Source organism: Streptomyces sp. NPDC007905 (assembly GCF_042959345.1).
Taxonomy (GTDB): domain Bacteria; phylum Actinomycetota; class Actinomycetes; order Streptomycetales; family Streptomycetaceae; genus Streptomyces.
Window position 1 is genome coordinate 1 of sequence record NZ_JBIBKS010000007.1, and the last position, 115,343, is coordinate 115,343.

The 115,343-nt window shown below is 73.2% G+C and carries 89 protein-coding genes and 3 pseudogenes; 35 read left to right on the plus strand and 57 right to left on the minus strand.

The window, feature by feature from the left end; translation table 11 throughout:
- Positions 1-111: 111 nt before the first annotated feature.
- The gene (locus ACFZDC_RS14060) at positions 112-285 is read right to left on the minus strand and encodes a hypothetical protein (protein ID WP_391323489.1); all 174 of its coding nucleotides are present in this window, start codon (positions 283-285) and stop codon (positions 112-114) included.
- A gap of 179 nt (positions 286-464) precedes the next feature.
- Between ACFZDC_RS14060 and ACFZDC_RS14065 the strand changes: the two genes are divergently transcribed.
- Entirely contained in the window at positions 465-1,976 is a 1,512-nt protein-coding gene (locus tag ACFZDC_RS14065; protein ID WP_391323491.1) for a DUF2867 domain-containing protein, read from the plus strand.
- A 236-nt stretch (positions 1,977-2,212) separates the two neighbouring features.
- Positions 2,213-3,589, plus strand: coding sequence for an FAD-binding domain-containing protein (locus ACFZDC_RS14070; RefSeq protein WP_391323493.1), 1,377 nt, complete (start codon positions 2,213-2,215; stop codon positions 3,587-3,589).
- Between the two features lie 31 nt (positions 3,590-3,620).
- Here ACFZDC_RS14070 and ACFZDC_RS14075 read toward each other — a convergent pair whose 3' ends face one another.
- Entirely contained in the window at positions 3,621-4,619 is a 999-nt protein-coding gene (locus tag ACFZDC_RS14075) for a MerR family transcriptional regulator (RefSeq protein WP_391323495.1), read from the minus strand.
- Between the two features lie 94 nt (positions 4,620-4,713).
- Here ACFZDC_RS14075 and ACFZDC_RS14080 point away from each other — a divergent pair, with 94 nt between their 5' ends.
- Positions 4,714-5,382: a sigma-70 family RNA polymerase sigma factor gene (locus tag ACFZDC_RS14080; RefSeq protein ID WP_391323497.1), complete on the plus strand. Its 669-nt coding sequence runs from the start codon at positions 4,714-4,716 to the stop codon at positions 5,380-5,382.
- Between the two features lie 204 nt (positions 5,383-5,586).
- Positions 5,587-6,024: an SPW repeat protein gene (locus tag ACFZDC_RS14085; protein WP_391323499.1), complete on the plus strand. Its 438-nt coding sequence runs from the start codon at positions 5,587-5,589 to the stop codon at positions 6,022-6,024.
- A gap of 271 nt (positions 6,025-6,295) precedes the next feature.
- Here the strand turns inward: ACFZDC_RS14085 and ACFZDC_RS14090 are convergent, their stop codons facing one another.
- On the minus strand, positions 6,296-7,750 hold the full coding sequence (locus ACFZDC_RS14090) for an amino acid permease (RefSeq protein ID WP_391323501.1): 1,455 nt from the start codon (positions 7,748-7,750) through the stop codon (positions 6,296-6,298).
- 135 nt (positions 7,751-7,885) lie between these two features.
- Between ACFZDC_RS14090 and ACFZDC_RS14095 the strand changes: the two genes are divergently transcribed.
- Both ACFZDC_RS14095 and ACFZDC_RS14100 read left to right on the plus strand, forming a co-directional pair.
- The gene (locus ACFZDC_RS14095) at positions 7,886-9,070 is read left to right on the plus strand and encodes an ROK family protein (protein ID WP_391323503.1); all 1,185 of its coding nucleotides are present in this window, start codon (positions 7,886-7,888) and stop codon (positions 9,068-9,070) included.
- Positions 9,071-9,188: 118 nt separating this feature from the next.
- Positions 9,189-11,921: a sugar-binding domain-containing protein gene (locus ACFZDC_RS14100; protein WP_391323504.1), complete on the plus strand. Its 2,733-nt coding sequence runs from the start codon at positions 9,189-9,191 to the stop codon at positions 11,919-11,921.
- A 41-nt stretch (positions 11,922-11,962) separates the two neighbouring features.
- On the opposite strand, the gene ACFZDC_RS14105 is transcribed toward ACFZDC_RS14100, so the two are convergent.
- The gene (locus ACFZDC_RS14105) at positions 11,963-13,414 is read right to left on the minus strand and encodes a hydrolase (RefSeq protein WP_391323506.1); all 1,452 of its coding nucleotides are present in this window, start codon (positions 13,412-13,414) and stop codon (positions 11,963-11,965) included.
- Positions 13,415-13,630: 216 nt separating this feature from the next.
- On the opposite strand from ACFZDC_RS14105, the gene ACFZDC_RS14110 reads away from it, so the two are divergent.
- Positions 13,631-13,894 (plus strand): GlsB/YeaQ/YmgE family stress response membrane protein, encoded by a 264-nt coding sequence (locus ACFZDC_RS14110; protein WP_391323508.1) that lies wholly within the window; start codon positions 13,631-13,633, stop codon positions 13,892-13,894.
- A gap of 8 nt (positions 13,895-13,902) precedes the next feature.
- Here ACFZDC_RS14110 and ACFZDC_RS14115 read toward each other — a convergent pair whose 3' ends face one another.
- The 3 genes from ACFZDC_RS14115 to ACFZDC_RS14125 all read right to left on the minus strand — a co-directional run bounded on the left by ACFZDC_RS14115 (position 13,903) and on the right by ACFZDC_RS14125 (position 17,128).
- Positions 13,903-14,679: a GNAT family N-acetyltransferase gene (locus ACFZDC_RS14115; RefSeq protein ID WP_391323510.1), complete on the minus strand. Its 777-nt coding sequence runs from the start codon at positions 14,677-14,679 to the stop codon at positions 13,903-13,905.
- A gap of 306 nt (positions 14,680-14,985) precedes the next feature.
- The gene (locus ACFZDC_RS14120) at positions 14,986-15,840 is read right to left on the minus strand and encodes a GNAT family N-acetyltransferase (protein WP_391323512.1); all 855 of its coding nucleotides are present in this window, start codon (positions 15,838-15,840) and stop codon (positions 14,986-14,988) included.
- Positions 15,841-16,180: 340 nt separating this feature from the next.
- A complete protein-coding gene (locus ACFZDC_RS14125; RefSeq protein ID WP_391323514.1) occupies positions 16,181-17,128 on the minus strand; it encodes a chaplin family protein in 948 nt (315 codons plus the stop codon).
- 307 nt (positions 17,129-17,435) lie between these two features.
- Here ACFZDC_RS14125 and ACFZDC_RS14130 point away from each other — a divergent pair, with 307 nt between their 5' ends.
- Both ACFZDC_RS14130 and ACFZDC_RS14135 read left to right on the plus strand, forming a co-directional pair.
- Positions 17,436-19,070 (plus strand): alpha/beta fold hydrolase, encoded by a 1,635-nt coding sequence (locus ACFZDC_RS14130; protein WP_391323516.1) that lies wholly within the window; start codon positions 17,436-17,438, stop codon positions 19,068-19,070.
- A 129-nt stretch (positions 19,071-19,199) separates the two neighbouring features.
- Complete coding sequence (locus ACFZDC_RS14135; protein ID WP_391323518.1) at positions 19,200-19,808, plus strand: DUF4232 domain-containing protein; 609 nt, start codon at positions 19,200-19,202, stop codon at positions 19,806-19,808.
- Here ACFZDC_RS14135 and asnB read toward each other — a convergent pair.
- From asnB to ACFZDC_RS14165, 6 genes are all read right to left on the minus strand, one after another.
- On the minus strand, positions 19,717-21,558 hold the full coding sequence (asnB, locus tag ACFZDC_RS14140) for an asparagine synthase (glutamine-hydrolyzing) (protein WP_391323520.1): 1,842 nt from the start codon (positions 21,556-21,558) through the stop codon (positions 19,717-19,719). The two genes, ACFZDC_RS14135 and asnB, sit on opposite strands and share 92 nt — an antisense overlap.
- Positions 21,559-21,835: 277 nt before the next feature.
- Positions 21,836-22,615, minus strand: coding sequence for an alpha/beta fold hydrolase (locus ACFZDC_RS14145; RefSeq protein WP_391323522.1), 780 nt, complete (start codon positions 22,613-22,615; stop codon positions 21,836-21,838).
- Positions 22,616-22,702: 87 nt separating this feature from the next.
- The gene (locus ACFZDC_RS14150) at positions 22,703-23,842 is read right to left on the minus strand and encodes an alpha/beta fold hydrolase (protein WP_391323524.1); all 1,140 of its coding nucleotides are present in this window, start codon (positions 23,840-23,842) and stop codon (positions 22,703-22,705) included.
- The gene (locus ACFZDC_RS14155) at positions 23,839-26,283 is read right to left on the minus strand and encodes a thioester reductase domain-containing protein (RefSeq protein ID WP_391323526.1); all 2,445 of its coding nucleotides are present in this window, start codon (positions 26,281-26,283) and stop codon (positions 23,839-23,841) included. The genes ACFZDC_RS14150 and ACFZDC_RS14155 overlap by 4 nt, the downstream gene beginning before the upstream one ends.
- Positions 26,284-26,316: 33 nt before the next feature.
- Positions 26,317-40,113: an SDR family NAD(P)-dependent oxidoreductase gene (locus ACFZDC_RS14160; RefSeq protein WP_391323528.1), complete on the minus strand. Its 13,797-nt coding sequence runs from the start codon at positions 40,111-40,113 to the stop codon at positions 26,317-26,319.
- 158 nt (positions 40,114-40,271) lie between these two features.
- Entirely contained in the window at positions 40,272-41,996 is a 1,725-nt protein-coding gene (locus ACFZDC_RS14165) for an AMP-binding protein (RefSeq protein WP_391323530.1), read from the minus strand.
- Positions 41,997-42,353: 357 nt separating this feature from the next.
- Between ACFZDC_RS14165 and ACFZDC_RS14170 the strand changes: the two are divergent.
- Both ACFZDC_RS14170 and ACFZDC_RS14175 read left to right on the plus strand, forming a co-directional pair.
- Positions 42,354-43,443 (plus strand): annotated as a pseudogene (locus ACFZDC_RS14170) (chemotaxis protein).
- Between the two features lie 71 nt (positions 43,444-43,514).
- Positions 43,515-44,540, plus strand: coding sequence for a Gfo/Idh/MocA family oxidoreductase (locus ACFZDC_RS14175; RefSeq protein WP_391323532.1), 1,026 nt, complete (start codon positions 43,515-43,517; stop codon positions 44,538-44,540).
- A gap of 135 nt (positions 44,541-44,675) precedes the next feature.
- Here ACFZDC_RS14175 and ACFZDC_RS14180 read toward each other — a convergent pair whose 3' ends face one another.
- A complete protein-coding gene (locus ACFZDC_RS14180; RefSeq protein WP_391323534.1) occupies positions 44,676-45,089 on the minus strand; it encodes an SsgA family sporulation/cell division regulator in 414 nt (137 codons plus the stop codon).
- Between the two features lie 348 nt (positions 45,090-45,437).
- Between ACFZDC_RS14180 and ACFZDC_RS14185 the strand changes: the two genes are divergently transcribed.
- Positions 45,438-46,874: a SpoIIE family protein phosphatase gene (locus ACFZDC_RS14185; protein WP_391323536.1), complete on the plus strand. Its 1,437-nt coding sequence runs from the start codon at positions 45,438-45,440 to the stop codon at positions 46,872-46,874.
- Positions 46,875-46,942: 68 nt separating this feature from the next.
- Here ACFZDC_RS14185 and ACFZDC_RS14190 read toward each other — a convergent pair whose 3' ends face one another.
- Positions 46,943-48,436 carry a hypothetical protein gene (locus tag ACFZDC_RS14190; RefSeq protein WP_391323538.1) on the minus strand — a complete coding sequence of 498 codons (1,494 nt, stop codon included), beginning with the start codon at positions 48,434-48,436 and terminating at the stop codon, positions 46,943-46,945.
- Positions 48,437-48,726: 290 nt separating this feature from the next.
- On the opposite strand from ACFZDC_RS14190, the gene ACFZDC_RS14195 reads away from it, so the two are divergent.
- Together ACFZDC_RS14195 and ACFZDC_RS14200 are read left to right on the plus strand one after the other, a co-directional pair.
- Entirely contained in the window at positions 48,727-49,872 is a 1,146-nt protein-coding gene (locus tag ACFZDC_RS14195) for a phosphotransferase (RefSeq protein ID WP_391323541.1), read from the plus strand.
- Between the two features lie 272 nt (positions 49,873-50,144).
- Positions 50,145-52,115, plus strand: coding sequence for an N-acetylmuramoyl-L-alanine amidase (locus ACFZDC_RS14200; RefSeq protein ID WP_391323543.1), 1,971 nt, complete (start codon positions 50,145-50,147; stop codon positions 52,113-52,115).
- Positions 52,116-52,147: 32 nt separating this feature from the next.
- Here ACFZDC_RS14200 and ACFZDC_RS14205 read toward each other — a convergent pair whose 3' ends face one another.
- The 6 genes from ACFZDC_RS14205 to ACFZDC_RS14230 all read right to left on the minus strand — a co-directional run bounded on the left by ACFZDC_RS14205 (position 52,148) and on the right by ACFZDC_RS14230 (position 57,799).
- Positions 52,148-52,645 (minus strand): hypothetical protein, encoded by a 498-nt coding sequence (locus tag ACFZDC_RS14205; protein WP_391323545.1) that lies wholly within the window; start codon positions 52,643-52,645, stop codon positions 52,148-52,150.
- Positions 52,646-53,426: 781 nt separating this feature from the next.
- The gene (locus tag ACFZDC_RS14210) at positions 53,427-53,669 is read right to left on the minus strand and encodes a DUF397 domain-containing protein (protein WP_391323547.1); all 243 of its coding nucleotides are present in this window, start codon (positions 53,667-53,669) and stop codon (positions 53,427-53,429) included.
- 93 nt (positions 53,670-53,762) lie between these two features.
- The gene (locus ACFZDC_RS14215) at positions 53,763-54,929 is read right to left on the minus strand and encodes a thiolase domain-containing protein (protein ID WP_391323549.1); all 1,167 of its coding nucleotides are present in this window, start codon (positions 54,927-54,929) and stop codon (positions 53,763-53,765) included.
- Positions 54,926-56,029 carry a thiolase domain-containing protein gene (locus ACFZDC_RS14220; protein ID WP_391323552.1) on the minus strand — a complete coding sequence of 368 codons (1,104 nt, stop codon included), beginning with the start codon at positions 56,027-56,029 and terminating at the stop codon, positions 54,926-54,928. Before ACFZDC_RS14220 ends, ACFZDC_RS14215 begins: the two co-directional genes overlap by 4 nt.
- A complete protein-coding gene (locus ACFZDC_RS14225) occupies positions 56,026-56,976 on the minus strand; it encodes an OB-fold domain-containing protein (RefSeq protein WP_391323554.1) in 951 nt (316 codons plus the stop codon). The genes ACFZDC_RS14220 and ACFZDC_RS14225 overlap by 4 nt, the downstream gene beginning before the upstream one ends.
- Before the next feature lie 22 nt (positions 56,977-56,998).
- Positions 56,999-57,799, minus strand: coding sequence for a crotonase/enoyl-CoA hydratase family protein (locus ACFZDC_RS14230; RefSeq protein ID WP_391323556.1), 801 nt, complete (start codon positions 57,797-57,799; stop codon positions 56,999-57,001).
- 187 nt (positions 57,800-57,986) lie between these two features.
- On the opposite strand from ACFZDC_RS14230, the gene ACFZDC_RS14235 reads away from it, so the two are divergent.
- Both ACFZDC_RS14235 and ACFZDC_RS14240 read left to right on the plus strand, forming a co-directional pair.
- Positions 57,987-59,609: an AMP-binding protein gene (locus tag ACFZDC_RS14235; protein WP_391323558.1), complete on the plus strand. Its 1,623-nt coding sequence runs from the start codon at positions 57,987-57,989 to the stop codon at positions 59,607-59,609.
- Positions 59,610-59,763: 154 nt separating this feature from the next.
- Positions 59,764-61,719 (plus strand): sulfatase, encoded by a 1,956-nt coding sequence (locus tag ACFZDC_RS14240; protein ID WP_391323559.1) that lies wholly within the window; start codon positions 59,764-59,766, stop codon positions 61,717-61,719.
- Here ACFZDC_RS14240 and ACFZDC_RS14245 read toward each other — a convergent pair.
- Positions 61,688-62,581 carry an alpha/beta fold hydrolase gene (locus tag ACFZDC_RS14245; protein ID WP_391323561.1) on the minus strand — a complete coding sequence of 298 codons (894 nt, stop codon included), beginning with the start codon at positions 62,579-62,581 and terminating at the stop codon, positions 61,688-61,690. The genes ACFZDC_RS14240 and ACFZDC_RS14245 overlap by 32 nt on opposite strands.
- A 237-nt stretch (positions 62,582-62,818) precedes the next feature.
- On the opposite strand from ACFZDC_RS14245, the gene paaK reads away from it, so the two are divergent.
- A complete protein-coding gene (gene paaK, locus ACFZDC_RS14250; protein WP_391323563.1) occupies positions 62,819-64,114 on the plus strand; it encodes a phenylacetate--CoA ligase PaaK in 1,296 nt (431 codons plus the stop codon).
- Positions 64,115-64,278: 164 nt separating this feature from the next.
- The gene (locus tag ACFZDC_RS14255; RefSeq protein ID WP_391323565.1) at positions 64,279-64,755 is read left to right on the plus strand and encodes a hypothetical protein; all 477 of its coding nucleotides are present in this window, start codon (positions 64,279-64,281) and stop codon (positions 64,753-64,755) included.
- On the opposite strand, the gene ACFZDC_RS14260 is transcribed toward ACFZDC_RS14255, so the two are convergent.
- From ACFZDC_RS14260 to ACFZDC_RS14300, 9 genes are all read right to left on the minus strand, one after another.
- On the minus strand, positions 64,721-66,217 hold the full coding sequence (locus tag ACFZDC_RS14260; protein WP_391323567.1) for a fatty acyl-CoA synthetase: 1,497 nt from the start codon (positions 66,215-66,217) through the stop codon (positions 64,721-64,723). The two genes, ACFZDC_RS14255 and ACFZDC_RS14260, sit on opposite strands and share 35 nt — an antisense overlap.
- A gap of 74 nt (positions 66,218-66,291) precedes the next feature.
- Positions 66,292-67,842, minus strand: a complete 1,551-nt coding sequence (locus ACFZDC_RS14265; RefSeq protein WP_391323569.1) for an AMP-binding protein — start codon at positions 67,840-67,842, stop codon at positions 66,292-66,294.
- Complete coding sequence (locus tag ACFZDC_RS14270) at positions 67,839-68,951, minus strand: nitronate monooxygenase (RefSeq protein WP_391323571.1); 1,113 nt, start codon at positions 68,949-68,951, stop codon at positions 67,839-67,841. The genes ACFZDC_RS14265 and ACFZDC_RS14270 overlap by 4 nt, the downstream gene beginning before the upstream one ends.
- Positions 68,952-69,082: 131 nt before the next feature.
- On the minus strand, positions 69,083-70,642 hold the full coding sequence (locus ACFZDC_RS14275) for an FAD-dependent oxidoreductase (RefSeq protein WP_391323572.1): 1,560 nt from the start codon (positions 70,640-70,642) through the stop codon (positions 69,083-69,085).
- 117 nt (positions 70,643-70,759) lie between these two features.
- Positions 70,760-70,921 carry a hypothetical protein gene (locus ACFZDC_RS14280; protein WP_391323574.1) on the minus strand — a complete coding sequence of 54 codons (162 nt, stop codon included), beginning with the start codon at positions 70,919-70,921 and terminating at the stop codon, positions 70,760-70,762.
- A gap of 107 nt (positions 70,922-71,028) precedes the next feature.
- The gene (locus ACFZDC_RS14285) at positions 71,029-73,260 is read right to left on the minus strand and encodes a tetratricopeptide repeat protein (RefSeq protein WP_391323575.1); all 2,232 of its coding nucleotides are present in this window, start codon (positions 73,258-73,260) and stop codon (positions 71,029-71,031) included.
- A gap of 118 nt (positions 73,261-73,378) precedes the next feature.
- Positions 73,379-74,227, minus strand: a complete 849-nt coding sequence (locus ACFZDC_RS14290; protein ID WP_391323577.1) for an oxygenase MpaB family protein — start codon at positions 74,225-74,227, stop codon at positions 73,379-73,381.
- Between the two features lie 112 nt (positions 74,228-74,339).
- Complete coding sequence (locus ACFZDC_RS14295; RefSeq protein WP_391323579.1) at positions 74,340-75,518, minus strand: acyl-CoA dehydrogenase family protein; 1,179 nt, start codon at positions 75,516-75,518, stop codon at positions 74,340-74,342.
- Positions 75,519-75,606: 88 nt separating this feature from the next.
- A complete protein-coding gene (locus tag ACFZDC_RS14300; protein ID WP_391323581.1) occupies positions 75,607-75,981 on the minus strand; it encodes a ferredoxin in 375 nt (124 codons plus the stop codon).
- Between the two features lie 162 nt (positions 75,982-76,143).
- On the opposite strand from ACFZDC_RS14300, the gene ACFZDC_RS14305 reads away from it, so the two are divergent.
- The gene (locus tag ACFZDC_RS14305; RefSeq protein ID WP_391323583.1) at positions 76,144-76,509 is read left to right on the plus strand and encodes a DUF6479 family protein; all 366 of its coding nucleotides are present in this window, start codon (positions 76,144-76,146) and stop codon (positions 76,507-76,509) included.
- 131 nt (positions 76,510-76,640) lie between these two features.
- Here the strand turns inward: ACFZDC_RS14305 and ACFZDC_RS14310 are convergent, their stop codons facing one another.
- The 13 genes from ACFZDC_RS14310 to ACFZDC_RS14370 all read right to left on the minus strand — a co-directional run bounded on the left by ACFZDC_RS14310 (position 76,641) and on the right by ACFZDC_RS14370 (position 90,525).
- Positions 76,641-77,096 carry an RpiB/LacA/LacB family sugar-phosphate isomerase gene (locus ACFZDC_RS14310; protein ID WP_391323584.1) on the minus strand — a complete coding sequence of 152 codons (456 nt, stop codon included), beginning with the start codon at positions 77,094-77,096 and terminating at the stop codon, positions 76,641-76,643.
- 96 nt (positions 77,097-77,192) lie between these two features.
- Positions 77,193-78,734, minus strand: a complete 1,542-nt coding sequence (locus tag ACFZDC_RS14315; RefSeq protein WP_391323586.1) for an ANTAR domain-containing protein — start codon at positions 78,732-78,734, stop codon at positions 77,193-77,195.
- A 314-nt stretch (positions 78,735-79,048) separates the two neighbouring features.
- On the minus strand, positions 79,049-79,975 hold the full coding sequence (locus ACFZDC_RS14320) for a glycosyltransferase (protein ID WP_391323588.1): 927 nt from the start codon (positions 79,973-79,975) through the stop codon (positions 79,049-79,051).
- Entirely contained in the window at positions 79,965-80,957 is a 993-nt protein-coding gene (locus ACFZDC_RS14325) for a glycosyltransferase family 9 protein (protein ID WP_391323590.1), read from the minus strand. Before ACFZDC_RS14325 ends, ACFZDC_RS14320 begins: the two co-directional genes overlap by 11 nt.
- Positions 80,954-82,387 (minus strand): PfkB family carbohydrate kinase, encoded by a 1,434-nt coding sequence (locus ACFZDC_RS14330; protein WP_391323592.1) that lies wholly within the window; start codon positions 82,385-82,387, stop codon positions 80,954-80,956. The genes ACFZDC_RS14325 and ACFZDC_RS14330 overlap by 4 nt, the downstream gene beginning before the upstream one ends.
- A complete protein-coding gene (locus tag ACFZDC_RS14335; RefSeq protein ID WP_391323594.1) occupies positions 82,384-83,106 on the minus strand; it encodes an SIS domain-containing protein in 723 nt (240 codons plus the stop codon). The genes ACFZDC_RS14330 and ACFZDC_RS14335 overlap by 4 nt, the downstream gene beginning before the upstream one ends.
- Complete coding sequence (locus ACFZDC_RS14340) at positions 83,103-84,341, minus strand: glycosyltransferase (RefSeq protein WP_391323596.1); 1,239 nt, start codon at positions 84,339-84,341, stop codon at positions 83,103-83,105. Before ACFZDC_RS14340 ends, ACFZDC_RS14335 begins: the two co-directional genes overlap by 4 nt.
- Positions 84,338-85,300, minus strand: a complete 963-nt coding sequence (locus ACFZDC_RS14345; RefSeq protein ID WP_391323599.1) for a glycosyltransferase — start codon at positions 85,298-85,300, stop codon at positions 84,338-84,340. The genes ACFZDC_RS14340 and ACFZDC_RS14345 overlap by 4 nt, the downstream gene beginning before the upstream one ends.
- Positions 85,297-86,307 carry a glycosyltransferase family 9 protein gene (locus ACFZDC_RS14350; RefSeq protein WP_391323601.1) on the minus strand — a complete coding sequence of 337 codons (1,011 nt, stop codon included), beginning with the start codon at positions 86,305-86,307 and terminating at the stop codon, positions 85,297-85,299. Before ACFZDC_RS14350 ends, ACFZDC_RS14345 begins: the two co-directional genes overlap by 4 nt.
- Positions 86,304-86,873 carry an HAD-IIIA family hydrolase gene (locus ACFZDC_RS14355; protein ID WP_391323603.1) on the minus strand — a complete coding sequence of 190 codons (570 nt, stop codon included), beginning with the start codon at positions 86,871-86,873 and terminating at the stop codon, positions 86,304-86,306. The genes ACFZDC_RS14350 and ACFZDC_RS14355 overlap by 4 nt, the downstream gene beginning before the upstream one ends.
- Positions 86,870-87,865 (minus strand): glycosyltransferase, encoded by a 996-nt coding sequence (locus tag ACFZDC_RS14360; protein ID WP_391323605.1) that lies wholly within the window; start codon positions 87,863-87,865, stop codon positions 86,870-86,872. The genes ACFZDC_RS14355 and ACFZDC_RS14360 overlap by 4 nt, the downstream gene beginning before the upstream one ends.
- Positions 87,862-89,496, minus strand: a complete 1,635-nt coding sequence (locus tag ACFZDC_RS14365) for a carbamoyltransferase C-terminal domain-containing protein (protein ID WP_391323607.1) — start codon at positions 89,494-89,496, stop codon at positions 87,862-87,864. The genes ACFZDC_RS14360 and ACFZDC_RS14365 overlap by 4 nt, the downstream gene beginning before the upstream one ends.
- 33 nt (positions 89,497-89,529) lie before the next feature.
- Entirely contained in the window at positions 89,530-90,525 is a 996-nt protein-coding gene (locus ACFZDC_RS14370; protein WP_391323609.1) for an NAD-dependent epimerase/dehydratase family protein, read from the minus strand.
- Positions 90,526-91,077: 552 nt separating this feature from the next.
- On the opposite strand from ACFZDC_RS14370, the gene ACFZDC_RS14375 reads away from it, so the two are divergent.
- A complete protein-coding gene (locus tag ACFZDC_RS14375; protein WP_391323611.1) occupies positions 91,078-91,641 on the plus strand; it encodes a hemerythrin domain-containing protein in 564 nt (187 codons plus the stop codon).
- A 218-nt stretch (positions 91,642-91,859) separates the two neighbouring features.
- On the opposite strand, the gene ACFZDC_RS14380 is transcribed toward ACFZDC_RS14375, so the two are convergent.
- Positions 91,860-92,204: a DUF3040 domain-containing protein gene (locus tag ACFZDC_RS14380; RefSeq protein WP_391323613.1), complete on the minus strand. Its 345-nt coding sequence runs from the start codon at positions 92,202-92,204 to the stop codon at positions 91,860-91,862.
- Positions 92,205-92,694: 490 nt separating this feature from the next.
- Here ACFZDC_RS14380 and ACFZDC_RS14385 point away from each other — a divergent pair, with 490 nt between their 5' ends.
- The 5 genes from ACFZDC_RS14385 (at position 92,695) to ACFZDC_RS14405 (ending at position 95,393) form a co-directional block, all read left to right on the plus strand.
- The gene (locus ACFZDC_RS14385; protein WP_391323615.1) at positions 92,695-92,877 is read left to right on the plus strand and encodes a hypothetical protein; all 183 of its coding nucleotides are present in this window, start codon (positions 92,695-92,697) and stop codon (positions 92,875-92,877) included.
- Entirely contained in the window at positions 92,874-93,035 is a 162-nt protein-coding gene (locus ACFZDC_RS14390) for a hypothetical protein (protein ID WP_391323617.1), read from the plus strand. Before ACFZDC_RS14385 ends, ACFZDC_RS14390 begins: the two co-directional genes overlap by 4 nt.
- A gap of 304 nt (positions 93,036-93,339) precedes the next feature.
- Entirely contained in the window at positions 93,340-94,332 is a 993-nt protein-coding gene (dhaK, locus tag ACFZDC_RS14395; protein ID WP_391323619.1) for a dihydroxyacetone kinase subunit DhaK, read from the plus strand.
- Positions 94,333-94,378: 46 nt separating this feature from the next.
- Positions 94,379-94,981, plus strand: coding sequence for a dihydroxyacetone kinase subunit DhaL (dhaL, locus tag ACFZDC_RS14400; RefSeq protein WP_391323621.1), 603 nt, complete (start codon positions 94,379-94,381; stop codon positions 94,979-94,981).
- Position 94,982: 1 nt separating this feature from the next.
- Complete coding sequence (locus ACFZDC_RS14405; RefSeq protein ID WP_391323623.1) at positions 94,983-95,393, plus strand: PTS-dependent dihydroxyacetone kinase phosphotransferase subunit DhaM; 411 nt, start codon at positions 94,983-94,985, stop codon at positions 95,391-95,393.
- Positions 95,394-95,544: 151 nt separating this feature from the next.
- Here the strand turns inward: ACFZDC_RS14405 and ACFZDC_RS14410 are convergent, their stop codons facing one another.
- Positions 95,545-96,291, minus strand: a complete 747-nt coding sequence (locus ACFZDC_RS14410) for a glycoside hydrolase family 75 protein (protein ID WP_391323625.1) — start codon at positions 96,289-96,291, stop codon at positions 95,545-95,547.
- Between the two features lie 374 nt (positions 96,292-96,665).
- On the opposite strand from ACFZDC_RS14410, the gene ACFZDC_RS14415 reads away from it, so the two are divergent.
- Positions 96,666-97,646, plus strand: a complete 981-nt coding sequence (locus ACFZDC_RS14415; RefSeq protein ID WP_391323627.1) for a fibronectin type III domain-containing protein — start codon at positions 96,666-96,668, stop codon at positions 97,644-97,646.
- 189 nt (positions 97,647-97,835) lie between these two features.
- Entirely contained in the window at positions 97,836-98,375 is a 540-nt protein-coding gene (locus ACFZDC_RS14420) for a hypothetical protein (protein ID WP_391323629.1), read from the plus strand.
- Positions 98,376-98,416: 41 nt separating this feature from the next.
- On the opposite strand, the gene ACFZDC_RS14425 is transcribed toward ACFZDC_RS14420, so the two are convergent.
- The 4 genes from ACFZDC_RS14425 to ACFZDC_RS14440 form a co-directional block, all read right to left on the minus strand.
- Entirely contained in the window at positions 98,417-99,004 is a 588-nt protein-coding gene (locus tag ACFZDC_RS14425; protein ID WP_391323631.1) for a helix-turn-helix transcriptional regulator, read from the minus strand.
- Positions 99,005-99,034: 30 nt separating this feature from the next.
- Positions 99,035-101,050 carry an FAD-dependent oxidoreductase gene (locus tag ACFZDC_RS14430; protein WP_391323633.1) on the minus strand — a complete coding sequence of 672 codons (2,016 nt, stop codon included), beginning with the start codon at positions 101,048-101,050 and terminating at the stop codon, positions 99,035-99,037.
- A gap of 262 nt (positions 101,051-101,312) precedes the next feature.
- Entirely contained in the window at positions 101,313-101,684 is a 372-nt protein-coding gene (locus tag ACFZDC_RS14435; protein WP_391323635.1) for a hypothetical protein, read from the minus strand.
- 94 nt (positions 101,685-101,778) lie between these two features.
- A complete protein-coding gene (locus ACFZDC_RS14440) occupies positions 101,779-102,660 on the minus strand; it encodes a hypothetical protein (RefSeq protein ID WP_391323637.1) in 882 nt (293 codons plus the stop codon).
- Positions 102,661-102,979: 319 nt separating this feature from the next.
- On the opposite strand from ACFZDC_RS14440, the gene ACFZDC_RS14445 reads away from it, so the two are divergent.
- Positions 102,980-105,058: a SpoIIE family protein phosphatase gene (locus tag ACFZDC_RS14445; RefSeq protein WP_391323639.1), complete on the plus strand. Its 2,079-nt coding sequence runs from the start codon at positions 102,980-102,982 to the stop codon at positions 105,056-105,058.
- 9 nt (positions 105,059-105,067) lie between these two features.
- Here ACFZDC_RS14445 and ACFZDC_RS14450 read toward each other — a convergent pair whose 3' ends face one another.
- Complete coding sequence (locus ACFZDC_RS14450; protein ID WP_391323641.1) at positions 105,068-105,892, minus strand: putative protein N(5)-glutamine methyltransferase; 825 nt, start codon at positions 105,890-105,892, stop codon at positions 105,068-105,070.
- Between the two features lie 285 nt (positions 105,893-106,177).
- Between ACFZDC_RS14450 and ACFZDC_RS14455 the strand changes: the two are divergent.
- Positions 106,178-106,363: pseudogene (locus tag ACFZDC_RS14455) on the plus strand (hypothetical protein); the annotation flags it as partial.
- Positions 106,364-106,430: 67 nt separating this feature from the next.
- Here ACFZDC_RS14455 and ACFZDC_RS14460 read toward each other — a convergent pair.
- Entirely contained in the window at positions 106,431-107,486 is a 1,056-nt protein-coding gene (locus ACFZDC_RS14460) for a hypothetical protein (RefSeq protein WP_391323643.1), read from the minus strand.
- Positions 107,487-107,635: 149 nt separating this feature from the next.
- Here ACFZDC_RS14460 and ACFZDC_RS14465 point away from each other — a divergent pair, with 149 nt between their 5' ends.
- Positions 107,636-108,034 carry a MarR family transcriptional regulator gene (locus ACFZDC_RS14465; protein ID WP_391324036.1) on the plus strand — a complete coding sequence of 133 codons (399 nt, stop codon included), beginning with the start codon at positions 107,636-107,638 and terminating at the stop codon, positions 108,032-108,034.
- Between the two features lie 278 nt (positions 108,035-108,312).
- Here the strand turns inward: ACFZDC_RS14465 and ACFZDC_RS14470 are convergent, their stop codons facing one another.
- The 3 genes and pseudogenes from ACFZDC_RS14470 to ACFZDC_RS14480 all read right to left on the minus strand — a co-directional run.
- Positions 108,313-109,104, minus strand: a complete 792-nt coding sequence (locus ACFZDC_RS14470) for a GNAT family N-acetyltransferase (RefSeq protein ID WP_391323645.1) — start codon at positions 109,102-109,104, stop codon at positions 108,313-108,315.
- Positions 109,101-109,274, minus strand: coding sequence for a zinc-binding dehydrogenase (locus tag ACFZDC_RS14475; RefSeq protein ID WP_391324038.1), 174 nt, complete (start codon positions 109,272-109,274; stop codon positions 109,101-109,103). The genes ACFZDC_RS14470 and ACFZDC_RS14475 overlap by 4 nt, the downstream gene beginning before the upstream one ends.
- A gap of 15 nt (positions 109,275-109,289) precedes the next feature.
- Positions 109,290-109,412: pseudogene (locus tag ACFZDC_RS14480) on the minus strand (NADP-dependent oxidoreductase); the annotation flags it as partial.
- A 168-nt stretch (positions 109,413-109,580) separates the two neighbouring features.
- Between ACFZDC_RS14480 and ACFZDC_RS14485 the strand changes: the two are divergent.
- The 5 genes from ACFZDC_RS14485 (at position 109,581) to ACFZDC_RS14505 (ending at position 114,044) form a co-directional block, all read left to right on the plus strand.
- Positions 109,581-110,186 (plus strand): molybdopterin-dependent oxidoreductase, encoded by a 606-nt coding sequence (locus ACFZDC_RS14485; RefSeq protein ID WP_391323647.1) that lies wholly within the window; start codon positions 109,581-109,583, stop codon positions 110,184-110,186.
- A gap of 4 nt (positions 110,187-110,190) precedes the next feature.
- Positions 110,191-110,946: an FAD-binding oxidoreductase gene (locus ACFZDC_RS14490; RefSeq protein ID WP_391324040.1), complete on the plus strand. Its 756-nt coding sequence runs from the start codon at positions 110,191-110,193 to the stop codon at positions 110,944-110,946.
- A 224-nt stretch (positions 110,947-111,170) separates the two neighbouring features.
- Positions 111,171-111,755, plus strand: coding sequence for a hypothetical protein (locus tag ACFZDC_RS14495; protein ID WP_391324042.1), 585 nt, complete (start codon positions 111,171-111,173; stop codon positions 111,753-111,755).
- 213 nt (positions 111,756-111,968) lie between these two features.
- Complete coding sequence (locus tag ACFZDC_RS14500) at positions 111,969-112,937, plus strand: acetylxylan esterase (RefSeq protein ID WP_391323649.1); 969 nt, start codon at positions 111,969-111,971, stop codon at positions 112,935-112,937.
- Between the two features lie 363 nt (positions 112,938-113,300).
- Entirely contained in the window at positions 113,301-114,044 is a 744-nt protein-coding gene (locus ACFZDC_RS14505; RefSeq protein ID WP_391323650.1) for a GntR family transcriptional regulator, read from the plus strand.
- Here the strand turns inward: ACFZDC_RS14505 and ACFZDC_RS14510 are convergent.
- Positions 114,022-114,771, minus strand: a complete 750-nt coding sequence (locus ACFZDC_RS14510) for a methyltransferase domain-containing protein (protein ID WP_391323652.1) — start codon at positions 114,769-114,771, stop codon at positions 114,022-114,024. The genes ACFZDC_RS14505 and ACFZDC_RS14510 overlap by 23 nt on opposite strands.
- Positions 114,772-114,775: 4 nt before the next feature.
- Positions 114,776-115,339 carry a helix-turn-helix transcriptional regulator gene (locus tag ACFZDC_RS14515; RefSeq protein ID WP_391323655.1) on the minus strand — a complete coding sequence of 188 codons (564 nt, stop codon included), beginning with the start codon at positions 115,337-115,339 and terminating at the stop codon, positions 114,776-114,778.
- Positions 115,340-115,343 lie beyond the last annotated feature (4 nt).

Genomic DNA, 115,343 nt, shown 5'->3' on the forward strand with positions numbered 1-115,343 from the left:
GGGGACGCCCACCCCCGGTTGGTGGCCCGCGGGGGCGCTGCGGGCGGAGGGGCGGCGCCCCCTGCCCGGGGCGGGCGGCGTCCTGCTCGACCACGACGCTGACGGCCCTGGTCAGGTGCGGCCGCCGGCGTCCTGCTCGACCACGACGAGGAAAGCGTCGGACTTCAGGTCCATCACCACGGTCGCGGGCTCACCCTCGGCGCGGCGGGCGGCCGCGTACTCCTCCGCGGGCCATGATCCACGCGGTGCCCCGGCGGGGAACCGCTCCAACACCTTCGCCTCCATGACGGCCGGTCACCTCCAGTGCGGACAGTCTCATGAAATGTACGTCCTGTACTCGTCCGGCTGCCCCCGATCGCTGCGGGCATGTCACCCAGCCGGGTTCCAGCGGGACGATGTGCATCCACGAGCCGCCCGCAGCGGGAAGTGACCGGAGGGGGCCACCGACGCGGAGGACCGGAGCCATGGACCACGACGAGTGTGCGGCGGGACTGCGCTGCCTGGTGACGGGCGCCACGGGCTACCTCGGCGGCCGGCTCGTGCCCGAGCTGCTGGCCGCCGGACACCGTGTGCGCTGCCTGGTCCGCTCCCCCGGTAAGTTGCGCGACCACCCCTGGGCGGGCGAGGCCGAGGTGGTGCGGGGCGACGTCACCGACGCCGCCTCGGTCGCCGAGGCGATGCGGGACGTCGACGTGGCCTACTACCTGGTGCACGCGCTCGGCAGCGGCAAGGACTTCGAGGCGACCGACCGCCGCGCCGCCCGGATCTTCGGGGAGCGGGCGAAGGCGGCCGGTGTACGCCGCATCGTCTACCTGGGTGGGCTCACCCCGGCCGGCGTGCCCGAGCACGCGCTCTCCCCGCACCTCAGGTCCCGCGCGGAGGTGGGCCGGATCCTCCTGGCGTCGGGGGTGCCGACCGCCGTGCTGCGCGCCGCGATCATCATCGGCTCCGGCTCGGCCTCCTTCGAGATGCTGCGCTACCTCACCGAACGGCTGCCGGTGATGATCACCCCGAGCTGGGTGCGCACCCGGATCCAGCCCATCGCCGTACGGGACGTCCTGCGCCTCCTGACCGGCAGCGCCCGCCTGCCCGAGGACGTCAGCCGCGCCTTCGACATCGGTGGGCCCGAGGTGCTGACGTACCGGGACATGATGATCCGGTACGCGCGCGTCGCGGGTCTGCCCCGGCGGATCATCGTGCCCGTGCCGGTCCTCACCCCGCGTCTGTCCAGCCTCTGGGTGGGCCTCGTCACGCCCGTACCCGCCTCCATCGCCCGGCCGCTGACCGAGTCCCTGCGGCACGAGGTCGTCTGCCGGGAGCACGACATCACCCGCCATGTGCCCGATCCGCCCGGGCATCCGCTGGGTTTCGACCAGGCGGTGCGGCTGGCCCTGCGCCGGGTGCGGGAGGCGAAGGTGACCACGCGCTGGTCGTCCGCCGCTCCGCGCGGCGCCCCCAGTGATCCGCTGCCGACCGATCCCGACTGGGCGGGCGGCAGCCTCTACGCCGACCACCGCGAGGCCGTGGTGGACGCGCCGGTACAGGAGCTGTGGCGGGTGGTCGAGGGCGTGGGCGGGGAGAACGGCTGGTACTCCTTCCCGCTCGCCTGGAACCTGCGCGGCCTGCTGGACCGGCTGGCCGGCGGTGTCGGGCTGCGCCGGGGCCGCCGGGACGCGCAGCGGCTGCGGGTGGGTGACGAGCTGGACTTCTGGCGAGTGGAGGAGATCGAGCCCGGACACCTCCTGCGGCTGCGGGCCGAGATGCGGCTGCCCGGACTCGCCTGGCTGGAGATGCGCGCCGAGCCGGACGGCCCGGGTCGCAGCCGCTACCGGCAGCGTGCCCTGTTCCATCCGCGCGGGCTGCTCGGCCACGCCTACTGGTGGAGCATCTCGCCCCTCCACGCCGTCGTGTTCGGAGGCATGGCACGCAACATCGCCCGAGCGGCGGCCCGGCCGGCTCCGGCGTCCGCCCACTGACCCACGCATCCGGCTCCGGCCTCCGGCGTCCGTCCACTGACCCACGCATCCGGCTCCGGCCTCCGGCGTCCGTCCACTGACCCACGCATCCGGCTCCGGCCTCCGGCGTCCGCCCACTGACGCACGCATGCGGCGGCCGGCCGGACCGCGGCCCGGAGCGCGCATCCGTCCGGCCCCTCGGGCCGGAAGAGATCAGCGTCCACACTCCTCTCCTCGGAGCCCCTCGGAGCCGCACCATGTACGTCTCGGTCGTCCTGTTCACCGCCGATCTGCGTCTGCACGACCATCCGCCGCTGCGGGCCGCGCTGCAGGGGGGCCGCCAGGTGATCCCGCTCTTCGTGCGGGACCAAGGCGTGCTGGACGCGGGGTTCGCGGTGCCCAACCGGCTGGCGTTCCTCGCCGACTGCCTGCGTGACCTGGACGAGGGGTTGCGCCGGCGCGGCGGGCGGCTCGTGGTGCGCTCCGGTGACGTGGTCGAGGAGGTGTGCAAGGTGGCGGCCGAGGCCGATGCCGACGAGGTGCACCTGGCGGCGGATGTCAGCGCCTACGCCCAACGGCGCGAGCGGCGGTTGCGGCACGCCCTGGAGGCGGAGGGGCGGCGGGTGCACTTCCACGACACGGTGACCACCGCGGTGGCCCCCGGGGCGGTGACCCCGGGCTCCTCGGACCACTTCGCCGTGTTCACGCCGTACTTCCGCCAGTGGTCGGCACAGCCGCTGCGGGACGCCCTCGGCGCGCCCCGGACCGTCCGCGTACCGGAGGATGTCGCGTCCGAGGACCTGCCCTGCCGGGCCACGGTGCCCGGGGTGTCACCGGGACTGGCGACGGGCGGTGAGCGGGAGGCCAGGAGACGGCTCACCGACTGGCTGCGCTCGGGTGTCACCGCCTACGAGGAAGGGCACGACGACCTGGCCGGCGAGGCGACCTCCCGGCTCTCCCCGCACCTGCACTTCGGCACGCTGTCCCCCGTCGAGGTGGTCCAGCGGGCGCGCGCGGCCGACGGCCCCGGTCCGCAGGCGTTCGTACGGCAGCTGGCCTGGCGGGACTTCCACCGCCAGTTGCTGGCGGCACGGCCCGCGGCGGCCGCCGCCGACTACCGCGCGAAGCGCGATCGCTGGCGGTCCGAGCGGACGGCCCGCGCGGACATCGAGGCCTGGCGGGAGGGCCGCACCGGCTATCCGGTGGTCGACGCGGCGATGCGCCAGCTGCGGCACGAGGGCTGGATGCACAACCGCGGCCGCCTGCTGACGGCGAGCTTCCTCACCAAGACGCTCTACGTCGACTGGCGGGTGGGCGCCCGGCACTTCCTGGAGCTGCTGGTCGACGGGGACGTGGCCAACAACCAGCTGAACTGGCAGTGGATGGCGGGGACGGGCACGGACACCCGCCCCAACCGGGTCCTCAATCCGGTCACCCAGGCCAAGCGGTACGACCCCGACGGCACCTACGTGCGGCGGTGGGTGCCCGAGCTACGGGGTGTGCGGGGCGGCGCGGTCCACGAACCGTGGAAGCTCCCGGGTCTGGAACGGGCGGCCGCCGGTGACTATCCCGACCCGGTCGTCGCGCTGGCCGACGGGCTGGCCCGCTTCCGGCGGGCCCGGGGTCGCGACTGAGCGGGGTCCGGGCCGCGGCGCCGCACGGTTCTCATCCCGGCCGCCCGCAGACCACCGTCAGCGAGTCGAGGGCTTCGGGCAGACTCGTCGGGCGCAGCATGCCCCGGCCGGACCGGCCCGCCCAGCCGGGGCCGCCGAGCACGACCAGCGGCTGCGACCGGGCTCCCTTCACGCCCCACTCGGTGGCGGCTATGTGCTGCGCCAGCGGCAGACTCGCGGTGGAGCGGGCCTGCGCCCACAGCACCACGGCGGCCGGCCCCAGGCGGCCCACCGCGGCCGCCAGTGCCTCGGCGGGGACGGCGGCGCCGAACATCCTGGTGGCGATGCCGAGTTGACTCAGCCCGGCGTTGAGCGCCTCCAGCGGCAGGGTGTGCTGTTCGCCCGGCACACAGGCCAGCAGCACCGGGCGGGGCGTCGCGGCGCCCGGCGCGGCGAGGGACGGCCGGGTGTGCCGGCGCAGGGTGGTGGAGATGTGCCAGGACAGCAGGTGCTCCACCTCCACGTAGCGGTCTCCGGCCGAGGCCCACTTGCGGCCCACGGCGTGCAGGGTGGGCACCATCACCTCCTGCCAGGTGCGGAGGAGACCGTGTTCGCTCACCGCGGCGGCGAGTTGCTCCTCGACGGCCGGCGCGTCCAGGCGTACGGCCGCGCGGGCCAGGCCCCGGCGCACGTCGCCCGACGGTGGCGGGCCGGCCGCCCCGGCGTGTGCGGGCGGGCGCATGCCGGTGGCCGTCTCGTCGTGCACGGCGGTGGGCGGGGGCCCGCCCCTGGACGCCTCGCTCCGTGCGGCCCGGGCCGCCTCGGCGGGGGCCACACCGGCCGAGGTCAGCCGGCACATCGTCTCCAGCATTACCACGTCCCGGGGCGCCCAGCGCCGGTGCCGGCCCGCCGCGCGCTCGGCGGGGCCGATGCCGTAACGGCGTTCCCAGGAGCGCAGTGTGGTGGGTGAGACCCCGAGCCGGCGGGCGAGGGCACCCGTGGTCAGCCCTGCCTCCGCCGGCGGTCCGGGCCCGGCGCGCTTTCCGTCCATGGGCCGACTATACGGTGCAGAATCGATGCGGGTTGAACGGGCAGGTCCCCGGCTCCGACGATGGCGGCACCGTCCCACCCGAGGAGCCGTGGTCATGTACTCGAATCCGGCACCCAGCAGCGTCGCCACCGCGCGCCGTGCGCCGGAACCGGCGGCCCAGGCGCCACGACCGGCCGCGGCCGAGGAGCCGTACGGCGACGAGGAACTGGCGCGCGGCCTGGTGGCGGGCGACGAGGCATGTCTGGCCGCGGTCCACCGGCGCTGGTCCGGCCTCGTGTACGCACTGGCCCGGCGCTCGCTGGGCGACGCCAGGGAGGCGGAGGACGTCACCCAGCAGGTGTTCCTCAACGTGTGGCGCGGGCGGAACGGATACCGGCCCGAGCGCGGTCCGCTGGCCGGCTGGATCGTCGGCATCACCCGGCGCAGGATCGTCGACGCCCTGACGGCGCGGACCCGGCGCGCCGACCTGGTCGCGGCCGCCGGATCGGCGCTGGCGCTCGAGGGCGGCACCGTCACCCCGGGGCCCGAGGCGGTGCTGGACCGTGTGCTCGTCCGTCACGCACTGGCCCAACTGCCCGGCCCGCAGCGGGAGGTCCTGCACCTGGCCTTCTACGAGGACCTCACCCAGACGCAGATCGCGGCCCGCACGGGATGGCCCCTGGGCACCGTGAAGAGTCACGCGCGGCGCGGCCTGCACCGGCTGCGCCGCTCGCTCGGGCAGTCGACGGGAGCGGTCGATGCGGAAACGGTGCAGGTGCCGTGAGGGCGCGACTGAGGCGTCACTCCTGTGCGACGGCCCCCGGAGAGAGTCGGTGCTCTCCGGGGGTTTCCTCCCGTCCGGGGCGCCCGCTCACGACGAGCCACTCCGACCCCTACACATAAAGGGCGAATAAGAGCAGACTGGTAGGCGGCGCCTTAGTAACCGACCCCGACGCGGTCGGGGCCGTAGGTCACGAGGGAGACAGTCATGGCGAATGTCTCGCACAGGGGTGACATGGCGACCCACCCCGATGTATCCGAAATGCGGGCACGCTACGCCCGTATGCTCGGTGGTCGTGATGTGGCGCTGGTGGACGGGCCCGTGTTCCTGCTCGGCCTGTACTGCGCGGCGTCTCCGTGGATCCTTCACTACGCCACGAGTCAGCCGGCGCTGATGACCCACAACCTGATCATGGGCATCGCGATAGGCCTGCTGGCACTCGGATTCACCACGGCCCCCGCGCGGATGTACGGCCTCAGCTGGGCCATGTGCGCCATGGGTGTCTGGATGATCATCGCGCCGTGGATCGTGGGCAGCAGCCCGGACACCGGCGTGGTCGTCAACAACGTCGTCATCGGCGCGCTCGCCATCGTCCTCGGGCTGTTGTGCGCCGGTACGGCGGCGAAGAGTGTCCCCAGGCCCTGAGAAGAGCGTCCCCAGACCCTGAAGAGAAGACCGAGGAAGGGAGGACCCAGCGAAGAAAGTGAAGGCCACGAAGAATGCGGGGCCGGTCCGCCCGGGCGGACCGGCCTCCCCGTGCGCGCGGCTCAGCGGCCGGGCCCCTGCCAGGGCGCCCGCGGCACGGTGCGACCGGTCGTCGGCAGCGACTCGAGGGGGGACACCGAGGGGCCGCCGTAGGCGACGTCGCCGCGCTCGCCGTCGTCGACAGGGTCCTCGTGGGTGAGAAGCCCTTGCCTCAGCCTGCCACCGGCTCGGCGTCCGGGTCCCGGCCGGCCGCGTACTCCTCGCTGATCTCTTTCTCCCCGAACGGCCACACCTTCTCCAGCCGTGCCCAGATCAGGAAGGCCACACAGCCGAGGGCGAGCCAGGCCAGGGACCATTCGATGGGATGGCGGCCGGGAGAGTTCTTGTCGGCGTACCCGTAGATCACGCACCAGCCCGCGAAGGCGAGGATGCTGGGCAGCGGGTAGAGCCACATCCGGTACGGGCGGTGAAGCGTCGGCTGGCGCCTGCGCAGCACCGTGAGCGCCACGATCTGGGCGAGCGCCTGGACGATCACCATGACCGTCGTGAGCAGTTGGATCAGGGTCGCGAGGTCGGTGTGGCGGCCGATCAGGAAGCCGATCGCCGTGATCACGCCCATGGTCGCCAGGCCCAGCATCGGGAACCGGTGCCGAGGGTGCAGCTTCTCGTACGGGCGGAAGAAGACCCGTTCGCGGGCGGCGTCGTAGGGCACCCGGGAGCCGCCGAGCAGGCCGGTGAACACCGAGGCGAACGCCGTGATCAGAATCAGCACGGTGACCGTGTCGGCGGCGCCCTTGCCCCAGGTCTCCTCCAGCACCGCCGAGGCCACCGAGGTGGAGGCGATGTCCTCGGGGTCGGCCATGCGGTGCCAGTCGACGACGCCGAGCGTGCCGATCTGCAGCAGCAGGTAGATCGCCATGATGCCGAGGATCGAGAAGACGATGGACCGCGGCAGGATCCGGCCCGGGTCCTTGATCTCGGCACCCATGTAGGCGGTGGTGTTGTAGCCGAGGTAGTCGTAGATACCGATGGTCAGGCCCGCGGCGAAGCCGAGCCAGAAGTGGTCGCTCGTCAGGTCGAAGGCGTGCGCGGGGTAGGTGAACGCCAGGTGGGGGCTGAAGTCGCCGGCCGCTGCGACGATCACCAGCAGGACGGAAGCGATCATCACCGTCCACATCACGGCGGTGATGCGGGCGATGTGCTCGATGCCGCGCCAGAGCAGGAGCACGACCAGCGCGATGACGCCGAGGCCGATCAGGTCGCCCTGGGTCTGGCCGAGGCCGGGGGCGAGGTAACCCACGTACTGGACGAAGCCGACCACGCCCGTGGACATGATCAGCGGGATGAAGAGCATCGCCGTCCACACGAACAGGAACGGCATCAGACGTCCGGTGCGGTACTGGAAGGCCTGGCGGAGATAGACGTAACTGCCGCCGGAGCCGGGCATGGCGGCGCCCAGCTCGGCCCACACCAGTCCGTCGCAGAGCGCCAGCACGGCGCCCGCGACGAATCCGATGACCGCCTGGGGACCGCCGAACGCGGCGACCATCAGCGGGATCGTCACGAACGGGCCGATGCCGCACATCTGGCTCATGTTGATGGCCGTGGCCTGGAACAGGCCGACACGGCGGACGAAGCCACCCGAGGGTGGCGGGCTACCGGACATGGGGACTCCTGACGCGACGGGCGCACGGACCGCGTGGTGGGCGGGACCTCGCCCGGCCGGGCTGACTGGCCGATAAAGTTAAGGAGCCTTACTAGAGGCGTCAAGTAGGCGCCGGGAATGCATGAGAATGGTGCGATGCCCGCCCGTGACGTCGAAGCGCAGCAGGACCAGCCCTGGAGCCACCGCCGCCTGCGCAGCACCAACGAGCGGCTGCTCCTGGACCGGCTGCGCGGTCTCGGCGCCGCATCGCGCGCCCAACTGGCCCGCGAGACGGGCCTGTCGAAGCCGACGGTGTCCAGCGCGCTGGCCTCGCTGGAGACGGCGGGACTGGTGCACGAGGTCGGCACCCATGCCCCCGAGCGCGGCCGTACCGCCGTGCTGTACGCCCCGGACCCGGCCGCCGGGTACGCGCTCGGGGTGGACATCGGCCGCGGCTGGCTGCGGGTGGCCGTCGTCGATCTGGACGGCACGGTGGTCGCCCGCGCCGATGTGCGCAACCGGGCCCGCACCTCCGCCGCCATGGCCGAGCTGGTCGTGGAGACCGCCCGCCAGGTGATCGGCAACTCGGGCGTGGACCCCACCGAGGTGGTGCACGGCGTGGTCGGCACGCCGGGTGTGTACGACGAGAAACAGCGGCGGGTGCGGTACGCGATGCACCTGCCGGGCTGGGGCCGCGCGGGCCTGTTCGACCGGATGCGCGAGGAGCTCGACGTCCCGCTGGAGGTGCACAACGACGCCAACCTGGCCGCGCTCGGCGAGTACACGTACGGCATCGGCGCCGGCAGCCGGCTCTTCGCGTACATCCTGATCGGGACCGGCCTCGGGATGGGCGTCGTCGGCGAGGGGCGGCTGTTCACGGGGGCACACGGGCTGGCCGGGGAGATCGGGTTCCTGCCCTGGCCCGGCCGGAAGAAGCCCGAGCGGCTGGAGGACGCGGTGTCCGGGGTGGCCGTGGTGGAGGCCGCCCGGCAGTTCGGGATGCGCGGGCAGCTCACGGCGAAGGCCGTGTTCGACGCCGCCCGGCAGGGCAACGCGGCCGCGGTGCGGGCGGTGGAACTGGAGGGCGAGCGGATCGCGCACACCGTGGCGGCCGCGGCCGCGGTACTCGACCCGGACCTCGTGGTGCTCGGCGGCGGGGTGGGCCACAGCGTGGACCTGCTGCTCGGGCCGGTCCGCGAGCACCTGCGCACCCTGACCCCGCTCCGGCCCCGCATCGCGCCCAGCCGGCTCGGCGAGGACGCGGTGCTGCTGGGCGCGGTGGCGACGGCGCTGGGCACGGCACGGGATCTGGTGTTCGCGCGCAGGACGGGCGACGGCTGACCCGATCGCACCCGCCGCCAAGGCCCGTGGCGGCCACGGTCGTTGACATGCCCCTCACCGCCCCCTACCTTGAGCCAGGTTAGTAAAGTTTCCTAACTTTACGAGGCTGGAGACCACCGTGTTCCCTCGCCCCGCCCCCGGACGCCGGCTCGTCATGGGCGCCGTACTCCTGAGCCTGCTCGGCATGCTCACCACCGGAGCCTGGGCCGGGCCCGTGGACCGGAACCGGGCGCCGCACGAGTACGGGCACCAGCCCAGTGTCACCCATGTCCCGTCCGCCGCCGGGTCCGCCACTCCGTTGTCCGGATACGCGATCCAGTCCACGGCGAAGGTGACCGACTCCGCGGCGGCGGTCTCCTCCCCCGGGTATCCGGCGAGCGGCTGGTATCCGGCGGGCCCCCGCTCCACGGTCCTGGCCGCGCTGCTCGCCGACGGCCTGTACGCCGACCCGTTCCACTCCACCGACCAGCAAAGGATCCCGAAGGACGACTTCCAGGTCCCGTGGTGGTACCGCTCCGACTTCACCGTCGCGGACACCACCCGGCGCACCCACCTCGACTTCAGCGGTGTCGTCTCGGCCGCCGACGTCTTTGTCAACGGCCACCAGGTGGCCGGGGCCGCCGACGTGACCGGCGCCTACACCCGTCACGAGCTGGACATCACCTCACTGGTGCGGTCCGGCACGAACACCGTGGCCCTGCGGGTCCGGCCCAACGACCCGAACAAGGACCTCACCATGGGGTGGCTGGACTGGCTCCAGCCACCGCCCGACCGGAACATGGGCATCGTGCGCGACGTCCTGGTCCGCCGGGACGGCCCGGTCGCGCTCCGCGACGCCCACGTGGTGACCAGGCTGGCCGTGCCCTCGCTGGCCACCGCCGATCTCACCGTCAAGGCGCAGGCCCGCAACGACACCGGCGCGGCGGTCACCGCCGAGGTCACCGGCAGCGTCGCCGGGACGCGCTTCACCCGGAGCGTGCCGCTCGCCGCGCACGAGACGAAGACCGTCACCTTCTCCCCCGCCGACGTGCCCGGACTGCGCCTCACCTCCCCGAAGGTGTGGTGGCCGGCGGGCATGGGCGGGCAGCCGCTGTACGACCTCGACCTCACCGCCTCGGTGTCCGGCACGCCGTCGGACACGGCACACGAGACCTTCGGCATCCGCGATGTGCAGGCGCCCCTGAACTCCGACGGAGCCCGCCAGTACCGGATCAACGGCCGCAAGCTGCTGATCAAGGGCGGCGGCTGGTCCCCGGACGAGTTCCTGCGCTGGGACTCCACCTATGTGGAGGACCGACTGAAGTACGCCCTCGACCTCGGGCTGAACGCCATCCGCCTGGAGGGCCACATCGAGCCGGACGAGTTCTTCGACCTCGCCGACCGCCACGGCGTGCTCACGCTGCCGGGCTGGGAGTGCTGCGACAAGTGGGAGGGCAACGTCAACGTCGGTGAGAAGGGGGAGAAGTGGACCGCCGCCGACTATCCGGTGGCGAAGGCGTCCATGGCCGCAGAGGCCGCCCGGCTGCGCGGTCACCCGAGCGTGATCTCCTTCCTGATCGGCAGCGACTTCGCGCCCGACGCGAGGATCGAGAAGACCTACCTGGACGCCCTGAAGGCCGCCGACTGGCCCACCCCGGTGGTGGCCGCCGCCTCCGACAAGTCCTCCCCCCAGCTGGGCAGTTCCGGCATGAAGATGACCGGGCCCTATGACTGGGTCCCGCCGGGCTACTGGTACGCCAAGCGCGAGGGCGGGGCCACCGGCTTCAACTCCGAGACCAGCGCGGGCCCCGACATCCCCACGCTCGACACCCTGCGCCGGATGATGACGCCCGCCGAACTCGACACCCTCTGGAGGAACCCGGACGCCAGGCAGTACCACCGCTCGCCCTCGTCCGTGTTCGGCACCCTCAAGATCTACGACGACGCGCTCACCGGCCGGTACGGCGCCCCGACCGGCCTCGCCGACTACGTGCGCAAGGCGCAGCTGGCCCAGTACGAGAACGTGCGCGCCCAGTACGAGGCCTACGAGCGCAATGCGACGGACGCGAGCAAGCCGGCCACCGGGGTGATCTACTGGATGTTCAACAGCGGCTGGACGTCCTTGCACTGGCAGCTGACAGACCGTTACCTGGACCAGGGCGGCGCCTACTTCGGCGCGAAGAAGGCGAACGAGCCGCTGCACATCCAGTACTCCTACGACGACCGCTCGGTCGTCGTGGTGAACAACCGGCACGACTCCGCGAACCGACTCACCGCGCGAGCGACGCTGTTCAACCCCGACGGCACGCAGAAGTACGACAGGACGGTCACCGGGATGACGGTGGGCGGGGACGGCGCGCACGGCACCGCGCTCACGCTGCCGTCGTCGGTGAGCGGGCTGTCGGCCACGTACCTGCTGCGGCTGACCCTGACCGACGCGGACGGCAAGGAGGTGAGCCGGAACGTGTACTGGCTCTCCACCAAGGCCGACACGCTCGACTGGGCGAAGACCGACTGGTACTACACGCCGACGACCGGCTATGCCGACTTCAGGGGGCTCGCCCCGATGGCGCAGGTGCCGGTGTCGGCGACGGCGTCGACCGAGTCGTCCGGCGGCATGGCGACCACCACGGTGACCGTGCGCAACACCGGCAGCGGGAAGACGCCGTCGCTGCTGACGGACGTCCACCTGGTCGACGCGCAGGGCAAGCCGGTGCTCCCGGTGCGCTGGTCGGACAACGAGGTCGGTCTGTGGCCCGGTGAGTCGGTGACCCTGACCGCCACCTACCGGACCACCGATCTGCACGGCTCGGTGCCCCACGTCCGGGTCTCCGGCTGGAACACGCCGGAGCGGACGGTCCCGGCCGCGTGAACCGCCGGGGGGTGGGCCGAAGCGGCCCACCCCCTCAGGGTTCAGCTGACGTCGAGCGCGGTGTCGTCGACGACGAACGACGTCTGGAGGGTGGAGCCCTCGGTGCCGGTGAACTTGATCGTGACCGTCTGGCCCGCGTAGCTCGCGAGGCTGAAGCTGCGCCGGGTGTAGCCGCTCGCCGCGTTCAGGTTCGAGTACGTCGCGAGGGTCGACAGCACCGTTCCGCCGCTGTTGAGGACCTGCGCCTTCAGGGTGTCGTAGGCCGTCGAGGTGGACGTCTCGGCGGTGTCGACATGGAGGTAGAAGCTCAGGGTGGCGCCGGTGCAGCCGGCGGGGACGGTCACCGACTGCGCGAGTGTGTCGGTGTGGGCGGAGCCGTAGCCGTTCAGCCAGGCCTTGTAGGAGCCGGTGCGGGCCGCCTCGCCGGTGTCGTTGGTGATGACACCGCTGGAAGCGGTCCAGGAGGTGGCCCCGGACTCGAAGCCGGGGTTGGCCAGCAGCTGGGCGGCGGTGCAGGTGCCGGTGCCGCCACCGCCCCCGCCGCTGCTGCCGGAACCGGCCAGCCATGCGGTGGCGTTGAGGGCGAGGGCGGCGTCGGTGGCGCCGGAGTCGTTCCAGCCGTCGTAGAGCGTGTTGCCGGACTGGCCGGTGCCGTCGTCGATCGGTGAGCTGTCACCCCAGAAGGCGACGCGGCCGCTGCCGAAGGTGCTGGTGAGGAAGAAGGCGCCGGTGTTGCCGGAGTAACCGGTGCGATAGAGCAAGCCCTTGACACTGGAGTTGTCGGCGGGCTTGAGCGTGGCGGTCGTCCCGCTGGCGATCAGGCTCTTGGTGACGGTGCCGAAGGAGCCGTGCAGCACCGGGTCGCTGCTGTCGCTGATCGCCGACGGGTGGTCGGAGCCGATGCTCAGCGAGTCGATGGAGAAGCCGAACGGGTCGGTGGAGTCGACGCTGTTGTTCGTCATCAGGTCGTTGAGGATCTCGACCGCGTCCTCGCCGTCGTTGTTGCGGTCGGCGCCGGTGTGGTCGGAGATCATGAACAGGCCGCCGCCGTTCTTCACGAAGTTCATGATGGCGGTCTTCTCCGCCGTCGTGAACAGCGTGTTGGGCTCGGGCAGGACCAGCGTGTCGAAGTTCGACAGGTCGGTGGCGGACGAGCCGCCGTAACCGAGGGCGGCGCCGGAGGGCAGCGTCTTCAGGCTGTAGCCGCCGGCCTTCTGCAGGGCCACGCCCCAGGAGGACAGGGCGCCCGTCCAGTCGGTCTCGGAGGACGGGGAGGAGTCCTGTCCGAGCGGGTCGGGCTGGCTGGTGGAGATGATCCAGTCCGCGTTGCCCGCTGTCTCGGCGTGGGCGTTGTCGAACAAGATCCGGTGCGTGGTGGCCGCGTGGGCGGGGGTGGCGCTCGTGCCGATCTGCAGGGCTGCCGAGGTGACGAGCAGCCCGAGTCCGGCCAGGGCGGTGGTGCATCTGCGGCGGGATCTCCTCGATCCGAGCATCCGGCGAACCTCCATGAGGGGTGGGGAGAGGCGGTGCGGGCGCCAAGTCTGCGCGGGTAGAACCCGCTTGAGGGTTCTACACGCGTCGATTGGTTGAAAGGTACATGGCATGACGGTCCGGTGAACAGAAAGTCCCGGCACTGAGCGGAACGGAGTGCGTCCGGTTACAGCGGGCACATGGCATACCAGCGGAGATCGAGGCGAAGAGGGCTGGACATGGAAATCTCAGGCGTCATCAGTGCCCTTGTCATCGGGATCATCATCGGTGTGCTGGGCCGACTGGTCGTTCCCGGGCGGCAGCACATCGGCATCCTGTGGACCATCGTCGTCGGCATCGCGGCGGCGTTGCTGGGCTCGGCGATCGCCGCCGGGTTCGGGGTGGCGAACACCAAGGGGCCCGACTGGATCGAGTGGTTCATTCAGATCGCCCTCGCGGCGGTGGGCGTCGCCGCGCTGGACCGGGCGCGGTTCCGTCGTTGAGGGAGCGGTCAGCTCCCGTAGCGACAAGGCGTCGTGGTGCTCAGCGCGTGGAAGCCGAGGCGTTCGAGGATCGGGCGGCTCATGGGTGAGGCGTCGACCTGGAGGTAGCGGTAGCCGTGGGCGGCGGCGACGCGCGCGCGGTGGGCGACGAGGGCACGGTAGATGCCCCGGCCCCGCCATGCCTCGACGGTGCCCCCGCCCCACAGCCCCGCGAAGCGGGTGCCGGGCACCAGTTCCATGCGGGCGGCGCTGACGGGCTCGTCACCGGCGAGCGCGACGACGGCGACGACCGTGCCCGGGTCGGCGGCGAGGCGCGCGAGGAGCCGGTGGCGCAGCCGGGTGCCGTCGGTGCCGAAGGCCTTCTCGTGGACGCCCACGACGAGGTCGACGCCGGCCGGATCGATGGCCTGGACGAAGCGGATCCCGGCGGGCGGCTCGGCGTCCAGGACGAGTCGTGCGACCTCGCCGATCAGGAGCGTCTCCTCGGGCTCGGCCCGGAATCCGGCCGCGGTGAGCCGGGCGCCGAGATCCACCGGCCGGTCGTGGCCGTAGAGCTTCCACTCGAAGTCGCGGCCGAGGCCGGTGAAGTACGCGATCTGTTCGCCGATCACCCGGTCCGCGGTCCGCGCGTCCAGGGCGGACCAGACGACGCCGTTCCAGCCCTGCGCGTCGGCGACCTGGCGGACGACCTCGCCGGTGCGCTCGACCCGGGCTCCGGGCCCGTCGGGTGCGGCGCCCTCGCGCATGTCCCGGTCGTAGAGGGCGAGCACCGTGGCGTGGTCCATGACCTCACTCCAGCATCCCCGCCCGGGCGGGGCAACGGAATAACCGGCCGCCCGGGGCGGCACCGTCCGGCCGCACCACGGACAGGTGGGCGGCGAGCCGGTCGGGATTGCGGGCCCCCGGGACGCGATGGGCGCCGGGGCACCGCCCCGGGCGGCGCTGTCCGCCGCCGCGCTCACGCCGCGACGGTCGCGGCCGGGCGCCGGTGTCTTGCCCGAGGTACGCCACGGCGGCGGTGCGGCGGTCGGCGGGCCAGGCCCGAGCCGGTCGAGCGGCGGCCGCCCCTCCGCTCCGGGTGCCCTGTCACCTCAGCCCAGTTCGAGCGTCGTGACCCCGAAGACCCGCTCCTGCGCGTGCTCGCGCACCGGCCCGGTGTACATCCGGGCGGTCTCGAACAAGGGTGTGAAGCCGGCTTCTTGGGCCAGCTCGACGCCGGCCGTGTTCGGTTCGGGCACGTCGATGGCGACCTCACGGCCGGGTACGTCGGCGGTGAGCGCGGCGAACAGCGCCCGGGCGTCGTCCGCGGTGTCGGCGAAAAGGGGGCCGATGCGCAGGGTGTCGTGGCCGGGGCGGATCACGCCGTAGCCGGTGAGGCGGTCGCCGTCGTGGCGGACGCGGACGCGGTGACCGGGGCCGGTCAGCCACTCGCCGAGGAAGCGCGGGCGGTCGGCCGGCGTGCAGGCGCTGTCGTAGGCGGTGATGGCGGCCAGGTCGGCAGGACCGGCGGGGCGCACACCCGTGGGTGAGGCGGCCTCGGCGGCGGTGCCGGTGAACCTGATGGTGCGGTGGGCGAGTTCGAAGCCGGACCGGCGGTAGTTGTCCTGCTGGGCGACGACTCCGTCCAGACCGATGGTGCGGTTGCCGGCATGGGCCAGGGCGGTCTTCCAGGTGGTGAGGCCGTGACCGTGGCCGCGCAGGTCGGGGCGGACGAGGTAGCAGCCCAGGAAGGCGTAGTCGGCGCCGTAATTCACGACGGAGATGGCCGAGACCGGCTCCCCGTCGATCCGGCCGAGGAAGAATCCCTCGGGGTCCTGGGCGAAGAAGGCGGGGCCGTCGCTGAGCCCGGGGTTCCAGCCCTCCGCCGCCGCCCATCCGCTGATCACCGGCCAGTCGGCGCGGGTGGCCTGCGTGACGACGAGGTCCTGGGGGGCCGGAGAGGTCATCGGTGCGCTCCATTCAGCGGGGTTCGGCGTGCCGCGCGGCGCTGTAGGGCGACCGCACCGCAGCATCCTCGCCGATCAACCCGGGCCGCGCCACGCGCGCATCAGCCGTTGTCTGCCGCGAACCGCCGTGCCGGACGGGCGCGTTGGACACGGATGGCAGCGCGGACGCGGGAAACGAACAGCCGAAGGGCAGGGAGAGCATGACCACCGGACGCAGCGCCCCTGCCGGGCTCTGTTTCGGCCACGTCGGTCGACGAGCCGGTTCGCGAGGAAGCGTGTCCGGCCCACGCCGACGGCCCCACCGGGCCGGCGTCCGGTGGGACCGTGGTGTGGGATTCGATCAGCGGGTTCGGCGGGGACCGAAGCGCCGGTACAGGGCCGTGCCGGTGAGCAGCAGCGCGGCGCTGCCGGCGACCGCGGGTGCCGTCAGGTCCGCCCCGGTGTGGGCGAGGGTCTCCACGGACGGCTGCGAGGCCGGGTGCGAGACGTCCTCGGGGGTGTGCGGGGCGGGATGGGCCTTGGTGGGGGCCGGCGGCGTCCGGGTCGGCGCAGGCGGCGGGGTCGTGGGCTGGCCGGGCAGGCTGGGCTGGCTCGGCACGCTGGGCACGCTGGGCACGCTGGGCACGCTGGGCACGCTGGGCACGCTGGGCACGCTGGGCACGCTGGGCACGCTGGGCTGGTCAACCGAGTTGTTCACGGAGTGGTTGCCGAAGACCGGGTTGCCCACGCCGACCACGTCGACGCTGTTGCCGCTGGCGTTCACCGGCAGATGGACGGGGAGTTGAACGTCATTGCCAGAAATCACACCGGGCGAATTCGTCGCGCTGCCCTGCGCCGAAGCACCGCCGCCGGACGTGGCCGAACCGGCCCCACCACCGTTCGCGCACCCGTTGCCGAACGCGGGGTTGAGCAGCCCCACCACGTCAACGGTGTTGCCGCACACGTTCACCGGGGCGTGCACCGGGAGCTGGACGGTGTTGCCAGAGAGCACACCTGGCGAATTCGTCGCGCTGCCCCGCGCCGAAGCACCGCCGCCGGACGTGGCCGAACCGGCCCCACCACCGTTCGCGCACCCGTTGCCGAACGCGGGGTTGAGCAGCCCCACCACGTCAACGGTGTTGCCGCACACGTTCACCGGGACGTGCACCGGGAGCTGGACGGTGTTGCCAGAGAGCACACCGGGTGAGCCGGCCGCCGCTCCGTCGGCGATGGCCCCGTCGGCCGCATAGGCCGCGGACACCGGCATGGCCACGGCCATGGCACCGGAAGCTGCGACGACGGCGAACACACCGTTTCGGGTAGCCCGTCTCATAGGTTTCCTGCCTTCCAAACATCGTCGCGGGCACTCACCCGCATCCGCTACAACGCACGCGAATCGTCCAAGTTATGGCTAATTCCTCTTTCACCCCATCGGGCGACATGTTTCTTCGAAACACATGTGCATCATCGAATGATGATTTATCGCACCGGAAGGGGGCGAAGAGGAGATCATCGGATGCGGGTCCGCTCGCCCGGAGGCGGCCCGCACGCGGCCCGCTTATGGTGAGCGAGGGCGCTGCCCCGGTCCGCAGCGGGTGGGCCCCGGGAGGCGATCGATGCTGGCCAAGCTGACCACACGGCCCGCCGTGCGGCGCTGCGCGGGCGCCGGAGCCCTCACCCTGGCGCTGCTCGGCGCCGGGCTGCCCGCGGCGGCCGCCGACCCGCCGCAGCCCGACCTGTCGCGCTTCTACCGGCAGAAGGTGTCCTGGGGGGCCTGCGGCGACCCGGACACGCCCAAGGATCTCCAGTGCGGGAAGGTGACCGTCCCGCTCGACTACGCGCACCCCGGCAAGGGGACCCTCGACCTGGCGCTGGCCCGCTACCGCGCGACCGGCAGGTCCAGCGGCTCGGTGCTGCTGAACTTCGGTGGTCCCGGCGGGCAGGGCATCCGCGAACTCACGTCGGGTGGGAAAGCGTTCATGGAGCTGACCAACGGGTACGACGTGGTCACCTTCGACCCTCGCGGCGTCGGCCGGTCCTCCCCCGTCAGCTGCGGTGAGGGCGGCGGCCGGCTCGCACCGGTGACGGGCGAGAGCCTCGACCTCAGCCGCCCCCAGGCCCTGCTGAAGCGGTTGCGGCAGGCCGCCGACGAGTGCGCCAGGCACGCCGGCGCGGTCCTGCCGCACATAGGCACTGTGAACGCCGCCCGCGACATGGACGTCATACGCCAGGCCCTCGGCGACAAGAAGCTCAACTACCTCGGCTTCTCCTACGGCACGCGGCTCGGTGCGGTGTACGCGGCACAGTTCCCGCACAAGGTGGGCCGGCTGGTCCTGGACGGCGTGGACACCCTGACCGAGTCGCTGTCGGAGCAGGGGGTGGCGGGCGCCGAGGGGCAGCAGACGGCACTGGACGACTTCCTGGACTGGTGTACGACCGACATCGCCTGTCCGTTCGGGCAGGACCGGCGCGCGGCCGGGGGCCAGGTCGTCCGGCTGGTGCGCTCGCTCGACGAGAACCCGGTGCCCACGGACTTCGGCGGCGCCTTCTCCGGGCAGAACCTGGTGGGCGCCATCGGGCAGGCCCTCTACAGCAAGGACCTGTGGCCCACCCTGGAGCGGGCGCTGGGCGCGTTGGTGGACGACGGCGACACCCGGGGCGTGCTCAGCCTCGTCTCCGGCGGCGGCTTCGCCGTGCCCGTACGGCAGGAGGGGCACGGCACGGGCCACGACCGGCAGAGGAAGGGCGGCGGGCTGGTGGACGCCCAGGACGTCCCGACGGACAACCTGCCGACCGCGCTGATGGCGATCGACTGCGCGGACGACCCCGACCGGCCGAGCGACGCGCAGATCACCAAGGACCTCAAGGACCTGCGGGCCGCCTACGAGCAGGCGTCACCGGTCTTCGGCCGCTTCCGGCTCACCCAGGTGCTGATGTGCTACGGCCGCCCCAAGGGCACGAACTACATCCGTGACCAGGTCAAGAACGTCCCTTCGGCCAGGATGCTGCTGGTCGGCACGCGTGGCGACCCGGCCACGCCGTACCGCTGGACCGTGGAGACGGCCGAACGGCTCGGCTCGTCGGCCGTGGTGCTCGACAACAAGGGCGAGGGACACACCGGTTACTCGTCGTCCACGTGCGTGCACCGGAAGGTCAACGACTTCCTGCTGTACGGCTCCCTGCCGGCGAGCGGCAGCTCCTGCCCGGCGGACGGGAAGGACTGGAGATCCACCACGAACACCACCCATTGACGACATAGGTAGTGCAAGCGGGTGAAAGGCCCGAATCCGGAACAACCTCCCGGCCGTCCCGGAGGTCACACAGGGCAGGCGCGCCTCGGCCCGCCGTACCCGTAGGTGACCGCGACAGGGGAAACCGCCATGCGCATCCGCGCCGCCATCGCCGTACCCGCCGTCTCCGCCGCAGTCGCGGCCCTGCTGCTCACCGCGCCGCAGAGCCATGCGGCTCAGGCGCACGCCAAGCCCGCACGCTGCACGGAGAACGCCCTGACGATCCGGGCCAAGGCGGCCCCTGCCGATCCTTCCGTGGTACGTGTCGAGGTGACCAACCGGACCGCCCGCACCTGTGCCGTCGACCGCGTCCCCACGGTCACCTTCGGCGACCTGGACGGGGCCGCACTGCCGGTACCGGAGGGCGGCAGCGGGACGTACCCGCTCGGGGCGGGAAAGACCGCCTACGCGGCCGTGCGCACCATCGCCGACCCGGCGGACCCCGAGGCCCGCCGGGTGGGCGCGATCACGGTGGCCGCGTCCGCCTCCCAGTGGGGCCGCTCCTTCACCGCCGCCCGGCTCGGCACCGGGAGCGAGGTCAGGGTGTGGGAGCCGGTGACGACGTGGTGGCGGCCGACGGCGGCGGCCGCGGACCGGGCGCTCGGGCTCAGCCGAGGGTCAGCTCCGGGGAATAGAGGTCCAGCCACTGGGCCAGGTCCAGGGTGCGCTCCAGGCCGCGCCGGGCGACCTGGGTGCTGACGGGGGCGTCGCGCTCGGCGGCCTCCCGGACCCGCTCCCGGTCGACCAGGTCGAAGACGGTGTGGGAGGGCCGGGCCAGGAGGTCCTTGGCCTGGTCCTGCAGGGCACGGGCGTACCGGGGGTCCTGGGTGGACGGGTACGGGCTCTTCACCCGCTCGTACACCGACCGCGGCAGGACGTCCGCGGTGGCCTCCCTGAGCAGGCTCTTCTCCCGGCCGTCGAAGGACTTCAGCGACCAGGGCGTGTTGTAGACGTACTCCACGAGCCGGTGGTCGCAGAACGGCACCCGGACCTCGAGGCCGACGGCCATGCTCATCCGGTCCTTGCGGTCGAGCAGGGCACGGACGAAGCGGGTCAGGTGCAGGTGGCAGATCTGCCGCATCCGGTACTCGAAGTCGCTCTCGCCGTCCAGGCGGTGGATGCCGCGGATCGCGGTGCGGTAGCCGTCGGCGACGTATCCCTCCAGGTCCAGGGTCTTGGCCAGGTCGGGACGCAGCACGTCGGTGTCGTCGCCGAAGTGGCGGCCGAAGCGCACCAGCCAGGGGAAGGTGTCGGCGCGGCGGGCCTCCTCGTCGAAGAACTGCAGGTAGCCGCCGAAGACCTCGTCGGCGGACTCGCCGGACAGGGCGACCGTGGACTGGTCGCGGATGGCACGGAAGAGAAGCAGCAGCGAGGTGTCCATGTCGCCGAAGCCGGCCGGCAGGTCCCGGGCGCGGATCACCCGTTCGCGTACGGCGGGGTCGGCGAGGGACTGGGAGTCGAGGACGATGTCCTGGTGGTCGGTGCGGGCGAGCTCCGCCACGTCGTGCACGAAGGGCGTGTCCGGGGTGCCGCGCAACTCGTCGGCGACGAAGTTGTCGCTCTGGCCGACGAAGTCGACGGCGAAACTGCGGACCTTCTCGCCCTGCTCGGCGAGGTGCCGGGCGGCGAGCGCGGTCATGGCCGAGGAGTCGAGACCGCCGGAGAGAAGGGTGCAGCGCGGGACGTCGGAGACCAGCTGGCGGCGCACGATGTCGTCGAGGAGCGAGCGGACGGTGGCGATGGTGGTGTCGCGGTCGTCGGTGTGCGGCCGGGTCTCCAGCCGCCAGTAGACACGGGTGGCCGGGCCCGAGCGGTCGACCGTGACGACGGTGCCCGGCTCGACCTCGCGCATGCCGTCCCACACGGCGTGTCCGGGCGTCTTGACCATGGTGAACAGCTCGCGCAGGCCGTCCAGGCCGACGCGGGGCCGGGCCAGCGGGTTGGCGAGGATCGCCTTGGGCTCGGAGCCGAAGAGGACGCCGTCCGGGGTCGGACGGTAGTAGAACGGCTTGACGCCCATACGGTCGCGGATCATCACGAGCCGGTCGTGGCGGCCGTCCCAGACGGCGAAGGCGTACATGCCGTTCAGCCGCTCGGCCACGGCGTCGCCCCATTCCAGGTAGCCGTGGAGCACGACCTCGGTGTCGGAGTCGGTCGTGAACCGGTGACCGCGGTCGGCGAGTTCCCGGCGGAGTTCGGTGAAGTTGTACGTCTCCCCGGAGTAGACGAGGGCGACGGCTCCCTCGTGGGTGCGGACGGACATCGGCTGGCGGCCGCCGGGGAGGTCGATGATGGCGAGCCGGCGGTGGCCGAGGGCGGCAGGGCCCTCCGTCCACGTCCCCCGGTCGTCCGGGCCGCGGCAGGCCATCGTCTCGGTCATCGCATGCAATGCGTCGGCCTCGGTGGCCAGGTCGCGGTCGAAGGAGACCCATCCGGTGATGCCGCACATACGCTGCCTCCCGCCTCCGGCCGACGGCCGGCCCCGCGCTCACCTGTGTGTTCCCGGGTACGCAGAAGACGGCCGCCGAACCAGTTGTATCGAGCACCTATATGACGAGCGTCCGTCAGCCAGGGGCGGCGGTCAACGCGGCCGTCGCCCGGACGGCCTGCGCTCCCCCGGGGTTTCGGCCGGGTTTTGCCTGCGCGACATCGACGGAACGCGGTGGCACCGGGCCGGGGCGGCAGGAACCGGCCACGGGCAAAAACTTCCCCAAACAGCTCCTGGGTCAGGCCTTCGCGGTCAGAAACCAGTCCAGCGCCGCGGTGAGTTCGGCCGGCTTCTCCACCGGCAGTTCATGGCCCGCGTCGATGATGCGGACCACCGCGTCCGGGTAGGCCTTCGCCATGCGCAGCATCTGCCGCACCGGAAGCTGGACGTCGTGGTAGCCGTGCACCATCAGGGTGGGCGTGCGGATCTCGCCGACCCGGTCCAGCACGTCGAAGGCCCGCATGGCGCCGTAGAGCGTCATGACGACCTCGCGCGGGGTGCCGGCGGAGGAGCGGATGTGCTCCCGGATCTCCTCACGCGGGTGACCGGGGGCGAAGGCACGCTGGATGTTGGTCGCGACGAACAGCTTGTACGGCACCAGGGTGGAGGCCGCCATGAGCAGGCCCCGGCCCCGGCTGTAGGTCATCCGGCCGATGGAGTTGACCAGCACCATCCGCTCCACCCGCTCGGGGTGGGAGAGGGCGATGGTCTGGGAGATCATCCCGCCCATGGAGTGGCCGACCAGCACGAACCGCTCGACCTTCAGGTGATCGAGGAGGGCGAGGACGTCCGTCGCCAGCTCCGCGATCGTGCGCACCCCGGCCCCCGTGCTCTCCCCGTGCCCGCGCAGGTCCAGCCGGATCACCCGCCGGCCGGCGGAGAAGTGCGCCAGCTGGTGGTCCCAGCGGTGCCGGTTCGCGGTCCAGCCGTGGACGAACACCAGCGGTACGTCCGTGCCGTCACGGGGGCCCTCGTCGTCGTACGTCAGTACGGCTCCGTCGACGTCGAGCTGCGGCATGGGGGCCTCCTGGGGTGCGGTCCTGTTACTGACCGGTACGGTAACGGGCCGCACGGCCCTCCGTCACCGGCGTTCGACGATCAATTCTCAGTGGCGTGCGCCGAGGAATTCGAGGATGTGCCCGAAGACGTCCAGGGCGGCGCCCCGTCCCAGGAAGGTGTCCAGGTGGCCGTAGCCCGGGATCTCGGTGTAGGAGACGTCCAGCTGCGGCTGTCGGCGGGCCAGCACGTCGTGGCAGAGCCGCTGCGAGTCCAGCCACAGCCCGTTCTCGCTGCCCGCGAGCAGCAGGACGGGGGTGTCGATGCGGTCGGCGGCGTCCAGCGCGTTGGGCGGCAGCGCCCGGTAGCGGTGGTCCGTGTCGTGCCAGCGGACGACGCTGCGGGCCAGCTCGATCCGGCGCAGGTGGGGCAGGATCCACAGCGGGGCGGGGCCGAGAAGTTCGGCGAGCCGGTCGTGGGTGGTCCCGTCCAGGTTCTCGTGGACGAAGAGCGAAGCGCCTGTGCCCCAGGCCGAGTTGTGCAGGATCTGGCAGGTCGGATCGGGACAGCCGGCCCCCCGCGAGGCCAGTGCGAACAGCGGGGTGTACTTCGACCACAGGCCGACCCTGCGGAAGTCGACCGGGATGTGGTCGATGCGGGTCTTCAGCAACTCCCCCGCCACGGACATCCGCAACGAGGTCCGGCCCGCCAGCTTGGGGGTCAGGAAGACCCCCTGGGAGACCACGCCCGCCAGCCCCGGCACCAGTCCGGCCGCCAGGCTCATCGAAAGGGTGAGGGATCCGATGCAGTGGGCCACGACGAACAGCGGGCGCTCGCCGATCCGCTCACGTATGCGGGCGACGGCCTCCGGGATGTCGTACAGGGCCACGTCGTCGTAGGTGTACCGGCGGCCCGTCTCGTTGTACGGCAGCCTCCGGCTGCCCCGCCAGTCCAGCAGCCAGGGCTCGTAGCCGTCGTCGAGCAGGACGTCGACGAGATTGCGGGTCTCGGGCAGCAGGAACATGTCGGCGGAGGCGGTGTGCCCGTGCAGGAGCAGTACGGCGGGCCGGGTCGGGTCGCCGGTGCCGACGCGGGTCAGGCCGAGGCGGACGCCGTCGCTCGTGCGGAACGGGATCTCCTCGACGCGGGCCGGATCGAGACGGTGGCGCAGGGGGCGGAGGGCCGGGGCGGTGCGGACCGTGCGGAGCGCCGGCCGGGCCGTCCTGGAACGGGTGGTCCTGAAGATCATCGGTTGGGCTCCGTGAGGGTGGGGGTGCGGCGCAGGTCGAGCAGGTCCGCGGCGGCCCGGGCGAAGGGGGCGAGCAGTCCGCGGCCCATCTCCACACCGAACCAGGCGAGCCAGGTCAGCTTGGCGGCCCGCTTCTCCTGACCGGTCAGGCGCGGGTCGACCCGGATGCCGTCGATCTGGTCGCGGACGTAGGAGTCGGCGGGTACGACGACCTCGCCGAGCAGACTCGCGGCCTCGCCGTCGCGACCGATCTCCACGGTGAGGGCACGGGTCTGCCGCCACAGGTCCCGCCGGGCCCGCGCGTACTTGCGGCCCTCGAGCCACCACAGACCGCCGTCCGCGTCACGCAGCTTCAGCCGGTAGCGCAGGAGTTGGTGGCGCAGTCCGTGCTGCTGCGGGATGCCCTCCTCGGGGCGGACCCAGACGTCACCGCGTTCCACCGTCAGCGGCTCGGGGTGGATCGCCGGGCAGGTCACCTCGCCGGTGACGTCCACCCGGCGCTCCTTCACCAGCTGGTACATGCTCGCGATGGACAGGGTCAGCGCCATCGAGCAGGGGGTCTCGGCAGCGGCGCCGACCGGACCCACGGTGCCCTCGGTCGTCTCCGAGAACCACAGGTAGGGCTGGTCGTCCTTGTGCGGGAGCCGGGCGAGGCCGTCGGCGGCGAGCTTCTCGAAGGTCCTCAGCTGGGCCTGGGCGTCGTAGCGGGCGGCGGGCGCGAGGCCGAGGGCGGCGACCAGGGCGTCGGTGCGTTCGGCGACGGCGGCGGGGCCTTTCAGGGTGGCCTCGCACAGCTTCAGCGCGGTGGGGCTCTGCAGTACCCGGGCGAGGAAGGCGAGTTCGGGCACCGGCTCGGCTTCGAGGCGGGCCAGCGTGTCGGCACGCCACTCGTCCCAGTCCTGGACGCGTACGTGCATGCCGCCGAGAGCCATGTCCCGCAGGACGTCGTCGAGGGTGTTGGGCACGCCGGTGAGGTTGTAGTCGAAGCCCCAGGCGTCGGGTTCGCAGACCGCGGCGACCGCGACCCGGCTGACCCAGTCCACGGGTGCCGCGTTGAGATGGCGGAACGCCGGTACGGTGCGGAAGCGGCCGAAGGCGGAGATCAGGCCGCTGCTGAGGTCCAGCGGGTTGTGGGCGCCGGTCCTGGTGTGGCCGCCGATGCCGCCGGGGCGCAGTGCGGTGACGACGAGTCCGTGGTCGCGGGCGCGACGCAGGGCGACCTCGGCGGCCCACTTGGACTGGTCGTAGCCGGAGATCAGCCGGTCGACGTGGGCGAGGGGGTCGTCCTCTCCCATGGAGGTGATGCCGATCTCGTTGAACACGGCTATGGACGAGATGTGGTGCAGCGGTTTGGGGCGGCCGGTGGCGGCCAGTTCGGCAAGGGTGAGCGTGCCGAGGACGTTGCCGGCGCGCAGCGACTGGTAGCCGCGCAGGAAGTCCACGGCGGCCGCCACGCCGACGATGCTGTCGAGTTCGTGGGCGAGGGTGTGCCACTGCTCGTCGGTGAGACCGAGGCGTGGGCGGCGGATGTCGCCGGGCAGCACGGTGATGCGCCGGCGCACCTCCGAGGACCACGGCAGCTGGTAGCTCCGCAGCTGGGTACCGAGCCGTGCGGTCGCGGTCGCCTGGTCGGCCGCGCGGACCAGGCAGTACACGTGGGCGTCGCTGTGCCGCAGCAGGTCGAGCAGCATGTGACTGCCGAGGAAGCCGGTCGCGCCGGTCAGCAGGATGCGGCGCGGCGGCAGCGGTTCGGGTACGTCGGTGAAGGGGAGCCGGTCGGCGAGGGCGAGATCGGCGAGGATCTGGTCGAGGTCCTCCTGACGGGCCCTGGAGTGGGGGGCGCCGACGCGGTACGGGGTGCCGAAGACGGCGGGTGGGGTGCCGGGGGCCGGGACGGGGAGGGTGCCGGGAGCGGGAACGGGGGACGCGAGGGACGCTGACGCGGGCACGGACTCCGCACCCGGGGAGACGGTCGGCCCGGCCGAGGCCGGCGCGTCCGCGGTGACCGCCGGTGCGGCCGGGGATCCCTCGGAGGCGGAGTGCGCCGGTGCCGCCGGGTCCCCGACGAGCGGCAGCCACCGCCGGGCCAGGCTGACCGGCCGGGCGTCCGCGAAGACCTCGTCGAGGTCGACCTCTATGCCCAGTTCGCCCTCCAGTTCGGCGGCCAGCTCGACCGCGTCGACGGACGTGCCACCCGCGTCGAAGAAGTCGGCGTCGGGCGCCAGCCGGCCGGAGGGCAGGTGGCGGCCGGCCGCTGCGGCGATGGTGGCCGTCAGGCCGTCCAGGTCGGGCGCCGCCGGCTGGTCGGGCTGGGGCACGGTCGCCGCCGCCCGCACCCTGGCCAGCAGGTCGTCCACGCCGAGTCCGCCGCCGCCCCGTTCGATCGACTCGGCGGTCGCCCGCCGGCCGGCGGTCGCCGGTTCCTCGTTCACGTCACGCATGAGAGCCCTTCGCGTTGTGCTTGGTCTTGTTCCTCACTGCTGCTCCCAGGAGCGGAACGCCCGCAGGTGGTCGGGCGTGGCCACGACGTCCAGCCGTTCGTCGTCCGGGTCGCCGCCGCCGAGCGCGGCCAGCAGCCGGCGGGCGGGTGCGTTGCGCGGGGTGCGCTCCGCGGTGAGCCGGACCTTGGCACAGCCCAGTTGCTCGGCCCGGTCGGCGAGCCAGGCGAGCAGGCGTTCCTCGACGCCCCGGCCGAGGGCACGGCAGCTCATCAGCCAGGCGTGGACGTCGAGTTGGTCGCCGTCGGCGCCGACCGCGAGCAGCGCGATCTGGCCGTAGTCGCCGAACCGGTCCCGGGCCGCCGCCGTCCACACCTCGCCCTGCTCGCGCCACCGGGCCAGGTCGCCGCCGTCGGCGGATCGGGCGCGCAGGGTGAACTGATTGGTGCGGCGGACGAGTTGCTCGCCGCGTTCGACGTCCGCACCCGCCAGCTCGCGGATGTCGACCTCGAGGTTCAGCTCGGCGAGGAACTCCTCGAACCCGGCGCCCTCGCGGACGGCGTCCCGCTCGCGTTCCTGTGCGTAGAAGCCGGCCCGCAGGGCGTCCTCGGCGGTCGCCGCGGCCGGAACCAGGGGCCACAACCGGCCCAGGAACGCGTCGAGTCCGGTGACCGCAGGGCAGGTCACGGACAGCACCTCGGGGAGCGCCGCGCGCATCCTGGCGATCTCGGCCGGGTTGTCGTCCAGGAACAGGAAGGTGTCCAGGCCCAGGTTGAGGGTCCGGGCGGCTTCGGCGAGTCGGCCCGGCTTGGGGCCCCAGGCGGCGGAGAGCACGCTGAAGTGCTCGGGTTTCAGCAGGCTGTCGGGACGGTCGAGGACGGCCCGGACCGTGGTCTCGTCGTTGTTGCTGACCAGTGCCAGCAGCGCACCCGCCGCCCGCCACTGGAGCAGCCTGCGGGCCAGCAGGGCGCGGGGGCCGGTGAGATCCACCGCGTCCGGGCCGATCTCACCGGCCACTCCGCCCCACAGGGTCTCGTCTCCGTCGACGGCGATCACCTTGGGCGCGGGGCGCCGTACGGCCCGTACCGTCTCGGCCAGGCGCAGCGCGACGGCCGCCTGGAACGCCGGGGTGAAGGGCAGGTGGGCGAGCCGCTCGGTGCGCTCGTCGAAGGGGTCCTCGACGGTGCGGTGCCGGGTCCACTCGTCGGGGCCGAGCACGGCGATGCCGGGCAGTGCGGCCAGGTCGGCGGCGACTGCGCGCTCCCAGTCGAGGAAGCGGTCCTGGGCCCGGGCGGTCGGCAGGACGCCGACGACGAGTGGCCTGCGGGTGCGTTCGGCGAGGGACTTCAGCGCGGCCGGGTAGGCGCCGCGCAGTTCGGTGAGGGTCGTGTCGTCCACCGGCCCGAAGCGCTCCAGGTCGGCGGCGCGCAGCAGGACGACTGCCACGGCGGTGGCCGGGTCGGCGAGGACGCCGGACGGGTCCTGGAGCGCGGCGAGCACTTGGTGGTACGGCGCCTCGGCGGCGGTCGCCCGCTCGTCCTCCAGCGCCGCCTCGCACATCAGTGGCAGGTTTCCGAGGGCGAAGGTGGCGGCGAGGGCGAGACGGGGACCGTCGACGGGAGTCGCGGGCGTCGTAGGCACACGCCCCACCGCGTCCCCGGCAGCAGCCACCGGCCTCGCAGACCCACGTCCCGCCGCGTCCCCGGCAGCAGTCACGGGGGTCGTGCGCACGCGTCCGGTCGCGTCCTCGGCCGTCTCCGCGAGCAGCCGCAGGAACTCCTCCCCGAGGTCGGTCGCGGTGTCCGCGTCCAGGATGTCGAGGTTGTGGTCGAGCCGGACGGTGCCCGCGTCCGGGGTCATGGTGACCATCAGGTCCAGGTCGGTGTGGCCGACCCCGGCGGGCAGCACGTCCAGCTGCTTCAACTCCCCGGAGAAACGGACGTAGTTGAAGTACACCTCGACGAGCGGTGCATTGGGGCGGTGCAGGCCCTGCCGGGCGAGCGTGGCGAGGACGTCGGAGAACATGGCGCCCTTCGCCAGGATCTGCCGCAGGCGCTGGTCGGTGCGCACCAGCACGTCCGCGACCCGCTCGCCCGCCGCCGCCTGCGCCGGGAAGGGCACGGGAACACCGAAGAAGCCCACCGCGCCGTACGCGTCGGCGTGGATGCGGGTGTCCACGGGCACGGCGAGCACGAACCGCTCCCGTTCCCGCTTCCTGGCCAGCAGCACCGTGAGGGCGCCGAGGCAGAACGCGGCGGGGGTCACGGCCAGAGCGCTCGCGGCGGCCGAGATCCGCTGCGTGAGCCCGTCGGGGAGGGTCACGGTGACGCTTCCGGACCGGTAGGAACGGGTCGGCGGGCGCGGGCGGGCGAGGGTCAGGTCGAGCCGTTCGCTGCCCTCGAAGGCCGCGCGCCAGTCGTCGCCGGGGCCGTCGCCGCCGCCTTGCTGGGCCTCGATCAGCAGGTCGATGTCCCGGTTGGTGAGGGTGTCGTCCAGCAGGGTGCCGGACAGTTCGGCGTCGATCTCCGCGGCCACGAGGAGCAGGGACTGCAGGTCGCTGACCGCGTGGTGGGCGCCGAACACGAGGACCTGGCCCCGCGGGTCCCCGTCGGCGAGTTCGAACCGCCACAGCGGCGGGACGGCCAGGTCGAACGCCGGCTCCAGCAGCAGCCGCAGCCGCTCGGCGGCGTCCGCCTCCATGACTTCGGTCCAGCGCAGCAGCGGCGCGGGCGGCTGCCGGTCCACCCGCAGCTGCCGGCCCCCCTCGGCGCCGGTGACGACGGCCGTGCGCAGGGCCGCGTGCCGGGCGGCGAGCCGGTCGAGGATGCCGGTGAGGGCTTCCCGGGTGGTCGCGGTGGTGAGTCGTACGGCCAGGCCGACGCCGTGGGCCGCGTCGGGCATGTCGGGCTGGGCGCTGCGCAGGAGTCGTACGACATCGCGGGTCGCCGGCCGCAGTTCGGTCTCCGGAACGTCCTGCGCGGGTCCGCTCCCGGCCCGCTCGGCCGGTGCGGCGCGCTCGGGCAGTGCCTCGGCGAGGGCGCGGGCCAGGCCGCGGATGTCGGCGGCGGAGAACACGTCGGAGGCCGGCAGCTCCACGCCCAGCTCGCGGGCGAAGGCGTTGCGCAGCCGGACCAGCATCAGCGAGTCCAGGCCGAGTTCCTTCAGGGCCGTGGTGGCGAACACGTCCACGGCTCCGCCGGAGACCTCGCCGACCCGGGCCCGCACATAGGTCTCGAGCCACTCGGCGCGCTCCTGCGCGGTGGCGGCCGCGAACACCTTCTTCACCAGGTCGTCGGTGTCCGTGCCGCCGGCCGGGGCGGTCACCAGGTCGGCGAGCAGCGGGCGGCTGCGCACCGCGTCCGGGTCGAGGGCGAGCAGGTCCCGGTCGAGGGCGATCGGGGCGAGCTGGCGACGGGCGGTGGTCAGCACCCGTTCGAACAGCTCGCCGCCGTCCTGCGGGGAGAAGGCGACCAGTCCCGAGCGGCTGGTCTCTGCGGCGCGGGTGCCGGACCCGGCGACCATGCCGACGCCCGACCAGGCCCCCCAGTCCAGACTGAGCGCCCGTCGGCCGGTCCTGGAGAGGTGGTGCGCCCACGCGTCGAGGAAGGCGTTCGCCGCCGAGTACGGGCTCTGGCCCGCCGAGCCCAGCAGACCGGCCGCCGAGGCGAACAGGACCAGGTTCCCGGCCTCTGGCACCAGTTCGGTGAGCAGGGCGGTGCCGAGCACCTTGGGTGCGAGGACGCGCCGGACGCGCTCCTCGGTGAGGTTCGCCAGGGTGGCGTCGTCGAGGACACCGGCGGCGTGGACCACGGTGGTGACGGGACCGGCCGCGTGGCGCAGGGCGTCCAGGGCGGCGGAGAGTCCGGCGCGGTCGGCGACGTCGGCGCGGGCGAGGTGCACGGTGACCCCGCGCTGCTCGAGGTCCCGGATCCAGGCGGTGGCGGCCGCGTCGGGGGTGCCGCGGCTCAGCAGGGCGAGCCGCCGGGCGCCCCGGCGCACCAGCCGCTCGGCGACGACACGGCCGAGGCCGCCCAGACCGCCGGTGATCAGGTGCACGCCGTCCGGCTGCTCGGGGTGGCCCGCGTCGTCGGGCCGGGTACGGGCCAGGCGCGGGACGAGGCGGCCGCTGCCGCGCAGCGCGAGGAGACGTTCGTCGTCCGCGTGCCACAACTGCGTCCACAGTTGCTCGGTGCCGCCGTCGGTGGGCAGGTCGATCAGTGTGGTGGCGAGTTCCGGGTGTTCCTGGGCCACGGCGAGTCCGAAGCCCCAGGCGAGCGCCTGCTGCGGATGCGTCACCGCCGTGCTGTCACCGGCGGCCTGGCTGCCGCGTACGACGACGAACAGGCGCGGTGCCCGCCCCTGCGGCCGCCGGCGCTCGGCGAGGGCCCGGACCAGGTGCAGCGTGGTCAGGCAGCAGAGCCGGGCGGCTTCCTCGGCGCTGACGGCGTCGGAGACCGGCGGGGCGTCGAGCGCGGTCAGCTGGACCACCCGCTCGGGCGGCGCGTGCGTGAAGGCGTCGTCCAGCAGGCGCGCCCACTGGGCCGGGTCGGCCGGGTCGAGGACGTAGCGACCGGGGCCGTCGGCGCCGTACTCCGTGCCCCGGCGGGCGACGACGTGCGGGGCACAGTCGCCCAGGCGGCGGGCGATTTCGTCGGCCACCCCCGTTTCGTCGGCGACGATCAGCCAGCCGGCCCCGGCCGGCGGTTCCTGCGCTTCGGGGCGGGGCTGCCAGTGGGTCTCGAAGAGGGCGCCGTCCAGCGGGGAGAGCGCGGCCAGCCGGAACTCGTCGGCGGCCAGGACGAGTTGGCCGTCGTCGTCCCACAGGCGCAGGTCGAGGACGGCCGTGTCGCCGTCCAGGTCGCGCAGGTCGCAGCTCACCCAGGCGGGTGGGGTGCGCAGACCGGTGAACCGCACGCGGTGGGCGCCGGCCGGCACGAACGCCCTGCCCTCCGGGGCGGCCGCGGGCAGCGCGGCCGTGTGGAAGGCGGCGTCGAGCGTGGCGGGGTGCAGGAGGTGACCGGCGGCGGGCCTGGCCGCCAGGCGGCCCACCGCTGTGGTGCCGCCGTTCCGGTGGCCGTCCTCCAGGCCCCGGAAGGCGGGGCCGTAGTCGATGCCGAGGGCGGCGAGACCGGCGTAGACGGCGGGCAGATCGACCCGTTCGGTGCACGGCTCACGCAGGTCCGCGAGCCCCGGGCCCTGGTCCGGGGCGGGCTCCTGCGTGAGGGCGAGGCGCCCGGTCACGTGCCGTTCCCACCGGCGCTCACCGGCGGGGGCCGAGGCGATGGAGAAGTCCCGTGAGCCGTCCTCGGCGGGCCGCAGCACGAGCTGCAGCCGTACGGGCCGGTCGGCGTCCAGTCGCAACGGCTGGAGGAACCGGACGTCGGCCAGCTGCACCTCGTCGCCGTCCGAGAGCGTGGTCGCGGCCTCCAGCACCATGTCGAGGAAGGCGGCGCCCGGCAGCCACACCTCGCCCGTGACCTTGTGGTCGGTCAGGTAGGCGAAGCGGCTGTCGTTCAGGTCGATCTCGCTCTGGAAGAGGTCCCGGCCGGGCTCGTCGCTGGCCTGCACATGGGTGCCGAGCAGCGGGGAGCCGCCGGTGGAGGTGGCCTGGACGGGGGTGAGCCAGTGGCGTTCGCGGGCGAAGGCGTAGGTGGGGAGGTCGGTGCGGCGGCCGCGCGGGAAGAGCGCCGTCCAGTCGGGCGTGTGTCCAGCCGTGTACAACTCCCCCAGTCTGCCGAGGAGTACGTCGTGCCCGTCCCGGCCGCGGCGCAGCGAGCCGACCCCGACCGCGTCGATCCCGGCCTCGGCGGCGACCGCCTCGATCGCCGGGGTGAGCGAGGGGTGCGGGCTGAGTTCCACGAAGTAGCGGTAGCCGTCGTCCAGCATCCGGGTGACGGTGTCCGCGAAGCGGACCGGGCTGCGCAGGTTCGCGAACCAGTAGGCGGCGTCCAGGCTGTCCCCGGGGACCGGTTCGGCGCGCACCGACGAGTAGAGCGGAGTGGATGTGCGGGTGCCCCGGATGCCGGAGAAGCGGTCCAGGAGTTCCGCGCGCAGGGGCTCCATGAGCGGGGTGTGCGAGGCGAACGGCGTCGACAGGACGCGGCTGGGTGTGCCGCGCTCCTCCAGGTGCCGGCGCAGTGCGGTGAGCGCCTCGGCGTCGCCGGAGACGGCCGTGGCGCCGGGACTGTTGACGGCTCCGACGAACAGCCGGCCGGCCCAGGGCTCCAGGAGGTCCTCGACGTCCGCGAGCGGCAGTTCCACGGCGAGCATGCCGCCGTGCCCGACGAGCGGGACGACCGCGGCTGCCCGCGCGGTGACGGCGGTCACGGCCTCGTCCAGGGTGAGGGCGCCCGCGCTGTAGGCGGCGGCGATCTCGCCCAGGCTGTGGCCGACGACCGCGTCCGGGGTGACGCCGAGTTCCCGCCAGGCGGCGGCCAGGGCCGCGTTGACCGCGAAGAGCACCGGCTGGAGGTATTCGGTGCGGTCGAGGGGGGAGAACTCCTCGGGTGCGCGGAGCACGTTGAGCACCGACCAGCCGGCCAGCCGCTCGACGGCGGCGTCGATCCGGGTCAGCTCCGCCCGGAAGGCCTCCGACCGCGACAGCAGCTCCAGTCCCATGCCGGTCCACTGGCCGCCGTGTCCGGCGAACACGAAGGCGACCTTGCCGGTCTGGTCCTCGCGGGGTGCGGGCAGGGGCTTGCGTCCGCCGCTCAACGCCTTGAGCGAGGAGAGCAGTTCGTCGCGGTCGCCCGCGACGACCGAGGTGCGCCACTCGAAGTGGCTGCGGTGCCGGGCCAGGGTGTGGGCGACGTCCGAGAGGGCGGTGTCGGCGGTGACGTACCGGGCGAGCCGGGACGCCTGTCCGCGCAGTCCGGCCTCGCTGCGTGCGGAGAGCGTGAACAGCCGCTTGCCGTCAGGGAGTTCCATGTCCTTGGCGGGTCTGGCCGGGGCCTCCTCCACGACGACGTGGGCGTTGGTCCCGCTGATGCCGAAGGCGCTGACCCCCGCGCGGCGCACCCGCTCCCCCGTCGACGGCCAGGCGACCGGTTCCACGAGCAGCCGGAGCCCGCTGCCGTCCCACTCGACATGACGGCTCGGTGTGCCGGCGTGCAGGGTGCGCGGCAGGGTCTGGTGGCGCAGCGACTGCACGACCTTGATCAGTCCGGCGACGCCCGAAGCTGCTTGCGCATGGCCGATGTTGGACTTCAGCGAGCCCAGGAGGAGCGGGCGGTCCGGGGGGCGGGAGCCGGCGAAGACCTCGGCCAGGGCGTTGGCCTCGATCGGGTCGCCGAGGGTGGTGCCGGTGCCGTGGGCCTCGACGTAGTCGATGTCGGCGGGTGTCAGTCCGGACCGCTCCAGCGCGCGGCGGACCACCTGCTCCTGGGCCGGGCCGTTGGGCGCGGACAGGCCCTGGCTGCGGCCGTCCTGGTTGACGGCCGTACCGCGCAGCACGGCCAGCACCTCGTCGCCGTCCCGTTCGGCGTCGCCGAGCCGCTTGAGGACGAGCATGCCGGCGCCCTCGGCCCAGATCGCGCCGTCGGCGTCGTCGGAGAAGGAGCGGCAGCGGCCGGTCGGGGACAGGCCGCGCAGCCGGCTGAACTCGACGAAGGTCTGCGGGGTCACCATCAGCGTCACCCCGCCGGCCAGGGCCAGGTCGCACTCCCCCGCGCGCAGGGCCTGGGCCGCCAGATGTGTCGCGACGAGGGAGGACGAGCAGGCCGTGTCCACGGTCAGCGCCGGACCGTGCAGGCCGAGCGCGTAGGCCAGCCGGCCGGAGGCGACGCTGAGCGCCGAGCCGGTGCCGACGTAGCCGTCGAGCTGGTCGAGTCGGGAACCTGCCAGGTAGTCGCTGCCGAACATGCCGACGTAGACGCCGGTGGTGCTGCCCGCCAGCCGGGCCGGCACGATCCCCGCGCGCTCCAGGGCCTCCCAGGCGGTCTCCAGCAGCAGGCGCTGCTGGGGGTCCATGGCGGCGGCCTCCCTCGGGGTGATGCCGAAGAAGCCCGCGTCGAAGGACTCGATGTCGTCCAGGAAGCCGCCCTCGCGGGCGTAGGACTTGCCGAGGGCGTCCGGGTCGGGGTCGTACAGGGCCTCCACGTCCCAGCGTCCGGCCGGGAACGGGCCGACCGCGTCCCGGCCCTCGGCGACCAGCCGCCACAGGCCGTCCGGGTCGGTGACTCCGCCGGGCAGCCGGCAGGCCATGGCCACGATGGCGATCGGCTCGTCGGGGGCGGGGGCGGTCGGGTGAGCGGACCGCACCGTGCGTGAGGTGCGGCCCAGCACGCCGGTCAGCAGGTACGCGGCCAGCCGGTCGGCGGTGGGGTGGTCGAAGAGGAGGGTGGCGGGCAGGCGCGTGCCGAGGCGGGCGCCGATGCGGTTGCGCAGTTCGACGGCGGTGACGGAGTCCATGCCGAGGTCGCGCAGCGGCTGGTCGGCACGTACCGACTCTGCCGAGCGCAGGCCGAGGGCGCGGGAGGCCTCGTCGCGGACCAGGGCCAGGACGCGCTCGGCCCGCTCGGACTCGGGCAGCCGGGCCAGGCGGTCGGCCAGGGCGTCCCCCGCGTCCGCGGTGCTGCGCGGCGGCGGCAGCAGCGAGCGCCACAGGGCGCCCCCGGTGGCGTCCGAGGCGCGCAGACGGGGCAGGTCGAGGGCCCAGGCGACCAGGTGCGGGGCGCCTCGCCGCAGGGCCAGCGCCACCAGGTCGCGGCCCTGGTCCGGGGTGAGGGCGCGGTGGCCGAGCCGGGCCATGCGGTCCAGGTCGGCGTGGGCCGCGGCGAGGCCCTCACCGGCCCAGGCGCCGAAGGAGACGGAGACACCGGGCAGGCCCAGGGCGCGCCGGCGGTGGGCGAGTTGGTCCAGGAGGGCGTTGGCGGCCGCGTAATTGCCCTGGCCGGCATTGCCCACGACACCGGCGGCCGACGACACGAGCAGGAACAGGTCCAGCGGCGCGTCGGCGGTGAGCCGGTGCAGGTGGAGGGCTCCGTCGACCTTGGGGCGCAGCACCCGCGCCAGCCGCTCGGGCGTCAGCTGGGCCGTCACGCCGTCGTCCAGGATCCCGGCGCAGTGCACGACACCGCGCAGGGGCGACTCCTCGCCGGCGCGGGCGATCACGCCGGCCACGGCTGCGGGGTCGGTGACGTCGCACGCGACGACCTCGGCCGCGGCGCCGAGCGCGGCCAGCTCCGTGACCGTCTCGGCGGCTCTGGGGTCGTCGGGGCCCCTGCGGGCCGTCAGCAGGAGGCGGGGAACGCCTTGTTCGGCGAGCAGGCGGGCGATGTGCCGTCCGACGGCCCCCAGGCCGCCGGTGATCAGGACGGTTCCGTCCGTGGGGAAGGCCGGGTGCGGCGGGCCGGCATCCTCCGCGGCACGGGAGGTGGTCGCCGGGCGGGCGCGCACCAATCGGGGTGCGAACAACTTCCCGCCGCGGAAGGCCAGTTCGGGCTCGTCGGCCAGACCGGCGGCCGCTCCGAGCGCCGTCACGAGGTCGCCGTCGACAAGGTCGGGACCGAGGTCGGCGTCCAGGTCGAGCAGGGTCAGCCCGAGATCCGGGTGTTCGGCACGGGCACTGCGGACCAGGCCCCACAGCACCGACTGGGCGTATCCGGGTACCGGGTCGCCGTCGGAGGCGGCGACGGCGCCGCGGGTCACCCACAGGGTGCGCGTGGGCGCCTGCTCCTCGCACAGCGCGATGAGGTGCTGCAGCTCGGCGAGCGCGGCGGCCGCCGCCTCGTGCGCCGCACGGGCCGGCTCCTCCTCCGCCGCCGGGCGCGGCCAGAACCGTACGACGATGTCGGCGCCCGGCTCACGGCGGTCCAGGCCGCGCAGCGCGGCCTCGACCCGCGGGTCGGCACCGTCGCCGGACACGGCCCAGGTGGCGTCCGGTGCCGTCGCCGGCTCCTCGGTGACCTCCGCCCAGGCCACCTCGTACAGATGCCGCGCGTTCTCCGAGCCGGCGTCGAGGTCGGCCGGGTCGACGGCACGCAGGCGTACGTGCTCCAGACGTCCGGCGGGCAGGCCGTCGGCGTCCCACAGAGCGACGTCCAGGGTGAGGTCCGTGCCCGAGCCTCCGGTGCGCCGCACCTGCGCGGTCAGCCGGTCCGTGCCGCCGGGCGGCAGGACCGAGCGGCCCACGGCGACGGGGAGCAGGGCACGCCCGTCGGCCGGTCCGAGAGCGGCGGCCACATGGAGGGCGGCGTCCAGCAGGGCCGGGTGCACCGGGTACGGGTCGGCCACGTCACGGGCGGTGGAGGGCAGACGGAGGCGGGCGAGGAGTTCTCCGTCGCCGGTCGTGACCGCCGACCGTACGGCCTGGAAGGCGGGCCCGTAGCCGAGGCCGAGGGCTGCCAGACGGTCGTACGTCTGCGCGGTCCACGCCTCTTCGGCGGTGTCCGGCCACTGTGGGGGGCGGCCTGCGGTGAGCGCGGTCGGCTCGGCGGCCGAGGCGGTGGCGTGCAGGGTCCAGCCGGGGGCGTCCTGGCCGCGCGGGCGGCTGTGCACGGTGATCTCGGGTACGGGACCGGCGGTGACGACCTCGACGGAGACCTCGACCGTTCCGGACCCGGGCAGGACGAGGGGGTTGAGCAGGAGCAGGTCGGTGACGTCGGCCGCGGCGTCCGGGCGGGCCACGGCGAGCGCGGCACGGCACAGCTCCATCAGGGTGGTGCCGGAGACCACGGTGCGGCCGAACACGGTGTGGTCGGCCAGCCAGTCCGCGGTGGCCGGGGACCACTCGTTGCGGAAGGTCCAGCGGGTATCGTCGGCGGACTGCAGTTGGATGCCGAGCAGCGGATGGGCGGCGCGGTCGAACAGGGCGGGGCCGCCGGCCGCGGTCTCCGGTTCGGTCCAGTGGCGCCGCGGGTCCCAGGCGTAGGTCGGCAGGTCGGCGATGTCACCGTCCGGGACCAGGCGGCGCCAGTCGATCCGCCGTCCGTGGACGTGGAGTTCGGCGGCGCCCCGGTCCAGGCAGGCCGAGCCGTCCTCGTCTCGGCGCAGCGAGCCGACGGCGGTCAGGTCGTGGCCGGTGTCCTCGCCGACGGTGCGCAGTGCGGTGAGCAGGGAGGGATGAGGACTCAGCTCGACGAAGTGACGGTACCCGTCGGCGAGCATGCGCTCGACGGTGGGCGCGAAGCGGACGGTCTCGCGCAGGTTGGTGTACCAGTAGTCGGCCGCGAGCTCCTCGGTGACCGGTTCGCCGGTGACCGTGGAGTACCAGGCGACGTCCGTCGGGTAGGTGGTGACGCCGTCGAGGTCCTCGAGGATCAGTGCGCGGATCGGCTCGACCTGGGCGCTGTGGGAGGCGTAGTCGACGTCGAGGCGGCGGACGAACACCTGGCGCGCTTCGAGACCGGTGAGCAGGTCCTCGAGCGGTTCGACGGCACCGGCGACGACGGTGGCCCGGCCGCTGTTGACGGCGGCGACCGAGACGTGTCCGGCCAGGCCGTCGAGTGCGGCGAGCACCTCGGTGTGGGGCAGCGCGATCACGGCCATGGTGCCGGTGCCGGACAGGCCGGTCAGCGCCTGGCTGCGCAGGGCGACCACGGCGGCCGCGTCGTTGAGGCTGAGCGCGCCGGCCACGCAGGCCGCGGCGACCTCGCCCTGGCTGTGTCCGATGACGGCGTCCGGGCGGACGCCCCGGGCCCGCCACACGGCGGCCAGCGACACCATCACGGCGAACAGGGCGGGCTGGACTACGTCCACCCGGTCGAGGGACGGGGCGCCGTCCTCGCCCCGCAGCACGGCCGCCACGGACCACTCGGTGAACGGGCGCAGGGCGGCGTCGCAGCGGTCCAGCTCGTCGGCGAACACGGGGTCCCGGTCGAGCAGGTCGCGGGCCATCCCGGCCCACTGGCTGCCCTGTCCGGGGAAGACGAAGGCCAGCTTTCCGGCGGGGGTGCCCTGCCGGGGGCCTGCGGTGAGGTCCGGGTCGGGGTGCCCGTCGGCGAGGGTGCGCAGGGCGTCGAGGAGCTGGGTGCGGTCGGACGTCTGGACGACGGCCCGGTGGTCGAAGTGGGTGCGGTGGTGGGCGAGGGTGGCGGCCACCGCGGGGAGCGGCAGCTCCGGGCGTGCTTCGAGGGCACCGAGCAGGCGGGCGGCCTGGCCGTGGAGCGACGGGAGGCTGCGGGCGGAGAGGGGGAAGAGGGTGGGGCGGGGGGCGGTCGGCTCCGCGGGGCTGGACTCGTTCGAGGGCTCCGGGGCCTCCTCCAGGACCACGTGGGCGTTGGTCCCGCTGATCCCGAACGCGCTGATTCCCGCCCGGCGCACCCTGTCCTCGGTGCGCGGCCAGGCCTGCCCGGCGCTCTGCACGCGCAGCCCGCTGCCGGTCCAGTCGATGTGGTCGGTCAGGTGCTCGGCGTGCAGGGACGCCGGCATGTGTGCGTGGCCGAGGGCGAGGACCGTCTTGATGACTCCGCCGATGCCCGCGGCCGCCTGGGTGTGGCCGATGTTGGACTTCAGGGAGCCGATGCCGAGGGGGCGGTCGGCCGGGCGGTCCGGGCCGAACACGTTGGCCAGGGCCCGTAGTTCGATGGGGTCGCCGAGCCGGGTTCCGGTGCCGTGGGCCTCCACGTGGTCGAGGTCGTGGGGAGTGAGTCCGGCCGCGTCCAGGGCGGCGCGCAGCACCCGCTCCTGAGCCGGGCCGTTGGGAGCGCTGAGGCCCTGGCTGCGGCCGTCCTGGTTGATCGCCGAGCCCTTGACGACGGCCAGGATCCGGTCGCCGTCCCGGCGCGCGTCCGCGAGCCGCTTCAGCAGCACGAGACCGCAGCCCTCGGCCCATACGACACCGTCCGCGTCGGCGGAGAAGGGGCTGCACCGCCCGGACGGGGACAGCCCGCGCAGCCGGCTGAACTCCACGTGCCCGCGCGGGGTTACCAGCAGCGTGGCGCCGCCCGCCAGGGCCAGGTCGCACTCCCCGCTCACCAGGGCCCGTGCCGCAAGGTGCAGGGCGACCAGCGAGGACGAGCAGGCGGTGTCGACGGTCACCGCCGGACCCTCGAGGCCGAGGGTGTAGGCGATGCGTCCGGAGGCCACGCTGGCCGCCGAGCCGGTGCCGACGTGCCCGTCGAGCTGCCCGAGCGAGGCGGAGGCCAGGTAACCGCTGTCGTACAGGCCGAGATAGACGCCGGTGGAGCTGCCGTTCAGGGACTCCGGAAGGATTCCGGCGCGTTCGACGGCCTCCCAGGTGGTCTGCAGGAGCAGCCGCTGCTGGGGGTCCATGGCGGCGGCCTCGCGCGGGGAGATGCCGAAGAAGGCCGCGTCGAAGCGGTCGATGCCGCCGTCGAGGAAGCCGCCGCGCAGGGTGTAGGCCTTGCCGGTGGCCTCGGGGTCGGGGTCGTACAGGCCGTTGGTGTCCCAACGGCCCGCCGGTACCTCGGAGATGGCGTCCTCACCGGTGGCCAGCAGCCGCCACAGGGCCTCGGGACCGTCGGCACCGCCGGGAAAGCGGCACGCCATGGAGATGATCGCCACGTCGTCGCCGGGGCCGCTGCGGTCCACGGCCGTGGCCGGCGCAGGGGTGGGGGTCGGCACCTGTCCGAAGACGGAAGGGTTCGGGGTCGGCACCTCTTCGAAGACGGCCTCTGCGACGGCGGCGATCGTGGGGTGGTTGAAGACGAGGGATGGTTCCAGCGGGCGGCCGGTCAGCGTGCCGAGTTCGGCGACCAGGGCGACCAACCGGCGGGATCCGAGGCCGAATTCGGCGAGCGGCCGGTTCGGGTCGACATGCGCCGGCTCGGTTCCGGCCGCCTCGGCGACGGCCGATGCCAGCCAGGCCCGGACGCCCTCGGAGGTCGTCAGGGACGGCTCGGGGGTCTGCTTCGGGGACTCGTTCGCAGGCATCTGGGCAGGTGTCCTCGTGAACTCGGGCTCTGGCTGGATTCCGTACCGGACGGCGGGCGGTGCGGTACGGCGAAGGGGCGGCGTACGGCCGGCGGGGAAGGCCGAAGGACCGCGACCGGGGCCTGCGGCGCCGAAGGGCGCGCCGGAGGCCGGCGGTGTCACGGCACGGCGGGTGCGGTCACCACCGCGAGGGTGCCGTCGAGGTATGCCGCCCGGGTGGCGCGGCGCTGGATCTTCCCGCTGGAGGTCTTGGGAATGGTGCCGGGCCGCACCAGGACGACGTCGCGCACGGACAGGCCGTGGGCCTCGCCGAGGGCGCTGCGGATCACGTCGGTGATCTTCTGGGACGCGCCGGCGGTGTCCGGGGCGGTCTCGGCGACCAGGACGGGCTGTTCGCCCTCGGCTCCGGCGTCCACGGAGAAGGCGGCGGTGCAGCCGGGGCGCAGGGCGGGGTGGGCCAGCTCGGCGGTCAGCTCCAGGTCCTGCGGGTAGTGGTTGCGGCCGTCGATGACGATGAGGTCCTTCAGGCGGCCGGTGACGAACAGTTCACCGTCGCGCAGCAGGCCGAGGTCACCGGTGCGCAGGAACCGGCCCTCGCGGTCCGGGAGTTGGGCGCGGAAACTCTCGCGGGTGGCGAGGGCGTTGCGCCAGTAGCCCTTGGCGACACTGGCTCCGCCCACCCAGATCTCCCCGATCTCGCCTTCGGGCAGCTCCTTGTGCCACTCGGGGTGGACGATCGCCACGGTGACGCCGGGCCCGGGCCGGCCGCAGCCGACGGCGGCGGCGTCGGCCTCGCCGGCGTTCGGGGCACCGTCGGCGGCCGCGAGCAGCGTCGGTGGGGTGTCCACCGTGCCGCCGGTGACCATGAGGGTGGCCTCGGCCAGGCCGTAACAGGGGTAGAGGGCCTCGCGGCGGAAACCGGCGCGGCCGAAGGTGTCGGCGAAGCGGCGCAGGGTGGCCGCGCGCACCGGCTCCGCCCCGTTGAAGGCGACCTTCCAGGAGCTGAGGTCGAGACCGTCGAGCAGTTCCGGGTCGGCGTGCTTCAGGCAGAGCTCGTAGGCGAAGTTGGGGCCGCCGCTGGTGTGCGGGCGGTAACGGCTGACGGCGGTGAGCCAGCGGTTCGGCCGCTGCAGGAAGTGCAAGGGTGAGAAGAGGGTGGCGGTGGCGCCGAGGTACACCGTGTTCAGGACCGGGCCGATGAGCCCCATGTCGTGGTAGACCGGCAGCCAGCTGACGAACAGCTCGTGGCCGTACTCGGCGATGGTGCCCGGCGTGTGGCCCATGCGCTCGGTGATGACCCGCTCGTTGTCCAGCAGGTTGCCGTGGGTGACCACCACGCCGCGCGGGGCCGAGGTGGAGCCGGAGGTGTACTGGAGGAACGCGACGGAGTCCGCGGTGAGTTCGGGTTCCCGCCAGGCGGCCGCCGCGTCATCGGGGATGTCCTCGGTGGCGACGCGGGCGATCCCGTCGAGTTCGGGCAGGTGCCCGGCCATGCCGTCGAGCGCGGTGATCACATCGCGGCCGCCCAGGATGACCCTGGCGTCCGCGTCGGCCACCAGGCGCTTCATCCGGGTCAGCGCGCGGTGGTTCTGCGCGCGGCCCTGCGGGGGCACGCCCGGTACGGCGACCACACCGGCCGAGAGACAGCCGAGGTAGGCGCAGATGAACTCCGGGCCGGGAGGGTACAGCAGCATGGCGCGCGAGCCGGCCAGTCCGCGTTCCTGCAGCCAGGCGGCGACGGCCCGGGAGCGGGTGGCCAGCCGGTCGTAGGTGAGTTCCTGGATCTCTCCGTCGCAGTCACCGGTGACGAGATGGCGGTACGCGGTGCGCTCCGGGTGGTTCGAGGCGTGCGCGGTCAGTAGATCGACCAGGGAACGTGCCATGGGACGAGTCTCACCTGTCTGAAGAGGTGGGCGCGGAAGAGGAGTTCAAGGGGCGGACCGCACGGGCGGGTCGTCGGCCGCTGCCAACCCGGCCTCGTTGCCGGGTCGTTGGAGTCGGTCCCCGCCGAGAGAGCCGCGAGTCGGACAGCTGCGCGTGATCCCCCCGCAGCGGTGCGCTACCGACGAGTAGCACCATAGCAAGTCCGTTCGGTCGAGATGCCGAACAAAGGTAAACGCTTGGTGTCCAAGGGAGTTGGACCAGCACTCACCGAGCGCATGCGATCTACGACACAGTGCGTTCGGGGACGCCCTTGTACCCCGAATGCCGGCGAGGTGAATCCGCCCTGTCGTTCTCTCTTGGAGCACGCACTCAGCCGCAACCCTCGCCGAACTGCGGCGCCCGCGTCCCTGCCCGGCGGTGTCCGTGCTGACGCCGACCCACCGCAGCGAACCCGAGAACGGCCAGGATCCCGTCCGCCTGCGCAATGTGGTGGCCGAGGCCAGGAAGCGGCTGGAATCCGACCCCGCCGTCACCCGGGAGCGGCGCGCCGAGGTCGTGGCACAGCTCGACCGCGCTGGCCGAAGTGGACCTGGCGCACGCAGAGGACGGCCTGGTGATCTTCGCCGCCCCCGGTGAGCACCAGATCTGGTCGCTGTCCCGCACCGTCCCCGAGCGGGTGGTCCTCTCGGACACCTTCCTCACCCGCAACCTGGTCTCCGCGCAGGCCGTCAGCGCCCCTTCTGGGTGCTGACGCTCTCCACCGACCGCATCGCCCTGTGGAGCGGCGGCACCGAGGGGGTGGTCGAGGACCGCTCGGGCGGCTTCCCTCTCACCCGCAGCCGCGAGAACTTCGACGCCGAGCGCCGGCAGCGCATCGGCGAAGTGCCGAGCACCTTCCGTGACGAGGGTACGCGCCAGTTCCTGCGCGAGGCGGACACCGCCCTCGCGACGCTCCTGCGCGACCAGCCCCGCCGGCTCTGCGTCACCGGCGAGCAGGCGGCGCTCTCCCTGCTGGACGAGGTCGGCAGCGCCGCGAAGGACGCCGTCCGGGTACGCCACGGCGGGCTCGCCCACGCCGGACCCGAGGCGGTGTGGCAGGCCATACGGCCGGTGCTGGAGACGGAGGCACGGAGGGACACCGCCTCCTTGATCAGGGAGCTGACGTCGGCGCGCGGCCACCGGACGTACGCGGCCGGGCCGGACGAGCTCTGGCAGAGCGCCCGGGACGGCCGCGTCCGGCTGCTCGCGGTGGAGGAGAACTTCCGCGCGACCGTTCGCGACCTCGGCGACCACCTCGTCCCCGTCGAACCTGGCGATCTGGACGCCCGCGACGACATCGTGGACGAGATCGTGGAGCAGTGTCTGGAGACCGGCGCCGAGGTCCGCTTCGTCCCCGACGGCACCCTCGGCGAAGCCGACGGCCTGGCGGGGGTGCTGCGCTACTGAGGCACTCCCCCGGCAGCGTTCCCTCTCCGACGTACGCTACCGAGTGATCGTCGGTGAGAGGGAGCGCGCGCATGGGTGACCTGCTGGGTGTGGCCGTACTGGGTGCCGGACACATGGGAGCCGACCACATACGACGCCTCGACGAAGCGGTGAGTGGTGCCAGGGTGGCCGCCGTGGCCGACCCCGACGTGGAACGGGCGAAGGAGGCGGTGGCCGGCCTGGACGGTGTCGCCGTGCGCACGGACCCGGTGGCCGCGCTCGACGTTCCCGGGGTCGCGGCCGTGCTGATCGCTTCTCCCGGCCCCGCGCACGAGGAGGCCCTGCTCGCGGCCTTCGAGCGGGGGCTGCCCGTGCTGTGCGAGAAACCCATGGTGCCGGACTCCATGGGCGCCCTGCGGGTGGTGGAGGCCGAGGCCCGGCTCGGCCGCCGGCTGGCCCAGATCGGTTTCATGCGGCGCTACGACGCCGCGTACCGGCGGCTGAAGTCCCTGCTGGACGGCGGCAGCCTCGGCCGTCCCCTGATGCTGCACTGCACCCACCGCAACGTCGCCTCCCCCGACCACTTCACCAGCGCCATGCTGATCAACAGCTCCGTGTCGCACGAGATCGATGCCGCCCGCTGGCTGCTCGGGCAGGAGCTGACGGCGGTCACCGTGCTGCGGCCGGCGTCCTCGGCGGGCGCGCCGGAGGGCCTGGTCGATCCGCAGTTCGTGCTCTTCGAGACCGAGCACGGCGCCTTGGTCGACGTGGAGGTCTTCGTCAACTGCGGCTTCGGCTACCAGGTGCGCTGCGAGGCCGTGTGCGAGGCGGGCAGCGCCCGGATCGGGGACGAGCACACCATGGTGGTCACCACCCGGGGCAGCGCCGCCGAGGAGGTGGCGCAGGACTACCTCGTCCGTTTCGCCGACGCCTATGACCGTGAGGTGCAGACGTGGGTGGACGCCACCCGGCGCGGCGAGGTCACCGGCCCGAGCGTCTGGGACGGCTACGCGGCCTCCGTCGTCGCCGAGGCCGGGGTGCGGGCGCTGGAGACCGGCGGCCGCGTCGCCGTCGGCCTGGCCCCGCGTCCGGACCTGTACGCGCGGATCATCCGCTGACACTCGCGGCGCCCGTCTCCGGGTGACCGGCGTACGGGCGCGACCAGCGTCACCGTCCACACTGGTGCGGTGAGGCGCGGGAACGGAAGTCGAGGTCGCCGGCCCCACGTGCCGGACCCCTCTCACGGACCCCTCTCACACCCCGCCGAACAGCGCGCTCAGGCCCTGTTCCACGACCGCGGCCACGTCCTCCAGCCCGGCCGGGACCACGGTGTAGGTGTTCAGCAGGAAGCGGCGCAGGGCCGAGGTCGGGAACTGCAGCAGCGCGAGGCCGCACGGCGAATGGAGTTCGAGGACCGTCCGGGTCCGGCCGTACGGCCATATCTGCACGTCCCCGTGTCCGGCCGGGGCCCGCAGGCCCTGGTCCAGCAGGGAGCGCGCGAAGGTCCAGGTGACTTCGTCGCCCGCGAGGGTGGCCTCGGGCGGGAAGTCCACGAAGACGGCCAGCGGATCGTCCGCCGCGTACCGCAGGACGGCCGGTACCGGGACCTCCTCGTCCTCGGCTGTGATGAGACGGGCATGGGCGGGCTGCTCGATGATGACGTCCATGTTTTTAAGGAGTCGGCGGGAGGCCTTTCCAGGACGCCAAATCCGGACAGAGTTGGTGCGCGGCGACCGGTCCGCCGCATCATGGAACACCAGAGCGTCGAACATGTGGCTGAGCGCTGCGTCGAAGCCCTCTCCCGTCGGTCAAGTCCCGTAGTGCGTCTACGACTTGAACCCGCTGGCGCGTACACCATCCGTACTCGCGGAGCACGCCAGGAAGACTCTGGCATATGCCGAAAGCACCACCGTATCGTGTGTTGCCGAATCCCTTACAGGGCGTCGCGGGCTGTGCGACAGTCGTAGCGGTCCCCCCGTCCTCCCTGGCCGTACCGTCACCCATCGGAGTGCGTCATGCCGTCCCCAGTCTCCGCGGACCGCTCAGCCGCCCAGCCGCCCGGGCGCGGCTCGGTCGAGGCGCTGATCACGCAGGCACGGCGACTCAAGGGCGAGGTGGACGCAGTACGGCGGGACGCGCAGAGCGACGGTTCGGACCCGGAGGAACGCTGGCAGCGGGCTCTGTACGACCTCGCACTGCACCAGCTCGACGACCTGGACGCCCACTTGGCGCAACTGCGCGACGGCCCGGAGCCCGCCCCGGCCCCGGAGCCCGCCGGCACCCCGGTCGTCCGGCCCGCACCGGCCGCCGGTGCCCCGCGCGGCTCGCTGCTCAGCCGTGTCGGCAGCGCGGAGTGGAACCTGCTCACGGACGAGGCGGGCTGGTCGGGCGAGCTGTACCACATCCTGGGCCGCGACCCGGCCGCCCCCGCGCTCACCCTGGACGAGCTGCCCTCCCTGGTCCTCGCGGAGGACCGGCCGAAGCTGACCGCGATGGTGACGGACTGCCTGGTCGACGGCAGGCCGATCGACGGCGAGTTCCGCGTCGTACGGCCCGACGGCTCGGTGCGGACCGTGCACATGATGGGCGAGCCCGTGCTCGGCGCCGACGGCGGCACCGCCTCGATGTGGGCCGTGTTCCGTGACGTCAGTGAACTGCGGCGCCACCGGCGGACGGTGCACGAGACCCGTGACTCGCTGCAGCGCCACCAGCGGCAGGCCCAGACCGAGCACCGGCTCGCGGTCGAGCTGCAGGAAGCCGTGCTGCCGCCATGGCGCGGCTCCCTGCGGCTCCCGCACCGGGGACCGGCGACCCTGGACGTGGCCGCCCACTACCTGCCCGCCGCGACGAGCGCCCTGATCGGCGGCGACTGGTACGACGCGCTGGAGCTGTCCGACGGCGCGACCCTGCTCAGCGTCGGCGACCTGACCGGACACGGTGTCGCCGTCACCTCCGGCATGGCGATGCTGCTGGGTGCCGTGCGCGGCATGGCGATGGCCGGCACCCAGCCGGGCCACCTGCTCGCCATGCTCAACCAGTTACTCGACGCCACCGTGCAACCCGCCCTCGGCAGCGCCGTCTGCTGCCGCTACCGGCCCGAAACCCGCACCCTGGCATGGGCACAGGCAGGACACCCCGCCCCGCTGCTCTACCGCGACGGGACGGGGCGCATGCTGAACGCACCGGACGGTGTTCTGCTCGGCGCCACCAGGGGCGCCACCTACGGGCAGGCCGAAGTGACCCTGGCGCCCGGCGACCTCCTCCTGCTGCACACCGACGGGCTGGTGTCCGGGCACACCGGGCCGACCGCCGTGGACCGCCTGCTCGACCTCGCCCCCCGCTTCGACGCGGCGCGCACCTCACAGGACTGTGTGCGCATGGTCGTGGAGGAGTTCGGCGGAGCCGAGCGTGAGGACGACGCCTGTGTGCTCGTCGCCAGGGTCACCGCATGAGTCAGCGCATGCGTCATCGCTGCATGAACTGACCTGCTCATCCGCTGAGGAGCCCCGCGCACGGGCCTCTATGCCGGTGCGCTGTGGTCGCGTCCGCCCTTCGGCTGGGGCAGGGCGAGCCTGATCTCCTCCCGCAGTTCGTGGATCCTCGGGTAGCTGGCGTACTCGGCGGTGAGCCGGTACATCTGGCGCAGCCGGTCCCAGGTGCGGCGGGAGGAGTTCGAGCCCATCGACATCAGGGCCAGCCGCGCATACCGGTCGGCCTGTTCGGGATCGTCGGCGATGAAGCAGGCCGAGGCCATGGAGAGATGGTCGAAGATCTTGGACCGCTCCCGTCCGTCGACGCGCAGCGCCAGGGCCTTCTCCGCGTAGTACTGGGCGTGCGCGGCCGCACCCGGGTCGAACTCCGCGAGCGTGCGGTAGGCGAGGGCCTGCATGCCGTACAGATCTTCGTCCTTGAAGGTCTGCATCCAGTCCGGCGGTTCCACGTCATGCCGGTCGGAGACGAAGAGGTCCTCCGCCTGCCCGAGCGTGCGGCGCATCGCCTGTCCCTTGCCCATGGACGCCTGCGCCCAGGCCTCGATGGTGTGGAACATCGCCTTCGTACGCGGCTGCAGGCGCTCACCCGAACCGGACTGGGCGAGCTTCATCAGGTCCAGCGCGTCGTCGGGCCGGCCGAGGTGCACCATCTGACGGGCCGCCCGGGACAGGGCCTCCCCGGCGCGCGGCCGGTCACCGCCCTCGCGCGCGGCATGGGCGGCGATGACGAAGTACTTCTGGGCCGTGGGCTCCAGACCGACGTCGTGCGACATCCAGCCCGCGAGAACGGCGAGGTTGGCGGCGACGCCCCACAGGCGCCGCTGGAGATGGGGTGGGTGGTGGTAGGCGAGCATGCCGCCCACCTCGTTGAGCTGGCCCACGACCGCCTTGCGCTGGAGCCCGCCGCCACGGGCGGCGTCCCAGGCGCGGAACACCTCGACCGAACGCTCCAGTTCCTCGATCTCCTGCGACCCGATGGGGGCGGCCTCATAGCGGTCGAACCCAGCGGGGTCGGCGTGCAGGGGGTCGTCGAGGACAGGGGCGTCGGCCTTCAGGGTGGGGTCGGTGTGCAACCAGTCGTGCATGGCGCTGCTGAGTGTGGATCCCGCGGCGAGCGCGGCACCCGCGCCCACCAAGCCGCGTCGGTTGAGCATGAGGTCCATTCCCGTGAATTCGGTGAGGACCGCGGCGGTCCGTTCGGGCGCCCACGGCACACCTTCGGGATGTTCCTCCATCCCGTCGCCCTGCCGTTTCCCCGCACGCCCGTGCCGCACCAGACCGAGGTCCTCGATGGTCACGACACGGCCGAGACGCTCGGTGAACAGGGCCGCCAGCACCCGCGGCACCGGATCGCGCGGGATCTCTCCCATGTCGATCCACCGCCGCACCCGGGAGGTGTCGGTCGCCAGCTGGGGGTGGCCCATGGCCGCCGCCTGCTTGTTGACCAGCCTCGCGAGTTCGCCCTTCGACCAGCCGGCCAGGCCGAACAGGTCCGTCAGGCGGGTGTTGGGTTGTCCGCTCACGTCAAGCCCCCAGGTTCTCGGCTGAGTTGACAGTAGCCGCGTGGAGGTTGCCGGGCGACTATTCGCCACGGTTCGCCAGGGTGCGCCAGATGGTGTGCCACTGGGCATCGGGTGTCGAGTAGGAACGCGCCACCCCGACCCGGTCGCCGCTTGATGTGACGGGCACATTCCCCAGGGTGTGCCCGGGCGGCCGGGCCGGGTGGGCGCACACGCTCAAAGCACTGAACACGTGTTTTGGGCACGGACTTACAGCCAGGCACCGCAGGCACACGAAGGGATCTGTATCTCCCATGTACGCAGCATCGTCCTCCGTGTCCGCTCCGCCCCGGCCCCTGCGTACCCGCCCGGCGGGCGGGGGGCCGTACCTCGACCCGGCGGCGCGGCCGGGAGCCCCCGTGCTGGGCGCGGGCCGGCTGCGGCGCGGCCCGGGGCAGCCCGGCCCACAACCGCTCAGCGGGAGACTCGACTTGTCCGGTCCCCAGGGCGCGCAGCTGCGCACCGCCATCGCCTCGGTGCACCGGATCTGTCCGGAGTTCGCGCCGGTGCAGGTGCTGCGCCGCAGCGGACGGTCCGTCCTCCTGGTCGGGACGACAGGGCGCAGTACGGCCGTGGCCAAGTGTCTCCTCGACCAGTCGCCCGCCTGGGCGGAGCGGATCCGCCACGAAATAGCCGCATACCGCTCGTTCGTCCGGCACCGCCCGCCGGTGCGGGTGCCGAGGCTGATCGCGGCGGACCCGGACAACTGCACCCTGGTGATCGAGCGCATGCCGGGCCGGGTGGCGGCGCTCCAGCGGCATCCGTTGGAGGCCCCGCCCCGGCCGGACATCCGGGCCGCGCTCGGCGCGATCTGCCGGCTGAACGCGTGGCGACCCCCGGCGGGCACCTTCGACGCCCCCCTGGACTACGCGGCCCGCATCTCGCGGTACCACGAACTCGGCCTGCTGACCGACCGGGACCTGGGCGACCTGCAGAAGCTGCTGCACGGCATCGCGCATGCGGCGGGCCGCCAGGGGATGGGCCAGTTCTGCCACGGCGACGCCCTGCTCTCGAACATCCTGCTCTCACCGGCCGGTCCAGTGCTGGTGGACTGGGAGCACGCGGGCTGGTACCTGCCGGGGTACGACCTGGCGACGCTGTGGCTGGTGCTCGGGGACGCGCCGGTGGCCCGACGCCAGATCAGCCAGATCGCCCAGTCGGCGGGCCCGGCCTCCCGGGACGCCTTCCTGGTGAACCTGATGCTGCTCCTGACCCGGGAGATTCGTACGTACGAGTCGGCCGTGCAGCGTTCGATGCACGATACGGCCCCGGCGGCACCGGGCACGGCCCACCCGGGTGCTGCGCCGTCCGGCGAGGAACAGCGGCTGCTTCTCAGGCGGCTGCACGACGACTGCCAGCTGGCCCGCCGGGCCGTGCGAGCGGCGGTCGGCACTCGCTGACGGGGACGACGGCTCCGCGGTGCGCCCAGAGCGGCGGCGCACCGCGGACCTTCGTGTATATGGGCACCGGTCAATTCGTGGGCAGCCACTGGTGTACGCCACTGACGCCCCGCAGGCCCGCGCACCGCCGCGGCGAAACTCGCCGAAACCCTTCGTGACGTGGGAAATCAGCGCTCTGAAGGCATCATTGACGGACCATCGGCAAGCCGGTACGACTGACCCAGCTCGGCGCCGCCCGCCCCGCCACGCCCTGCCCGTCACAGGAGGCCGCATTGCGAGGATCCGCCACCGACCCCACGTCCACCCCCGGCCACAGACATCTGAGGCGGACCGCCGGCACGCTCGCCTCAGCGGCCCTGCTGCTGCCGCTGCTCGGCGCGGCCCCGCCCCCGAGCTCCGCGGAGACCCCCGCCGGCCGGCTGCAGCGTGCCTTCGCCACGGCGGCAGCGGAGTACCACGTGCCGCAGAGTGTCCTGTTGGCCGTCTCCTACCTCCAGTCCCGCTGGGACTCGCACGCCGGCGCGCCCAGCGTGACCGGAGGGTACGGCCCGATGCACCTCACCGACGCCCGTACCGCGCTCGCCACGACCGAGCACTTCGCCGAGGGCGCCGAGGACGCCCGCGGCGACAGCGCCCGCGCGGCCCTGCACCCCGACATCGAGGTGCCCCGGAACTCGGCGCTCCCGGCCCGTCTCAGGACGCTGCCCCGGGCGGCCGAGCTGACGGGGCGTCCGGCGGCCGAGCTGCGCACCGATCCGGCCGCCAACATCGCCGGTGGCGCCGCCCTGCTGGCCGCCACCCAGAAGGAGCTGGGCGAGCCGCCGAGCGCGGACCCGGGGGACTGGTACGCAGCGGTGGCCCGCTTCTCCGGCGCGGACGACACGGCGACCGCGGCGGCGTACGCGAACGACGTGTACGACGTGCTGCGCACCGGCGAGGAGCGCACCACGGACGACGGCCAGCGGATCACCCTCGCCGCCCAGCCGCACCTGGCCGCCGACACCGCCCAGCTGAAGCGCGCCGGTCTGCGCACGATCCCGGCGGACGACGCCGAGTGCCCCCGGTCGGTGTCCTGCGAGTGGATCCCGGCGCCGTACTCCGAGTTCGGGGACAACGACTACGGCAATCACGACCTCGGCGACCGTCCGGTGTCGCAGAGCATCAAGTACATCGTCATCCATGACACGGAGGGCACCTGGGACGGGGTCATGAAGCTGATCCAGGACCCCACCTATGTGTCCTGGAACTACACCATCCGCTCCACCGACGGTCTGATCGCCCAGCACGTCAAGGCGAAGGACGTGGCCTGGCACGCGGGCAACTGGGACATCAACGCCCGGTCCGTCGGCATCGAGCACGAGGGCTTCCTCGCCGCGCCGGACGCCTGGTACACGGAGGCGATGTACCGGGCCTCGGCACGGCTGGTGAAGTACCTGGCCCGCAGGTACGACATCCCGCTGGACCGGCAGCACATCCTGGGCCATGACAACGTGCCCGGCCCGACCACCTCCACCATCCCCGGTATGCACACGGACCCGGGCCCGTACTGGGACTGGCGGCACTACTTCCAGCTGCTGGGCCGCCCCTTCCACCGCACGGGCGGCAGGCACTCCGCGCTGGTGACGATCCTGCCGGACTACGCCTCGAACCAGCCGGTGTACACGGGCTGCACCACCAAGGGCGAGCCCTGCACGGCACACGGCTCCGGCGAGGTGCGGCTGTACTCCGACCACGACGTGAACGCGCCGCTGATCAAGGATATCGGTCTGAAGACGGATCCGACCAACGGGGTGAACGATCTGTCCTCAAGGGTCTCCACCGGCCAGCAGTACGCGGTCGCCGACCGCTGGGGCGACTGGACGGCGATCTGGTACCTCGGGCAGAAGGCCTGGTTCGAGAACCCGCGGGAGGAGCCCGCGGCGGTGCGGGCGTCCGGCCTCGTCGTCACCCCCAACGAGGGTCTCCCGAGCGTGCCGGTGTACGGGCGCGCCTACCCGGAGAAGGAGGCCTACCCGGCGGAGGTCCCCGCGCAGTCGGTGGTCCCGCTGCCGTACACGATCCCGGCCGGGCAGACGTACGTGGTCGGTGATGAGGTGCCGGGCGAGTACTACTACGCGGTCACCTTCACTGCCGACTCGCACCGGGTCGTGGTCGGCAAGGACCTGTACTACGAGATCCAGTACGGCCACCGGGTGGCGTTCGTGCGCGCCTCGGACGTCACCCTGGAGGGTTCCGCTCGCTAGCCTGGAGGGTTCCGCTCGCTAGGGCCGGTGCGTCAGCCCTGCTGGAACAGCTCCGCCGGGAGCGGCTTCAGCAGGGCGTACAGGTCGTCGGTGATCGGGCGGTCCCAGGCGGCGATGGTCACGAGGACGCCGTCGCTGCGGTCGAACTGGACACAGGAGATCCGGCTCTCGGAGAGCTTCAGACGCCGCACGATCAGAAGGTTGTCGCCCTGGAGGACCGGCGTGTCCTCGGTGCCGACGACGGTGACCTCCTCGTCGTTCTCCAGCGCCAGCAGCAGTTGGCCCACTTCGAAGGGGACCTCGCCCTCGGCGACGTCCCGGGCCGGGGAGCCCTCGGGGAGGTTGCCGATGATCATGGCGGGGCCGCGGCCGCCGAAGAGGTCGTAGCGCAGGAAGACACCCTGGCAGGTGCCGTCGGGGGCGGGCAGCAGGCCCGCGCCGAGGTTGCCCGGCCAGTCACCCGGGTCCATGGCCAGCACGTCGAAGTCGGGTCCGGCGGGAGTGGCGCTGCGGCGGCGGAGGAACGACATGCGGCCCATGGTACGTGCCCGCGCCTCATGGATGACGTGCGGGCGGCCTGCCCGGCGGCCGCCGTTTCACCCGCCCGCCGCTACGGTCCGTGCCGGTACCGCGGCGCGGCGCGCTCACTTCTCGGCGGCGCCGGCGGCACGCCCGCGACCGGTCCTGGCGCGTGTGACAGGACCGCCTGGGTGACCGAGCCGCGCGCGCGGGCGGGCGCGAGCAGGTGCCGCCGGTGGCGGCCGACGACGCCGGGTCGGCGTCGCTGGAAGCGGCGACGCGGTGGCCGGCCGCTCTGCCGGGCGTGCGGGGAGGCCGGCGAGCCGGTTGCGGTGCGAGGCGGGGAAGCCCTCGGCGAGGAAGCGGGTCTCGTTCTCGACGGCGTCCTGGCCGACCCGGGCCGGGGCAGGCCGGCCGGGCGCGGCCGGGTGTGCGCCGGCCACGGGTAGGCGGCGATCAGCTGGACGCGGGCCTCGCGCAGGGCGGCCTCCTCGAGGACGACGCCGAGGGTGGCCCGGTCGGGGCTTCGGCGTGCGGGCCGACGGCCACCCGGGGCCAAGTTCGGCCGGGCCCTCCCCGTGCACCTCGCCGCCGGATCGGGGTGACGACGGCCACCGGGCGCTCGGCGTCGCACGCGGCGGCGAAACCGTTGGAGCCGGGCGGCAGGCCGGCGAAGCCGCCCCGGCCCGCGAACCGAGGACCAACGGTCGGGCGTCCGTGCCGAGTTCGGGCGGTCCGTCCACCCGGCACGCCGCCGACTGTCCCGGGAACGGGCTCGCGCTACGAGCTCGCTCAGGTGAGGTCGAACTCGCCTTCGCGTGCGCCGGAGACGAACGCGCCCCATTCCGCGGGGGTGAAGATCAGGGAGGGGCTTTCCGGCCGGCCGCTGTTGCGCATCGCGATGAATCCCTCGACAAAGGCGATCTGGACATCGCCCAGTCCTCGGCTGCTGGACTGCCACTCGGCGCTGCTGAGGTCCAGCTCCGGCTTGTCCCAGCCCGCGAACGGCTGCTGCTGGATGGTGCTCTCGGCCACGTCCGTGCTCCTCCCGATTCGTCGTCCGCGGGCCAGCCTAGCGACCGCTTCCTACGGCCGACAGGCCATGTGAGGAGGACTTTCGGGCGGCCTTCAGCAGTCCGGGGGCTCGGACCCCACGAGCCACATGGAGAAGAACTGCGAACCGCCGCCGTAGGCGTGTCCGAGCACTTTCCGGGCGCCGTCCACCTGGTGTTCCCCGGCCTGGCCACGCGCCTGGAGGGCCGCCTCCGCGAAGCGGATCATGCCGGAGGCGCCGATGGGGTTGGTGGACAGCACCCCGCCCGACATGTTGACCGGCAGGTCTCCCGCCAGCTCGGTCACCCCGGACTCGGTGAGCTTCCAGCCCTCGCCCTCCTCGGCGAAGCCGAGGTTCTCCAGCCACATGGGTTCGTACCACGAGAACGGCACGTACATCTCGACGGCGTCGATGTCACGGCGCGGGTCGGCGATGCCTGCCTGCCGGTAGACGTCGGCGGCGCAGTCCTGGCCGGCCTGCGGCGAGACGAAGTCCTTGCCGGCGAAGAGGGTCGGCTCGCTGCGCATGGCGCCGCCGAGCATCCAGGCGGGCGGCCGGGGTGCGCGGGCGGCTCCGGCACGGTCGGTGAGGATCATGGCGCAGGCGCCGTCGGAGGACGGGCAGGTCTCCGAGTAGCGGATCGGGTCCCACAGCATGGGCGAGGCCTGGACCTTCTCCAGCGTGATGTCGTGCTCGTGGAGGTGGGCCCAGGGGTTCTTCAGAGCGTTGCGGCGGTCCTTGTAGGCGACGAGGGAGCCGATGGTGTCGGGGGCCCCGCTGCGCCGCATGTAGGCGCGCACGTGCGGGGCGAAGAAGCCGCCCGCGCCGGCGAGCAGGGGCTGCTGGAAGGGGATGGGCAGCGACAGGCCCCACATGGCGTTGGACTCGGACTGCTTTTCGAAGGCCAGGGTGAGCACGGTCCGGTGGACGCGGGCCGCGACGAGGTTCGCGGCGACCAGGGCGGTGGAGCCGCCGACGGAGCCCGCGGTGTGCACCCGCAGCATCGGCTTGCCCACCGCTCCCAGCGCGTCGGCGAGGTACAGCTCGGGCATCATCACGCCCTCGAAGAAGTCGGGCGCCTTGCCGATGACCACGGCGTCGATGTCGGCCCAGGTCAACTCGGCGTCGTCGAGCGCCCTTCGGGCGGCCTCGCGGACGAGCCCGGCGATCGACACGTCCCGGCGGGCGGCCACGTGCTTGGTCTGGCCGATTCCTGTGACGGCCACGGGCTCCTTGCTCATCGTGGATCCCCTTCGAGTACGGCGACCAGGTTCTGCTGCAGGCAGGGTCCGGAGGTGGCGTGGGCGAGGGCGCGGTCGGACTCGCCCCGGTGGATGCGGGCGGCGGCCTCGCCGATGCGGATGAGCCCGGCGGCCATGACCGGGTTGGCGGCGAGGGCACCGCCGGAGGGGTTGACGCGGACGCCGTCGCCGAGGCGGAGCGCCTTGCGCAGGACGACCTCCTGCGAGGTGAACGGGGCGTGCAGCTCGGCGGTGTCGACGGTGGGGGCGCCTCCCCCGCCCTCAAGGCCGCGGGGGAGTTCGAAGGCCCCCGCCTTCTCGGCGGCGAGCCGGGTGGAGGGCGAGTCGGTCAGGTCGCGCACGCCCAGGCCGTGCGCCTCGATGCGGTGGTCGACGCCCCGGATCCAGGCGGGCCGCTCGCACAGTTCGCGGGCCCGCTCCCCCGCCGCGAGGATCACGGCGGCGGCGCCGTCGCCGATGGGCGCGCAGTCGCCGGTGCGCAAGGGCCGTACGAGATAATCGCCCTGGGGCACCTCGCCCTTGAGCTGGGCGTGCGGGTTGGCGGTGGCGTCCGCGCGACTGCGTGCGGCGACGCCGGCAAGCGCCCGTTCGTCGGTGTGGCCCGCGTCGACGAGGGCCTGCGCCTGGAGCGCGGCCAGGGCCACGGAGTCGGGCCAGAGGGGGGCCACGTAGTACGGGTCGAGCTGCCGGGTCAGTACGTCCCGCAGCGAGCCGGGTGAGCACTTGCCGTAGGAGTAGACGAGCGCGGTGTCGGCGTCGCCGGTGAGCAGTTTGGTCCAGGCCTCGTACAGCGCCCACGCGCCGTCCATCTCGACGTGGGACTCGGAGATCGGCGGCCAGGCGCCGACGCCGTCGAGGGCGAGGGTGAAGGAGAAGGCGCGGCCGGCGAGGTAGTCGCTGGAGCCGGAACAGGTGAAGCCGATGTCGGCGGTCTTCAACCCCGTCTGCTGCAGGACCTGGTGCAGCACCGGCATGAGCATCTCGACCTCGGAGGACTCCTCGGTGGAGCGGCGGTGGTCGGTCTGGGCGAAGGCGACGACGGCGATCTCGCGGCGCGCTGGGGCTTCTTCGCGGGTCACAGCAGCTCCTTGTACGTCTCGTAGTCCGCGTCGGGTTCACCGGTGGGCCGGTAGTGGTCGGGGTAGCGGGCGCCTTCCGTCCACACCGGCTCGACGCGCAGGCCCATGCGCACCCGGTCGTAGGGGATGCCGCCGATGCGGGCGTGCAGAGCGAGGTCGGCGCCGTCGAGGGCGATGTGTGCGTAGACGTACGGCACCTCGATGTCGAGATTCGCCGTATGAGTGGCCTTGATGTTGACGATGCAGAAGGTGGTGACCGTGCCGCGGGGACCGACCTCCACCTGTTCCGACGTGGCGACGCCGCAGGTGGGGCACGCACCTCGCGGCGGTACGTACACCTTGCGGCAGGCGGGGCAGCGCTCGCCGACGGTCCGCTGTTCGGAGAGGGCGTTGATGTAGGCGGACTGGGCGCGGCCGGGCGAGTAGGTGTAGTCGAGGCGGGCCGGGGCGACGATCCCGGTGCGGGGGTCGTCGAACTCGCCGGTGTGGCCGTCCGGTTGCGCCGGTTCGCCGTCGTACGGCTCGAAGCAGGCGATGTCGGTGATGGAGCCCGTGCGTTCCCCGGCCCAGCGGATCCGCACCCGCATGCCGGTGTGCACGGCGTCGGGGCCGGGGGCGCCGAGGGCGTGCAGGAGGGTGGTGTCGGCGCCGTCGAGCCGGACCAGGACCCAGCCGAATGGGGTGGCGAGGGGCTGGCCGCGGCGGGGCTCGTGGTTCCAGGCCCAGGTGGTGACCGTACCGGTGGGTGCGACTTCGACCAGGTCGCGGATCTCCTCGGCGGTGACGGGGTCGTACTCGACGGGCGGGACGAGGGTGCGGCCGTCGGTGGTCTTCACGCCGAGGACGACGCGTTCGCGCAGGCCGGTGAGGAAGGCGCTCTGGACCGGGCCGAGGGAGCGGGTGAAGGGGAACTCGACGACGAGCGGGGCTTTGAGGACTTCGGGCATGCCTGATGGCTCCTTCGATGGGTCAGGCGCGCTGGTAGACGGGGGGCCGCTTCTCGGCGAAGGCGCGGGCGCCCTCCTTGGCGTCGGCGGTGTCGAAGACCGGCCGGCCGCGGGCGAGTTCGGCGGCGAGTCCCTCGCTCTCGGTCATCTCGGCGGTCTCGTACACCGACGCCTTGACGGCCTCCACGGCGAGCGGTCCGCAGGCGTTGATCTGCTCGGCGATCTCCAGCGCCCTGGCGAGCGCGGTGCCGTCGGGGACGACGTGCCCGATGAGCCCGATGGCGGCTGCCTCCCGGGCGCTGTAGGGCCGCCCGGTGAGCAGCATCTCCAGGGCGTGGGTGCGCGGGATCTGGCGCTGCAGCCGGACGGTCGAGCCGCCGATCGGGAACAGGCCGCGTCTGACCTCGAACAGGCCGAAGGTCGCGGACTCGCCCGCGACCCGGATGTCGGTGCCCTGCAGGATCTCGGTGCCGCCGGCCACGCAGTACCCCTCGACGGCGGCGATCACCGGTTTGCGGGGCCGGTGGTGGCGCAGCATGGCCTTCCAGTGCAGGTCGGGGTCGGCCTTGAGCCGGTCGCGGTACGGCTGCCCTGCCATGCCGCCGCCGGCCAGGGCCTTGAGGTCCATGCCGGCGCAGAAGGCGCCCCCGGCCCCGGTGAGCACGATCGAGCGGATCGCGTCGTCCTCGTCGGCCTCGGCCCAGCCGTCGTGGAGGCCGACGAGCATCGGGAGCGAGAGCGCGTTCTTGGCGTCGGGCCTGTTGAGTGTGAGCACCAGTGTGGCGTCTTCGCGCTGCACGGTGAGGTGTTCCGTCCCACCCATTGCGCATCTCCCCTCGGTAAGAACGAGAACAGGTTGCAGTAGGCGGGGAGGCACTTCAAGGGAACTTCCCGGGTTTTCTGACAGACAGTCAGGTTTGTTCGCGCGGGCCCTTCACAGTTGCGGCGCCCTTTGCTCTGATGACCGGCGAACCGGTGGATCGCCAGGCCGTGAGAGGTCAGGAGGAGCGGTGGAGTACAACCTTGCCGACCTGTTCGAGTCGGTCGTCGACGTGGTCCCGGACCGTGAGGCGCTCGTGTACCTCGACCACCCCGGCACCGGCGCGGAACGCCGCCTGACGTACGCGGAGCTGGACGCGGCCGCCAACCGCATCGCCCACCACCTGATCGACAGCGGGATACGGCCCGGCGAGCATCTGGGCCTCCACCTGTACAACGGCGTCGAGTACCTGCAGACGGTGCTGGGCTGCCTGAAGGCGCGGATCGTCCCGGTCAACGTCAACTACCGCTATGTCAACGCGGAGTTGGTGTACCTCTACCGGGACGCGGACCTGGTGGCGCTGGTCTTCGACGGGGAGTTCGGCGACCGGGTGGCGGCGGCGCTGCCGCGTGCGCCGCAGCTGCGGCATCTGCTGCGGGTGGGCCCGGGGGCGGCCGAGGTGCCCGGTGCGGTGCCGTTCACCGAGGCCGAGGCGTCCGGATCACCCGAGCGCGGCTTCCCGGCCCGCTCGGGCGACGACCAGTTCATCATCTACACCGGCGGTACGACCGGCATGCCGAAAGGTGTGATGTGGCGCCAGGAGGACCTGTTCTTCGCGGGCCTGGGAGGTGGGGCGCCGACGGGTGAGCCGGTGAAGACCCCCCGGCAGCTGGCCGAGCGCGTCGCGGCGGGTGGGTCGGGGATCACCTTCTTCCCCACTCCCCCCCTGATGCACGGAACGTCCACCCTCACCGCGTTCATCGGCTTCAACTTCGGCCAGCGGGTCGTCCTGCACCGCAGGTTCGTACCGGAGGAGGTGTTGCGGACCGTCGAGAAGGAGAAGGTCACCAGCATGTCGCTGGTCGGCGACGCGATGCTCCGGCCGCTGATCGACGCCCTCGGCGGGCCGCTGAAGGGTACGGACTGCTCGGCGCTGTTCAGCGTCTCCTCGTCGGGCGCCATCATGTCGGAGACCGTGCGCCGGCAGTTCCGGGAACTGGTCCCGAACGCCATACTGCTGAACAACTTCGGCTCCTCCGAGTCCGGCTTCAACGGCACCGCGACGGAGGACTCGGGACCTGACCGGGGCTTCCGCATCCGGGTCAACTCACGCACACGGGTGGTGGATCCGGCGACCCACGAGCCGATCGCGGCGGGCGGGACCGGCCGGGTCGCCCAGTACGGCCATGTGCCGCTGGGCTACTACAACGACCCGCGCAAGACCGCCGAGACGTTCTTCGAGAAGGACGGACAGCGCTGGGTGCTGCTCGGCGACATGGCGACGGTGGACGAGGAGGGCGTGGTCACCGTCCTCGGCCGGGGCTCGCAGTGCATCAACACCGGGGGCGAGAAGGTGTACCCGGAGGAGGTCGAGCAGGCGCTCAAGGCCCATCCGGACGTGTACGACGCCCTGGTGGCCGGGGTGCCCGACGCGACGTGGGGCAACCATGTGGCGGCCGTGGTGCAACTGCGCGAGGGAGCCCGGCACCCCTCGCTGACCGACATCCAGGACCACTGCCGTAGCCGGCTGGCCGGATACAAGGTCCCGCGCCAGCTGGTGATCACGGACTCCGTCCGGCGGTCCCCGAGCGGCAAGGCGGACTACCGGTGGGCCCGGGAGGTGGCGGTGGCGGCGGACGCCTCCTCCGCGTAGGCGCGGGGTGGCGGCGACCGGCGTAGTCTTTGCGCGCGATTGACCCGGGGCTTTGAACGGAGAGTGAAGCCGGGCCGTACGGAGGTCGGCGGCCCGGCCCTTGCGGGCCCGGTCTGCCGTGCCATCACCGGGCTTCGCACGGAAGGACCTACGGGTGCCGCACCTCACGCCCCCTCGTCAACTGCCGGACACCGCAGCGGGGGCCGACCCCGACGCCGTCGTGGCTCCTGATGCCGCCGCGACATCGGACGATACGGCCGTGGGGAAACCGGCGGAGTCGGCCGAGCCGGTGAGCGCGGATGAGGCAGCCGCGTCCGCGGACGTGGAACCGGGCAAGGACGCTGAGGACGCCGGCGCACCGGCTTCCGGCGCCCGACCCGCGCCTACGCAAGCAGCGACCGCCTCGGACTCCGTCCCCTTCGAGACCACCGTCCCCGAAGCCGCGCCGCCGGGCCGCCCCGGCTGGTTCGGTTGGCGCCGTCGTCATCCCCGCGCCGCACGTGCCGTTCGGGTGGGTACGGGTGTTCTGGCCGCCGCGCTGGTGCTCGCCGTACTCCTCGTGCCCAACCGCCTCGACCGCATCACTGTCCAGTCGTTCCTCCGCCTCCCCGTCGAGGCGATCCTCCTCGCGGCGCTCCTGCTCGGGCTGCCGTCGAAGCCACGGCGGATCACGGCCGGAGCGCTGGGGGTGTTCCTCGGGCTGTCGACCGTCCTGAAGTGCCTCGACATGGGTTTCCGCCAGACGCTGGCCCGGCCGTTCGACCTGGTCTTCGACTGGGTGCTGCTGAGCGACGCGGCGGATTGGATGAAGGACTCGTTCGGCCGCTTCGGTGAGATGCTCGCGGTGACCGGGGTGATCGTCCTGGTCGTCGTCGTGCTCGCGGTGAGCGCGCTCGCGACGGTCCGGCTGGCGAACGTGATGGCCCGGCACCGCCCCGTGGCCGTACGCACCACACTGGTCCTCGGTGTCGTGTGGGTCATCTGCTTCACCCTGGGGGTGCAGTTCGGCGGTGTCACCCTCGCCACCAAGGGCTACGCCCAGTACCTCGCCAACCGTGTGCAGTACGTCCGCGACGGCCTCGGGGACGCCGATGTCTTCAAGAAGCAGATGACCGTCGACGCCTTCGCCGACACCCCGCCCGACCAGTTGCTGACCGGGCTGCGCGGCAAGGACGTGATGTTCACCTTCATCGAAAGCTACGGCCGGGTGGCGATCGACGATCCGGCGATGGCACCGGAGGTCGACGCGACGCTCAAGGAGGGCGATGCCAGGCTCAAGTCGGCCGGCTTCGCGGCACGCAGCGGCTGGCTCAGGTCGCCCGTCACGGGCGCCGGCAGCTGGCTCGCCCACTCGACGTTCCTGTCCGGGACGTGGATCAAGAACCAGCAGCGGTACCGCACCCTGACCACCAGTGACCGCGCCACCCTCACGAGCTACTTCCAGAAGACCGGCGCATGGCGAACGGTCGGCATCGTCCCCGGCGTGCGCAAGTCCTGGCCCGAGGGCAAGTACTTCGGCCTCGACCACATCTACGACTCCACGCACCTCGGCTACCGGGGCCCGTACTTCAGCTGGACGCCGGTGCCGGACCAGTTCAGTCTGGAGGCCTTCCAGAAGCTGGAGCACGGTAAGAAGAACCGCGACCCGATCATGGCGGAGATCATCCTCGCCTCCAGCCACAATCCCTGGTCCCCCATCGCCCGCACGATCGACTGGAAGGACCTCGGGGACGGTTCGGTCTTCTACAAGATCAAGAAGGAGGGCACGAACCCCACGGAGGTCTGGAAGAGCGCGAAGCGCGTGCGGACCGAGTACCGCAAGGCCATCCAGTACTCCCTGGACAGCTTGACCCAATGGGTCCAGCGCTACGGCGACAAGAACACCGTCCTCGTCTTCCTCGGCGACCACCAGCCCGTCCCGACGGTCACGGCGGGCAGCACCAGCAGGGACGTACCGGTCACGATCGTCGCCCGCGACCCGAAGGTGCTGGACCGCGTCGCCGGCTGGGGCTGGACGGAGGGGCTCAAGCCCGCGGACAACGCCCCGCAGTGGAGCATGAACAAGTTCCGCGACCGCTTCATGACGGCGTACGGCCCGGGGACCCGCTGATCTGCGCGGGCCGGGCGGAGCCCGGGTCCCCGTCCAGGAAGGCGAGGGTCTCGCGGACGAAGTGCTCCGGGTCGTCCAGCCACGGATAGTGGCCGGCGCCCGGCTGCACCGTGAGCACGGCGTCGGGGAAGGCCTCGGCGGTGCGGCGGGCGAGGTCGGGGCGGGGGCCGCCGTCGAGTTCGCCCGCGTACACCAGGACCGGGGCGGTCAGGGCGGCGAGCGCGGCACGGGTGGCGTCCGGGGTGAAGGCGCCCTCGGCGAAGTAGCGGTCGGCCGCCTCGTCGTTGGTCTGTTCCTCTCCGACCGCCTCATGCCTGCGGGCGGTGTCGTCCCAGCGGCCGTAGAAGAACGGCAGGAAGACCTCGTCGAAATCGGCGTCCCCGGCGAGCCAGGCCTGGAACGCGGGAAACGCCTCCGCGAACCATGGCTGGTCGGCCCGCAGCCGGGCCGCGGCCAGCCGGTCCTCGGGTGTCGCCCGCATGCCGAGGGCCGAGGGATTGGGGGTGATCAGCAGGAGCCGCCGTACCCGGTGGGGGTAGCGGGCCGCGTAGAGCATCGCCAGGCTGCCGGCCGCCGAGTGCGCGAGCAGATCCATGTGCTCCAGCCCCATGTGGGCGCGCCACACCTCCACGTCGTCCACCAGCCGGTCACAGCGGTAGGTCGCCGGGTCGGCCGCCGCCGCGGAGTCCCCGGTGCCCCGCAGGTCGAGCAGGGCCAGCCGGCGGTGCGCGGTGAGCCCGCCCAGCTCGCCGAGGTACGCGGAGGCCCGCATGGGGCCACCGTGTAGAACGGCGAGGGTCTCGCCCTCACCCCGGAGGTGATAGGCGAGCCGGGTTCCGTCGGCTGTGGTGAAGGTCGGCATGCGGTTGATCATCCGGGTCGGCCCCGCCGGGCCGCAACGCCTTTCCGCCGGAAGCGGGTGGCAGGCTCCCCACAGGGCGATGGCCCGCCAAGCCGGTCCTCCACGACAAATCGGGGCCGGACTCTTGCCTGCGGCCCGGGGGTCTGAATTTACTGACCCCCAGAAGATCGACCGAATGATCGGTCGCCCGAAATGATCGGTCGCCCGGATGGTGCGCCTGACGAGGGAGTAGTCCCGATGGCGGATGCGAAGGACCTGCTGGACGCGGGCGAGAGGCTCGGGCCCGAGGAGCTGCGGGCGCTGCAGCTGGAGCGGCTGCGCGCCTCGCTCCGGCACGCCTACGAGCACGTGCCCTTCTACCGGGGGTCCTTCGACAAGGCCGGCGTCCGCCCGGAGGACTGCCGTTCGCTCGCCGACCTGGCGCACTTCCCCTTCACCACCAAGGCCGACCTCCGGGAGCACTACCCGTACGGCATGTTCGCCGTGCCCCGGGAACGTATCCGCCGCCTCCATGCCTCCAGCGGCACCACAGGGCTCCCCACAGTGGTCGGCTACACGGAGAACGACCTGTCCCTGTGGGCCGACATGGTGGCGCGCTCGATCCGGGCGGCGGGCGGGCGCCCGGGTGACACCGTGCATGTGGCCTACGGCTACGGGCTGTTCACCGGGGGCCTGGGCGCCCACTACGGTGCCGAACGCCTGGGCTGTACGGTCATCCCCGCGTCCGGCGGCATGACGGCCCGGCAGGTCCAGCTGATCCGGGACCTGGAACCCGGCGTCATCATGGTCACTCCGTCGTACATGCTCACCCTGCTGGACGAGTTCGAGCGGCAGGGCGTGGATCCGCGCGGCACCTCGCTGAGGGTGGGCATATTCGGCGCCGAGCCGTGGACCGAGCAGATGCGGCGCGAGATCGAGGAACGGTTCGCGATCGACGCCGTCGACATCTACGGGCTCTCCGAGGTGATCGGCCCGGGCGTCGCCCAGGAGTGTGTCGAGACCAAGGACGGTCTCCATGTGTGGGAGGACCACTTCTATCCGGAGGTCGTCGACCCGATCACCGGCGAGGTGCTGCCGCAGGGCGAGCGGGGCGAGCTGGTGTTCACCTCGCTCACCAAGGAGGCCATGCCGATCGTCCGGTACCGGACCCGGGATCTGACCCGGCTGCTGCCCGGCACGGCACGCGTATTCCGGCGGATGGAGAAGGTCACCGGGCGCAGCGACGACATGGTCATCCTGCGCGGGGTCAACCTGTTCCCCACCCAGATCGAGGAGATCGTGCTGCGCACCCCCGGCGTCGCGCCGCACTTCCAGCTGCGCCTGACCCGCGAGGGCCGCCTGGACGCGCTCACGGTACGCGCCGAAGCCCGCCCCGGCGCCACGCCCGAGGTGCGGGAGACCGCGGCCCGGTCCATCGCCGCGGCCGTGAAGGACGGCATCGGCGTGTCCGTGGACGTGGAGATCGTGGAGCCGGAAGTGCTGGAGCGCTCCGTGGGCAAGATCCGCCGGATCGTGGATCTGCGGCCCCGCTAGGTCCTCTCGCACACGGCCCCGCCTTGGCCGCGGGGTCGCGGTCCGGCCCCGGACGTATCGACGTACCTCGAAACGTCGGCCGCGAACCCATCCTCCGGCTCACGACCCCGAACCCCCGCCCCGCGGCCCCGCTGCGGCGCCTGCCGGCCGGGTACGGCCCCCGGATGCCGGAGTTGGCCCGCGTCGGCGCCGACGGGGCCCAGACCTACCGCGTGACCGTGGCCCACACCGTGCAGGCCAGGGAGATCCTCGGTCCGGACGCCTTCCTGGCCGTCGAGCACGCGGTGCTGTTCGAGAGCGATCCCGGCCGGGCCAGGGCCCTCGCCCGCGAGCACCTGCACGGCTACCTCAACACCCCTTACAACCTGGCCAAATTCCGCCGGCTCGGCTACACGGACGACGACTTCGCGGGCGGCGGCAGCGACCGGCTCGTGGACGACCTGGTGTTCTGGGGCGATCCGGACGCCGTCGCGCGCAAGCTGCGGGGCCACACCGAGGCGGGCGCCGACCATGTGGCCGTACAGGTGCTGGGGGTCGAGCCGGGCGACTCGGCGCTGCCGTACTGGCGACTGCTCGCCGACGCCCTGCTGCCCGCCGGTTTTGGCCCTAGTCGCCGAACCGGTCCCGCAGTTCCCGCTTGAGGATCTTTCCGCTGGCGTTGCGCGGCAGTTCGTCGACGAACAGCACCTGTTTGGGCGCCTTGAAGGGGGCGAGCTTCTCCTTCACGTGCGTGATGAGCTGATCCTCCGTCACCTCGCCGCGCGGGACGACGACCGCCGTGACGGCCTCGATCCACCGCTCGTCGGGCAGGCCGATCACGGCGGCCTCGGCGACGGACTCGTGGGTGTAGAGCGCGTCCTCGACCTGGCGGGACGCCACCAGGACACCACCGGAGTTGATGACGTCCTTCACCCGGTCGACGATCGTGAAGTAGCCGTCCGAGTCCCGCACTGCGAGATCACCGGAGTGGAACCAGCCGTCCCGGAAGGCCTCGGCGGTCTCCTCGGGCTTGTTCCAGTAGCCCTCGCACAACTGCGGTGAGCGGTAGACGATCTCACCCGGCGTGCCGTCGGGCACGTCCTCACCCTTGTCGTCGACGACACGTGCGTCCACGAACAGGACGGTCCGGCCGCAGGAGTCCAGCCGGCCCTCGTGCTCGTCGGGCCCGAGCACCGTCGCCAGGGGACCGATCTCGCTCTGCCCGAAGCAGTTGTAGAAGGCGAGGTCCGGCAGGCGTGCGCGCAGTCGCCGGAGCACCGGCACGGGCATGATCGACGCGCCGTAGTAGGCCTTGCGCAGACCGTCCAGGTCCCGGGCGGCGAAGTCCGGCCGGTTGGCCAGCGCGATCCACACCGTGGGCGGCGCGAACAGGCTGTCCACCCGGCCGGTTTCGATCAGGTCGAAGAGGCGGTCGCCGTCGGGCGCGTCCAGGATGATGTTGGTCGCGCCGACGGCGAGGTACGGCAGCAGGAACACGTGCATCTGCGCCGAGTGGTAGAGCGGCAGCGCGTGCACGGGCCGGTCGCCGGCGCTCAGGTCGAGGGCGGTGATCGCGCTCAGATACTCGTGCACCAGCGCCCGGTGGGTCATCATCGCCCCCTTGGGCAGGGCGGTGGTGCCGGAGGTGTACAGCAGCTGCACCAGGTCCTCGGTGCGCGGTTCGGGACCCTCGTACGACGGCGCCTGCGCCAGCCGGGCGAGGAAGGAGTCGTCGGCGTTCCGCAGGGGCAACGCCCGCACGCCGTCGGGGAGTCGCCCCGCGAGGGCCGGGTCGGCGAGCACCAGCGTGCTGCCCGACTGGGCGACGACGTACGCCAGGTCGTCGCCGGTCAGGTTCTGGTTGACCGGCACATGGACCAGGCCCGCACGGGCGCAGGCGAGGAAGGCGATGAGATAGGCGTCGGAGTTGTGGCCGTAGGCGCCCACCCGGTCGCCGGGTGCGAGCCCCTCGGCGAGGAGGAGGCCCGCCGCGCGGGAGACGGCGGCGTCGAGTTCCTCGTACGTCCAGGTACGTTCGCCGTACTCCAGCGCCACGCGTGCCGGGGTGCGACGGGCGCTGCGCCGCAGCACCCCGTCGACCGTGCTGCCGTGTCCCTGCGTCATGACAGCCGATCCTCGGCCCGCCGGACGCGCGGGTCAAGAACCCTCACACGGGCCGCGCCCGGCCTTCCCAGTCCTCACACCGGCCGCGCCCGGCCTTCCCAGTACGGATCCCGCAGCCGCCGCTTGTACAGCTTGCCGTTGGGGTCGCGGGGCATCTCGGTGATGAAGTCGACGCTCTTGGGCCGTTTGTACCCGGCGAGCCGCTCCGCGCAGTGATCGAGGAGGGCGGCGGCGAGGCCGGGGCCCGGCTCGTGCCCGGGTGCCGGTTCCACGACGGCTTTGACCTCCTCGCCCCAGTCGTCGTGCGGGATGCCGAAGGCGGCGGCGTCGGCGACGGCGGGGTGGGCGAGCAGCGCGGACTCGATCTCGGCCGGGTAGATGTTGACCCCGCCGGAGATGATCATGTCGATCTTGCGGTCGCGCAGGAACAGACAGCCGTCCTCGTCCAGGTAGCCGAGGTCGCCCACGGTGAAGAAGTCGCCGATGCGGTTCTTCCGCGTCTTGGCCTCGTCCTTGTGGTACGAGAACCCGCCGGTGCTCATCTTCATGTAGACGGTGCCCAGTTGCCCGGGCGGGAGCCGGTTGCCGTCGTCGTCGAAGATCGCGAGTTCGCTGATGGCCCAGGCCTTGCCGACCGTGCCGGGCTTCTTCAGCCACTCCTCGGCGGTGGCGAAGGCTCCGCCGCCCTCGCTGGCCGCGTAGTACTCCTCCACACAGTTGCCCCACCATTCGATCATGGCCCGCTTCACATGGTCCGGGCAGGGGGCGGCACCGTGGATGGCGTGCCGCATGGACGTCACGTCGTAGCGCGCCCGCACCTCGTCCGGGAGCGCCAGCAGGCGGTGGAACTGGGTCGGGACCATATGGGTGTGGGTGCACCTGTGGGTGTCGATGAGGCGGAGCATCTCCTCGGGAGTCCACTTGTCCATGAGCACCAGGCGGTGGCCGATGTGCAGGGACGCGCCGGCGAACTGGAGGACGGCCGTGTGGTACAGCGGCGAGCAGACCAGGTGGACGTTGCCGTCGAAGGGCCGGATGCCGAAGATGCCGAGGAAACCGCCCAGGTAGGACTCCTCGGGGGGCTTTCCGGGCAGGGGGCGGCGGATGCCGCGCGGGCGTCCGGTCGTACCTGAGGTGTAGTTCATGACCCAGCCGAGCGTGCGGTCGCGGGGGGCCGACTCGTGCTGTCCGTCGAGGAGTTCGGCGTACGGCCGGAAGCCCTCGACGTCGCCGACCGCGTACCGGTGGGTGGCGGGGAGCGCGGCCTCGTCGGCGGCCCGGCGCGCCGCGTCGGCGAACCTCTCGTGCGCGACGAGGACCTTGGCACCGGAGTCGGAGACGATCCAGGCGATCTCCGGGCCGACCAGGTGGTGGTTGACCGGGACCAGGTAGAAGCCGGCCTGGGTCGCGGCCAGGTACGCGGTGAGGAACTCGACGCCGTTCGGCAGGACGACGGCGAAGGCGTCGCCGCGCTCGAGGCCCGCCGCTCGCAGCCCGTGGACGAGCCGGTTGGCGGCGGCGTGCAGGCGTCCGGCGGTCCACTGCTCGCCGTCGGGGGCGATCAGGACCGTGCGGTCGGGGCCCTGGGCGGCCTGGGCCCAGAAGCCGGCGGGGGGTGTGCTCACGACTGGCCGCTCCTTCCGGCGATGCGGTTGATGCGGTCGACGGCCTGCTCGAAGCCGCGGGTGAGGTCGTCGAAGACGGCCTGGACGCTGCGTTCGCCGGTCATCCGGCCGACGATCTGGCCGACGGGCGTGCCGAGCAGCGGGTCGACCTCGTACTTCTGGATCCGGGACACCGCGTTGGCGACCAGCAGGCCCTGCAAGGGCATGGGCAGGGTGCCGGGCCCGGCCGGGTCGTCCCAGGCGTCGGTCCACTCGGTACGCAGCTGGCGCGCGGGTTTCCCGGTCAGGGCGCGGGAGCGGACGGTGTCCCCGGACCCGGCGGCGAGGAGTTTGCGGGTGAGCGCGGGCGAGTGCAGGTCGGCCTCTGTGGTGGTGAGCCACAGGGAGCCCAGCCACACGCCCTGGGCGCCGAGGGTCAGGGCGGCCGCCACCTGCTGTCCGCTGCCGATGCCCCCCGCGGCCAGCACGGGCAGCGGATGGACCGCCTCCACGACCTCGGGGGTCAGCACCATGGAGGCGATCTCCCCGGTGTGGCCGCCGGCCTCGTAGCCCTGGGCCACGACGATGTCGATCCCCGCCTCATGGTGCTTGCGGGCGTGCCGGGCGCTGCCCGCGAGCGCGGCGACCGGGACGTTCCGGTCGTGGGCGCGGGCCACGACGTCGGCGGGCGGGGAACCGAGGGCGTTGGCGAGCAGCCTGATCGGATAGTCGAAGGCGACGTCCAGCTGGGTGCGGGCGACCTGCTCCATCCACCCGGTGATGCGCCATCCGGACGCCTCGCCCTCCGCCAGCTCCGGCACCCCGTACGCGGCGAGCGTGTCGCGCACGAACTGCCGGTGCCCCTCGGGGATCATCGCCTCGACGTCCGCCTCGCTGACGCCTTCGACCTTCTTCGCGGGCATCACCACGTCCAGCCCGTAGGGCCGGCCCTCGGCGTGCGCCTCGATCCAGTCCAGGTCCCGCTTGAGCTCGTCGGGCGCGGTGTAGCGGACCGCGCCGAGCACTCCGAAGCCGCCGGCCCGGCTGATGGCCGCGGCGACGGCGGGGAACGGCGTGAAGCCGAAGACGGCGTGCTCGACGCCCAGTTTCCTGCTCAGCTCCGTCTGCATGGGCGCAGGATGCCGCAGTCCCCCGTATGACGGAAGGGTTATTCTGATGCTCCGTCAGATGGACTCGGCAGCGGCGCTGCTGACAAGCCGCACAGCCGACCCGAGGGTGTCCCTGGCGGGATGGCGGGAGGTCACCCCTCCAGCACCGCCATCGCCGCGTTGTGCCCGGGCACCCCGCTCACGCCTCCCCCGCGCACCGCGCCGGCGCCGCACAGCAGGACGCCTGGGTGCCGGGTCTCCACGCCCCAGCGCCCGGTGTCCTCCTGGGCGTACGGCCAGGACAGGGCGCGGTGGAAGATGTTGCCGCCGGGCAGGCGCAGGTCGCGTTCGAGGTCCAGCGGGGTCTTGGCCTCGATGCAGGGGCGGCCGTCGGCGTCCGTGGCCAGGCAGTCGGTGAGGGGTTCGGCGAGGTGCGCGTCGAGCTGGGCGAGGGTGGATTTCAGCATGTCCTCGCGTACCGCGTCGTTGTCCCGGGCGAAGAGCCGGGCGGGGGTGTGCAGACCGAACAGGGTCAGCGTCTGGTAGCCGCGCTCGGCGAGGTCGGGGCCGAGGATGGTGGGGTCGGTCAGGGAGTGGCAGTAGATCTCCGAGGGCGGCGCGCCGGGAAGCTCGCCGGCGGCGGCCTGGGCGTGGGCGGTGGCCAGTTGCTGGTAGCCCTCGGCGATGTGGAAGGTGCCGGCGAAAGCCTCGCGCGGGTCGACGGAGGGGTCGCGGAGCCTGGGAAGCCGCGTGAGCAGCATGTTGACCTTGAGCTGGGCGCCTTCGGCGGGCTCGGGGGCCGCGTCCCCGGTCAGGGCGGCCAGTTCCTGCGGGGAGGCGTTCACCAGGACGTGCCGGGCGGCGGCCACGCCCTCGCCGTCGGCCGTGCGGTAGGCGACCTCGGCGGTGCGCCCGTCGGTGTCGATGCGGACCGCCTCGTGTCCGGTCGCGATGACCGCGCCCGCCGTGCGCGCGGCGGTGGCCAGCGCGTCGGTGAGGGCGCCCATGCCGCCGACGGGCACGTCCCAGGCGCCGGTGCCGCCGCCGATGACGTGGTAGAGGAAGCAGCGGTTCTGGGCGAGGGAGGCGTCATGGGCGTCGGCGAAGGTGCCGATCAGCGCGTCGGTGAGGACCACGCCCCGGACCAGGTCGTCGGTGAAGTTCTCCTCGATGGCGACGCCGATGGGCTCCTCGAACAGGGTCCGCCAGGCGGTGTCGTCGTCGATGCGGCGGCGCAGCTCGTCACGGGTGGGCAGCGGTTCGGTGAGGGTCGGGAAGACCCGCTGGGCGACCTCGTGGGTCATGCCGTAGAAGCGCTGCCAGGCCTCGTACTCGCGCTCGGCGCCGGTCAGCCGGGCGAAGGCCTCCCGGGTGCGCCGCTCCCCGCCGCCGACGAGCAGTCCGGTGGGCCGTCCGCCGCGCTCCACGGGGGTGTACGAGGAGATGGTGCGGCCGCGGACGGCGAACTCGAGACCGAGGTCGCGCACGATTTTCTGCGGCAGCAGGCTGACCAGATAGGAGTAGCGCGACAGGCGGGCGTCCACCCCGGGGAACGGGCGGGTGGAGACGGCGGCGCCGCCGGTGTGGTCCAGCCGTTCCAGCACCAGGACGGAGCGGCCGGCCCGGGCCAGGTAGGCGGCGGCGACCAGGCCGTTGTGGCCGCCGCCGACGATGACGGCGTCGTAGGTGCGGGTTCCCTCGTGTGCAGGCATGGTTCTTGGTAGCACGGGATGATCCAGGTCGGCGAGAGAGCGTCCGAGCGGTCTTCGTCACCGCCCCGGCGCCGGGGATCGGTCCGCGCCACGACCGGACCGGCCCCGGCGCGCCGGTCATGGTTCGTCGTCGCCGGCTTCGGGCCCCGGCTGCGGTGGCCCGTAGGGCTCGGTGCTCGGATGGGCGTACGGGCCCGACGCACCCCGGCGGCCGGTGAGACGCGCCGCCGCGTCCTCGCTGACCAGGGCGTACAGCCCCCGCGCCGGATCCACGGCCACGAGGCCGTACCGCGAGGACGACGTCGACCGTCGGCACCCGCCCATCAGGTGACATACCGATGGCACGTGTCAAAGGCAGCACGGTCGACGGTGCGAAGCCGACGGTGTCACCGGCCTCCGGACACCCGCCGGCGGCTCAGGACGGCGACTCTTCGGTACAGCTCCACGGCCTCGGCGCCGCGGCCGAGCTGTTCCAGGCAGTGGGCCTCGTCGTTGCGGCTGGCGAGGGTGTCCGGATGGTCGGGGCCGAGGACGCGTTCGCGGGCGGCGGCGACCCGCCGGTACTCGCCGAGCGCGTCGGCCCAGCGGCCCAGCCAGCCCAGGGCGACGGCGACCTCGCGGCGGCTGACCAGGGTGTCCGGGTGGTCGGGGCCGAGGACGCGCTCGCGCTGCGCGCACACGTCGCGAGCCTCGGCGAGGGCCTCCTCCCAGCGGCCGAGGCGGCCGAGGTTGACGCCGATGCCGTGTCGGGCGCGCAGGGTGTCGGGGTGGGCGGCGCCCTGGACACGGGTGCGGTCCTCGACCAGGTCGCGGTAGAGACGGAGGGCGTCCGCGCTGCGGCCGAGGCGGCCGAGGCTGATGCCGGCCTCGTAGCGGGCGGCGAGCGTGTCCGGGTGGTGCGGGCCGAGGGTCCGGGCGCGTGCCTCGGCGACCTCGCGGTAGGTGTGCAGCGCCTCGTCCCAGCGGCCCAACTGGCCGAGGGCATAGGCGACTTCGTAGCGGGTGACCAGGGTTTCGGGATGGTCGGGGCCGATCACCCGGGCCCGGGCGGCGGCCACGTCGAGGGCCATGCGGTACGAGTCCTCGAGACGGCCGAGCCGGCTGAGGTTGAAGGCGAGGTTGTGGCGGCAGCGCAGGGTGTCGGGGTGGTCGGGACCCATGACGCGCATCCGGACGGCCAGCACCGCCGTGTAGCCCTGATGGGCCTCGAAATGACGGCCCAACTGGCCCAGTAGGTAGGCGGTTTCCTGGCGGGCGGCCAGTGTGTCGGGGTGGTCGGGGCCGAGGACGCGCTCCCTGGCCTCGGTGACGCCGGTGTAGGCGCGCAGCGCCGCGGCGGGCCGGCCGGTGCGGCTGAGGGCGAAGGCGGCCTCGTAGCGGCTGGTGAGGGTGTCGGGGTGGTCGGGGCCGAGGAGTGCCGCCCGTTCGGCGGCGACGGCCAGGTGGACCTCGCGCGCCTCCGCCCAACGGCCGCGCCGGGCGAGGCGGAGGCCCTCGTCGTGGCGCGCGGTGAGGGCGGCGACGGCGTCCGGGGACGGCGGGGACAGGACCGCCACCTCCGCACCGGTGGCGGTGGGAGCCGGACTGCGCACGGTCCAGGCGCCCGTCAGGGCCGCGCCCGGGTCTGCCGGGACCGTGCGCAGTCCGGCTCCGAGCGCCTTGTGACCGGTGGTCATGTCCCTGGTCCACGACGGCAGGCGTGTCCCGCCCGGAGCCGCCTCGTCGGCCCGCGGCCATGCCGTCACGACCGTCGGCACGTACGAGTGCGCCGTGCGGCCCGCGGCCAGACGGCGCCCCACCTCACGGGCGTCGTACGGCCGTTCCTCGGGGCGCTTGGCCAGCAGGTCGAGGACGATTCGCTCGAAGGGTGCGGGCAGTTCGGGGCGGTGGACGCGCGGCGGGCGGGGCGGGGTGTCGCGGTGGCCGATGAGGATGGCCCAGGCGTCGTCCAGGTCGAACGGCGGTGCCCCGGTGGCGATCTCGTACAGGACGCAGCCCAGCGAGTACAGGTCGCTGCGCTGGTCGACCTCGCTGCTGCCGATCTGCTCCGGGGACATGTAGTGCGGGGTGCCCATCGCGATACCGGTGCCGGTCAGCCGGGCGGTGAAGCCGATGTCGTGCCCGAGGCGTGCGATGCCGAAGTCGCAGATCTTCACCGTGCCGTCGGTCAGCCGCACGATGTTGGCAGGTTTCAGGTCGCGGTGGACTATGCCCTGCCGGTGGGTGTAGGCGAGGGCGGCGGCGACCTGTTCCGCGATGTCGACCACGTCGTCCACGGGCAGTGGATGCCCCTTGTTGTCCTCCAGGAGCCGGCTCAGGTCCCGTCCTTCGAGCAACTCCATGACGAGGTAGAGGACACCGTCGTACTCGCCGAAGTCGTGGACGACGGTCACTCCGCGGTGGGAGAGCGCCGCGGCCACTCTCGCCTCCCGGCGGAACCGTTCCCGTACCACCCGGGTGAGGGACGGGTCGTGCTGCGGACCGAGCGGCTTGAGGCACTTCACCGCGACCTGCCGGCCGAGGGACTCGTCACGGGCCCGCCACACCTCGCCCATGCCGCCCCGCCCGATCAGATCGAGCAGCCGGTACCGGCCCTGAATCAGCCTGTTCTCCCCCATCGCGCGCCGTCGCCCCCGTCGCCGTCCGCCCCGCCCCTGGGAACAACGCCACGGTCCCCCGGCCGCGCGGACACGGCCCGATCCGTGACACACCCCCCTGCTCGTCCAGTATGGCGGGCTATCGCCCCACTTTGTACGGTGCCGGTCGGGCGCCCGGACCGAGCCTCGCCATGGCGCGCAGGATGTGTTTGGGCGGCAGCTGCCAGCGCAGACGTGCGGGTATGCACCGCAGCAGGGCGCCCGTGGCCCGGAGCCTGCGGGCGACGGCGGCGGGTGCGGGGGCCGGTCTGCCGTACAGCTCGTGGGCGTACGGGGGCAGGGAGGCGTACGCCAGCTGCGCCACACGCCGCCACAGCACCTCGCGCGCCGGAACCAGGAGGAGGTGCGTCGGCGGGCGGAGGAGGAAGTCGTCCACCTCGCGTGCCTCGCGTCCCGCGGCCAGCTCCGGCCGCACCTTGGCGAAGTAGGCGGCCATCTCGGTCCGGTCGGCCGGTACGGCGTCGGGGTCGAGGCCCACCAGACCGGCGCTGACGCGGTGTTCGGCGATGTACCGGTCGGCCTGGGCGTCGGTGAGCGGGAAGCCGGAGCGGCGCAGGACGTGCAGGTAGGAGTCGATCTCCGCGCAGTGCACCCAGAGCAGCAACTCGGGCTCGTCGACGCCGTACCGCTCACCGGTGGCCGGGTCCGTCGCGGCGAGCCTGCGGTGGATCTTCCGTACGCGGGCGCCCGCCCGCTCGGCGGCCTCGGTGGTGCCGTATGTCGTCGTGCCCACGAAGTCGGCGGTGCGCATCAGCCGGCCCCAGGCGTCGCGGCGGAAGTCGGAGTTCTGCATGACCCCGCGGACCGCGCGCGGGTGCAGGGCCTGGAGGTAGAGCGCGCGAACGCCGGCGACCCACATCATGGGGTCGCCGTGCATCTGCCAGGTCACCGAGGAGGGGCCGAACAGCCCCGGATCGGCATCCGTCATGGGGTCACCTCCGCCCTGCGACCACGATGCCACGGCCCCGGAGCGGAGCGGTACCGCGGGACAGCACGCCCGCAGAAGGGCCCGGCTCCGTTCGTGCCACGGCGCATGGGGGTCAGCGCCGTACCCGGGGCATCCCCAGCCCGATCCACGAGATGATCTCGCGCTGGATCTCGTTGTTGCCGCCGCCGAAGGTGAAGATCACCGCCGAGCGGTAGCCGCGTTCCAACTCGCCGTGGAGCACCGCTCCCGCCGAGCCCTCCTTCAGCGGGCCCGCGGCCCCGACGAGCTCCATGAGCCAGGCGTAGGCGTCCCGGCGCGCCTCGGAGCCGTAGACCTTGACGGCGGAGGCGTCCTGCGGGGTGAGCGTGCCTTCCTGTACGGCCGTCACCATCTGCCAGTTGAGGAGCTTCATCGCCTCCAGCCGGGTGTGGGTCCTGGCGAGCAGGCGGCGCACCCAGGGCAGGTCGACCACCCGGCGGCCGTCGGACAGCTTGGTCTCCATCGCCCAGCGCTGCACGTCGTGCAGGGCCCGGATGGCCATGGTCCCGTGGGCGGCGAGCGTGACGCGCTCGTGGTTGAGCTGGTTGGTGATCAGCCGCCACCCCTGGTTCTCCTCGCCGACCCTGCGGGAGACGGGGACGCGGATGTCCTCGTAGTAGCTGGCCGTGGTGTCGTGCGAGGCGAGCGTGTTGATGACGGTGCAGGAGTAGCCCGGGTCTGAGGTCGGGACCAGGAGCATGGTGATGCCCTTGTGCGGCGGTGCCTCGGGGTCGGTGCGCACGGCGAGCCAGACCCAGTCCGCGGTGTCGCCGTTGGTGGTCCAGATCTTCTGCCCGTTGACGACGTACTCGTCACCGTCCCGTACGGCACGCGTCTTCAGGGACGCGAGATCCGTGCCCGCCTCGGGCTCGCTGTAGCCGATCGCGAAGTCGATCTCGCCGGAGAGGATGCGGGGCAGGAAGTACGCCTTCTGCTCCTCGGTGCCGTACCGCATGAGCGTCGGGCCGACCGTGTTCAGCGCCATCAGGGGCAGCGGTACGCCGGCCTGCGCGGCCTCGTCGAAGAAGATGAACTGCTCCATCGCCGTCATCCCGCGCCCGCCGTACTCCTTGGGCCAGCCCACCCCGAGCCGGCCGTCCGCGCCGAGCCGCCGGATGATCTCGCGGTAGAAGCGCTTCTGGGCGGCCGGGTCGGTATACCGCGCGTAGGCGCCCGCGGGCACCAGCTCGGCGAAGTAGGCGCGCAGTTCGCTGCGCAGTCGCTGCTGTTCGGGCGTGTGATCGAGGTGCACGGCGCCTCCAGGGTCCCCAAGGGCGGTCCTGACGGCGCACACCGTAGAACGTGTTTCAGAAATAGGGAATGGCGTGCCGGAGGTCGGTTCAGCTCAGCGTCGCCATGAAGTCCGTGCACGCCTCCGCACAGGCCCGGCAGCCCCCGGCGGCCGATTCGGCGCCGGGTTGGCCGTCGAAGGCGTGCGCGCAGTCGAGGCAGACCGAGCGGCACCACTCCAGCTGGATTCTGATCCCTTCCTCGTCCTGACGGTTCTGCTCGGACAGCATCCGGCAGGTGGCGTCGCACACCTCGGCACACATGATGCCCAGCCGGCGTACGCGTTCCTGACGCTCGGTGCCGTCCGGGTCCAGGAGGCTCGCCCGCACCGCGCACGCCCGGGCGCACTCCGTGCAGGCCTGGGCGCACGTGAACCGGTCCTCCAGGAACCTGTAGAGCTGCTGCGGTGAAGTCGACGGAGTCACACCGGGCGGGTAGCCGGGCCGGGGCACCGCAAACCCGCACACCGGGCGACGCCGCCGGCTCGCGCGCCGGGCAGGTCACGCCGGCTGACGGGGCGCCGTCCGTGCACCTCCAGTCACCCAAGGTGTCCGGTTCATCCCTATCTGGATGGGTATTCCTGTGGTATGAGTACCGCACAGATGCAGCTGGCCGCGGCAAGCGGTCTGATGAGCCTCGTGCTCTTCTTGGTGGCCGTGGCCGTACTGGCGCTGCTCGCCGGCGGCTTCTGGATGAACTCCCGGGTCAAGTACCGCGAGCCCCCTCGCCCGCGCCCCGAGGAACAGCCGCACCAGCCATCGGACGGTGCGGCGCGCGAGGTCCCGGGGAACAGGGAACCCGACGAGATTCCGTACGTCCCCAAGGGCGGCCGCGCACTCACCCCGTACGAGCTCACCAACATGCAGACCAGGCCGAGCGCCTCCAAGGAGCGCCCGCGCTGGAGCAAGGGGTCGAGCGGCTCGTTCGGCGGCGGCGGGCTGGGCGCCCACTGAATCCGGACCGGACACCGAACGCCACCACCCCCGACGACCCTGCGACCTCTGCGGCACCGACGGCACCGAAGACCTCGGCATCCGACGGATGACCGACTGCTGCGCCGACCCGCGTCGGCCGCCGTACGCCTCTAGGAGACCTCCCTGGCGGCGTCGAGGCGGCCGACGCGGGCCACGTTCCGCAGGTCCTCCGGGTCCTGGCTCGGCTCGGCCGTGAACCAGGCGTCGAGGATCTCCGCCAGGACCGGTGCCGAAGTGAGCCGCAGGCTGAGAGCCAGCACGTTGGCGTCGTTCCAGCGGCGCGCGCCCTCGGCCGTGCCGGCGTCCGTGCACAGAGCCGCGCGGATCCCCGGCACCTTGTTCGCGGCGATGGAGGCTCCGGTGCCGGTCCAGCAGCACACGACCGCCTGATCGGCCGCGCCCTCGGCGACGTCCCGGGCGGCCGCCTCCGAGCAGACCGCCCACTGCGGGTCCGTACCGGGCCGCAGCGCGCCATGCGCACGCACCACGTGGCCGCGCCGACGCAGCTCCTCGACGAGGAGACGGGCCACGGGTTCGTCCATGTCGGAGGAGACGGAGATCCGCATGGTCAGGAGCCTATCCGGTCCGGCATCGGGCACGAAGCGACCCCGCAGGCGTGGCAGTCACGCCTGCGGGGTCGCCTGGCGGAGCGGTTCGCTGGATCAGGGATGGTCGGGCTGCTGCGCCGGCGGCACTCCGCCGCCCTCTCCGCCGCCCTTCTTGCCCTTGTCCGGGCCGTGCGGGCGGGCGCGCTCACCACGTCCGGCCGCCTGGCGGGCCTTGAGTTCACCGCTGTCCTGCGGGGTGGCGCCTCCCTTGTCACTGCGCCGCTGTTCGGGCTGCTGGGGATTGGACATGCGCCGGGCTCCCTTCGGGTGGTGCTCGTTCCGTGCGGGGTCCGGGTGCCCCGGCGCTCTCGAGTGACGCACACCGTCGGCGCATGCGCCGACGGATCCGGGGACACGGCGGGTCAGCGTCCTGTGCAGGTGTTCCAGGGTGTCCAGGAGCACCGAGCGGTGGTACCAGCTCAGCCAGGCCGCCGTGTCGGCGGCCAGCAGGTCGAAGGCCTCGGCCTGCGCGAGGGTCGGCCCGTGTCCGGCGTCCGGCCAGTGCAGGGTGATCACGCCGAGGCAGGATCCGCCCGGGGAGATCACCGGGAGGCTCTGGACCGCGCGGACGCCCGTCCCCAGCAGGGCGCGTCTGGCGTCGTCGGACAGCAGCGGGTCCTCGGCCACGTCGGTCACGCCCACGTGCCGCCCCGTGCTCCGGGCGGCCGCCTCGGCCGTGCCCTGGTCCCGGCCGCGTACCAAGTGGTCGAGGAGCCTGTCGTCACAGCCGTGGTGGGACTCCAGCGCCAGGGCGTTCACCGCGGGGTCGACGAGCCGCAGATACCCGGCGGCGGCCCGTCCGATGGCCAGGGCCTCGCGCAGTGCGGCGTCGATCATCTGCCGCCGGCAGCGCGGGTCGCGGCCGCCGCGGGCCAGGATGCGCAGCGGCGGCACCGGCAGGGGACGGCGGCCGGGGAACCAGACCGCGCCGTCGGGGGGCCGGGCCGCCACCACGGCGGACACCAGGACGCGCAGCGGCACGTTGAACCGCTGGGAGGCCTCGCGCAGCACGCCGAAGGCGCTCCCGGAGTCGGGCAGGCCGTAGCGGGCCATCAGCATGCCCTGTGCCATGCCGATCACCGGTGCGGTGCGCATGCGGGCACGCAGGGCGTGGACCTCCTTGTGCAGGTCCTCGTACGACGGCCGCAGGGGGTCCGCGATCTGTGAGCGCCAGGCGGGCGGGTCCTCGACCCGGGACCCGTCGCGCGCCATTTCCCCGAGCGCCTCGTCGAGGGTGGCGAAGAGCCGTACGCCCTCGAGGCGGGCCAGGTGCACCGCCTCGCGCACGCCGGGGCGGGCCCGGACGATGATCAGGTCCGGGCCTGCGGTGCGGGACCGGGCGGTCTCGCTGAGCGTGCGCAGCATGGCGGCGCCGCCCACTTGCACGTGGCCCATGTCGAGGACGGGGCGCAGTCCGGCGCGGTCGGCCTTCTCCAGGTGGCCGCGCAGCTCGTCCGTCCATGCCTCGGCCCCCTGGGGGTCCAGACTGCCCGACATGCGCAACAGCACGGCGCCTTGGGCGGGCAGACCCTCGACGACGGACGACTCGATGACGAGGGGGTCCGGTGCGGCCGGGCGGCCGGAAGAGAATTCCATGGCATCACCACAACAGACGTCACAAAGAACTCGTTCGGCCTCTTCCTGACCTTTGACCCACCTTGCACGCTCGGTGGTCGGCCAACAACCGGACGGGCCCGCGGCCCCCGGCGGGGTCCGGGTCCGTGGAGTCATCCGGCACAGCGCCGTGCGGCGACGTTCCGCGGGCCCTCTCCCGTACGGCCCGCCGGTGTTCCGGCTGAGGGGCACCGGGTCGGCTCAGTCGGCGGTCCCTGCCGGAGCGGGTCGCGATGGTGGGCGCTCAGGACGACGGTCGGCGGCGGACCGGAGTACGGCCGTCCGGGCGTCGTGGCTCACTGTGGCCGTGCGGGCGGCCGGCGGTCGAGCAGGCGGGCCGCGTGTTCGACGTGCGGGGGCAGGATGTGGCGCTGGGCTACGGCCGCCGGCAGGCGTGCGAGCGTCTCCTTCAGGGCGCGGCGGGCGCCGGGTCGATCCGCGACGGCGGCCAGTGCCAGGTCGGCGCCGGCGCGCAGCGCGACGGGCCAGGGACGGCGCAGGCAGGCGGTCAGCACATGGTTGCGCCGGACGAGGGAGGAGCGGCCGGTGCGTCCCTGTGTCTCGGGCTGGTGGCGGGCGCTGAGGGCGGGTTCGTAGGCGATGCCCCAGCCGTCGGCGGCGAGGTCGTAGGCGAGCAGGGTCTCCTCTCCGCCGAAGAAGAGCAGCGGGTGGTAGCCGCCGACGCTCAAGAAGGCCTCCCGGCGCACCACGCTGGCGCAGGCCAGGAAGCCGAGCACCGGGCGGCCGGGCAGGTCCGGCTCGCGGGGCAGGGGCGAGGCGGCGAGGACGGCGTTCAGGGGATCGTCGCTGCCGTCCTCCCCGACGAGGGTGCGGGCGGCCAGCAGGCCGAGTCGTGGATACCGGTCGAGCAGGTCGGCCGCGTGACGCAGGGATCCGGGGGTCCACCAGGAGTCGTCGTCGCTGAAGGCGACGTACGGGGTACGGGCCTGCCGGACGGCGAGGTTGCGGCCGAGTGCGCCGGTGTTGGTGGCGGGGCGCAGCAGCCGGGTGACCGCCGGGTGGTCCTGGACCGCCCTGCGCGTCGTGTCGGTGCGGGAGTTGTCGACCACGATGACGGGCGGTTCCTCGGGCAGCGCGGCGAGGGCGTCGAGGGTGCGCAGCAGGCTCGCGCACCGGTCGCGCGTGATGACGGCGACCGTGACCCGGGGGTCGGGTCCGGTGGTGGGGCTGCGGGTGGTGCCGGGGGCCTGTTCAGTGGACACGCGCCACCTCCGCTCGGGTGTGCGCGGGACGGGTGCGGAGCTGCCGGAGCTGCGTCAGGCAGGCGGCGGCGACCTCTCCGGTGCCGATGCGCAGCAGCCGGGTGTCAGGGGTGCGGCCGTGCGGGTCGCCGGGCGGTCCCGGCTTCCACAGGGCCACATGGTGGGGCGTGGGCGGCGGGCCCCACAGGCGCGGGGAGACCGGTCCGAACAGGGTGACCGAGCGGGTGCCGTGGGCCACCGCGAGGTGGGCGAGGCCGGTGTCCCCGCTGAGCACCAGGGACGCCTCCGCCACCAGGGCCGAGAGCTCCCCGTACGGCAGACCGCCGGTCAGCACGTCGGACGCGGGCTGGCCGGCGCGCTCGGCCACCGACCGCACCAGGGCGTCCTCCCCCGGCCCGCCGGTGAGCACCACGCGGTGTCCGGCCGCGCGCAGGCACCGTACGACGGCGGCGAACCGCTCCCCCGGCCAGCGGCGCGAGCCCGACGCCGCGCCCGGGTGCACCACCACCGCGCCCGGTGCCGGGGAGGGCAGGGCGGGGTGCGGCAGGCGGAGGTCGAGGGGGTCGGCCTGGATGCCGTAGGCGTGCAGGAAGGCGCACCAGCGGTCCCGTTCGTGGGCGTGGGCCCGCCAGGGCGGGGCGTCCGGGAGGGCGTGGGCGAGCAGGCGGCGCGGGTGCAGGGCGGCCAGGGCGTCGCGGCTCTCGGGGCCGTTGCCGTGCAGGTCGACGGCGACGTCGGGTGGTGGGCCGGGCCAGTGCGCGAGGGACGGCACCGCCCGGCCGGGGGCCTCGGCCGGGAAGACGGCGTCGATCGCCCCGGTGCACAGGCCGGCCTCGGCGAGTCCCTGCGGCATGGCGAGGACCACCTGGTGGCCGGGGAAGGCGCGGCGGATGCCGCGCAGCGCGGGCACACCGGTCAGCAGGTCGCCGAGGCCCAGCGCGCGCAGCACCAGCACGCGCGGGGGATGCGGGGTGCGGGTCACCGGGTGCGCCCTCCGGTGGGTGCGGGTGCCAGGGCGGCGCGGCGGGCCAGGCCCGTGGTGGAGCGGCCGTCCAGGTAGGGCAGCAGGAGGACCTGGCCGCCCCAGCTCTCCACCAGCGGCTGTTCGGGCAACCGGGTGCGGGCGTAGTCGCCGCCCTTGGCCCAGATGTGCGGGCGCAGTTCGCCGAGGATGTGTTCGGGGGTGTCCTCGTCGAAGACGGCGACCGCGTCGACGCACTCCAGGGCCCGCAGCACGCGCACCCGGTCGGTGGCCGGGACGAGGGGGCGGCCGTCGCCCTTGCGCCTGCGCACCGAGTCGTCGGAGTTGACGCAGACGATCAGGCAGTCGCCGGCCCGGCGGGCGGCCTGCAGGAGGGCCACGTGACCGGCGTGCAGCAGGTCGAAGCAGCCGCCCGCGGCGACGACGGTGCCGCCCGCGGCCCGTACCCGGGCGGCCGTGCGCCGGGCGTCGGCCGTGGTGTCCCCGTCGGCGGCGGACGGGTCCGTCGGCGTGTCCTGCGGCTCCGGGGCGGTGACGGCGCGGGCGCCGCCCTCGGCGACGTACTGGGTGGCGGCGTGGACGGCGGCCTGGACGGCGGCCTCCGTGAACGCGCCGTCGGCGAGCAGCCCGGCGGCGGCCGCGGCGAACCGGTCCCCGGCGCCGCAGGGGTCGCCCGTCGCGGCGGCCGGGGTCGGCACCAGCAGGGGTGTCTCGCCGTATGAGAGCAGCGCGCCGCGCTCGCCGAGGGTCACTGTGACGGCGTGCGCCTGCCATGCCCCGACGAGGGCCCGGGCGTCCCGGGCGGCCGTCCGCAGCCCGCCCTCGTCGCCGGGCTCGGCGTCCTCGCCCGCCTGCTGGGCCAGGACGCGGGCCTCCTGTGCCGAGGGCGTGGCAAGCCGGACACCGGGCACCGGGGGCCCGCCCCGCAGGTGCGGGTCCCACACCACGGGTGCGTGCGCGGCCGCCCCGGCCAGCGCCTGTCTGAGGACGTCGGCGGTGCCCCGGCCGTAGTCGGCGACCAGCACGGCGTCCGCCCCGGCGACCGCGGCCACGGCTTCCTCGGTGCTCTCGCGGGCGCGTCCCTCGCCGTCGTCGAGCCGCAGCAGCGGCCGGTCCCCCGCGAGCACCCGGGTCTTGCTGCTCAGGTCCCCGTCCAACGGCACCTCGACCAGGCCGACGCGGCCGGTCAGCAGCTCGCGCAGGGTGGTGCTGGCCTCGTCGTCGCCCAGAGCCGTGACGAGGGTGACCGGGCGGCCGTCGGCGGCGGCCAGGCAGGCGGCGAGGGCCGCGCCGCCCGGGCGGGAGCTACGCCGGGTGCCGTGCACCACCGGCACCGGCGCGTCGGGGGCCAGCCGGTCGGCCCGGCCGCACAGGTCGTGGTCGAGCAGGGCGTCGCCGACGACGAGCAGGGGGGTGTGGGAGGTGTTCATGCGTCACCTTCGCTGCGGGCGCCCGGGGTACCGACCGAGGGCCGGCCCGCGGCCCGGGCCCGGCCGACCAGCCGGCCCACCACGCCGCTGCGGCCGTCCGCGCGGCCGTGCACGCCACGCCGGGCGTCCTCGGCTCGCCGGGCGTCCTCGCCGCGCTCGACCGCCTCGTCGAAGGACTCGCAGAGCATGTGCACGGCCACCAGGTGGAGCTCCTGGACGGTGGCCGCCACCGGGGCGTCCACGCACAGCGCCTCGTCGGCGGCGAGGTGCAGGGGGTTCGGGGCCCGGCCGGTCAGCGCCCACACCGTCATGCCGAGGTGGTGGGCGCGGTCGGCGGCGGCCAGCAGGTTGGCGCTCGCGCCGCTGGTGGACAGCAGCATCAGGACGTCACCGGGGCGGCCGTGCGCGGCGGTCTGGCGGGCGAACACCTCCTGGACGCCGTAGTCGTTGGCGATCGCGGTGGTGGAGGAGGTGTCGGCGTGCAGGGCGAGCGCGGAGAACGGCGCCCGGTCGTCCCGGTAACGGCCCACGAGCTCGGCGGTGAGGTGCTGCGCCTGTGCGGCGCTGCCGCCGTTGCCCGCGACGAGCAGCCGGGCGCCGGAGCCCAGCCGACGGGCGAGTTCTGTGCCCCAGCGCTCGATGAGGGGGCCGCAGTCGCGGAACGTCTCCAGGGCCTTCATCAGGTCGTCGCAGTGCGCGGTGTCGGTGACGGTCTTCATCGGACGACTCCCGAGAGCGAGGGGATCGAGGAGACGGCGCCGTACGCCCCGGCCACGCCGTCGGCCACGCGGTCCCAGGTGTAGTGGGCCAGTACTCGTTCGCGGCCCGCGGCCCCGTACCGGGCGAGCCGGTCCGGGTCGTCGAGCAGCGCGCGGATGACGCCGCTGAGGTCGTGGTGGTCGTCGTCGGCCGGAACGTGCACGCCCGTGCTGCCGTCCACGACGGTGTCGAGCTGGCCGCCGACCGCGGTGGCGACGACCGGGGTGGCGCAGGCCATGGCCTCCAGCGGGACGATGCCGAAGGGTTCGTAGCGGGGCAGGGACAGGACGAGGTCGGCGCTGGACATCAGCCGGGGCATCCGGGTCCGGCTGACCCCGCCGAGCAGGGTCACGCGGTCGGTGACGCCGTACTCGCCGGCGATGCCGTAGAGGCGTCCGGCCTCCGGTTCGGCGCCGAGCAGGTCGGCCTCGGGGCCGCCGGCGATGAGGAGTTCGGCGTCGGGCACGCCGGCGAGGGCGCGGATCGCGCGGTCGAAGCCCTTGCGGGGCACGAGCCGGCCGACGGCCAGTAGCCGCCGACGGGCGCCGGGTGCGGTCCGCGGGCGGCCTACCGGGCTGAACTGGTCGAGGTCGACACCGCACGGGACGACCGCGATGCGGTCCTCCGGCAGGCCCATGGCACGCAGCTCGGCCACCTCGTCGGAGCAGGTGGCGATGATCCGGGCGCACTCGTGGCCGACGGCCTCCTCGATCGCGATGCGCTCGGGCGGGCTGGTGTCGTCGGCGCCCTGGTAGCGCTTCTTGACGGTGCCCAGGGCGTGGTAGGTCTGCACGACGGGGATGCCGAGGCCCCGGGTGCCGGTCAGGGCCGCGAGCCCGGACATCCAGAAGTGGGCGTGCACCACGTCGGGCGGGTCCGCGGACCACTGGCGGGCCAGGAAGGTCCCGAACTCGGCCATGTGGGGCAGGAGTTCGTCCTTGGGGACGGGGGCGGCCGGCCCTGCGGGCACGTGCACCACCTGGACACCGTCGATGAGGGTCACCCGGTCCGGCAGGCCCATGGAGTCCCGCCGGGTGTACACCGTGACCCGGTATCCCTTTCTGGCCAGCTGGCGGGCGACCTGTGCCACATAGACGTTCTGGCCGCCGGCGTCCGGGCCGCCGAGCGCGGCCAGGGGGCTGGCGTGCTCGGAGACCATGGCGACGCGACCGGCCGGGGGCAGTATGCGGCTCATCGGGTGACCTCCTTGATCAGGCGCTCCCAGTCGTCCAGGAAGCGCCGTTCGCCGTAGCGGGCCTGTGCCGCGGCTCGGGCCGCCTCTCCCGTCCGGCGCGCGTGCTCCGGTTCGGCGAGGAACGTCCGCACGGCGTCCTCCAGGACGTCGAGGCGGTTGGAGACCACCCCGGCGCCCTCGGGTACCGCCTGCCGGACCTCGGTGGTGTCCAGGGCGACCACCGGCATGCCAAGGAACATGGCCTCCAGCAGGGACAGGCCCAGGGAGGTCCAGCGCACGGGGTGCAGGTAGAGCCGGCAGCGGGCCAGCTCCCGGTGGAGTTCGTGCTGGGGCAGGTCCCGGGTGCGGCAGCACTCGGGGGGCAGGTCCAGGTGGTCGGCGAGGCCTTCGGTGCGCATCCCGAAGACGTCCAGGGGCACCGAGCGGGCGAAGCGGGGCAGCAGGTCGGTTCCGGTGGTACGGCCCCTGCGCACGGGCTCGTTGACCACGACGGCGGCCCGCCGCTCGGTGCCGGTCCACAGCGGGCCGGGGTCGATGATTCCGTGCTCGACGACCTCGGTCGGGGCCTTGCCGTTGTCCCACATCAGCCGGTTGAAGTGGGTGACGTGCACGAGGGGGATCCCCGTCTGCCCGGACAGGGGGTGAAGCTGGTGCTCCGGGGACTCGTCGGGGCTGTTGTGCTCCACGTACACGGCGGGCACGTCCACGCCGGGCCGGCGGCCGGTCCAGCGCAGGGCCAGGTCGAGTTCGTGGGGACGCTGGAGCACCATCAGGTCGATGTCGCAGTCCCACAATTCCTTGAGGGTCTTCTCCCGCACCGTCCCGGGCCAGTCCCACGTCTTCGCCCGGCCGAGCCCGTCGGGCCCGCGGTCGTCGGTGACCGGGACGAGGTAGGTGTGCGGGCCCTGCACGAAGGCGGTGAGCCAGGATCCGTGCACATGCCAGACGAGGATGTTCATGAGTGCCGCTCCTGCATGAGCTTGTGCACCGCGCGCACCACGTCCTGTCCGGTGACCTCGTCCAGACAGGGGTGTCCGGGCACCGGGCAGACGAGAGCCCTGGTGTCCGCGCACGGCGCCCACTGGTCGCCGAGAAGGATGGTGGGGACGCCGTACGGTGCCCAGCGGTCGGCCGGGACGACAGGTGCGAACAGTGACACCACGGGGGTGCCGACCGCTGCGGCCAGGTGGGCCGGGCCGGTGTTGGCGCTGACGACGACGTCGGCAATGCGCAGCACGCCGGCCAGGGTGCGCGGGCCGGTCCGGCCACCGAGGTCCACGGCGAGGTCCCCGCTGACCCGGCGGGTGAGTGCCGTCTCGTCCGGGCCGCCGGTGACGACCACGCGGTGCCCGGCGTCGGCGAGCAGCGCGACCGCCTCCTCGCACCGGTGGGGGCCCCAGGCGCGGGCCGGGGCGGTGGCGCCGGGGTGCAGGACGACGTAGGGGCCGTGGCCGGTCAGGCCGCTGGTGTCCGGGGGCGGGAGCACGCGCAGCCGGCCGTCGTCGCCGGGCGGCGGCAGGAAGCCCATGGCCGCGGCGGTGTCGAGAGCGGCCTCGGCCTCGTGCCGGCCCTCACGTCTGCGGTGGCGTACGTCCAGCAGCCGGCCCGGGTGGTCGGCGCTGTCGGCGCCGATGTGGGCGACACCCGCGAGCCGCAGCAGCAGCGCGGTCGGCAGGGGGCTCTGGTGGAAGGAGGTGAGGATCAGGGCGGTGTCGAAGGCCGCCGCGCGCAGCCGTCGCAGCAGGCCGTCGATGTCGGCCGCGCTCACGGCAGGCGGGTCGAAGCCCTCCCAGGGCGCCTCCCACACCAGCACCTCGTCGACGCCGGGCAGCAGCCGGGCGGCGTCCGCACCGCGCGGGCCGCACAGCAGGGTGACAGGGGAGCAGTGGGCGGCGACGGCCCGTACGGCGGGGCCGGCGAGCAGCACGTCACCGAAGCTGTCGAGCCGGACGACCAGAGCTTTCATCGGGACCGGCTCCCTTCGGGGCCGGCGAGGGCAGGGGTGCCCAGCGCCGTACGCACCGCCGTGAGGACATCGGGTGCGCTGACGGCCGCGAAGTGCTCCACCTCGTCGGGCGCGGTCGCCGTGTTCGGCACGAGGACGCCCCGGGCGCCGGCCGCGCGGGCGGCGAGCACGTCGGCGGCGATGTCGCCGATCACCAGGCACCGGGCCGGCGGGGCACCGAGCCGGGCGGCGGCCTCGAGGATCAGTCCCGGGCGGGGCTTGCGGCAGGAGCAGGCGGCGTCCGGGGTGTGCGGGCAGAAGAGCCAGGCGCCGACTCCGCCGAGCAGCTGGTCCGCCCGCTCGTTGACGGCGTGGACCTGCTCGGGGGTGAGCAGTCCGCGCCCGATGCCCGACTGGTTACTGACCACGGCGGTGCCCAGGCCGGCGGAACGCGCCAGTCGGACGGCCTCCGCGGCGCCGGGCAGGAGGCGGACGCGGTCGGGGTCGCCGTTGTAGGGCACGTCCGCCACGAGGGTGCCGTCGCGGTCGAACAGCACGGCGCGGACGGGCAGCCGGTCGGTGCTCACTCGGCGCCTCCCAGGGGCTCGGCGCCTCGGTGGCGGACGACTCCGCACAGCCAGTGCCGGACGGCGAGCGGCGGTATGAGCACGCTGGTGCCGAGCATCCCGGCGACCTCGCGGGCGGTGCGGGGGCCGGGCAGGATGCGGGCGAGGGCGAACTCGGCGGTGCCCAGGGTCCACAGGGCCGCGCAGGCGGTGGCGGCCCGGCGGCGGCCGGCCAGGGCACAGGCGGCCGCCGCGAGCGCCGCGCCGGTCACCGCCAGGTGCCGCGGCAGCCTTCCCCGGGGGGCCTGGGCGCGGCTCCACCAGTCGCGCCCGTGCAGCCGGCTCATCAGGGCGTCGTCGGCGTTGCCGCGCTGGGCGGGCAGTGAGGCCCACCAGTGGGCCGCTCGGACCGGGTGCCGGGTGATGCGGGTACCGCGGTGCAGGGTCCAGCCCGCGCGCTCGATGCGCAGGGCGAGGTCGGCGTCCTCGCGGAAGGCCCGCGGGAAGCGCTCGTCGAAGCCGCCGACCAGGGTGAGCACCGCGGTCCGGTACGCCATGTCGGCGGTGGCCCAGGCCGCGTTCTCCAGCCCCTTGGTGTTGCGTTCCCAGTCGGTGGGCCGGCGGTGCAGGGGCAGGGGGACCCGCAGCCGCCCCTGGATGCCGCCGGCGTCCTCGCCGGCCTCCCGCAGGTCCTCGGCGAGTCTGCGGGACCAGTCCGGCAGCACCTGGACGTCGTCGTCGAGGAAGACCGTCCAGGGGGTCCGGACGGTGCGCCATCCGGCGTTGCGGGCGGCGGCCGGGCCCTTGCCGCCGGTGCGCAGGGTCCGTACCCGGTCCAGCAGCACTCCCGCCGCCTCCAGCGGCAGGGCGCCGTCGGTGTCGGGCCGGTCGTCGACCACGATCACCTCGTGCGGCGGGTGTCCCTCGGCCGCGGCCAGCGCGCGCAGGCACCCGGCGAGGCAGGAGCGGCCGATCGTCGGCACGACGACGGTATAGGCGGGTGCGGGCGTCATACGAAGGCCTTTCCACGCCGGATCGCGAAGGGGCCGAGGACGAGCAGGTCGACGGGGGCGGAGCCGAAGCACTCCAGGGCGTCCCGCGGGTCGTCCACCATGGGCCGCCCGGCGGTGTTCAGGCTGGTGTTGACCACCACGGGCAGGCCGGTGCGCCGCTCGAACCCGTCGATCACGCGGGCCATCAGGGGTTCCTCCGCACGGTCCACGGTCTGGATGCGGGCGGTGCCGTCGACGTGGACGACGGCCGGGATACGGGAGCGCCAGTCGACGGCCACGTCGTGCACGAACAGCATGTGGGGGCTGGGCAGCGGTCCGTCGAACATCTCGGCCGCGCGTTCCGCGAGGACCATGGGCGCCACGGGCCGGAACTCCTCGCGTCCCTTGACCGCGTTGAGGCGTTCCACGTTCGCCGCGTGGCCGGGGTGGGCCAGCAGCGAGCGGTGGCCGAGGGCACGCGGTCCGTACTCGCTGCGGCCCTGGAACCACGCCACGATCCCGTCGGCGGCCAGTGCCTCGGCGGCGGTCTCCGCGATGTCGGCGGGTTCCTCGTACGGCACCGCCGCCCGCTGAAGCCACTCGCGCAGCTCGGCGTCGCTCCAGCCGCGGCCGAGGGCGGCCGTCGGCATCGGCTCCAGGGTGTCCTTCTGGCCCGCCACGTGTGCGGCGGCGCCGAGCGCCGTGCCCGCGTCGCCGGCGGCGGGCTGCACCCACACGTGCCGGAAGCCGCTCTCCCGCCACAGCCGGGTGTTGGCGACGCAGTTGAGGGCGACACCGCCGGCCATGGTCAGGGCGTCCTCGCCGGTGCGTTCACGCAGCCCGCGGGCGAGGGCGAGCATGGCCTCCTCGAGACACAGCTGGGCGCTGGCCGCGAGGTCGGCGTGGTCCTGGCTCCAGGCGCCGCCGGCGGGGCGTGGCGGCACGATCGAGGCCCAGGGCACCGGGCGGGCCCGGAAGCCGCCCTGGTCGTCGGCCTGTACGTACGCGTGCAGGCGGTCCGCGAAGCGCGGGGTGCCGTACGACGCGAGGGCCATCACCTTGAACTCGTCGCTGCTGCGCAGGAATCCGAGGTGCTGGGTGAGGTCCTCGTAGAACAGGCCGAGGGAGTCGGGAAGCTGCTGGGTGCCGAGGACGGTCAGTTCGCGGTTGGTGTAGCGGCCGGCCAGGTGGGAGCCGCATTCGCCGCGGCCGTCCAGGACGAGGACGGCGCAGTCCGGGTACGGCGACATCGGCCCGGCGGAAGCGGCGTGGGCGACGTGGTGCGCGACGAAGCGGACCTTGGCCGGGTCCAGGCCGGGCAGGGCGTCGGCGAGGAAGCCGGGGGCCTGGCGGGCGTACTCCTGGCGCAGGTGGTCCCAGGGGTCGTCGAGGCCCATCCGCTCGGCCGGGCGGGCGAGCGCGGGGTCGTAGGAGTAGGCGACGGCGTCCAGGTCGGAAGGGGCCAGGCCGGCCTGCTTCAGGCACCAGCGGGCCGACTGCTCGGGCAGTTCCCAGGCGGAGAAGGGGACGGGCCGCTTGCCGTGCTTGCGACGGGAGAACCGTTCCTCCTCCGCCGCCGCCACGACCTTGCCGTCCGTGAGGAGGGCCGCGGCAGGGTCGTGGAAGAGTGCGTTGATACCGAGGACGTGCATGCGCTGTCTCCAGGCGGCGGAGGGGACGAGTGGTCAGGGCCGCGCGGCCGGCTCCCCGTCCGGCGGCAGGGCGGCGAAGTACGCGATGGTCTGCTTCAGGCCCTCCTCCCAGGGCACCTGGGGGAACCAGCCGAGCAGTTCGCGCGCCAGGCTGGTGTCGGGGCGGCGCCGGCAGGGGTCGTCGACGGGCCGGTCGATGAACGCGATCGGCGAGCGGGAGCCGGTCAGCGCGACCACGCGGCGGGCGAGGGCGGCCATGGTGATCTCGTCGGCGCCGCCGATGTTGACGGGCCGCACGGACCGGCTGGCGGCCACCCGCAGCACGCCGTCGACGGTGTCGTCCACGTAGCACAGCGAGCGGGTCTGGCTGCCGTCACCGGTCACGGTCACCGGTTCACCGGCGAGGGCCTGGCTGATGAAGGTGGGCACCGCGCGACCGTCGTGGGCGCGCATGCGCGGTCCGTACGTGTTGAACAGCCGGACGATCCCTGCGTCGGTGCCGTGGGTGCCGGCGTGTGCGGTGACGAGGGCTTCGGCGAACCGTTTGGACTCGTCGTACACGCTGCGCGGCCCCACGGGGTTCACGTTGCCCCAGTAGCCCTCGTGCTGGGGATGCACGAGCGGATCGCCGTACACCTCGGACGTGGAGGCGAGCAGGAGGCGCGCCCCGTCACGCTGCGCGATCGCCAGGGCGTTGCGGGTGCCCAGGCTGCCCGCGTCCAGGGTCTCCAGGGGCAGCCTCAGGTAGTCGGCGGGCGAGGCGGGGCAGGCGAAGTGCAGGACGAGGTCGTACGGTCCCGGCAACTGCTCGAGACAGCCGGGGTCGCAGACGTCGCAGTGGACGTACCGGAAGCCGGGCCTGCCTTCGAGGTGGGTGATGTTCGCGCGGCGCCCGCAGACCAGGTTGTCCGCGCAGTCGACTTCGGCACCTGAATCCAGCAGCCGCTCGCACAGATGGGAACCCAGGAAGCCGGCGCCGCCGGTCACGACGGCCCGCTGCCAGGGAACCGGAAGGGTTTCACCAGTCATGGGGGCTTTTCCTTCGTCCACGTCGTCACGTTCAACGCGCCCGGACACGCACCTGCGCGGGCAATGGCGCAACGGAACCGTCGGACCGACGTCGTCGTCGGTTCGCCGAGGGAAGACGCTGTTGGATGACGACAGGGCCCGGGTCCCCGCTGATCCGGAGGACCGCCCTGGTCGGCCGCCACTGGCTGGACGGCACTGGCACCTGTGTTCCCGTGCCAGTTGGCTTCACACGTTGGTTCCTATTGTCTTGAATGCCGGGTACTCGCGCGACTCCGGTGATCGCGTACCGCGGTGGCGACGGTCCCGGGACGGCCACCTCGCGTCGGCAGCCTTGTGCAAAGGGCCCCCTGCCGGCCCGCGCTGCCGCAGTGTGCCCGGCGCATTGTGGACCGCTGGTGGGCATGAGCGCTGTCCGAGGCGGGCCGGACGGCGGCGGCCTGTCACTCGATGCGCTGACGGCGTCGGCGGGCCGTGTAGCGCCCCCGGGAAGGGGCACTCGACGCAACGACCGGCCGGCCGCTGACGGCCGCCGCGCACGTAGGAGGTAATGACATGGGTCACGGCGGAAACGTCATCCAGGAACTGACTACCGATCACCGTGAGGTCGAGGAGATCTTCGGCCGCATCGAGGCGCTGCCGCCCGGCTCCAAGGAACGCAAGGTACTCGCCGACCAGGCCACGATCGAGCTGGTCCGCCACTCGGTGGCCGAGGAGGCCTACCTCTACCCGGCGGTGCGCAAGCACGTGACGGGCGGGGACTCCATGGCCGACAAGGAGCTCGAGGACCACGCCGAGGCCGAGCAGATCATGAAGGACCTGGAGGGCCTGGAGGCGGACGATCCCCAGTTCGACGCCCTCATCGCCAGGCTGATGAGCGAGATCCGGTCCCATCTGACGGACGAGGAGCAGAACCTCTTCCCGATGCTGCAGCAGGCCTGCTCGGCTGAGGCGCTGGACGAGCTCGGCGACAAGGTGCGCCGCGCGAAGAAGACCGCGCCGACCCGCCCGCACCCGTCGGCTCCGGACAAGCCCCCGGCCAACAAGCTGCTGGCCCCGGGCGCCGGACTGGTCGACCGGCTGCGGGACGCGCTGTCGGGGCGGGGCAAGGAAGCCTGAGGGAGGCGGTCAGGGCCCGGTGGCCCATCGCGTTCCGGTGATCCGGTGGAGGCCTGCCGGCGCCCGCCGACCCGCGCGGTCGGCGGGCGCCGGCAGGTCTGCGCGTGCCGGGAGCTCTGCGTACGGCGTTCCTCGGCGTACGGCAGGCGTACGGCGTTCGTCGGTTGCTCGGCCGGGACCGGGGTGCCGGGCGGGGCCACGGGCCTTTCGGCGGTTGCTCAGAGCCACGGGGTGACACGGCCGCCGGACGCACGCCGCCGTACGGTGCGGCACAGCAGGCGGAAGGCCTGCAGCAGGGTCAGCGGCCACAGCAGGGCGAAACACCACAGCAGCGCGGGGTGCGAGGTGCGGATGCCCATGACGGCCACGAACACGGACGCGCCCGCGAGCAGCAGGACGGCCAGCGGCAGCCACATCCCCCGGCTGGTCCGGGCCATCCGGCGCGCCGGGCGCATCCGGTGCACGAGCCGGCGGTCCTGCCGGAGGTCCGCCTCGATCAACTGCAGCGCGAGGCGCTCGCGCGGCGAGAGCCGTACGTCGTCGGGGATCTCCCACTCGTCCACGGAAACGGCACCTCCTCCGGCCGCCCGGCGGCCTCCGTGCCCCCCTCTCCGGGACCGCCGAGTTCCCCGGTACGGCCCGGTCGAAGCGGCCGTAGCGGCTGTGGCGTCTCCTCGCCGCCTGTCGGCGAAAGGCGGACAACTTCCCTGCCGGGCAGGCCAGTCCCGGCGGCATGAGCGATGCCGCGTCGGCCGGCCCGCCCGAGGTGCTCGCGGCACTGGGCGCGGCCTTCGAAGTCCGAGGATCCGGACGTCGCCGAAGTCCCGGAGGTGTGTGCCGCCCTGGCCGTTCCGCAGGAGCGAACGGTCAAGACGACCCTGGCCTTCGTCACCCCGGAGGACCGGCTCGTCCTGGCAGTCCTGCCCGGCCACGCACGGCACGGCTGCGGTACGGCGCACTGGTCCGGGCGGCCGGGATCCGCCGCACCGACCTGTCACCCGCGGGCGCCGGTCGGCCGGCCCGGGCGGGCATGCGGCCCCCGGGGTGTGCCCGGTGTCCGCTGAGGGTGCCGCGGTGGTCGTGTTCGACGAGACGGTGAGCGGCCTGGGCCGTGTGCACTGCGGCAGCGGTCGGCCCGACAGCACCATCGGGATGGACGCGGCCGCACTGATCGCCGCGGTTCCGACGGCCGCGACGGCGCCCGTCGCCGAGATCCGGGGGCCGGGGGCGACATGACCGTCCGGCCCGCCGCTTCCGCGGACGCCGACGCCGTCCACCGGCACGTCGCAGAGACGCAGGACGTCGAAGTGACCGTGCCGAACCGCAGGGCGGCCGAGTTCTACCGCCGCCCCGGACTCGACGAGACGGCCGCCCGTCAAGTGGGCTCGCCATGACCGCACTGCCGGACCCGCTCCCGCAGCACCTCGCAGCATTGGGTGCGCGAGGGCTCGAGGCGGTCGAGGCTGTCAGGAAGCTGTACCTGCGGTGTGACCTTGGCTGCCGCAAGGTCGATACTGAGGAGCAGGACTCCTGTTCCGTCTGTCATCAAGCAGACCTCGAGGCGCCTGATGACCCGTCAGTAAGGTCAGCGTTTGGTCGGCATCGGCCGGGCCGCCGGGACCAATGACCGGCCCTGCCCGGCTTGACCAGGGAAAGCACAGGTCAGAGACGCACTGCTAGGCTTCTTAGGAGACACAGATGAGGATGCTGATCAACGTCCCGGAAACCGTCGTGGCGGATGCGCTGCGGGGTATCGCGGCCGCACATCCGGACCTGGCCGTGGACGTGGAGAACCGGGTGATCGTCCGTCGGGACGCCCCCGTGGCCGGGCAGGTCGCGCTCGTCTCGGGTGGCGGGTCGGGGCACGAGCCGCTGCACGGCGGGTTCGTCGGTCCGGGCATGCTGTCGGCCGCCTGTCCCGGAGAGGTGTTCACCTCGCCGGTGCCGGACCAGATGGCGCGGGCCGCGGCCGCGGTCGACAGCGGGGCCGGCGTGCTGTTCATCGTGAAGAACTACACCGGCGACGTGCTCAACTTCGACATGGCGGCCGAACTCGCCGAGGACGAGGGCATCCAGGTCGCGAAAGTACTGGTCAACGATGACGTGGCGGTCACCGACAGCCTGTACACGGCCGGCCGGCGCGGTACCGGGGCGACCCTGTTCGTGGAGAAGATCGCGGGTGCCGCCGCGGCCGAGGGGCAGCCGCTGGAGCGGGTGGAGTCCATCGGTCGCCAGGTGAACGAGAACTCCCGCAGCTTCGGTGTCGCCCTGAGCGCCGTCACCACCCCGGCCAAGGGCACCCCCACGTTCGACCTGCCCTCCGGTGAACTGGAGTTGGGCATCGGCATCCACGGCGAGCCGGGCAGGGAGCGGCGCGCGATGATGACCTCCGGGGAGATCGCCGACTTCGCGGTGCACGCCATCCTGGAGGACATGACCCCGCGCAACCCCGTGCTCGTCCTGGTCAACGGTATGGGCGCCACCCCGCTGCTGGAGCTGTACGGCTTCAACGCCGAGGTGCAGCGAGTGCTCGGGGAGCGCGGTGTGGCCGTGGCCCGCACTCTGGTCGGCAACTACGTCACCTCCCTCGACATGGCGGGCGCCTCGGTCACCCTGTGCCAGGTCGACGAGGAACTGCTGCGGCTGTGGGACGCGCCGGTGAAGACCCCGGCGCTGCGCTGGAGGATGTGATACGGCGGACGAAGCGGTCAACACCCCTACCACGCAAGGAGATCCAGTGCTCGACGCCGATTTCTTCCGCCGTTGGATGACGGCGACCACCGCGTCCGTCAACCGGGAGGCGGAACGGCTCACCGCCCTCGACTCCGCCATCGGGGACGCCGACCACGGCAGCAATCTGCAGCGGGGGTTCGCGGCCGTCCTGGCCACCCTGGACAAGGAGGCGCCGCAGACCCCGGGTGCCGTGCTGACCCTGGCCGGGCGCCAGCTGATCTCCACGGTCGGCGGGGCGTCCGGGCCGCTGTACGGCACCCTGCTGCGCCGGGCCGGCAAGGCGCTCGGGGATGCCGCCGAGGTCGACGAGGCACAGCTGGCCGAGGCGCTCAGGGCGGGCGTGGACGGGGTGATGGCGCTCGGCGGTGCGGCACCCGGCGACAAGACCATGATCGACGCCCTGGTCCCGGCCGTGGACGCGCTCACCGACGGCTTCGCCGCGGCGCGGTCGGCCGCCGAGGAGGGCGCGGTGGCCACCACACCGCTGCAGGCCCGCAAGGGACGGGCCAGCTATCTCGGCGAACGCAGCATCGGCCACCAGGATCCGGGCGCCACGTCCTCGGCGCTGCTGATCGCCGCGCTCGAAGAAGCAGCCGCGGGAGCCTGAGGTGAGTGACGAGAAGGTGGTCGGGATCGTACTGGTGTCGCACAGCGCGGAGGTCGCCGCCTCCGTGGCCGAGCTGGCGAAGGGTTTGGCGGGCGGGGCGCCCTCGGTGCCCGTCGCCCCGGCGGGCGGCGTCGAGGGCGGCGGGCTCGGCACCAGCGCGGAGCTGATCTCCGCCGCGGCCGCCTCCGTGGACCGGGGTGCGGGAGTGGCCCTGCTCACCGACCTCGGCAGCGCGGTGCTCACGGTGAAGACGCTGATCGCCGAGGGCGACGAACTCCCGGACGGGGCACGCCTGGTGGACGCGCCGTTCGTCGAGGGCGCGGTGGCCGCTGTCGTCACGGCGGCCACGGGCGCCGACCTGGACGCGGTGGAGGCGGCGGCCACGGAGGCCTACGGCTACCGGAAGGTGTGAACCGACCGTCCAGGGGGTTCCGGCCCCTGGACGGTCGGCCTTCGCCCGTCCACCGCACCGCTCGGCGGGCCGCAGAGGCGCCCTGCTTCGGCCGTGCCGGCCGTGCCCCGTCCGAGACCGGCTCGTGCGGCCCGCACCGGCCGGGCCGCCCTCACCGAGCCCCGACGAACCGCCGGGCCAACCGCTCCCCCTCCGCCATCGCCGCGCGGTGGTCCTCGATGGGGGTGACCCGGGAGCCCCTGAAGACGATGTACGTGACGCCGGAGGCGGCTCCGCCGCGGCGGGGGTCGACCTTGATGCCGAGACCGTGGGCGGTGGCGTAGGAGGCCTCGCCGATGAGTTCGCGCGGGCCGGTGTCGCCGACGACCGCGTACTGCACCCGGCCCCGGTAGATGACGGCCGCCACCGAGCCGCCACGGACGCCGTGCGCCGGGGGGTCCCAGATCCCGCTCTGGACGGGGATCACGATGTAGGGCAGGGTCTCGGCGTTCAGGTGGCGGCCGTCGGACTGCTGGAAGGCGGTGTCGGCGGAGAAGAGCGGGTCGGTGCGGCGATTGCAGCGGGCGGTCGGCCGTCCGTCGCAGTCGACATCCAGGTCGGCCTTCCAGAACACCGCCTGGCGGGTGGCGCAGACGGGGACGGTGGCCCGGGCGCCGTCGTCGGTGCGGTACCGCCCCCGGGAGACCTGGGTGCAGGCGCGCACCCGGTCCAGCAGGTCGGCGGCCGTCACGGCGCCCCCACCGTGGCCCAGCGGCCCCTCCCGGGATGGGGTGGCCGTCACGGCGCCCCCACCGTGGCCCAGCGGCCCCTCCCGGGGTGGCACGGCGGCGGCGGGAAGCGTCGTCGGGGCGAGCAGGGCGGCACCGGCCACGGCCAGCGTCAGCGACTGGACACGCACTGTGAACCCTCTCTTTTGGGACATTTCGGACACCATGCCCAATCCGATGCCGGTCCGCGAGCACCAGTCACCCTGTGGGGCCGGATGGAGCAATTACCTGACGCCCCGTGAGAAGGCAGCAGGAACCGGGGGTCTGAGCCGGTGTCGGCCCAGGCCCCCGGCCGCCCGCGTCGGCGCGGGTTCGGCGACGACAGCGTTTCCGCGCCTCAGGCATGAACTTCCCTGCTCTCGCGGGAAGTTCGGCCCATAGGGAGACCTCAGCATACGTAACTTCCCCACATGGCCACCAACGCCACCCCCCTTGCTACGACCACACGGACGCGTCATATTGGTCCGGACCTTTGCCGTGATGCCGTCCCCTGGGAGGCAGAGCCGTGCGACGCGTTCTCCTGCGGCCCCTGCCGGCCTGCAGCGCCCTGGTGCTGGCCGCGTCCTGCGGCTGGAGCGGTGCGGCCGACGGTGACGGCGGCCGGGCGCCCGGCGCTCCCACGGGCGTCACCGCCGCGGCCGGGAGCGCCACCAGCGTGCACGTGATGTGGAACGCGATACCGGACGGTCCCGGGATCCGCACCTACGAGGTGTATCGCGGCTCGAGGAAGGTCTTGGAAGTGCCGGGTTCCGAGCACATGGTGGACGTCACCAGGCTCAGGCCGTCCACCCTGTATGCCTTCACCGTGCGGGCGCTGGACACGGACGGCCGCCTCGGGCCGCCGAGCCGCGAGGTGCGGGCGAGGACGCCCGCGGTCGTGGCGGCGGACCGCTCGGCCCCGACCCGCCCGCCGCGGCCGGCCGGGCGGGCGGTCGGCAGCCGGGCGGTCCACCTGTCCTGGGGCGCCTCCCGGGACGACAGAGGCGTGGTGTCGTACGACGTCCTGCAGGGCGGCGTGAAGATCCACAGCGTGGGTGGGAACCAGACCGCGACCATGATCACCGGACTGCGTCCCGGCACCCGGTACGTCTTCACCGTGCGGGCGCGGGACGCGGGCGACAACCTCTCGCCCGCGAGTGCCCGGGTCCGGCTCGCCACGCCGGGCACCGACGACGGCCGGGACACCGCGCCGACCGGCTTCACCGCCACGACCCACCGTTCCGCCGGGGCGTACTACCTCGACCTGTCCTGGGATCCGCCACACGTCGACGGGGTGATCACCGAGTACCAGATCCGGCTCGACGGCACCACGGCCACCTCCCTGGTGTGGGGCGGCGACCCGCCGCGCGGCCGGGCCCACTACAGCTTCTACGTCGGGCGGGGCCCGGGGACCGGACACCGGGTGCGGCTGAGGGCGCGGCTGCCCGACGGCACCTGGGGCGGATTCTCGGCGGAACGGACGGTCACCACGGGCGCGGGCCGCTGAAGCTCGGCGTACGGGCGTCGACGGCGCGCCGGCCTGCACCGGGCGGAGGAGTCCCGTCACCCGACCGGATGCGGTCCGGGTGCGGCGGGGCACCGGAGGACGTTTGCTGCCGTTGAGGCAGCACGGACGTTTCCCGACCCTCGGCGGCGCATGGGACGTACCGCCAACCGTGCCGCCGGAGGCCAGCCAATGAGTAACTCCCGACTCCTCCTCCGCTCCGGCCTGACCCTGGCGGCCGCCGCCGTGCTCCCGGCCTCACTCGCCGGGCCATCGGCCGCGGCCTCGGGAATCTCGGTGAGCACCACCGGATCCACGGTCTCGGTCGTCACCAGCTCATGCACCCAGAACAACGGCAGTTGGGGCACCGCTTCGCTCCTCAGCGGCCGCGGGGCGAGCTTCGCGCAGGGCCGGCAGGTGGCCCTGTCCGGTACGACCATCAGCCAGTCCGCGGCCTGGTCCGGGGTGAGCCCGGGGACGTACACGGTCGTCGTGATGTGCTCCAACGGCATGACCGCCGGCACCCAGTCCGTCATCGTCTCCGCCCCGGCCGCCCCCACGATCTCGTCGACGTCCAAGCCCGCGCCCTCCCGGGGCGTGATGGGCGGCCTCGGCGGCGCGGCCCGCGACTACGGCCCGCTCACCCTGGGCGTCGGCGCGGCCCTGGTGGGCTCCGGCGTCATCGCCGCGGCCTGGTTCCTGCGCCGCCGCTCCAAGCCGTACCGGCTCTGAGGCGGCGGCCCACGGGCCACGGGCCGAAGCGGCGGCGGCCGTCAGCCGGACGACGTGCCGTCCGCCGGTTCCGGCTCCTGTGACGGCGCCTGCCCGGGCAGCTCGGGGAACTCCTTCAGGGCGTGGGTGAGCCACTGGGTCCAGAAGGTCTCCAGGTCGATGCCGGCGCGCAGGACCAGATGGCGCAGGCGGTCCTGCGGGGCGTCCCGGTCCGGCGGGAAGTCGCGCCGCTCGATCTCCTCGTACTCCGCCAACTGCCGCCGGTGAAGCTCCAGATGGCGGCGCAGGTCGGCCTCGAGGCCCGCCGTGCCGACCACCGCGGCGGCGCGCAGCCGCAGCAGCAGGATGTCCCGCTGCGGCTTGGGATCCTGAGAGGCGGCGGTCCAGCGGGCCAGTTCGGCGCGGCCCGTGGGCAGGACCTCGTACCTCTTCTTCTGCCCACGGGCCGGCTGCTCGGCCGGCAGGGTGCGGATGTGACCCTCGGCCTCCAGTTTCCCCAGCTCGCGATAGATCTGCTGGTGGGTCGCCGACCAGAAGTACCCGATCGACTTGTCGAACCGGCGGGTCAGCTCGAGGCCCGACGACGGCTTCTCCAGCAGGGCGGTGAGGATGGCGTGCGGGAGTGACATGGACTCATCCTAGGGACGCGCCCGCGGTCCCTACAGTGCCGCTGCCAGCTCGGTGCCCTGCTTGATGGCCCGCTTGGCGTCCAGCTCGGCCGCGACGTCGGCGCCGCCGATCAGGTGGGCGCTGCGCCCCGCGGCGACCAGCTCCTCGTACAGGTCGCGGCGCGGCTCCTGGCCGGTGCACAGCACGACGGTGTCGACCTCCAGGACCGTGCTCTCGTCCCCGACGGTGATGTGCAGGCCGGCGTCGTCGATCCGGTCGTAGCGCACGCCGGGCACCATGGTCACGCCGCGGTGCTTCAGCTCGGTGCGGTGGATCCAGCCGGTGGTCTTGCCGAGTCCGGCGCCGACCTTGGTGGTCTTGCGCTGGAGCAGGTGGACCGTGCGCGGCGGGGCCGGCCGCCTCGGTGCGGCGAGGCCGCCCGGTGCCGTGTAGTCCATGTCGACACCCCAGTGGCGGAAGTAGGTCTCGGGGTCCTCGCTCGCCTTGTCGCCGCCGTCGGTGAGGTACTCGGCGACGTCGAAGCCGATGCCGCCGGCACCGAGGACGGCGACCCGGTCGCCGACGGGGGCGCCGTCGCGCAGGACGTCGAGATAGCCGAGGACGCGGGGGTGGTCGGCGCCGGGGATGTCGGGGGTGCGCGGGGTGACGCCCGTGGCGACGACGACCTCGTCGTAGTCGGTCAGGTCCTCGGAGCCGACCCAGGTGTCGAGGCGTACGTCCACGCCGTGGGCGTCGAGCTGGTGGCGGAAGTAGCGCAGCGTCTCGTCGAACTCCTGCTTGCCGGGGACCTTGCGGGCCACGTTCAACTGGCCGCCGATCTCGCTCGCGGCGTCGAACAGGGTGACGGCGTGGCCGCGTTCGGCGGCGCTCACCGCACAGGCGAGACCTGCAGGACCGGCGCCGACGACGGCGACGCGCTTGCGCCGCCGGGTCGGAGAGAGCACCAGTTCCGTCTCGTGGCACGCGCGCGGGTTGACCAGGCAGGAGGTGATCTGCCCGCTGAAGGTGTGGTCCAGACAGGCCTGGTTGCAGCCGATGCAGGTGTTGATGGCCTCCGGCCGGCTGGCCGCCGCCTTGTTGACGAAGTCGGGGTCGGCGAGCATCGGGCGGGCCATGGAGACCATGTCGGCGTGACCCTCGGCGAGCAACTGCTCGGCGAGTTCCGGGGTGTTGATGCGGTTGGTGGTCACCAGCGGGACGGACACCTCGCCCATGAGCTTCTTGGTGACCCAGGTGTAGGCGCCGCGCGGCACGGAGGTGGCGATCGTGGGGATACGGGCCTCGTGCCAGCCGATGCCGGTGTTGATGATCGTCGCCCCGGCGGCCTCAACGGCCTTGGCCAGGGTGACGACCTCCTCCAGGGAGGAGCCGCCCGGAACCAGGTCCAGCATGGACAGCCGGTAGACGATGATGAAGTCCTCGCCGACGGCCTCGCGCACCCGCCGGACGATCTCCACGGGGAAGCGCATCCGGTTCTCGTACGAGCCGCCCCAGCGGTCCTCGCGCCGGTTGGTCTGCGCGGCGATGAACTCGTTGATGAGGTAGCCCTCGGAGCCCATGATCTCAACGCCGTCGTATCCGGCCTGCCGGGCGAGGCGGGCGGCGCGGGCGTAGTCGTCGATGGTCCGCTCGACGTCGGCGTCGGTGAGTTCGCGGGGCACGAAGGGGCTGATCGGAGCCTGCAGCGCACTCGGGGCGACCAAATCCCGGTGGTAGGCGTACCGGCCGAAGTGCAGGATCTGCATCGCGATCCGGCCGCCCTCGCGGTGCACCGCCTCGGTGACGACCCGGTGCTGCTCGGCCTCCGCCTCGGTGGTGAGCTTGGCGCCCCCCTCGTACGGGCGTGCCTCCTCGTTGGGCGCGATGCCACCGGTGACGATCAGCCCGACTCCCCCCCGTGCGCGGGCCGCGTAGAACGCCGCCATCCGCTCGAAGCCGCGCTCGGCCTCCTCCAGACCGACGTGCATGGAACCCATGAGCACGCGGTTGGGCAGGGTGGTGAATCCCAGGTCGAGCGGGGACATCAGGTGGGGGTAACGGCTCATCGGGCCCTCCGTGCAGGGTGCGGTCGCCTCTTTGTTGTAGAGGAAGCGCGCCCCCTTGTGCAACTAGTTGCATAAAGACCCGCACGTGAGCCCGACCACTCCATAACCACCAGGACGCACACCCGGTGGGTCCTCGGTCGACCAGGTCACCGGCCACGACGGCAGGAACGACTCGGTCGGCCGGTCCGTCGGCGACGGGCCGACGCAGTGACGCCCCGGCCGACGGTGCGTCGGCCGGGGCGTCACTGCGTCGGGGCCCTCCTCAGCGGCTCTCCAGGCGCAGGTGCAGGTCGCGCTCCTGGTCGCCGGAGGCCGTGCAGGTCTCCTCGACGGCGAACATCCCGTCCAGGGTGGTGCGGAACCGGTCCACGGCCCAGTAGCCGCCCTGGACGTCCGCCAGGACGGACGCGCCGAGGCGGACCGGCGGGCAGCCCTCCTCACTGGCGTCCGCGACGTCGTACGTGCCGAGCCACACCATCGGACGGGTCTCGTGGAGCTGCCGCGGTACCTCTTCGGGAGCCCGGTCCGAGGCGAAGCAGCTGTTCAGCGCGTCGAAGACGAGGCGGGCATCCTCCTTCGAGCCGCTGATCTCCACCGAGACGGTTTCCGGGTGCGACCGGTCCGAGTTCCTCATGATCGCTCCTTTCGGGGCCGTGCTGCAGTGGAACGGGGTACCCCGCCGAACCGCTTCCATCCTCAGGAAAGCACCACCGGCCGATGAGCACACCTCAGCTGCGCGAGAACTTGTACGTCTTGCTGTCCGTGAGCACACAGAAGCCCGGCGACACGACGATCACCCGCAGGACGCCGGTCCGGCGGTCGTAGTCGATGCCCTCCGCCTCGAAGGTGCCCGAGCAGGAGCTGCGCAGCGGCAGTTGACGCAGGGCCGTGACGTGGCCGGTGACGTCCGAGGTGCCGTTCGGGGCCGCCGACAGGTCGATCTGGAGCAGCGGCTTGGTCATACCGAAGAGGGAGCCTTCCGGGTCGTCCGAGGAGCACAGCAGGGTCGTCGGGCCGGAGAAGTCGCAGCCCTGCACGTCGCGCACGGCGTGGTCGAGGTTGACCGTGGAAGCCTGCGGGAGGTTCGCGGAGGGCGAGGTGCCCGGGTTGAGGCCCGGGGTGGGGAAGACCAGGAGGCGGTTCATCGTGCCCCACTCACCCGAAAGCATCCACTGGCCGTCGGGCGAGATCGCGTCCCAGGAGTTGTTCAGGGCCTCGCCGGCGCTCAGTGTGTGCACGTACTCCGACCAGGCGCCGCCCGGCGCCTGCACGCGGAACATCTTCGAGTTGCCGGAGTCCCGCTGGTAGGGCTCGATGTAGTAGCCGTCGTACGAGGCGTCGGGGTCGCCGACATGGTTCCAGCCGCGGCTGGAAAGGCCGACGGGGATGGTGCCGATGCCGGTGTACCGGTTGGGGCTGTTCGCCGGGACCTCCACCGAGGTCAGGCCCTGGCTCTCGGTGAGCGGGTCGGCGCGGTCCGAGCCCGTCTCGGTCCAGGTGCCGGCGGCCAAAGCCGGGGCGGGTGCGGCGAGGGACACGACGGCGGCGGTGGCCAGGGTGACCAGTCCGGTGAGGACTCCGTGACAACGTTGGCAGGCGGACGCGGGCATGGCCGACTCCTCGAACGGGGGGTGGGGACACTCGGTCGGCGGACAGTCTGGCCGTGTCGACTGGTCATGTACAGACCAATGGAGCAACATGAGCGTGAACTCACACGGCCCCCGGGGAACGCTCCTGCGCGATCATCGGAGGCGACAGCCGCATCGCGATGCCACGGCGTGGTGACTTCGGCGGACGTCCGACGCCGTGTTGAGAGATGGTGGACATAGTCGACGACGGCGTCGGAGAGTCGGGTGTGAGCGCGGTAGAACAAGGGGAGTCGGCACGGGGGACGACGTGCCGTGCGGACGGGCGAAGGCGGTGCGTGGCATGAGTGCAGCCGAGGCTCCGGTGGCCGAGGGCGGCGAACCCGCGCGCGGGCCGGTGCGGCCGGGCGGGCTGCTCGACGTGCTGAGCGTGGCGTCGGTGGTACTGGACACCGACGGCCGCATCGTGCTGTGGAGCCCCCAGGCCGAGGAGCTGTTCGGGTACAGCGCGCAGGAGGCGCTCGGTCAGTACGCGGCCCGGCTGATGGTGCACGAGCGGCACATCCAGCTGGTCGGCAAGCTGTTCGCCGATGTGATGCGCACCGGCCGGAGCTGGGCCGGCGGCTTCCCCATCCGTCACAAGGACGGCAGCACCCGGCTGGTGGAGTTCCGCAACATGCGGCTGCTGGACGACCGGGGCGACGTGTACGCGCTGGGGCTCGCCGCCGATCAGTCGACCGTGCGGCGGCTGGAGCAGGACGTGGCGCTGTCCGAGCGGATGGTGAGGCAGTCGCCGATGGGGCTCGCCGTCCTGGACACCGAGCTGCGGTTCGTCTCGGTCAACCCGGCACTGGAGACGATCAACGGGCTGCCCGCCGCCGAGCACGTGGGCCGCAGGCTCCGTGAGGTCGTGCCCCGGCTGGAGGCCGAGGCACTGGAGGAGTCGGCGCGCAGGGTCCTGGACACCGGTGTGCCGCTGATCGACGAGCCCATCGTCGGGCGTACCCCGGCCGACCCGGACGAGGACCACACCTGGGCGCTGTCGCTCTACCGCCTCGAGGACGCGATGGGCAACGTGCTCGGGGTTGCGGCCTCGATGGTCGACATCACCGAGCAGCACCGGGCCTCCGTCGAGGCGGAGGCCGCGCGGCGCCGGCTCGCGGTCATCGCCGACGCCTCAGCCCGGATCGGTACGACGCTGGAGCTGGAGCGCACCGCCTGCGAGCTGGCCGAGGTGGCCGTACCCGCGCTGGCCGACGTCGCCGCCGTGGACCTGCTGGACGCGGTGGTCGAGGGCCGCCCGAGCACGCTGGGCCCGTCGGAGTCCGCGGTGATCCGGGCGCTCGCGGTGCGCCCGGCGGAGGACTCGGACGCCGTGTGCGCCGCCGACCCGCCCGGCCAGATCGCCCGGTACGCGCCCGACCGGCTGGTCACGGAGTGCGTCCGCACCGGCGAGGCCGTCCTCGTGCCCCAGGTGAAGGACGAGGACCTGCCGCGGATCGCCCACTCCCCCGAGGCGGCGAAGTCGCTGGCCCGGGCGGGCCTGCACTCGTATCTCGCGGTGCCGCTGATCGCGCGCGGCGAGGTGCTGGGCGCCCTGGACCTCAAGCGCACCCGCAATCCGGAGCCCTTCGGTGACGACGACGTCCTGCTGGCCCGGGAGCTGGCGGCCCGCGCGGCCGTGCAGATCGACAACGCCCGCTGGTACCAGAACGCCCGCAACACCGCGCTGACCCTCCAGCGCAGCCTGCTGCCCAGTCATCCGCCGGTGACGACCGGCCTGGAGGTGGCCTCCCGCTACCAGCCGGCGGGTGCCACCAGCGAGGTCGGCGGCGACTGGTTCGACGTCATCCCGCTGGACGGCGGCAGGACCGCGCTCGTGGTCGGCGATGTGATGGGCAGTGGCATCAGCGCCGCCGCCACCATGGGCCGGCTGCGCACCGCGACCACCACGCTGGCCTCGCTCGGCCTCGACCCGGCGCTGCTGCTCGAGCACCTGGACAAGACCACCTCGGACCTCGACCACTCCATCGCCACGTGCGTGTACGCCGTCCACGATCCGCATCTGCGCCAGTGCCGGATCGCCAACGCCGGCCACCTGCCCCCGGCCCGGGTCCGCCCCGGCCGCCCGCCGGAGCTGCTCGACCTGCCCACCGGGGTGCCGCTGGGGGTGGGCGGGGTGGAGTTCTCCACCGTGACCGTCGACTTCGAGCCGGGCGACGAGCTGGTGTTCTACACCGACGGGCTGGTCGAGACCCGCCGCCATTCGCTGGACGAACGCCTGGACTTCCTGCTGTCCCTGCTCGACGACCCCGCCCGCCCCTTGGAGGAGGCCTGCGACCTGCTCCTGCGGACGTTGCACCACCCCGATAACCACGACGACGTGGCCCTGCTCATCGCCCGGGCGCAGGAGCTGCCCTAGGTCCTGCGGTCACACTCCCGTCGTCCGCCGGCAAGGCCGTACGCCGATCACCACATGCGCATGCAGCTCCTCGGACACCGCGAGACGGGTCGTCAGACCCGCATCGGTGAAGGCCTCCACGGCGGCCCGGGCCTGGTGTTCGCCGGTCTCGGTCAGGAGGCAGCCGCCGGGGGCGAGCCACTCTGGTGCCCCGGCGGCCACCCGGCGCAGCACGTCGAGGCCGTCCGCGCCGCCATCGAGAGCGGCCGGCGGCTCGTGGTCGCGGGCCTCCGCGGGGAGGAACGCCAATTCGGCGCTGGGGACGTAGGGCACGTTGGCCGCGAGGATGCCGACGCGGCCCCGCAGCGCGGCCGGCAGGGCGTCGAACAGGTCGCCCGCGTGGGCCCGGCCGTCGTAGGGGGCGAGGTTGCGGCGGGCGCAGCGTACGGCGGCGGGGTCGATGTCGGCGGCGTGCACCTCGACGGCGCCGAGCGCGCCGGCCAGGGCCGCAGCGAGCGCACCGGAGCCGCAGCACAGGTCGACGACGACCCGTGCGTCCGGAGCCTGGGCCAGCGCCTGATCGACCAGGAACTCGGTACGGCGGCGGGGGACGAAGACGCCGGGTTCCACAGCGATGCGCAAGCCGTGGAACTCGGCCCAGCCGAGGACGTGTTCGAGGGGGAGTCCGGCGGTGCGCCGGTCCACCATCGCGGCCAGTTCCTCAGGGGTCCGGGCGGTCGCGAGGAGCAACTCCGCCTCGTCCTCGGCGAAGACGCACCCGGCGGCGCGCAGTGCGGAGACGACCGCAGGGACGGAGGAAGAGGGCACTGCGGGCAAGGAGGGCAGGGAGGGCATGGAAGCCGAGAGCCTTTCGGGAACCTGGATTCGAAGGGCGCTCTCGCGGTCACCGGTGCCGGTGTTCCGCGCTGTCACAGCAAGCTGTCACCAGGAGAGAGCACCCCAGCCGACACAGCGGTAATGGGTCTCACCTCCTCGGCAGCCTGCGCCCGCGAACCGTCCGCGGCCGGATGGCCACGATACCCCAGCCCCCGGACCGGCCGTCGGCTGCTCGGGGTTCGGGAAAACGGCCCGGGGCGGGCCCGTTACGACCGCCGCGATGACGACTCATTCTGCTGACAGATGCGGGCCCGGCCGGGGCCCGACGTCGTCGTGGTCCTGACGGACGGACAGACGCCCTGGCCGGACACCCGACCGTCGTGCCGGACGGTGGTGGGCCTGTTCCCACGGGAGCGGCCGGCGCGGGCCTGGCGGGACTCACCGCCCGAGTGGGCGCGGGTGGTGACGATCGGGTCGGCCGGCCGGTGAGCCGGCCGGCGGGAGGGGCTCCGCCCGCTACCGGGCGGCACGCTCCTTCTGCCGGTACGACGGCCGCTCACACGCCGACCGTCTCCTCGGCCTCTTCCTCGGCGTCTGCGAGGGTCTCCTGCTCGACGCTCGGCGCGGGCCCGGGAAGAACGGGCGCCCGCCGGGGTGCCCGGCTGCGCTCGTGGGCGGCGGCGATCGCGGTCACGGCGAGACCGGCGAGGAGCCAGACCACGAGCGTCCACACGTTGCGCGCGAGGTCGTCGTCGCCGAAGTAGAGCAGGCTGCGGATGCCCTCGACGAAGCCGGCGCCGTTCCAGAAGGCGTGCAGGGTACCGAAGAAGCCGTTCTGCAGCTCGGGCCGGAACAGACCGCCGGAGCTGGTGAAGTTGAGCATCACGAAGAGCACCATCATGGTCAGCGTGGTCCAGCGCTTCAGGAAGGTGTGCAGGCCGACGCCGATGAGGAGGATGCCCGCGGAGTAGAGCCACGCCATGCCCCACAGACTCGCCAGATCGTGGTGGGCGAGATGGAAGACCGGCCCGGCGAGCAACGCGCCGATGCCGCTGACCACGGCGGAGACAGCGAGCGCGAGCAGCGCCCGTACCCGCATCGGGAGGGTGGCGCCCGCGGCGCCGAGGGCGGCGACCGAGGCGTAGGAGCCGATGCTGAGCGCGATCAGCAGGAAGAACAGGCCCTGCCCGGTGGGGTCGTCGGCGACCGGTGCGGCCACGTCTGTGACCTTCAGCGGGACGCCCTCCTCGGCGGCGACCGGGGTGAAGACCTTCTCCACGGCCGTCGCGCCCATGTCGGACGCGGCGGTGGCCACCAGCAGCTCGGGCGCCTCGGCGCTCGGCACATAGGCACCGGTGACGTCCCGGGACCTCAGCAGGCCGACCGCGTCGGCGCGGGTGGCGACGGTGCGGACGTCGAGCTTGTCCCCCGCGGTGTCCTTGACGGTCTGGGCGAACACCTTCGCCCGGGGCCCGGCGCCGACTACTGCGACGGGCAGGTGGTGCGGCTCCGGGGTCACGAAGGCCCCCATGTAGGCGAGCCCCATGCCGATGCACATCAGCAGCGGGGTGATCAGGTGCGTGAGCACATGGCGCAGTGCCGGTGACCTCATCGCGCGCGACCTCCAAAGGTTGGCTTATGCAACTTCTACTCCAAGTTGTACTATACAACTAGAGCGGTGGACGCGGAATTCCCCGTGGGTGTTCAGGAGGTGATCCCGTGACGGCGACGGAGACGGCCGTGGAGACGATCCAGCGCGAGATGACGATCTTCGCGCGCCGGGCCCGCGCCTCGGCGGGGCGCATGCACCCCGAGCTGTCGCTGGTGTCGTACACCCTGCTCGGCCACCTGGAGGAGAGCGGTGGCTGCCGGGCGACGGACCTCGCGGCGCACTACGCCCTGGACAAGTCGACGGTGAGCCGCCAGGTGTCCGCGCTGGAGCGGGCCGGGCTGATCGAGCGGCGCCTGGATCCGGAGGACCACCGGGTCCAGGTGCTGCACCTGACCGAGGCCGGCCAGGAGATCCTCGCCCAGGTGACCCGCAGCCGCCGGGCCGCCTTCCGGGAACGGCTCGCCGACTGGCCGGCGGAGGACCTGGTCCGCTTCGCGGCCTACCTGGAGCGGTACAACGCCGGGCCGTCCGGCGCCGAGTCCGGCTGAGAGCGGAATCCGCACCCTCCCGGTGATCGGACTCCGGCTCGCCTCGACGGGCGCCCGCGGGGTGGCCGTCGGCAAGTGGCGCCGTTCCCCCCTCGGGGGCCGGAAGCCGGATCGGGCCGGGTGTCCGTGTGCCCGCCCCGGCTCCTGTCCGCACTCCGTGTCCGCCGGTGCCGTCCCGTGCCCTGCCGGCGCGAGCTCGGCCAGGTGCTGCTGCCGAGGGATGCCCGGGCACGACGGTGTGGAGGGCCGTGACCGGGCCTGCCCAGGGCACCGGGCGATCACGGCACCGGTACGGCCGCCCGCCCGTCCGTCAGGTGCTCGGGCGCTCGGGCAGCCAGGAACTCCGTGCGGCGACGGAACCGGAAGCCCAGGGACTCGTAGAGCCGGATGGCGCTGGTGTTCCTGGCGCTGGTGTGCAGGAACGGGGTCTCACCGCGCTCCCGGATGCCGTGCGCGACCGCGAGGATCAGCCGGCTGGCCAGCCCCTCTCCACGGTGGGCCGGGTCGGTGCAGACCGCACTGATCTCGGTCCAGCCGGGCGGGTGCAGACGCTCCCCCGCCATGGCGATCAGCGCGCCCTCGCGGCGGATGCCGAGATAGGTGCCGAGTTCGACGGTGCGCGGCAGGAACGGGCCCGGCTGGGTACGGGCCACCAGATCGAGCATCTCGGGCACGTCCGCCGGGCCCAGACGGACCGCCTCCGCGTCCGGTGCCGCGGCGAGACCGTCGTCCACGAACTGGACGCCCTCCACCCGGAAGGTGATCTCCCAGCTGTCCGGCACCTGCCCGCAGAATCCGGCCAGCGGCACTTCGGCGCCGGGGCCGGCCAGCGCGGCGAGATCCGCCCAGTCGTCCGCGTCCGGCTCGGCGGGCAGGGCCAGCCACGGGGAGACGTCGACCGGGTAGCGCAGCACGCGGCCGCGCCGCTCGGCGAAGTGGGCGTGCGGGCCGGTCAGGGCGGCAAGGGCGGGGTTGTCCAGGACGTGCGGTGCCTCGGTCGCCTCGCGACCGGGCGCGCCCGAGCCCCGGTCGGCACCCGCCGGTTCGCCCCCAGGGGTCAGGTCGCTCATGCGACCACCTCGATCAGGATCTTGCCCCGGGTGTGCCCGTTCTCGACGGCACGCGGGGCCTCCTCGGCCCGGGCCGGCGGGAAGGTGCCGGTGACGTGCGGGTTCAGCGCTCCTCGCGGGACGAGGTCGGTAACCGCGTCCAGGACGGCGGCGGTGCGGGCGCGTGCCACCCGGGAGCCACCCCCGTCGACTCCCGCCGCGCGGACGGCGGCCAGGAGCCGGCCGGGGCCGGGGCTCAGCCGTTCCACGTCGGTCAGCGCCCCGGTCTCCGGTCCGCCGTACCGCGTGAAGACGTACGCCATGGGCATCCTCTTTCCTCGCTTCCGTTGTGCTGCACCGGCGCACCAACCGGCATTCAGCGCCAAGGAGGTGCGCGGTCGGGCTATTCCCGGCCCCGCGCAGAGTTCATACGGCCGCAATGCCCGGGGCCACTGACCTGGGACGGAACACCGGCGCCGACAGCGTACGGTTGAACCATGAACGTCACCCGAGGCTTCACGGGTCGCCCGCGCGCCCTCAACCCAGGGCTGCCACCGGGGCAGTACGACGCGGGCGACGACTGGCCCGTCCTGTCCGCCGAGGTCACCCCCGAGCTCAGGCCGGCCGACTGGTCCTTCCGCGTCGACGGACTGGTGGAGCGGCCGCACACCTGGGACTGGGAGCAGGCGCACGCCCTGCCCTCGTCGTCGTACGAGGGCGACATCCACTGTGTGACCAGCTGGTCGAAGTTCGGAGTGCGGTTCGGCGGCGTCTCGTTGGACACGTTCTTCCATGTGGTGCGGCCCCATGGGTCGGCCACCCACGCGATCGCCTATTCGCACACGGGTTACACCACGAACCTGCCGCTCGCCGACCTCACCGGCGGGCGTGCCTGGATCGCCTGGGAGTTCGACGGTGAGCCGCTCGCGCCCGAGCACGGCGGTCCGGCGCGGCTGCTGGTGCCGCACCTGTACTTCTGGAAGAGCGCCAAGTGGATCGCCGGCATCACGCTCCTCGACCACGACGAGCCGGGTTTCTGGGAGCGCAACGGCTACCACGAGCGGGGCAACCCGTGGGAGGAGCAGCGGTACTCCGGTGACTGAGACGGTGACGACGACCTTCACTCCCCCGTCGCGCTTCGCCGTGCCCGGGCGTATCGCCGTGAGCAACCAGACGGCGGCGGTGTGGCAGACGGCCGCACTGACGGAGATCCGGCGCGAGACGCCGCACGCGGCCACCTTCCGGCTCGCGGTGCCCGACTGGGCCGGGCACCTGCCCGGACAGCACCTGATGCTGCGGCTGACCGCGGAGGACGGCTATGTGGCCCAGCGCCACTACTCGATCGCGTCCGCGCCGGACGACTCCGGCCACATCGAGCTGACCTTGGACCATGTGCCGGACGGCGAGGTCTCGGGCTGGTTCCACACGCTGGCCAGGCCCGGTGACACGGTCGAGGTGCGCGGCCCGCTGAGCGGCTTCTTCGCCTGGCCGGGCGACCGGGCCGCCCTGCTGCTCGGGGCCGGTTCCGGGGTCGTACCGCTGATGTCGATGGTGCGTCACCACCGGGCGCGGGGCCTGAGCGTGCCGCTGCGGATGCTGGTGTCGGCGCGCAGTCCCGAGGAACTGATCTACGCCCGGGAGCTGGGCGCGGAGACGAACGCCGTCTTCACCCGCAGCGCTCCCCAGGGTGTGCCGGTGGGTCGTATGACGGCCGCACATGTGGCACCACTCCTGGCTGAGCAGCCTCCGGGTGGTTGGGAGGCCTATGTGTGCGGCTCCAACGGGTTCGCCGAGCACGCCTCCCGGCTGCTGGTCGAGGCGGGCCAGCCGGTCGAGCGGATCCGCATCGAGCGCTTCGGCTGAGCACGCCACCGCGCAACGCCACCGATCACGCCGCCGCCCACGCCGCCGCGGGGCGCATGCCGCATGCCGTGCTCCATGAGGGCTTGAAGTCGCGGTAGCCGGCGGGAGCCGAGGTGCGCCGTACGGGGTACAAGTCGGATGTGGACGCTCGCGCACGGCGGCGGGGCGGACGACCGGTGACGCGGCTCGCCCGGCTCTCCGGCTCCAGCGGCGAGGAGGTGGACATGCGTACCCGGGTGCGTGGCTGGCGCTGGCGGCGCAATCCGCTGCGGCGCCGGTCGGACGTCGTGGAGGCGTGGACGGTGCTGGTCGTCGCCGTCCTGCTGTTCGTGGTCGCACCCCTGGTCGGGGTGGCGGCGGGTCTGCGCGCCCATGACCAGGCGCAGACGCTCGCGGTCGCGCAGCGGGCCGAGCGGCACCACGTGCGGGCCATGGTCGTCGCCAACACGCCCCGGCGGCTGCCCACCGTGCAGGGCGATCGCGAGCATCCCTACCGGGCCCGGGTCCGCTGGACCGAACCGGGCAGGGCCACGCGTACCGCGCTGGCCCGCGTACCGGCGGGGAGCCGGGCCGGTGACGTGGTGACCGTGTGGTTCGACGCCCGGGGACGCAGCGTGGCACCGCCCCCGGACGACGTCGCCGTCTGGCAGCACACGGTCACCGTCGGCGTGTGCGCGGCGGGCGGCGCGGCGGGCGTCGTCCTGCTCGGGCACGCCGTGGAGCGCCGGATCGCGCTGCGGTACCGGCTGGCCGAGTGGGAACGCGAATGGGCGCGCACGGGACCGAAGTGGACCCAGCCCAGGACCTGACCCGTCGGGTGACCCGATCACCACAACCCCGGTGTCCGCCCTCATCGTGCGTGCGCGGCAAGCGATTTCGCCCCTCTGGCCTGTGCGTCGACCGCGCGTGAGGGGCGACGAACCGGGCCCGCACCCCGCACGGTCCTGTCGAGTCATCCGATCATCCACGTACGGTGAGATCCCGCAGTCCCCCGCACGCCCCCTTCACGAAGGCGGTTGTCGATGGCCCTGTTCGACCTCCCGATCGACGAACTGCGCGCGTACCGCAGCGACTCCAGCGCGCCCGAGGACTTCGACGCCTTCTGGGCCAAGACGCTCCAGGGGGCGCGCGAACACGACCTGGACGCCCGCTTCGAGCCGGTGGACACGGGGCTGTCCACCGTGCGGGTGTACGACGTCACGTTCGCCGGGTTCGGTGGGCACCCGGTCAGGGGCTGGCTGCGGCTGCCGGTGGCGGTCACGGAGCCGCTGCCGCTGGTGGTGGAGTTCATCGGCTACGGCGGCGGGCGCGGTCTGGCGCACGAGAGGCTGCTGTGGGCGTCGACGGGCCGGGCGCACTTCGTGATGGACACGCGCGGACAGGGCAGCGCCTGGGGCGGCGGGGGCGGCACGGCGGACCCGGTGGGCGCCGCGCCCGCGTATCCCGGGTTCATGACGCGGGGCCTCGACGCACCCGAGAACTACTACTACCGCCGTGTGTTCACGGACGCCGTGCGCGCGGTGGAGGCGGCCCGCGCCCACCCGCTCACCGACGCGGCGCGGACCGTGGCGACCGGGGAGAGCCAGGGCGGCGGCATCGCCCTCGCCGTCGGCGGGCTGGTCCCCGACCTGGTGGCGGTCGCCCCGGACGTGCCGTTCCTGTGCGACTTCCCGCGCGCCACGACCGTGACGGACCGGCACCCGTACCGGGAGATAGGCCTGTTCCTCAAGACGCACCGCGGCCGCGCGAGCGACGTGCTGCGCACCCTCTCCTACTTCGACGGCGTGCACTTCGCGGCGCGCGGCCGGGCCCCGGCCCTCTTCTCGGCGGCCCTGGAGGACCAGACCTGCCCGCCGTCCACGGTCTTCGCGGCGTTCAACGCCTGGGCGCACGAGGACAAGGCGATCGAGGTGTACGACTTCAACGACCACGAGGGCGGCGGGCCGTTCCAGGAGGAGCGGAAGCTGCGTTGGCTGCGCACGTACGCCTGAGGGGCGGACCGGGGGACGGCTCCTCGCCCGTCCCTCCTGTCCGACCGGAGCCGGCTTCGACCGGCCGGGGGGCCGCGTACGGCTTTCGGACACGACGGGTCCGGTGGTTCCCGCGGGCTCGCCGACCCGGGGGCGCGGCTCGCCGGACCGCGCGATGCACCGGACGGCGCCGCACATCGCGGCCGACCCCGGCGGAACGGCGCTGGTGGACGCCCTCCACGGCGCCCCTGTGCCGACCGGTTCGCGCGGGTGGGTTTCGGCCGAACCGGCAAACCGCTCTTCCCTTGTGGTTTAGACCAATGCTAGATGTGGTCGCGCAATGAGCCCGCACGGTTACGTCTTGTCACCAACAGGAGGCGCGGCATGGCCCGCACCACCCCGCACGAACCCCCGCAGTCCGACGGCCGGCCCCTGTACTGGCGGGTCGCGTCACTGCTGCTCGACGAACTGCACGACGGCACCATCCCGCCCGGTGAACGGCTGCCGGGCGAGCGGCACCTGGCCCGGCACTTCGGGGTCAGCCGGGAGACCGTCCGGCAGGCGCTCGAGGTCCTGCGCCGCGGTGGTCTGGTCGCCACCGACCGGCGGGGCAGCCATGCCACGCTGCCGGGCCGCCCGGTCGAGGACCCGGTCTCCCTCGCCTTCCCGGTGGGAGCGCGGCCGGCCGACCCTTGGGCGGTGGACCGGGCGACGGTGACGTGGGAGGCGCCGCCGCCGGAGCACGCCAAGGCGCTGGGGCTGGCCCCGCACCGGCCGACGCTGGTGCACCGCTACCGGTCGGCCACGCCCGACGGCCGGTCGCTGCGTACGGCGGTGACGTCGTTCTCGGCCGTGGCGCTGGCCGAGGTCGCGGAGCTGGGCCGCTACCGGGGCCGGGCCGACGGGGCCACTCCCGCCCAGCTGCGCCGCGCCTACGACTGGATGCGCAAGGCCGGTCTGACCCTGCACCACCGGGACTCCATCACCCAGCTCGGCGACGCCTCCTCGGTGCGGGTGACCCGGCAGGTGCGCGACCAGTACGCGCGCCCACTGGAGATCACCGAACTGGTGGTGAACGCCGAACGGGACGCGTTGGTCTACGAGTTCACGCTACCGGCGGCGGGGTAGCACCGTCCGCGCGGCGCGCCACCACGAGCCGGACGCGTGGGCTGCCGTCACCGCGCCGCCCGAACTCGGGCAGAGCCCGCAGCTCGACCGTGAAATCGGCGCGCGCCAACTCCCCCAGCACGTCGCCCAGCCGGAAGGCCCGGTAGTACATGACGAACGGCGGTCGCCACAGGGCGTTGCGCACCCGCATCACCGCGTCGAAACCGAGCAGCGTCCAGAAGGCGGGGCCGGAGGGGCGGGGCGGGGCGAGGACCGGGAAGGCGAAGCGGCCGCCCGGCCGCAGCACCGAGTGGACCTGGGTGAACAGCCCGGGCAGCTCCCGGGGCAGGAAGTGACCGAACGCGCCGAAGCTGACCACCAGGTCGAACGCGGCCGTGAACGGCAGGGCCCGGGCGTCGCCACGCACCCAGGCGACGCCCGGGCCGGCGGACGGGACCCGGCGGCGGGCGACGTCGAGCATGCCCGCGCTGAAGTCGACCCCGGTGACGCTGTGGCGGCACAGCCCGGCCAGGACGTCGATCCCGGCTCCGGTCCCGCAGCACAGGTCGAGCCCGTCGTCGAACGGGCCGAGCGGGACGAGGGCCTTCGCGACGGCCTCCAGCACCGCCTCCGGGGTCCGGAAGGGTGTGTGGTCGAACTTCGGGGCCAGCAGGTCGTAGCCGTGCTCGACGGACGACAGCGCCTGCACGGCGAGTTCGCGGAGCGTGGGGCCTTCGGGGCTGAACATCCCGTCAGCCTAGGGGGATCCGCTGTTTCAGGACCTCGAGAACGCGCGCGCACCAGCGCAGGTTCTCCTCCTCGAAGGCGATCCCGGCCATGAGGGTGAGGTAGGGGCCGATCCGGTCGGCCGTACGGAGGTACTCCTCCTCGGTCCGCCCGGCCAGGAGGCGTTCACGCACCCGCTCGTAGCGGTCGAGCTTCCCGCGCGCCCAGCCCCTGCGCTCCTCGATCAGCGCCCGGATCACCTCCGGGTCGCCGCCGTCCAGGGCCTGGATCTTGATGAGGAGTTCGTCGCGGACGGCCGTCGGCCGCTTCGGCGGTTCGGCGGCGAAGGACCGCAGCTGGGACCGGCCGGCCTCGGTGAGGGTGAACATCCGCTTGTTGGGCCGGCGTTCCTGCTGCACCGTCCGGGCCTCGACCAGCCCGTCCTGCGCGAGGCGCTCCAGCTCCCGGTACAGCTGCTGGGGGGTGGCGGGCCAGAAGTTGGCGAGCGAGACGTCGAACACCTTCGACAGCTCGTAACCCGAGGCCTCGCCCTCCAGCAAGGCAGCCAGGACGGCGTACTTGAGCGACATGTGG

Bases quoted from the DNA above. Each gene is read 5' to 3' on its own strand.
- ACFZDC_RS14060 (WP_391323489.1), bottom strand. From the start codon at position 285: ATGGAGGCGAAGGTGTTGGAGCGGTTCCCCGCCGGGGCACCGCGTGGA.
- ACFZDC_RS14505 (WP_391323650.1), top strand. From the start codon at position 113,301: ATGGCCCGCACCACCCCGCACGAACCCCCGCAGTCCGACGGCCGGCCC.
- ACFZDC_RS14445 (WP_391323639.1), top strand. From the start codon at position 102,980: ATGAGTGCAGCCGAGGCTCCGGTGGCCGAGGGCGGCGAACCCGCGCGC.
- ACFZDC_RS14510 (WP_391323652.1), bottom strand. From the start codon at position 114,771: ATGTTCAGCCCCGAAGGCCCCACGCTCCGCGAACTCGCCGTGCAGGCG.
- ACFZDC_RS14425 (WP_391323631.1), bottom strand. From the start codon at position 99,004: ATGTCACTCCCGCACGCCATCCTCACCGCCCTGCTGGAGAAGCCGTCG.
- ACFZDC_RS14270 (WP_391323571.1), bottom strand. From the start codon at position 68,951: ATGCAGACGGAGCTGAGCAGGAAACTGGGCGTCGAGCACGCCGTCTTC.
- ACFZDC_RS14350 (WP_391323601.1), bottom strand. From the start codon at position 86,307: ATGAAAGCTCTGGTCGTCCGGCTCGACAGCTTCGGTGACGTGCTGCTC.
- ACFZDC_RS14165 (WP_391323530.1), bottom strand. From the start codon at position 41,996: ATGGCACGTTCCCTGGTCGATCTACTGACCGCGCACGCCTCGAACCAC.
- ACFZDC_RS14450 (WP_391323641.1), bottom strand. From the start codon at position 105,892: ATGCCCTCCCTGCCCTCCTTGCCCGCAGTGCCCTCTTCCTCCGTCCCT.
- ACFZDC_RS14080 (WP_391323497.1), top strand. From the start codon at position 4,714: ATGTACTCGAATCCGGCACCCAGCAGCGTCGCCACCGCGCGCCGTGCG.
- ACFZDC_RS14105 (WP_391323506.1), bottom strand. From the start codon at position 13,414: ATGCTCGGATCGAGGAGATCCCGCCGCAGATGCACCACCGCCCTGGCC.
- ACFZDC_RS14470 (WP_391323645.1), bottom strand. From the start codon at position 109,104: ATGAGCGACCTGACCCCTGGGGGCGAACCGGCGGGTGCCGACCGGGGC.
- ACFZDC_RS14150 (WP_391323524.1), bottom strand. From the start codon at position 23,842: ATGATCTTCAGGACCACCCGTTCCAGGACGGCCCGGCCGGCGCTCCGC.
- ACFZDC_RS14245 (WP_391323561.1), bottom strand. From the start codon at position 62,581: ATGCCGACCTTCACCACAGCCGACGGAACCCGGCTCGCCTATCACCTC.
- ACFZDC_RS14305 (WP_391323583.1), top strand. From the start codon at position 76,144: ATGAGTACCGCACAGATGCAGCTGGCCGCGGCAAGCGGTCTGATGAGC.
- dhaK (WP_391323619.1), top strand. From the start codon at position 93,340: ATGAGGATGCTGATCAACGTCCCGGAAACCGTCGTGGCGGATGCGCTG.
- ACFZDC_RS14155 (WP_391323526.1), bottom strand. From the start codon at position 26,283: ATGCGTGACGTGAACGAGGAACCGGCGACCGCCGGCCGGCGGGCGACC.
- ACFZDC_RS14185 (WP_391323536.1), top strand. From the start codon at position 45,438: ATGCCGTCCCCAGTCTCCGCGGACCGCTCAGCCGCCCAGCCGCCCGGG.
- ACFZDC_RS14435 (WP_391323635.1), bottom strand. From the start codon at position 101,684: ATGAGGAACTCGGACCGGTCGCACCCGGAAACCGTCTCGGTGGAGATC.
- ACFZDC_RS14110 (WP_391323508.1), top strand. From the start codon at position 13,631: ATGGAAATCTCAGGCGTCATCAGTGCCCTTGTCATCGGGATCATCATC.
- ACFZDC_RS14360 (WP_391323605.1), bottom strand. From the start codon at position 87,865: ATGACGCCCGCACCCGCCTATACCGTCGTCGTGCCGACGATCGGCCGC.
- ACFZDC_RS14460 (WP_391323643.1), bottom strand. From the start codon at position 107,486: ATGAGGTCACCGGCACTGCGCCATGTGCTCACGCACCTGATCACCCCG.
- ACFZDC_RS14175 (WP_391323532.1), top strand. From the start codon at position 43,515: ATGGGTGACCTGCTGGGTGTGGCCGTACTGGGTGCCGGACACATGGGA.
- ACFZDC_RS14345 (WP_391323599.1), bottom strand. From the start codon at position 85,300: ATGAACATCCTCGTCTGGCATGTGCACGGATCCTGGCTCACCGCCTTC.
- ACFZDC_RS14330 (WP_391323592.1), bottom strand. From the start codon at position 82,387: ATGAACACCTCCCACACCCCCCTGCTCGTCGTCGGCGACGCCCTGCTC.
- asnB (WP_391323520.1), bottom strand. From the start codon at position 21,558: ATGTGCGGCATCACCGGATGGGTCTCCTTCGACCGCGACCTGGCCACC.
- ACFZDC_RS14485 (WP_391323647.1), top strand. From the start codon at position 109,581: ATGAACGTCACCCGAGGCTTCACGGGTCGCCCGCGCGCCCTCAACCCA.
- ACFZDC_RS14090 (WP_391323501.1), bottom strand. From the start codon at position 7,750: ATGTCCGGTAGCCCGCCACCCTCGGGTGGCTTCGTCCGCCGTGTCGGC.
- ACFZDC_RS14375 (WP_391323611.1), top strand. From the start codon at position 91,078: ATGGGTCACGGCGGAAACGTCATCCAGGAACTGACTACCGATCACCGT.
- ACFZDC_RS14370 (WP_391323609.1), bottom strand. From the start codon at position 90,525: ATGACTGGTGAAACCCTTCCGGTTCCCTGGCAGCGGGCCGTCGTGACC.
- ACFZDC_RS14230 (WP_391323556.1), bottom strand. From the start codon at position 57,799: ATGGGTGGGACGGAACACCTCACCGTGCAGCGCGAAGACGCCACACTG.
- ACFZDC_RS14390 (WP_391323617.1), top strand. From the start codon at position 92,874: ATGACCGTCCGGCCCGCCGCTTCCGCGGACGCCGACGCCGTCCACCGG.
- ACFZDC_RS14465 (WP_391324036.1), top strand. From the start codon at position 107,636: ATGACGATCTTCGCGCGCCGGGCCCGCGCCTCGGCGGGGCGCATGCAC.
- ACFZDC_RS14130 (WP_391323516.1), top strand. From the start codon at position 17,436: ATGCTGGCCAAGCTGACCACACGGCCCGCCGTGCGGCGCTGCGCGGGC.
- paaK (WP_391323563.1), top strand. From the start codon at position 62,819: ATGGCGGATGCGAAGGACCTGCTGGACGCGGGCGAGAGGCTCGGGCCC.
- ACFZDC_RS14430 (WP_391323633.1), bottom strand. From the start codon at position 101,050: ATGAGCCGTTACCCCCACCTGATGTCCCCGCTCGACCTGGGATTCACC.
- ACFZDC_RS14260 (WP_391323567.1), bottom strand. From the start codon at position 66,217: ATGACGCAGGGACACGGCAGCACGGTCGACGGGGTGCTGCGGCGCAGC.
- ACFZDC_RS14085 (WP_391323499.1), top strand. From the start codon at position 5,587: ATGGCGAATGTCTCGCACAGGGGTGACATGGCGACCCACCCCGATGTA.
- ACFZDC_RS14335 (WP_391323594.1), bottom strand. From the start codon at position 83,106: ATGAAGACCGTCACCGACACCGCGCACTGCGACGACCTGATGAAGGCC.
- ACFZDC_RS14195 (WP_391323541.1), top strand. From the start codon at position 48,727: ATGTACGCAGCATCGTCCTCCGTGTCCGCTCCGCCCCGGCCCCTGCGT.
- ACFZDC_RS14115 (WP_391323510.1), bottom strand. From the start codon at position 14,679: ATGGACCACGCCACGGTGCTCGCCCTCTACGACCGGGACATGCGCGAG.
- ACFZDC_RS14275 (WP_391323572.1), bottom strand. From the start codon at position 70,642: ATGCCTGCACACGAGGGAACCCGCACCTACGACGCCGTCATCGTCGGC.
- ACFZDC_RS14180 (WP_391323534.1), bottom strand. From the start codon at position 45,089: ATGGACGTCATCATCGAGCAGCCCGCCCATGCCCGTCTCATCACAGCC.
- ACFZDC_RS14095 (WP_391323503.1), top strand. From the start codon at position 7,886: ATGCCCGCCCGTGACGTCGAAGCGCAGCAGGACCAGCCCTGGAGCCAC.
- ACFZDC_RS14135 (WP_391323518.1), top strand. From the start codon at position 19,200: ATGCGCATCCGCGCCGCCATCGCCGTACCCGCCGTCTCCGCCGCAGTC.
- ACFZDC_RS14070 (WP_391323493.1), top strand. From the start codon at position 2,213: ATGTACGTCTCGGTCGTCCTGTTCACCGCCGATCTGCGTCTGCACGAC.
- ACFZDC_RS14310 (WP_391323584.1), bottom strand. From the start codon at position 77,096: ATGCGGATCTCCGTCTCCTCCGACATGGACGAACCCGTGGCCCGTCTC.
- ACFZDC_RS14515 (WP_391323655.1), bottom strand. From the start codon at position 115,339: ATGTCGCTCAAGTACGCCGTCCTGGCTGCCTTGCTGGAGGGCGAGGCC.
- ACFZDC_RS14340 (WP_391323596.1), bottom strand. From the start codon at position 84,341: ATGAGCCGCATACTGCCCCCGGCCGGTCGCGTCGCCATGGTCTCCGAG.
- ACFZDC_RS14440 (WP_391323637.1), bottom strand. From the start codon at position 102,660: ATGCCCGCGTCCGCCTGCCAACGTTGTCACGGAGTCCTCACCGGACTG.
- ACFZDC_RS14365 (WP_391323607.1), bottom strand. From the start codon at position 89,496: ATGCACGTCCTCGGTATCAACGCACTCTTCCACGACCCTGCCGCGGCC.
- ACFZDC_RS14420 (WP_391323629.1), top strand. From the start codon at position 97,836: ATGAGTAACTCCCGACTCCTCCTCCGCTCCGGCCTGACCCTGGCGGCC.
- ACFZDC_RS14075 (WP_391323495.1), bottom strand. From the start codon at position 4,619: ATGGACGGAAAGCGCGCCGGGCCCGGACCGCCGGCGGAGGCAGGGCTG.
- ACFZDC_RS14120 (WP_391323512.1), bottom strand. From the start codon at position 15,840: ATGACCTCTCCGGCCCCCCAGGACCTCGTCGTCACGCAGGCCACCCGC.
- ACFZDC_RS14160 (WP_391323528.1), bottom strand. From the start codon at position 40,113: ATGCCTGCGAACGAGTCCCCGAAGCAGACCCCCGAGCCGTCCCTGACG.
- ACFZDC_RS14500 (WP_391323649.1), top strand. From the start codon at position 111,969: ATGGCCCTGTTCGACCTCCCGATCGACGAACTGCGCGCGTACCGCAGC.
- ACFZDC_RS14215 (WP_391323549.1), bottom strand. From the start codon at position 54,929: ATGAGCAAGGAGCCCGTGGCCGTCACAGGAATCGGCCAGACCAAGCAC.
- ACFZDC_RS14315 (WP_391323586.1), bottom strand. From the start codon at position 78,734: ATGGAATTCTCTTCCGGCCGCCCGGCCGCACCGGACCCCCTCGTCATC.
- ACFZDC_RS14225 (WP_391323554.1), bottom strand. From the start codon at position 56,976: ATGCCCGAAGTCCTCAAAGCCCCGCTCGTCGTCGAGTTCCCCTTCACC.
- ACFZDC_RS14145 (WP_391323522.1), bottom strand. From the start codon at position 22,615: ATGCCGCAGCTCGACGTCGACGGAGCCGTACTGACGTACGACGACGAG.
- ACFZDC_RS14290 (WP_391323577.1), bottom strand. From the start codon at position 74,227: ATGACGGATGCCGATCCGGGGCTGTTCGGCCCCTCCTCGGTGACCTGG.
- ACFZDC_RS14065 (WP_391323491.1), top strand. From the start codon at position 465: ATGGACCACGACGAGTGTGCGGCGGGACTGCGCTGCCTGGTGACGGGC.
- ACFZDC_RS14255 (WP_391323565.1), top strand. From the start codon at position 64,279: ATGCCGGAGTTGGCCCGCGTCGGCGCCGACGGGGCCCAGACCTACCGC.
- ACFZDC_RS14495 (WP_391324042.1), top strand. From the start codon at position 111,171: ATGCGTACCCGGGTGCGTGGCTGGCGCTGGCGGCGCAATCCGCTGCGG.
- ACFZDC_RS14205 (WP_391323545.1), bottom strand. From the start codon at position 52,645: ATGTCGTTCCTCCGCCGCCGCAGCGCCACTCCCGCCGGACCCGACTTC.
- ACFZDC_RS14285 (WP_391323575.1), bottom strand. From the start codon at position 73,260: ATGGGGGAGAACAGGCTGATTCAGGGCCGGTACCGGCTGCTCGATCTG.